The following is a 115343-nucleotide window of genomic DNA, read 5'->3' as shown; positions in this document are numbered from 1 at the left end:
GGTTGCGGAGGGAGGCGGCGAGCTTGGCCATCTGGGTCGTCGACCAGTCCTCGTCGACGGAGGCGTGCTTCGCGAAGAGGGCGATGAGGTCGAGCACCTGGTCCGGGTTCTTGCGCAGCTCCTGCTCGAGAGTCTGCGCGAGCAGAGTCCGGAGGAAGGCCTGCTGGCGGGCGACACGGTCGAGGTCGCCGTCCTGGAGGCCGTGGCGCTGGCGTACGTAGAGGAGGGCCTGCTCGCCGTCGAGGTGGTGGCGTCCGGCCTCCCAGCGGACGTCGCGGGCCGAGTCGTAGACGGTCTTCGGGATGTCGATGTCGACGCCGCCGATGGCGTCGGTGAGTGCCTCGAAGCCGCCCCAGTCGACGGTCGCGAGATGGTCGATGCGTACGTCGGTCATCTTCTCGACGGTCTCGACCGTCAGGTTGGGGCCACCGAAGGAGTAGGCCCAGTTGACCTTGCCCTTCCCGTGGCCGGGGATGTCGACCCAGGAGTCGCGCGGGATCGAGATCACCGAGGCCGAGCGGCGGTCACCGTCGAGATGGATGAGCAGCATCGTGTCTGACCGTGCCTGCCCCGGCACCCAGCCGGGTGCCTCGGCGCCGGTGGTGGGAGCGTCGGACCGGGTGTCGGTGCCGAGGACCAGGATGTTCACCGCGTCCGCGGCCGATCCGGAGGTCGGCTTGGCCGGCCGATCGGTGAGCCCGGTGAACGTGTCGGGCAGCCGCTGGAGGTTGCTCTCCACCTTCGCCTGGAGCCACAGGACGCCGGCCAGCGACGCGGCGCAGAGCAGGAGCAGGCACACCAGCAGGCCGATCAACGGTTTGCGGGCACGCCGACGCCACCCCGGCGCGGGCGGGTGATCGAGCATGACCATCCGAACAGGGAATCCGGCACAGCCCCGGGTCGGGAGCCCAACTCCTCACGATTCCTCAATTTCAGGCAACAGTCGGTAACGGCCGGTAATCAAGAATGGGGAGGTAAATACGCCTGGGGGCGTGAGTGAGTAGGGTCCTTCCGCATAGGCGGCGGTTCATGTCGGTTGTCGGGGTCCGCACAAGTTTCACCTGCCTCGCTGTGTCTGGGAGGGCGCAGCTCGAGTCACCAGGGGAGAGTTTGTCGATGTCAAGAGGCGGTCGGGACGAGCGCGCCCGGCTCCACGAGGTTGCCTCCGCGCTGGCCGGGGTCCGGGCAGCGACCACGCTGCTGAACTCGCCCGCCGCGATCGACGGGGACCGGCGAGCCGCGCTGGCGCAGATGGCGCAGAGCGAGCTGCAACGGCTCGAGCGGATGGTCCGGAAACAGCAGGAGTACGTCGGCTCGGAGATGCCGAACCTGCGGGCCGGCGAGCAGGTGGACGAGGTCGCTGAGGTGATCGACCTCGACGCCGTGGTGGGCACCATCGTCCTGGCCCACGAGGCCAAGGGGACGGAGGTCGAGTGGCGCCCCAGCCGCATGCTGGCGCTCGGTGACGCCGACCAGATGACCGAAGCGCTCAACGTGCTTCTCGACAATGCCGCAGCCCACGGGAGCGGGCCGGTCCGGATCGACGTACGTGCGGCCGACCGTTCGAGCACCTGCGTCGAGATCGCCGTGACGGACGACGGGCCGGGCGTCGCTCCGGAGCTCCGCAGACGGATCTTCGCCTGGGGTGTGAGCGGACCAGGCTCCGCCGGCCACGGCATCGGCCTCCATGCCGCGCGCGATCTGATGGAGCGGCAGGGCGGCTATCTGGAGCTCGCCGAGTCCGGTGAGCGCACCACGTTCGTCCTCGGCATCCCGCTGCTCGGCTGTGCCGACGACGAGGCCGACGGACCGCACGCCTCGGACGCCTCGGACGCCTCGGACCAGGAGAGCCGCCATGGTGTCGCCACGTAAACGGCTGAAGGTCGTCCTCGTCGACGACCACACCCTGTTCGCCGAGTCGCTCGAGATGGCGCTCACCTTCGAGGGTTACGACGCGCGCCGCATCGACCTTCCGGAGGAGCCGCCGTCGGAGGCGAGGCTCGCCTCGCTGATCATGCGCTCGCAGCCACGCATCGTGCTGCTCGACCTCGATCTGGGGCAGCACGGTTCCGGCGTACGTCTCATCGCCCCGCTGGCGAGGGCAGGTGCCGACGTGGTCGTGGTGACGAGCTCGACCGACGAGGCCCGCTGGGGCCATGCGCTGCACGCCGGGGCCCGGACGGTGCTGTCCAAGACGGTGCCCCTGGGCGAGATCCTGGGCACCGTACGCAGGCTCAACTACGGTCTCAGCGTGCTCGACGTCGAGGACCGTGAGCGCTGGATCAGGGCGTGGGCGGGGCAGGAGAAGGCAGTCATCGAGTCCCGTCGCCGGCTCGCCGAGCTCTCCCCGCGGGAGTCGCAGGTGCTCGAGCTCCTGATGAACGGCTCCACGGTCGGTGAGATCGCCAAGATCCGGGTCGTCGCCGAGGCGACGGTGCGTACGCAGGTCAAGTCGATTCTGGCCAAGCTCGGGGTCTCCTCGCAGATCGCCGCGGTCAGCATCGCTCACAAGGCCGAGTGGCGGGCCACCTGACGCCTCGCTCGTCAGAGCACGACCAGGCCGGCGTCCGCATTCGGGCCGCCCAACCCATAGCGGGTGCCGGTCGTCGGGCAGCGCCAGGCGTCGCCCTCGGCGACCAGCGGCGCACCGGCATGCCCGACCCAGCCGACCTGCCGGGCCGGAACGCCGACGACGAGTGCGTGGTCCGGTACGTCGCGGGTGACCACAGCACCCGCCGCGACCATCGCCCAGGCGCCGATCGTGACCGGAGCGACGCAGACGGCGCGCGCGCCGATGCTCGCGCCGGTGCGTACCGTCACGCCCACGGCGTCCCAGTCGTCGCCGTCCTTGAGGGTGCCGTCCGGGTTGACGGCACGGGGCAGGTAGTCGTTGGTGAAGACCACCGCCGGGCCCACGAACGCGCCGTCCTCGAGCATCGCGGGCTCGTAGACCAGAGCATGGTTCTGGATCTTGCAGCGGTCGCCCACCACGACCCCGGGACCGACGTACGCCCCGCGGCCGATGTTGCACTCGCTACCGACCCGGGCGTGCTCGCGGACCTGGGCCAGGTGCCAGATGCGGGTCCCGGCGCCGATCACGGCACGGTCGTCGACGTCGGCGCTGGGCTCGATCCGGGGCTCGATCCGGGGTTCGGCCCGCGTCTCCTCAACGGTCATCCGTCCAGCAAACCGACACCGGACAGTTCCCGCGTGCCGGGCCCGCGATGCATACCCGATTCAGCGTACGACCGCGGGGGAGGACGCCTCCGGGATCAGCACCCGAGGAGTGGCAGCGGTCGAGGTGTCGAGGGCCCAGACGTCGCTGACCGACTCGTCCTCGCGGGCCAGACCGTAGAGGAGCGTGTCATCGTCGAGCCACTCGATCTGGTCGTCGACGCTGTGGGTCTCGCCGGCGAGGACGGTGCGTCGCCCGGTGGCGAGGTCGAGGACCGCCGGCGTCCACAGGGTGCCGTCCTCGCCGGCCTCCTTGAACGCGATCCGGGTGCCGTCAGGAGAGAGCGAGGGGCACTCGACGTGGTCGGCGATGGTCGTCAGCGAGCGTTCGGTGAGGTCGCCGCGGGCCAGGAAGGTGCGACCGCCGGTGGCGACGGTGGCGTAGAAGGTGCGACCGTCATCGGCGAAGGTGATGCCCCAGATGTTGCGGTCCACGGGGGCGACCCGGCGGCCGTCGACGACCAGCGTGAACCGCTCCAGGTCGCCGTAGCTCGCGCCGCCGATCCGGCGGATGAGGGTGCGCGTCGAGAACCCGCTGACCATGTAGGAGTCGCCGTTCACGAACACCGTCGAGGCGACGAGCTTCCCGTCGGGCGAGATCCGGGTGCGGCTGGGCAGCCCGGGCAGATCGGTCCCGTCGACCTCCCGCCACGGCTTGCCCGGCGTCGAGGTCGCCAGGTCGGTGGCCCGGTAGCGGCTCACCACGCCGCGCTCGGTAGCCAGGCAGGAGATCGACTCCTCCTGGGCGTGGACCCGGTCACAGCTCCGGTCCGTGAGCGCCCGGGCGCCGTCGGGGGCAGCGAGCGCCACCGCGCCGACGTGGCCGTAGTCGGCGTCGCGTCCGGTGTGGCGGAACAGGATCCGCGGCCCCTTCTCGATCTGCGCCAGGGAGGTGGTCGTCGCGGCGGTCGCAGTGGACGTACGGCGGTCGTTCTCCGCGATCGCGGAGAGGGCGTACGCCGTCACACCGGCGGTGACGAGCACGACGATCGCACCGAAGACCGCGGTGCGTCGCGTCACGATCGGCTCCCTGCGGGGGTCTCGACAGGCTCGACCACCAGGGCCCGGCGCATCACCGCGAGCCCGGCCGGAATAGCGGCGACCAGCACCGCGCAGACCGCGAGCAGCGCGACCCGGGGGCCGACGGCGTACCAGAGCAGGCCGAAGCCGGTGGCCGCGACGAGCCGAGCCAGCGCGACCGCGGTCTGGGCGGTGGCGATGCCGCTGGCGCGTACGGTCTCGGGGACCAGCTGCCCGGCGACCGCGGCCAGGGTGCCGTCGGTCGCGGCGTAGAAGACGCCGAGCAGGAGCACCGCGGCGCACGTCGTCCAGAGCATCCCTGACCCGGTCGCGGCGCACAGGTAGGCGGCCGCGAGCGGAAGATGGCCGAGCACGAGGACCCTGACCCGCCCCACCCGGTCGGCGAGCCGGCCCATCGGGACGGCCAGGGCGAGGTAGGCGAGGTTGGTCCCGACGTAGAGGACCGGGAACCACTGGGCCGCGAAGCCGCCGGTCTCCAGCAGCGCCAGGTAGACGAAGCCGTCACCGATGGTGAGCAGGGCGAGCACGGCGGACACGCCGGTCAGGCGGAGAAGGCCCGGGGTCAGGGCTGCGCGCCAGCGGAATGTGTTGGTCTCGACACTGGCTCGCTGGCGCTCGCCAGGCTCGACCAGCGGGGCTCGGGCGCCGGTGCGGAACGGGACGAAGCAGGCCATCGTCGCGACCCCGAGCACGGCGAAGCCGAGCGAGACCACCAGGACGGTGTCGTAGCCGTCGGCGATCCGCCACAGGATCACGAACGCCAGCAGCGGCCCGAGCGTGGCCCCGATCGTGTCCAGCGCCCGGTGGACGCCGAAGCTGCGGCCGAGGTGCGCCGGGTCGCTGGAGGCGGCGATCATCGCGTCGCGCGGAGCGGTGCGTACGCCCTTGCCGACCCGGTCCAGCGAGATCGCCGCCGAGATCGTCCCGAAGCCGCCGGCGAAGATCAGCCCGAGCCGCGCGACCGCGCTCATCGCGTAGCCCGCCAGCGCCACCGGCTGCGGCCGGTCGGTGCGGTCGGCCGCCCACCCGGCCGCGATCCGCACCAGCGAGGAGACACCCTGGTAGAGCCCGTCGATGAGCCCGTACGCCACCGGGGAGAGCCCCACCACCGCGGTCAGGTAGAGCGGCAGGATCGCCGAGACCGACTCCGAGGAGATGTCGGTCAGCAGGCTGACGATGCCGAGGGTGACGACGGTCCGGGAGACCCGCCCGTCGCGCTGCCGCGGCTCGGCACCCGTGGCGGGGCGGTCGCTGAGGGACAGATACACCGGCTCAGGACTTCGTGCGGAGGACGGAGTAGAGGCTGAAGTCGACGTGGCGACGGCTGGTCCGGGTGACCGTGACGCTCACCGTCTCATCTCCGCGGCTCAGCGACGTCACCGGCGTGTTCTCGACCGACGTCGTCGTGACCTCTTTGAAGCCGTGCTGCGCGAGGCGGGTCCGATAGTGGCGGAGTACGTCGCAGGGTTTCCGGCAGCTCGCAGTCAGCGCCACCTGGAGGACGCCCGTGGTGGGCGAGACGCTGGAGACGTCGACGGTGGTGCGCGAAGGGGGTGCGAGCGCGGTCGGGTAGCCGGCCACCAGGGCGTCCTTGCGGACCGCCTGCTTCGGCAGCGGCTCGGAGACCAGGGCCGCCGTCTTCGTACGTGGCTTCGCGGCGAGTCCGGGGAGACCCGACTCGGTCGGGGTCGAGGCCGCCTTGGGCAGCGCCTCGGTCGCCGGCTTCGACGTCCGGCCCAAGCCTGAACCGGTGCTCGGCTCCGAGCTGGCCGCGGCTCCTGGCGAGCCCGACTGAGATGCCGAGGCACCAGCAGAGCCCTCGTCGTCCTCGATGGCGGCGGAGTCGGCGAAGCGCCCGGGCACCCAGAAGATCGTGATCCCGACGAGCACGCCGAGCAGCACGAAGAGGATGAGGCGCTTGAGGTTCACGAGACCAGTCGACGCGCGCCGGAGCCGGGTCGAGACCGATGAGCCGGCTGCGTACTCAATTTCAGGCAGCCTGCCGGATCGGCCCCGGTGCGTGCAGGTGCGCCGTGCGACGTTGCCGGTGCCGGGAACTGTCCCGGCCGTAGTATCCCGGGGGACGGGCCACTTGAACACCGCTGACTTCCTTCTCGAGCTAGCGCCCGAGGACTCGATCGCGCTCGCAGAAGCCGGTCGCGAATACACCTTCGCAGAGCTGCGAACCAGCGTGTCCGTGCTCATCGGACGGCTCTCCGTGCTCGGTCTGAATCCGGGCGCACCGGTCGGGATCATGGCGCCCAACGGGCTGTTCTGGGTATCGGCCCATCTCGCCGCGCTCCGGATGGGCCTGGTCGTGGTGCCGCTGGCCATCACTTTGCCCGCCGACGAGGTGGTCGCCCGAGCACGATGGGTCGGTGCCGAGGCTCTGCTGGTGGGACGCGCGCAGGCAAAGGCGCTCCGACTGAGCCTGCCCCGGAGCATCGCGGTCGTCGTGGAGCGGAAGGAACGGCTGATCCCGCAGCAGCGATCCGAGTCTGTCGACCTGTCCGAAGCGGTGGAGGTCGACCCCGACCACGACGCGCTCTACATGTTCACCTCCGGTACCACCGGCGACCCGCGCGCGGTGCGACTCACCCACCGCAACATCCAGGCGAACACGACCTCGATCCTCGGCTACCTCGACATCACGTCGGCAGACCGGATGCTGGTCGTGCTCCCGTTCACCTACGCCTTCGGCCTCTCGCTCCTGCACACCCATCTGCGGGCCGGCGCTGCGTTGGTGATCCAGTCGACGAGCGTCTTCCCGCAGGCGGTGGTGGATCGGATCGCGTCCGCGCGCTGCACGGGTCTCGCCGGAGTCCCGTCGACCTTCGGGATGCTGCTGCGCAACAGCACCTTCGGCACCTCGGCACTGCCGTCGCTGCGGACGGTGCAGCAGGCAGGTGGCCGACTGGCTCCCGTCCTGGTCGAGCAGATGAGGCACGCCCAGTCGCAGGCAGAGGTCTTCATGATGTACGGCGCGACCGAGGCGACCGCTCGGCTCTCCTACCTCCCACCCGACCAGCTCGCCCGGCGTCCGGGGTCGATCGGGCGCGCGATCCCGGGTGTGGATCTACGGGTGCTCGACGGTGACGGGGTTCCGGTGGTCCCCGGCGAGGTCGGCGAGATCTGGGCCAGCGGCGCGAACATCTCGCCCGGCTACCTCGACGACCCGGAGGCGACGACCCGCAAGATGCCCGGTGGGATGTTGCGTACGGGAGATCTGGCGAAGGTCGACGATGACGGGTTCATCTATGTGGTCGACCGGATCGAGGATTTCATCAAGTCGTGGGAGCACCGAATCGATGGTCAGGAGATCGAGGATGTCGTGCTCGGTCTCCCGGATGTCGTGGCAGTCGCGGCAGTGGGGCTGCCGGACGAGGTGGCCGGAGAACGCGTCGAGCTCATGGTGGTGCGCCAGCGAGGGTCCGGGCTGCGTGCCGCCGACGTGATCGCGCACTGCCGCGTGCGGCTCTCGAAGCACATGGTGCCCGAGGTGGTCCGCTTCGTCGGCGCGCTCCCGCTCAACGCGAACGGGAAGGTCGTCAAGCGAGACGTACGCGCGATGTGTCTGCAACTGGCCGAGGAGTCCGCAGGCCGACAGGAGTTCGTCGGCCCAGCGGTCAGCGACGACAGCGCCGGCGGGCCGTCGACATCGCGGCCGGGTCGACGGGCACCGGAGAACGTCGCCAGGACCGCCGTCTCTACTGCGTAGACACCGGCGTCCGGGGTCGCGACCAACCAGCGTGGGACGGTTTCAGCCCTCTGCGGAGCCCTTCCGGCGCCCACGCCTGATCTCGGTGTCGAGGGCGTCGAGGTGCTGGGTCCAGAAGCGGCGGAAGGGGGTGAGCCAGGCGTCGACCTCGGCCATGGGGCCGGTGTCGAGGGAGTAGATGCGGCGGGTGCCGTCGGGGCGTACGTTGGCGAAGCCGTGCTCGCGCAGGACCTTGAGCTGCATGGAGACCGCGGGCTGGCGGATGCCGAACTCGGCCGAGATGGTCTCGACCACCTCGCCCGAGGACAGGTCGCCGGCGGCCAGGAGCTCGAGGATGCGGCGGCGGACCGGGTCGCCGAGGACGTCGAAGGCGTGCAACCGACTGTTCCTGTTACTCCGGCTCCGGCATCGCGGTGTAGGCGGCCACGCAGCGCTCGCCGGCGGCGCGGGCCTGCTCCGGATCCGTGCCGAAGGCGATGTCGGCCTCGACCCAGGCAGCGGCGGAGCCCTTGGTGTGCTCGATCATCGCCGGCAGTGCGTCGGGGGACATCGGGTCCATCTTCTCGGCTTCGGGGGCCGGCAGGTGGAGGGCGAGGGCGAGCAGCATCTGCTCCCAGCCGATGCCGACGGCGCTCGGGCCGAACTCCTTCCACTGCTCCGGGGTGACGGGGGCGGAGTGCTCGAGGCGGAGCAGCGTACGGTCGCCGGCGGCGGTCAGGGTCGCGTCGACCCATGAGCTCATGTCGCCGTAGTCCCAGGTGATCGAGAGCAGCTTCGGGCGGGCGCAAGCGAGGATCTCGCCACCGGCGTTGCCCTCGAGCTGGTAGCGGCCGCCGACCTCGAAGTCGCCGGTGACCGGCATCAGCCAGCGCGGGATGCGCTCCTTGGTGGTCAGCGCGTCCCAGACCTCGTCCGGGGTGGCGTCGTAGCTGCGCTCGACGACGAGCATGCGCAGCTCCTCGCCGCCGCGGGTCGTGGTGGTCAGGGCGCGGTTCACAGCACCGAGGTGGTCGGCAGGGATGAAGGGTGGTGTGCTCATGTCTGCAAGGTTATATCAACAGAGGTTGATATTCAATGCCGGGATCGTCCCGCCGACGCGCGCCGCCGGACTCTCACCAATAGTGGCTAATCACTGCGTTCGCAGCGCTCGGACGACCGTCGGGCGGCAACTGTCGGTGGCATGACGAACGCGTGGGAGAGACGTGTGCCGGCCGCCGGCGTGGTGATCCCTGCGCACGATGAGGCGGCGGTGATCGAGCGCAACCTCCGGCTGCTCCTCTCCGGGGTGGAACCCGGTGTTCTCGAGGTCGTCGTTGTAGCAAACGGTTGCAGTGATGACACCGCCGAAGTGGCGCGCTCCGTAGGCGGCGTACGTGTCGTGGAGATCGAGGAGCCCTCGAAGGCTCGGGCGTTGATGGTGGGCAATGCGGCACTGAACCTCTTCCCGCGCGTGCAGGTCGACGCCGACTGCGCCATCGCCGGCCCTGATGTGCTTCGGATCGTGGAATCGCTCGCGCGCCCGGGGATCCAAGCCGCCGGGCCTGCGCGCAGAGTCGAGCTGTCCCGCTCCTCGAGGCTGGTGCGGGCCTATTACCGGGTCTGGGAGCGGCTTCCCCACGTACGACAAGGCCTCTTCGGCCGTGGGGTGATCGCGCTCAGCGAGGAGGGGCAGGCACGTGTTGACGGGCTCCCGCCCATGATGAGCGACGATCTGGGTGTCTCAGAGGCCTTCTCCCCCGAGGAGCGGGTCGTCGTCGACTCTGCTGTCGTCGTGGTCCGGGCTCCGCGGACCTTCGGGGACCTGATTCGGCGTCGCATCAGGGTGGCGACGGGCAACACCCAGGCCGACCGGGAAGGCGTACGCCCGCCGGGCGCGGGCACTTCGATCATGATGCTCGTACGCCTCGGCCTCGCCGACCCGAAGCTCGCACCCGACTTGCTGGTGTTTCTTGGGACGACAGTGGTCGCACGATCCATGTCACGGCGCCGCGTGCGCGCCGGTGACTACTCGACCTGGCTCAGGGACGAGAGCTCGCGCACCGCGTGAGCAGCCCACCATCGCTCTCGGCTGACGAAGGAATGTCGCCTCATGTTGAAGTCGATCCGGGGCCCACGGGGCCTGGCCGCAGGAGCTGCGTTGCTGATGGCAGCCTCCGGTCTCACGGTGATAACCGCCTCGGTCGCGAATGCGGCCGACCCGTGCGGACCCACCGGTAACGAGATCGCCTGCGAGAACAGCAAGCCGGGCACTCCGGAGAGCGTCTGGGAGGTCGACGGGGCCGGCGACGACTCGATCCAAGGGTTCGCGACGAACATGAGCGTCGACGCCGGAAACCGGATCGACTTCAAGGTGGACACGGACGCCGCCGCCTACACGATCAAGATCTACCGAACCGGATGGTATGGAGGAGACGGGGCGCGGGAGGTCGCGCAGGTGAATCCTTCTGCTTCGTTGCCGCAGAACCAGCCGAACTGCCTCACGCAATCGACGACCGAGCTGACCGACTGCGGCAACTGGGGCGTCTCGGCCTCCTGGAACGTCCCCTCGACAGCCGTCTCGGGGGTCTATGTTGCGCGGCTCCACCGCGCCGACCGCAACGACTCCAGCCACATCACCTTCATCGTTCGCGATGACGACGGCGACTCCGACGTCGTCTTCCAGACCTCGGACACGACCTGGCAGGCATACAACACCTACGGTGGGTCGTCCTTCTACCAGGGCGCTGACAACGGTCGCGCCTACAAGCTGAGCTACAACCGGCCGTTCGCGACGCGTGACGGGCCGGGCGGGCGGGACTTCTACTTCGCCAACGAGTATCCGGCGGTGCGGTTCCTGGAGCGCAACGGCTACGACGTCAGCTACATCTCCGGGGTTGACGCGGACCGTCACGGTGAGCTGCTGCTCAACCACGAGACGTACCTCTCCGTCGGCCACGACGAGTACTGGAGCGGTACCCAGCGGGCCAACGTCGAGGCAGCCCGCGACGCCGGCGTGAATCTGCAGTTCCTCAGCGGCAACGAGGTCTACTGGAAGACCCGTTTCGAGCCTTCGGTCGACAGCAGCCAGACGGCCCATCGCACGCTGGTCTCCTACAAGGAGACCTGGGCGAACGCCAAGATCGATCCCTCGTCGGAGTGGACCGGCACCTGGCGCGACCCGCGGTTCGCGGCCAAGAATCGGGGCGGCGGCCGCACCGAGAACGGGCTGACGGGCACGGCGTACATGGTCAACTACTCCGACCTCGCGATGAAGGTCACCGCGGCCGAGGGGAAGAACCGGCTATGGCGCAACACGTCGGTTGCCAACCTCACCTCGGGGTCGGCGACGCTGGCTCCGCACACGGTCGGTTATGAGTCCGACGAGGACCTCCTGAACAGCGAACGACCACCTGGGCTGGTGCGGCTCTCGACGACCACCGGTGCGGTCCCGGAGTATCTCCAGGACTTCGGCAACAACGTCGAGCCCGGTACGACCACCCATCACCTCACGCTCTACCGGGCACCGAGCGGCGCCCTGGTCTTCGGCGCCGGCACGGTGCAGTGGACCTGGGGCTTGGACGAGACCCACGACTCCGCCTTCGCCGAGGAGCCCGCCGACCAGCGGATGCAGCAGGCGCAGGTCAACCTGCTCGCCGACATGGGCGCCCAGCCGACCACCCTGATGGCCGGTCTGGCCGCTGCGACGGCGTCCACCGACACTGCGGGGCCAACGGTCAACGTCACCTCGCCGGCGAACGATTCTGTCCGGGCCAACGGATCCGTCGTGACGGTCAGCGGCACCGCTACCGACGCCGGCGGCGGACGTGTCGCGGGCGTGGAGTACTCCACCGATGGCGGAACCGTGTGGCGGCCCGCCGACGGGCTCGCCTCGTGGACCTTCTCCTACGTACAGCACGGCACGGGCGCCACGGCGGTCAAGGTGCGCGCGATCGACGACAGTGCCAACATCGGCACGACGGCGACCCGTTCGTTCGCAGTCTCCTGCCCGTGCAGCATCTTCGGGAATGCCACGCTGGCGCCCCCGGCTGTCCCGGCTGCGGCCGATCCCGGCGCCGCGGAGCTCGGCGTCAGGTTCTCGCCCACCAACGACGGGTTCGTGAGCGGCATCCGCTTCTACAAGGGGGTCGGCAACACCGGTACCCACACCGGAACGCTGTGGAGCACCTCCGGCGAGGCACTCGCCGCGGTGACGTTCTCGGGGGAATCGGCGACCGGATGGCAGCAGGCCACCTTCGCCAGCCCTGTCCCGGTCGCCGCCGGCCAGACGTACGTCGCCTCCTATACCGCGCCGCAGGGCCACTATGCGGTGCAGCAGTGGGCCTTCGCCTCCGACCCGGTCGACGCTGCGCCCCTCTTCGTCGAGGGCGGGTTCGGCGCGCCCGCGGCCGGTGTCTACAACGACGCAGGCAGGTTCCCGGACCGCAGCCACCAGAACAGCAACTATTTCGTCGACGTCCTCTACTCGGCCAGCGACGACTCCCCGCTGACCGCGACCAACCAGTGGCCGCTGGCGAACTCGTCCTCGGTCGCGCGCACCACCACGGTCAGCGCCCGGTTCTCCAAGCCGGTCACCGCGACCTCCGTCGGTGTGCAGGTCAAGGATGCCAACGGATCGGCGGTCGCGGGCTCGGTCGCGTACGACGCCACGACCCGCACCGCCACCTTCACCCCGGCAGCTGCTCTCGCCGGGTTCGTCAAGCACACCGTGACGCTGAGCGGCACCGACAGCCAGGGCAACGCTGTCACCAGCGGCTCGACGTGGTCGTTCACGACCGCACGACCGCCGGCGACACCTGGCGTCTGTCCCTGCTCGCTGTTCGACGAGGACACCGTGCCGACCGTGCTCCAAGACCCGGAGAACGCACAGCTCACCCTCGGTGTCCGGTTCACCGCCGACACGGTCGGTACAGTCACCGGCGTCCGCTTCTACAAGGGTGCGAACAACGCCGCGCCGCACACCGGCACGCTGTGGTCTGCGAACGGCACCGCGCTCGCCCAAGGCACCTTCACCGGCGAGTCCACCTCCGGCTGGCAGACGTTGGTCTTCGACGAGCCGGTAACGATCCAGAAGAACGTCGAGTACGTCGCCTCGTACCGCACCAACGGCTACTACTCGGCCACCCCGAACGCTTTCGCGGCCGCTGATCTGTCGAAAGGGCCGCTCCACGTGACCTCGACGGCCGGGGCGTACACCTATGGAGCGGGATTCCCCGCGGCATCGTCGCCATCGAGCTACCTGGTCGACGTCGTCTTCGAGAAGGGTGCGCCGAGTCTGGCGATCACTGCTCAGAGTCCCGCCCCGGGCGCGGTGTCGGTGCCGAGGGGCACGGACGTACGCATCACCTTCTCGAGCGCGATCGCCTCGGGCTATCAACTCTCGGTGTCGGGTCCCGGCGGACCGGTGACGGGCGCGACCACGCTCAGCCAGGCGGGCACCGAGCTCGCGTTCGACCCGGCAGGAGCGCTGCCGCCCGATGCGAGCATCTCGGTCGCCCTGACCGGAGTGACATCGGTCGAGGGCGCGAGCCTGGCGCCACAGTCGTGGTCCTTCCGCACGCGTCCGCAGGAGTCGGCGACCAGCCAGACCCTCTTCGGTGACCAGGTGCCGCAGACGCCGGCGGTCAGCGAGGCGTCCCCGGTCGAGCTCGGCACCGCCTTCACCCCGTCCCGAGACGGGCGCGTCACCGCGATCCGGTTCTACAAGGGTCCCGGGAACGGCGGGACCCACGTCGGATCGCTGTGGTCGTCGGCCGGCACTCGGATGGCGTCGGTGACCTTCACCGGTGAGACCGCCTCGGGATGGCAGGACGCGACCCTCAGTACGCCGGTAGCGGTGAGCGCCGGGGTGACGTACGTCGTCTCCTATCTCGCGCCGCAGGGTCACTACGCCGCGACCAGCGGGTTCTTCAACACCGCGTGGACCTCGGGCGACCTGACTGCACCTGCAACCTCCAACGGCCGCTATCTCTACGGAGCCGCGGGCGGGTTCCCGACCTTCGACTGGGGCGCGACGAACTACTTCGTCGACATCGTCTTCGAGCGGGACGCACCGACGATCGGCGTCACCGAGCGGGACCCGACCCCGGGCGCCACAGGGGTGGAGGCCGCGGTAGATCCCTCGATCACCTTCTCGTCGGCGGTGGCGAACGGCTGGAGCATGTCGGTGACGGCCAACGGGTCCTCGGTGGCGGGATCGGCAGCGCTGAGCGGGGACGGACGTACGTTGAGCTTCACGCCTACCTCGGCACTCCCGGCCGGGGCGACAGTGTCGGTCTCAGTCTCCGGCGTCGTCTCGACGGACGGGGCGAGTCTGCCCACGCAGACGTGGTCGTTCACCACCGCCGCGCCCGTTCCGGCGGAGGTCTCGCTGTTCACTGGTGTGACGCCGCGGACCCCCGCGACGTTCGACATCATGCCGGTCGAGGTCGGCACCGCCTTCTCGACGTCGGTGGCCGGCTCGGTGACGGCGATCCGGTTCTACAAGGGATCCGGCAACACCGGCACCCACACGGGCTCGCTGTGGAACTCGGCCGGCACCCGGATCGCCCAGGTGACCTTCACCAACGAGACGGCGACCGGCTGGCAGACGGCCACGTTGCCGACACCGGTCGCGCTCACGCCGGGGGCGACGTACGTCGTGTCCTACTACGCGCCCAACGGGCGCTACGCCTCGACGCCCGCGGCACTCAGCCAGCCGCGGACGGTCGGCCCACTGACGGCGCCGGGCGGAGCCAACGGCCGGTATCGGTACGGGAGCGGAGGGGGACTCCCGAACCGATCCTGGAACTCCACGAACTACTTCGTGGACGTGCGGTTCCGCCCGGCGACGGGATGAGTCGATGCCGATGGTCTGCCGACGTCCAGCACCTGGACGTCGGCAGTGCCGGGAGCGTCGGGGACACAGCAGGCATCGGCGCAGGTGGACTCGTCACAATCGCAGCCATCAGAGGCGGCGGTGTCCTGGTCGTCGGTGACCGCCACCGGGCCGCATGAGCAGGCCTCGCCCCGCCAGGCGTCCCGGCCCTCCTTGACCGCGACGGCAGCGATCACCAGACCGGCGATCGGGTCGGCCCATGACCAGCCGAGCGTCGCGTTGAGGACCAGGCCGACGAGCAGGACCGCCGAGAGATAGGTGCACAGCAGGGTCTGGGTCGAGTCGGCGACCACGGCGTTCGAGCCGAGCGCTCGGCCGGTCCGACGCTGAGCCCACGACAGGAACGGCATGATCAGCAGCGAGGTGATCGCCAGGCCGATGCCGACCATCGAGGTCTCCGGGTCGTGCCCGGTGATGAGGGCGCGCACCGACTCGAAGGTGACGTACGCGGCCAGGGCGAAGAAGGAGACGGCCATCAGCCGCAGCGCCTGCCGCTCCCGTGACTCCGGGAGTCGGTGACGGAACTGCCACAGGATGATGAGCCCGCTGGAGACCTCGACGACGGAGTCGAGCCCGAACCCGACCAGCGCGACCGATCCGGCGACGAGACCGGCGGTGATGGCGATGACGGCCTCGGCGCCGTTGTAGGTGACCGACGCCGCCGCGAGCAGCTGGGCACGTCGTCCGAGCCGCTTGCGGTCGGCAGCGGTCAGGTCCGTCTGGGCGTGGACATGGGCAGCCATCACGCCTCCTCGTGGGTCTCGGCGTGGACGGCGGCGATGCCGTGGCTGGGGCACAGCGTCACCGCGTCGCCGGTGAGCGCCAGGACCCGCTCCGCAGCAGCCAGCAGGTCCAGGACGGCCTCGCTGTGGGCGAGCGCGAACATCGACGCGCGCCCGACGGGGCGTGAGGTCACCAGCCCGCAGTCCTTCAGGCAGGCGAGGTGCTTCGAGACCGTGCTCTGCGCCAGACCGAGGTGGGCGGTCAGATCGACCACGCGGTGCTCGCCGAGGGCGAGGTGGCGCAGGATCGCCAGGCGGGAGGGATCGGAGAACCCGTGGAACAGACAGGCAGCAGCGCTCAGCGCCACCGCTTCGTCCGTGGGATCGGGAGTGCCCCGCGTCGTTGTCATCGCCATATAGCGATGATAACGCCATTGGGTGGATAGGTTGCAAGTGGCCAGTGCACAGATCGAACCTGATGCCGAGTCGGCTCGTTCTGACGCGCCGACTCGACCTTGGATCACGTCAGCTCGCGCCGACTCGGCGCGTTCGGTGCTGCCGTCCGGTCTCCCGAATAGAGGGGATAAGCCCGGTGATCGGGCGGGCAGGATCGGCGGATCGCGTGTGATCTACCCCGAAGGCATCGATCGCCGACGTGGGGAGAAGCACAAGTCATGACCGCACAGACGCCGCTGGGCGTGGCAGTGGTCGGGGCCGGCTACTGGGGGCCCAACCTGATCCGCAACTTCCGCAACGCACCGGACTGGAGGCTGGTCGCGGTGGTCGACCTGGACCTCGTCCGGGCGCAGGAGGTGATCGGCGGCAGCGCCGAGGTGCTGGCGACGTCCGACCTCGACGAGGTCCTCGCGCGCGAGGACGTGGACGCGGTCGCGATCGCCACCCCGGCGGGGACCCACCGAGCTCTGGTGGAGCGGGCGCTGCGGGCGGGGAAGCACGTGCTCGTCGAGAAGCCGCTGGCCGACGACGTGGGGTCGGGCCGCAGCATGGTCGAGAGCGCGCGCGCCAACGATCTGGTGCTGATGGCCGACCACACCTACTGCTACACGCCGGTCGTGCAGAAGATCCGCGAGCTGGTCGAGGACGGGTCGCTCGGCGACATCCTGTTCATCGACTCGGTGCGGATCAACCTCGGGCTTGTGCAGCCCGACGTCGACGTCTTCTGGGACCTGGCCCCGCACGACCTCTCCATCCTCGACTTCATCCTGCCCGGCGGGCTGCGCCCCACCGGGGTGGCCGCGCACGGCGCCGACCCGCTGCGAGCGGGCAAGGCGTGCGTCGGCTACCTGACCCTGCCACTGGAGGGCGGGGCGATGGCCCACGTCCACGTCAACTGGCTCAGCCCCACCAAGATCAGGCAGATGGTGATCGGTGGGAGCCGGCGCACGTTGGTCTGGGACGACCTCAACCCGCAGCAGCGGCTCAGCGTCTTCGACCGTGGCGTCGATCTGGTCCAGCAGAGCGTGGACCAGATCGAACGGGCCGACCGCGCCGCGGCGACCATCTCCTACCGGCTGGGCGACACCTGGGCGCCGGCGCTGCCCGAGTACGAGGCGCTCTCTCGGATGGTCGGCGAGTTCGCCGGAGCGATCCGCGAAGGCCGTACGCCGCGTACCGACGGCGCCTCCGGGCTCCGTGTCCTCTCCGTCCTGGAGGCGGCCCAGGCCAGCCTCCGAGCCCGTGGCGCCCTCGTCGAGGTCGCCGCCGAGACCCCCACCCTGGAGCTGATCCGATGACTTCCTTGCACGGCGCGAACGTCCTGGTCACCGGAGGTGCAGGCACGATCGCCTCCACCATCGTCGACCAGCTCCTCGAGGCGGGGGCCGCGCACGTCGACGTGCTCGACAGCCTGATCCGGGGCCGCAAGGCCAACCTCGACGAAGCCCTCGCCTCCGGCCGGGTCACCCTGGTCGAGGGCGACATCCGCGACCGCGACCTGGTCGGCGACCTCACCGCCGGCAAGGACCTGGTCTTCCACCAGGCCGCCATCCGGATCACGCTGTGCGCCGAGGAGCCGCGGCTGGCCAACGAGGTGCTGGTCGACGGCACCTTCAACGTGGTCGAGGCCGCAGTCTCCGCCGGCGTCGACAAGCTGGTCTACGCCTCCTCGGCCTCGGTCTTCGGGCTCGCCGAGGAGTTCCCGACGCCAGAGGGGCACCACCACAACAACAACGACACCCTCTACGGGGCCGCGAAGTCCTACAACGAAGGCCTGGTGCGGTCCTTCCGGGCGATGCACGGGCTCGACTATGTCGGGCTGCGCTACTTCAACGTCTACGGGCCGCGGATGGACGTCCACGGCGCCTACACCGAGGTGTTGGTGCGGTGGATGGAACGGATCGCCGACGGCAAGCCGCCGCTGATCTTCGGCGACGGGCGCCAGACCATGGACTTCGTCTGCGTCCCCGACATCGCCCGCGCCAACGTCCTGGCGGCGGCTTCCAAGGTGAGCGAGGGCGTCTACAACATCGCCTCCGGCACCGAGACCTCGCTGCTGGAGCTGGCCGAGGCCCTGCTGCGGGCGATGGACTCCCCGCTCGGCGTCGAGCACGGTCCGGAGCGGGCGGTCAACGGGGTCACCCGCCGGCTCGCCTCCATCTCCGCGGCCCGCGACGACCTCGGCTGGTCGCCGACGATCGGGCTCGAGGAGGGGCTGCGGCAGCTGGTCGAGTGGTGGGCGCCACTGCGCTCCGAGATCGCGGCCGGGCGTACGTTGCGGGGTGATGGCGCGTGACGCGGCGGCCGGCACCGCGCGACGTTCACCGAGTCACCTCGGTGAACGTGCACTTACTTCGTGGAACTCACCGAAGTAAGCGACGCTCGACCGAGGTACCTCGGTGAACGGCAACGGCGCGGACGGCAGCATGAGCCGCATCAACGTCATGCAGCCGTGGCTAGGCGAGGAGGAGGTCGAGGCCGTCGCCGAGGTGCTCCGCTCCGGCTGGGTCGCCCAGGGGCCTCGCGTGGCGGAGTTCGAGCGCCGCTTCGCGGAATCCCAGCAGGCTTCTCACGCGGTCGCCACCTCGAGCTGCACCACGGCCCTCCACCTGGCGCTGGTCGTGGCGGGGGTGAGCCCCGGTGACGACGTCGTCGTCCCGTCCTTCTCGTTCATCGCGACCGCCAACGCCGCGGTCTACGTCGGCGCCCGGCCGGTCTTCGCGGACGTCTCACCGGTCACCGGGAACCTCACCGCCGAGACCGTTCGGGAGGCGCTCACGCCGCGGACGACCGCGGTGATCGTGGTCGACCAGGGCGGGGTGCCGGTCGACCTGGACTCGATCCGGAAGGTCTGCGACCCGCTCGACATCGTGGTCATCGAGGACGCCGCCTGCGGTGCCGGGTCGACCTACCGCGGCCGTCCCGTCGGCGCCGGCGCCGAGATCGCGGCTTGGTCCTTCCACCCGCGCAAGATCCTCACCACCGGTGAGGGCGGAATGCTCACCACCTCGCGCGCTGACCTGGCCGATCGGGCGCGCAAGCTGCGCGAGCACGCGATGAGCGTCTCGGCCGCCGACCGGCACGCCAGCCTGGTCTCACCCGCGGAGTCCTATGACGAGGTCGGCTTCAACTTCCGGATGACCGACCTGCAGGCCGCGGTCGGCCTGGTGCAGCTCGAGCGGCTGCCCGAGGTCGTCGCCCGGCGCCGCGAGCTGGCCGCCGTCTACGCGAAGTCGGTCGCCGAGATCGGCGGGCTGCGGGCCGTGGCCGACCCGGCCTGGGGCACCTCCAACTTCCAGTCGTTCTGGATCGAGGTGGGCTACCCGTACGGACTGGACCGCGAGGGGCTCCTGACCGCCCTCGCCGAGGCCGGGATCTCCGCGCGCCGCGGGATCATGGCGTCGCACCGGCAGCCTGCGTACGCCTCGCCGTCCCTCAGCCTCCCGGCCACCGAGCACCTCACCGACAACACCCTCATCCTGCCGCTCTTCCACCAGATCTCCGACTCGGAGCAGGCGCGGGTCATCGACGTGCTCCGGGGGGCAGGTCGATGACCACGCTCGTGCTCGTCGCCGCCGGCGGGTTGGCCGGTGAGGTCGCGGCGGCGGCCCGGTCCGGCGAGCTCGGCTATGACGAGATCGTCGCGGTCGACGACGACCAGGAGCGCTGGGGCCAGATGATCGGCTCCGCCGACGGGACCGGTGGCGTCAAGGTGATCGGCCCGGTCGAGGTCGTCACCGACTGCGGTGACGACCTCGTCATCTGCGCCGGCGCCGGGTCGACGCGGCGACGCATCCATCGCCGGCTCAGCGGTTACGGGGTGGCATCCGATCGCTACGCGACCATCCTCCACCCCACCGCCTCCGTGCCGCCCGGCTGCGAGGTCGGTGCCGGGACCGTGCTGCTGGCCGGGGTCGTGCTGACCGCCGGCGTACGCGTCGGGCGACACGTCGTCGCGATGCCCAACGCGGTCCTCACCCACGACGACATCGTCGGCGACTACGCGACCGTCTGCGCCGGGGTCACCCTCGGCGGCGAGGTCGTGATCGGGGAGGCCGCCTATCTCGGGATGAGCTCGTCGGTGCGTCAGCGCACCGCCGTCGGAGCCGACTCCGTCCTCGGCATGGGGGCGGTCCTGCTCGAGGACCTGCCTGCCGGGGAGACCTGGGCCGGAGTGCCTGCCCGCCCGCTGAACTCACGTCAGGAGCTGATCTGGTGAAGGTGCCGTTCGTCGACCTACGGTCGCAGCACGAGGAGGTCGAGGATGAGGTACGCCTCGGTCTCGACAGCGTGTTCGCGCGCACCGCTTTCGTGGGCGGGCCGGAGGTGACCGCGTTCGAGAACGCGTACGCCGCCTTTGTCCGGGCCGACCACTGTGTCGGCGTCGGCAACGGCACCGATGCGCTCGAGCTCGCCATGCGTGCTGTCGGAGTCCGCCCTGGCGGAGAGGTCATCCTGCCGGCCAACACCTTCATCGCCACTGCGGAGGCGGTCAGTCGGATCGGCGCCACCCCGGTGCTCGTCGACGTCGACGAGGAGCACCTGCTCATCGATCCGGTCGCGGCCGAACGGGCGATCACCGCCCGCACGCAGGCCATCGCGCCGGTCCATCTCTTCGGTCAGAGCGCCTTCGTCGAGCGGCTGACGCCGTTCGCTGACGCCGCCGGGATCCCGATCGTCGAGGACGCAGCCCAGTCCCAGGGCGCCAGGCGTCTCGGGCAGCCCGCTGGCTCGCTCGGACACGTGGCCGCCACCTCGTTCTACCCGGGCAAGAACCTTGGCGCCGCAGGCGACGCCGGCGCGGTCACCACCGACGACCCCGAGGTCGCACGGATGGTCCGGGTGCTCTCCTCGCACGGCTCGGAACGGAAGTACGTCCACGAGGTCGTCGGCATGAACTCCCGCCTCGACACCGTCCAGGCCGTCTACCTCTCCGCCAAGCTCGCCCGACTGGAGAAGTGGAACGAGCTGCGCTGCCAGGCCGCCGACCGTTACCGGACGCTGCTCGCCGACGTCCCCGGCGTGCGGGGCCCGGTCAGTGCCGACGGCAACGAGGATGTCTGGCATCTCTACGTCGTCCGCGTCGCCGAGCGCGACCGTGTCCTCGCTGCGCTGGCCGAGGCCGGCATCGGCGCCGGGATCCACTACCCGACACCCGTGCACCTGACCGCGGCGTACGCCCATCTCGGTCTCCCCGAAGGCAGCTTCCCCGTGGCCGAGCGGACCGCCGGCGAGATCCTCTCCCTCCCGATGCACCCACACCTCACCCCCGAGCAGCAGGAGTACGTCACCGGCGCGCTCGCTGAGGCGGTGCGCGGGTCGTGACCACCGGGGCGGACGCCCCTGCAGAGCCGGAGGCACCCGGCCGCGCCGGGCGGGCACTGGGTTGGAGCTTCCTCAACGTCGCGGTCGGCCGGTTCGGCACCATCGCGATCGGTATCGCGCTGGCGCGACTGCTCGGGCCCGAGGAGTTCGGCACGTACGCCGTCGCCTTCGTCGCCCTGATGGCGATCCTGAGCTTCAACGAGCTCGGCGTCAGCCTCGCGATCGTTCGCTGGCAGGAGGACCCGGCCGAGATCGCGCCCACCGTCACAACGATCTCGCTCGGGATGAGCGCGGTGCTGACCGTGGCCGCGATGGTCGCGGCACCGTGGTTCACCAGCGCGATGGGGGCGCCCGAGGCGACCGGGCTGGTCAGGCTGCTCAGCCTGTGCGTGCTCATCAACGGGTTGGTGGCGACCCCGGCGGCGCTGATGCAGCGGATGTTCCGCCAGGGGCAGCGGATGGTCGTCGATCAGGTCAACGTCTGGGTCGGCGCGGTGGTCTCGGTGGTCCTGGCGGCGCTCGGGATGGGTGCGCTGTCGCTCGCCGTCGGGCGGCTCGCCGGTGCCGCGGTGAGTGCGGTGCTCTTCCTCCGCTACTCGCCCTTGCCCTACCGGCTCGGTCTCGACCGCCGCTACGTGAACGGCCTGCTCGCCTTCGGGCTTCCGTTGGCAGGAGCGAGCGTGGTCGTCTTCCTGGTCGGCTTCCTCGACCAGCTCATCGTCGGACGACTGCTGGGCGCGGTGATGCTCGGCTACTACGTCCTCGCCACCAACCTGGCCAGCTGGCCGATCACCCTCTTCTCCCAGCCGATGCGCAGCGTCGCGCCGGCTCTGTTCGCAAGGCTGCAGCACGATGCGCTCCGTACGCGCGAGGCGTTCGGTCGGGTGCTGCGGCTGCTGGCGGGCATCGCCTTGCCGGCGTGTGCTGCGATCGCAGCCACGGCTCCCGACCTCGTGCGCTTCGTCTACGGCGCCGAGTGGGCTCCGGCAGGGGAGGTCCTGCACTGGCTCGCGATGTTCGCCGCGCTCCGGATCCTCTTCGAGCTCGCCTACGACTACGTCGTCGTGCTCGGTCGCTCCAACGCCATCCTCGCCGTCCAGATCGTCGGCATCTTCGCGCTCGCCCCGGCACTGTGGGTGGCGGTCGGTTGGCGAGGCATCGACGGAGCCGCCCTCGCTGTCGTGGCAGTCGCCGTGCTCGTGACCGGGCCGATGTATGTACGTCTCCTCCGGCTCTCCGGCATCCGCCTGGGGTCCCTCGTGCGCGCCCTCGTCGTGCCCCTGCTCGGCGCCGTCGTCTGCTATGCCCTCGGCCTGGTGGTCGCCGCCGGCGTCGAGAGCCCGTTCCTCACCCTCGCGGCCGCCGGCACCGCCACCCTGGCTGTCATCGCTGTCCTGCTCTGGTGGCATCGCGGCGACCTGCAGACCTTCAGGAGCCCTGGATGAGGATTCTGGTCTACCCGCACGCGATGGAGATCGGTGGCAGCCAGACCAATGCGATCGAGCTGGCCGCCGCCGTACGTGCCCTCGGCCACGAGGTCGTCGTCTACTCGCCCGACGGGGTCCTCGTGGACCGGTTGCCCGATCTTGGTCTGGAACGTCTCCCGAAACGCTCCTCGCGCATTCAACCAGGCCCGGCCACGGCGTCGGACCTGCGGAGGATCGTTCGCGAGCGAGGCATCGATGTCATCCACGGCTACGAGTGGCCACCCATCCTCGAGGCGTACGCCGCTACGACCGCTCTGCCCGGCGTCGCCTGCGTCGGCACGGTGATGTCGATGTCGGTCGCGCCGTTCATCCCCGCCTCCATCCCGCTCGTCGTCGGTACCCGGACGATCCAGACCGAGACCCAGGCCGTACGTAGCGGCCGGGTCCACCTCATCGAGCCCCCTGTCGACACCGAGGCGAACAGCCCAGAGGTACGCCCGCCTCCGCCGGCGTCGCTGACTGATCTTGACCCTGCGACGCTTCGACTCGTTATCGTGTCCCGTCTCGTGCCCGACCTCAAGCTCGAAGGCATCCTGAGCGCCATCGCCGCCGTCGCCACGCTGGCCGAGACCGGTGCCGTGCAGCTCATGATCGTCGGCGGGGGAAGCGCCGAAAAGCAGGTGCGCACGGCCGCGGCCACCGTCAACCGACGCGCCGGTCGCGATCTCGTCGTGACCGCGGGGGAATCCCAGGATCCCCGATGGGCGTACGCCTGGGCCGACATCTGCCTCGGCATGGGCGGCTCCGCGCTGCGGGCGATGGCGTTCGGCAAACCTCTGGTCGTCCAAGGCGAGGACGGTTACTTCGAGCTTCTCGACGAGCACTCGCTGCCGGGTTTCCTGCGCCACGGCTGGTATGGCCGTGGACGCGGGCAGGCGGCCGGCCCGGCGAACCTGATCGCTGCTCTCAAACCGCTCCTCGACGATCCAGCGACCCGCGACCAGCTCGGCGGGCTCGCCCGGCAGACGGTGACCGAACGCTTCAGCCTCACCGCCGCCGCCCAGGTCCAAGAAGCGATCTACCGGTCCGCCCTGGACGGGTCAGCCGCACCGTTGCGGCATACCGCTGACTCCGTGCGCGCGTTCGCCGGCCTTGCCGGCTACAAGGTCCGTCGTCGGGTCGAACGCCTCCACGGGGGCTCGGCGACCGACGACTTCAACGCCTCGGCGCGTACGCCGGCTCGATCCCGCTGACCCGGAGGAACTCGTGCGCCCGCTCCGACCACGCGTGCGCGGCGGCGAACCGTCGGACCGCGTCGCGGTCGACGGTGCTGGTCGCGGCATCGCGGACCCTGTCGACGAACGATGCGGTGTCGTCGGCCGTACGTACCCACGGGCAATCGAGCAGACTGGTCCCGGGAAGAGGCGTCGAGACCACCGGCCTCCCGGCACTGAGGTACTCCAGCGTCTTGAGCGGGAAGCTCGCCCGGTTGAACCCGTCGACGACGTACGGCGTGATCCCGACGTCGATCGCCCTCAGGAACCCGGGCAGCTCCTCGAAGCCACGAGCCCCGACCCACTGCACGTTCGGCAGCGCGATGAGCCGGTCGAGCCGGGAGGTCTGGAAGTCACGCTGTCGAGGTCCGACCAGCAACAGCGACATCCCTGAATGCGCGACGGCCTCCAGCAGGGAGACGTCCACTCGTGGCGAGAGCTGGCCGACCAAGCCCGCCACCGGCAGAGGAAGGCGGACGAGAGGGTGTGGGGGCAGCTCATCCGTCCGGGAGAACGCGTCCGGGTCGCATCCGTTGGGCAGCACGAACGACGAGGTCACGCCGAGTCGGTCCAGGATCACCTGCGACACTGCGCCGACGACGTCCGCCTCGTGCACGCGACGTGCCTCGAGAGATGCGATCCGCCGCGGTGACTTCTGCATCAGGACCGCACCGGCAACGAAGTCGTCGGTCGGATAGTAGATCCGTCGGCGGCTCTCGATGAGGTCCAACGGCGGGTGCGGCGACGTCGACACGAGCACGATCGGCTGCCCTGCCGGAACGGCGTTGCGGAGAGCCCGGCCCAACCATGCGTACGTCACTCGGTCGATCCCCGCACGATCAGGGCCAGGCAGGCCGACCGTCCTCAGTCTCGACACGCCCGCGACCTCGGTCCCCAGCAGCACAGAGCCCGGCCTTCCCGCCCGCAACGGAGACTGGGGCGGATCGACCCACAGCACACGTACGTGGCGAGACAGGGCGGTCACCAGATGCCGGTCCGTGCCGCGAATGCCGTCCCAGGTGACGCCCGCGAGCCAGACGAGTAGTGGACTCATCGAGGTAGCAGCCTCTCCGAGCAGCCCAGCTCGGCCGGACGCCGCCGCTTCAGGAGAAGAGCAGCCAGGCTCGTACGTGACGGCGCGCTGCCTCGCACCACCCAGGACACCTCACCGAGCGTGATCAGGGCGAAGTAGAGCGCGGACGCAAGCGGCCCGTGGCGCCGCCGGAACAATCGGACCCGATTGACTACCTGCATCGCGTGGGTGCGGCCGGAACGGCCCGAGCCGCCGCCGATGTGGGTGCACACCGCAGTGGGCACGTAGCGGGTCACCAGCCCGATATCGCGCGCCCGCAGACACAGATCGGTCTCTTCGGAGTAGAGAAAGTAGCTCTCGTCCCACCCGCCGAGCCGGTCGTGGCACTCCCGGGAGACCAGCAGCGCAGCACCCAGCGCCCAGTCGACCACCCCCGCTGAGGAGTAGGCGACGGGATCGCTCACCTTCTCGGTGAGCCGGTGCGCGCCCGTGCGGCTGAGCCCCAGCGCTCGCCCGAGTGACGGCTCGCGCCGCAACGACAGCGACGGCCGGCCGTCCGCCTCCAATACACGCGGCGCCACGATCCCGACCGCCGGGTCGGCGAGTGCCCCGACCATCTCGGTCACGGCGTGCTCGTGCAGGCGTACGTCCGGGTTGAGCACCAGGATCGGCCCGGAGCCTCCGAGCGTCTCGACACCGAGGTTGATACCAGCCGCATAGCCGACGTTCGCCGTCTCGACGACCTCGCAGTCGTCGCGCTCGCGCAGCCGGGCACAGGTGCCGTCGGTGGACCCGCAGTCGACCGCCACGACCCGCGTCGAGAGGTCACCGCTCGCCGCCGGGATGCTGTCGAGCAGAGCATCGATCACCTGCTCGCTGTTGTGGGTGACGATGACGATCTCGATGACGGTCCGCGAGGAGGACGGGCGTCGCTTGTCGAGGGATGCGCTGGTCATGACGGAGCCGTTCGGACGTGAGGGACGGGGTCAGAAGCGGCGTGCTCGAGGTCGTTCTCGCGAACGAGTCGCCGGAGAGCACCGGTGATGCCGAGCACCAGGAACAGCACGCCGGTGGCGGTCGGGAACGAGAGACCGTCGTACGTCCCGAGCCCGAGCGCGGCCGCGGCCACCGCGCCTGCGAGGGCTTGGGAGAGGTTCCGGTCGGCGGATCGGATCGCGGACCGGCCGTTGCGCCAGGAGACCACGAAGGCGGTGCCGAGGAGGATCAGGAAGGCGGCGAGGCCGACCGAGCCCACCTCGATGACCAGCAACAGGTACTGGTTGTCGAGGATGCGATAGCTCGGCAGGAAGGTCGAGAAGCCCCGCCCGAACCAGGGGGCACGCTCGACGAACTCGCCGACGAGCACGTACGAGTCCGTCCTGGACTTCACGCTGCCGTCCTGGCCGAAACCGGTGAAGAGGCCGGTGAGACTGCCGATCATGCCCGGGATGATCATGGCCACCACGGCGGTCAGCGCCACCATCGCGATCCCTACCGCGATGCGGGCGCGGACGGACCAGGTGGCGACGAGCACGAGGAGGCCGATCACGGCGCAGAGCAGGGCCGATCGCGACCCGGACACGATGATGCCGAGCGAGATCGCCATCAGGCTCAGGGCGGGGATCAGCTTGCGGTCGCTCGCGCTGTCACGCAGCGTCGCCACCGCCAGCGGCAGGACCGTCGTGAGGATCGCCCCGAACTCGATCGGATGCAGGGCTGTTGCGGCGGGACGTGCGAATCCTGACCGCGTTGCCAGGTCGCTCAGCGGAAGGTTCGCGCGGAGCCCGGGGATGGTGAAACCCCGGATCAACGCGTCCTGGGCGAAGAACTGCGCTACGCCTAGCAGCCCGATGAGGGCGGCACCGATAACCAGGCGGCGGACGATCTGATCGAGTCTGCCGCGGTTGGTGATGCCGTCGTGTGCGAGCAGCGCCACCCCCATCCAGCCAGCCAGCGAGATCATGCCGAGCGTCGCGGTGCTCGACTCGGCGCCGTCGATGGGTCGTGACATGGCGAAGGCGTAGCTGACCAGGAGAGTCAACGCGAACGCGATCAGGGCGAACCTGACCGGTTGCAATGCGGGAGGCGGCGCATGCGGACGCTGGAGCTGGTGGCACACCCACCATCCGAAAGCTCCGACGGCGACCACCTGGGCCGGCGCCCCGGCACCCCCCAGGGGACCGATGACGTAGCGTGATTCGATCGCGAGCAGGAGGAACACGAAGACCGTCAGGCAGGTGACCGCGTCCACCGGCCGGGTCACTGTCGGGCTCGCCACCGTTGCTCCGGCGAGCCGTTCAGATCGACCACCCTTCCACCGTGATCCGGTTCGGGCTCGAGCCTCGGCGGCTGGCCGCCCGATCCCTCATCGGCCTTCTCCTCGCGCATCGAACGCCGCCTCAGCAGCCCGTCGACGCTCGAGACGAGCATCGCAGTGAGCACCAGCAGGGCGACGGCGATCATCGCGAGCGTACGGATCCTGGTGCTCTGGATCGGCTTGGGGTCGAGGCCGGTGGCGACGACCAGATGGGTGATCCGCGTCTTCGGACTGATCCCGACGTCCTTCTGCAAGGCGGTGAGGGTGCGTGGAAGCAGGTCCATGACCGCGGCGAGCATCGCCTCCGTGTCGGCAGGGGTGGCCGCCATGGCGGTGATGACGATCGAGGGAGCGCTGGTCGCCCAGTCCGGTTCGACCAGGTATTCGGCGCCTGGAGCCTTGGCGCGTACGTCCTCCGCGGACTCCTCGGACATGAGCGCATTGACCAGCACGTCGGCGGTCTGCTTCAGACTCCCCATGCCCAGATACCTGTTCTGGTTCGGCTGCTCGGGATCCTTCGGCGGAATGAGCACGACGCTGGACTTGAGCTCGTAGTCGGCAGGAATGACGAAGGTGGCCCCGACGAGGGCGACGGCCGACACGATCAGGCAGGCGACCAACAGGACCCAGCGGCGTACGGCGATGGCGAGGAGTTCCTTGAACAGCACGGCCTAGTTCCTGTCTCGTCGGGGTTTGCGTAGTTGATCGAGCCCCACAGCCGCTGCGCACGTCAGCACCGTGCCCACGACCGCGACGGCGCCGGCGGCTCGGCCGCGGTGGCCGGCCATCCTCAGCACCGGCGCGCGCCGCGGGTGGGCGCGGGCCGTCACCCGGTTGCGGTCGGGCAGTCCGTGCTGCAACGTGGCGAGCGTCGCGAAGATGTCATCGACGGCTGCCTCCCTCGCCTCGACGACTTCGTCCGTGCCGGAACCCGCGACATGGACCGAGAGTGTGGGTGCGTTGAAGTTGTAGTTCCACTGACCGCCGGAGTTCGGGAGCCGGATGAGGACGCCGTCGCGTTCGCCCATCCCCACGAGGCTCACGTCGCGACTGGTCTCGGCGCGTCCGGTCCGGTCGGAGTTGACCATCCGTTCGATGAGACCGACGAACGCGATCAAACCGTTCGACGTGCTCAGGATCGACGGGTCGGTCGCCTGCCACTCCTGCGGCGCGACGAAGATGACATCCACGCGGGTGCTGTAGACATCTGGTCGCTGTACGACCGCCAGCATGGCGCCGACCGTGACCACGGCACCAAGGAGAACCAGGACGTATTGGCGCAGCAGTACGGGTCCCAGCTGGGCCAGTGTCATGGCGTCCCTCTCGTGACCAGCCGACGGCGGCGGCGCCGCGCCAGCTCGAAACGGGCGCTGGTCGACCTGGCGATCGCCATCGACCGCTTCTCGGCGTGCAGGAGGCCGGCGAGGGCCCAGCCGGCGGGGTCGTCCGCGGTCAGTACGACGTCGGCGACGGTACGGACCGATGTGCCGAACCGTTCCTTGTAGTCGGCGTGCCCGGCGCCCCAGTCGATCGCGCAGATCTCGGGGTCGGCACAGGCGTCCTCGAGCATGCGGCGCAGCGTGTAGTAGCCGACACGGTCGGAGGCGTGCTCGGGGACGAACCCGGGGGAGCCGATCGAGAGGATGCCGGATCGGACCACGCCCCACCAGAACGCCACGGGTCGCTCATCGACGTACAGCATCCAGGCGCGCAGCCACCCAGCCTCACGGGCACGTTCGAGCAGGGCCTGCTGGATCGCGTCGTCGGCCAGGCTGATCCCGAGCTTGCCCTGATAGGACTGCTCGGCGACCGCCATGATGTCGTTCGTCGATCTCGGGTGGTGCTCGGGATCGTCGAGCCTGCGGAGCGTCAGTCGACTGCCGTAGGTTCGCCGGAGCTTGTTGTCGTCGAATCGCAGCTGGCGCCGTGACTTCGTTGAGCGCTGGGCGAGGAGAGCGTCGTAGGAGTCCGGAAGGTCCGTACGCCACAGCGGGACCGCGCCCCGTACGGCCCGCCGTCGTGCCGGCACGGCCGACAGCGTCTGGAACCATTCGCTGTCGATGTCGACCTTCTGCACGATCGCGGCCGAGGTGTCCGTGTCGCGGAGAGCGACCAGGAGTGCGCGAAGCAGGTGCTCACGGTCTTTCGTGCCGCGGGCGCCGAGCACACCGTCGAAGGAGACCACCAACGAAGCCGGACGGACCGTGCCGGTCCAGACCCGCAGCGGTGTACGCGCGTGGCGAGCGACGAGGAGCGCGTCGTGGTCGTCCGTGGCGAGATGGATGACGTGAGGGCGGTCCGCCGTCGGTGACACCTCGACCACGGTGGAGAAGTAGTCGACATCGGTGTCCACGCCGGTCGCGCCTGCGACATCCCATATCGGTCGAAGACTGTCGACCTCGGCAGCTGTTCGTGCGACGGCGAGGACGCCTTCCGACACCGGGCCGCTCACGTCTTCACCGCGATGATCGACTTGGTGAGAGCGACGAAGCGCTCGCGGCGTACCTCCGACTGAGGGAAGAGATGACGGAGCTCGGTCACGCCGACCAGCTCGACGGAGAGCACCGAGCTGGTCATCGACGCCGCGTCCTGCGTCGGCGTGTGCACCAGCTTCCAGCGCCGGCCGATCGCTACCCGGGCCGCGACCGGGAGGAACTGGAAACCCGGGAAGAGCCAGTGCGGCTCGATGGGGAAGTAGCGGTAAGGGGTCTGGATCCAGTGCCGGTCAGCGAGGCTGTGCACGGTCTCCGCGAACCGCTGGCGCCGCTCGGCACCGCCGACGTGCTCCAGGACCGCGTTGGAGTAGACCAGGTCGGCACGCAGATCGCGCAGTTCGGCCGGGAGCGCACAGGCATCCGCGTAGCGGGCCTCGATCCCGTCGACCTGCTCACCCTCCGGCTCGAAGGTCAGCACGGTCACCCGGCGCGGCCGGATCGGCGCCCGCTGCCAAGCGCTCACGGTGCCGCCGAGGTCGATCACGTGCATCTCGGCGAGGTCGGGGTAGGTCGCGCTGAGATTCTCCCAGCGCCGGAGCCTGAACCGCTCGGCCAGGGACGTCGGTGAGTCGACGAGCTGGTTGCGGATGGTGGATCCGATGCTCATCCGGCGCTCACCGGCGAACAGGGGCTGACCAGGCGTGACTCCATGTCAGGAACGGTATGGAGCCGCCCCGGAGCGGCACCTCACTCCACCGGCAAGGTACCCAACATGGATGAGGGTCAGGGCGTGACCGGCTTGCCGGCGTCAGGGCCGTCCGCCCAGACGTTGCCCGTCCAGGTGTTTCCGGAGCCGACCCACTTCGCCACAGGCCCCCAGTAGCCGCTGCGTGGAAACTGCTTGGTCGAGAACACGTTGTCGACGACGCGGAGTCCTGCGCCCGTGCCGGGACCGGCGTAGACGGTGTAGCCGCCGCCCTGGAGCCAGTTGTCCTCCAGAACACCCTCCGACGGCGCGTAGCGCGGGTCGCCGATCCAGACCGCAGCAGTCTGGTTGTGGTCATTGACGATGGTGTTGTGAGTGATCCTCCAGCCGCGGTAGCCGTCCGCGGTGACTCCGTCGAAGTGGGAGTCGGCATCGCCATCGAGCCCGTGCACGTAGGAGTCGGTGAGGCTGCTGTTGTGCGCCAGGCGTACGCCGTCCTCCATGCCTGACACGTTGACGCGACGCGCGTTCACCGTGCCGCCCTCGTAGGCGGCGATCCCGGCGAGCGTGGTGGGGGAGGTCCCGACGATGGTGGTGTCCTCGATGACCGTGTTCTTGCCGTAGGTGAGGATGCCGTAGTAGGCGGTTGTCGTCAGGTGGACGTTGCGGATGACGACGTTGTCCGCCCGGATGGTCAGCTGGCCGTTGACCCGGGCATTCGAGATGACGGCTCCGTCGGTGGTGACCGTGGCGCCTCCGCGGGGGCTGAGCGTGCCCTTGGGGCCGGTGTTCGACGCGTTCGGGTAGGTCGCGGACGGGGCTGGAGTGGCCGGGCTCGACGGAGCGGGGCCGGACGGAGTGGCGGATCCCGACGGTGACGAGGTCGAGCGGGTGGCCGAGGCTGACGGCACCGGCGAGCTCGGAGCCGGGGAGGACGGCTGAGGACTGAGCGTGGGGCCGGGCACGGCAGTGCTGGGGACGAAGCGGACGTCGACGAAGTAGTTGGAGTTGCGCCAGTTCTCGGTAGGGAAGCCGCCGCGGGACCCGTAGCGGTAGACGCCCGCTCCGCGTGGGGCGACGACGCTCCGGTTGGCCACCTCGTTGTCGAAGCCGTGCTGCTCGGCGGTGTAGCCGGCGGGAGCGAGGTACGAGGCGACGTACGTTTTCCCAGGCCCGACCCGCACCGGCTCGTCGAAGGTGACCGAGTGCCAGCCGAGACCGTCGTCAGCTGGGAAGGTCGCCGTCGCGAGGCGCTCGCCGCTGCTCGACCACAGGCTGCCGGTGTTCACCCGGCCGGTCGAGGACTCGCCGTAGAACCTGACGCCGACGACCGTGCCGGGCCGGGCGACCTCGAAGCGCATACCGAGCTCGACGGGGAGGGTGTCCGGGTCTGCCGACGGGTCCGGGACCAACCCGGCGTCGAAGACGCCCTCCGTGGCGGCCGCCGGAGATGACGAGGTCAGGTTCGTGATGGCCAGCAGCGCGGCGAGCGTGCTGACGGCGACGACGGCGATCAGCAGGGCTGTGCGCCGGGTGCGGATCCGCTTCTGCCGACGCCGGGTCGGGGCGGGGCCCGTCATCGGTTTTGCTGGTGGGTTCTCGACGCCGTGCCCGAAGCCATCCATGCGGTCGATGTTGTTCACTGCGCTCTCCCCGTGGTTGCGGTGACAGCGGCCATGTAAACACCGGTGAACGCCGATAAGTCACGTCTAACGGGCAAATTCGCCCTTGTGGAGACGGAAATACCCAATGTGTAGGAGCGAGCAGACGTCAGGCGACCCAGTCTGGGAGTCGGCGGCCGAGGCGGAGGAACTCCTCGACGGCAGCCCGGATCCGCGGCGAGGCGGCTCCGTCACCGTAGGGGTTCACCGCCTGCGCCATCGTGCTGTACGCCGCCGGTGAGGTCAGCAGGGTCGAGACCTCGGTGACGATCCGGTCCTCGTCGGTGCCCACGAGCCGGACAGTCCCGGCGGTGACCGCCTCCGGGCGCTCGGTGTTCTCCCGCAGCACGAGGACGGGCTTGCCGAGGCTCGGTGCCTCCTCCTGCACGCCGCCGCTGTCCGTCAACATGATCGAGCACCGGTCCATGGCGTACGCGAAGTCGCTATAGGAGAGCGGGTCGGTGATCGTCACGTTCGCCATGCCCTCCAAGGGAGGCAGGATGACCTCGCGGACGACCGGGTTCAGATGTGCCGGCAGCAGGAAACGTACGCCGGGGTGCTCCTTGGCCAGCCGGGCGACCGCGTTCGCGGTGCGGGCCATCGGCTCACCCCACGACTCACGGCGGTGGGTCGTGACCAGCACCGCGGGGCGCCCGTCGAGGACGCTCAGGGCCGGGTTCTCCAACGGCAGCCGTCGGGCAACGACGTCGAGGAGCGCGTCGATGACCGTGTTGCCGGTGACGACCACGTCGGCAGGGGCGATGCCGTCGGCGTGCAGGTTGTCGCGGGACCCGGGAGTCGGTGCCAGATGAAGGGTGGCCAGCTGCGATGTCAGTCGCCGGTTGACCTCCTCGGGGAAGGGGTTGTAGCGCTCGTGGGTACGCAACCCGGCCTCGACGTGAGCGACCGGCACCTTCTCGTAGAACGCTGCCAGGGCCGCGACGAACGTCGTCGAGGTGTCGCCCTGGACGACGACGACATCGGGCTGGACGCGGCGGATCGTCGCGGTCAGTCCGTCCAGGATCCGCTGGGTCACCTGGTAGAGCTCCTGGCGTGGCCGAATGATATCGAGGTCGAGGTCGGGGACGATGCCGAACAAGCTGTTGACCTGGTCGAGCATCGCTCTGTGCTGGCCGGTCACCGCGACGGTGACCTCCAGACAGGGCGAGCGCCGCAGCTCGTTCACGACCGGAGCCAGCTTGATCGCCTCGGGCCTGGTGCCGTAGATGACCATCACGTTGGGCATGGCACTACCTCCACAGCCCGACGGTGTCGTAGACGACCTTGCCCGCCAGTCTCGATCGGCTCAGCGACTTGAAGTGGTCGTGGGCGACCAGCATCACCACGATGTCCGCCGCCGCGATCGCGTCGGCGGCCGCCTCGAGTCGTACGTTGTCGAGGCCCTCGAGTGGCATCGGCAGGGACGACACGTGCGGTTCGGCCACGCGTACGTCGAGGTCAGGGCACTTGAGCGCAAGGTGCTCGACGATGTCGATGGCCGGGCTCTCGCGCAGGTCGTCGACGTTGGCCTTGTAGGCCAGTCCCAGGCAGGCGACCGTCGGGCTCTTGAACCGCTCGGTCTTGCGGGCGACCTGATCGGCGACGTGGACGGGCTTGTGGTCGTTGATCTCGCGGGCCTGCCGGATCAGCCGGGAACGGCCCGGGTCGGCGCCGACGATGAACCACGGGTCGACGGCGATGCAGTGACCGCCGACCCCCGGGCCGGGAGTGAGCACGTTGACCCGGGGGTGGTGATTGGCGAGCCGGATCACCTCCCAAACGTCGAGCTCCAGGTCCTCGCCGATCAGCGAGAGCTCGTTGGCGAAGGCGATGTTCACGTCGCGGTAGGCGTTCTCGACCAGCTTCGCCATCTCGGCCGATGCGGCGTCGGAGATGACGATCTTGCCCTGGGTGAAGACCCGGTAGATCTCGGCGGCCTTCTCGGCACATCGCGGTGTGATCCCGCCGACCACCCGGTCGTTGGTGATCATCTCGATCATGATCCTTCCCGGGAGCACCCGCTCCGGGCAGTGCGCGACGAAGACGTCAGGCACGCCCTCCGAGGCGTGCGGCAGCACCAGGTCCGGCCGCATCTGGGCGATCTGCTCGCTGATCGCGCGGGTCGTGCCCGGGGGAGAGGTCGACTCCAGGACGACCACCTCACCGCCCTTGAGCTTCGGCGCGATCGCCTCGACCGCCGAGCGTACGTAGGCGAGATCGGCCTGGTGCGCCTCGGCGAACGGTGTCGGCACCGCGATGATGTATGCATCGGCCTCCGGCATCTCCGTCGAGGCGGTCAACCGTCCCATCGCCACGGCGCCGCTCACGGCCGCGGACAGGTCGGGCTCGACGAAGGGCACCTCACCGTGGTTGACGGACTTCACCGTCGCCGCGTTGATGTCGACGCCGACGACGTCGATGCTACGTACGGCGAGGCAGGCCGCGGTCGGCAGACCGATGTACCCGAGACCGACGACAGCGACGCGTCCATTGAAGGTTGCTGGCATTGCGATTCCTTAGCGTGGGATCGAGAGTTCGGTGGGGGTGGTGCTGTTCGGTTCGGCGGACCGGGGGTAGAGCGGTCGCGGACGGACAAGCTCCTTCGTCAGCAGAGCCAGGAACGCGAGGTTGGTGACCAGATAGCGGCGCCAGAGCCGGCGAGGCTCCTGAAGGACGCGGTAGGCCCACTCCATGCCGAGACGCTGCCACCCACGCGGTGCTCTGCGGGTGACGCCGGCGAGGACGTCGAAGGACCCTCCGACGCCGTGCATCACCGGCACCCCGAGCTCGTCTGCGTACGTCCCCAGGAAGATCTCCTTCTTCGGGGTGGTGATACCGAGGAAGAGCATGTCCGGCTGGGCCTCGCGGATCTCCGCGGCGACGTCCGCCGACTGGGCATCGGTGAAGTAGCCGTCACGGGTGCCGCTGAGCTCGAGACCCGGCCAGCGCTCGGCGACGGCACGCTCGAGCTGGGCGAGCACCTCGGGCCGAGCGCCGAGGAGATAGACGCCGAGGTGCTTGCGATGCGCCAGGTCCAGCAGTCCTTCGAACAGGTCGATCCCGGCCACCCGCTCCGGCAGCGGCTGGCGCAGGATGCGGCTCGCCCAGACGACGGACTGGCCGTCGGCCAGGGTCACATCGGCCTCTAGCAGCGACTCACGCAGCAACGTGTCGGTGGTGAGCTTGGCGATCTTGGCGGCGTTGACGACCGCGACGAGCAGTCGGGTCCGCCCGCTGATCGCCTCGTCGGCACGCTCGACGGCCTGCGCGAGGGTCAACGGGGCGATCCGCAGCCCGAACAGGTACCGCTCGGCTCTGGGCTCAGTCATCGCGCTCACCAACCGGCGACAGCCAGGCATAGAGGAGCCAGCCGAGCTCGTAGGGCCGGCACTCGTGGTCGACCACGCCGGCCGGAAAGAGCCGGTCGATACCCGGAAGATGAAGGCCAGGGCGTACGCCGGTGGTGACCGCGCCCAGGGCGCGAGCCGCCTTCGGAGGCTCCCGTCGGCCGACCTTGCGCCAGATCAGCCCGAACCGGTCGCTGATCAGCTCCTCGACGGTCTCGGGGTGGGTGCGGAGCCAGCTCAGCCCGGACGTGATGGATGCGCGGTGGTCCGCGCCACCGCACTCTCGGAGGTCGTGGAGCACCATCGGTGCCATCGCGTGCTGATGGACGCTGTAGACCGGGTAGTCCTCGACCACCGACCCGTCGCGCACGTCGTAGTGCCACCACCACTGCCCGGTCGGGCCCTGGAGGTCGCAGAGGCGCTGGGCAGTTCGATCGGCGGCCTGCAGCATCCAGGTCTCACCGGTCAGGCGGGCGCCGAGAGCGAGCGCCTGGAGCGGGTAGACCTGGTCGGCGAAGCTGCCGACGTGTGCACGCCAGCGCTGCTGGGAGCTCGGCGGGAGGGCATGCGGGTAGACGGCCCGCGGCCCGAGATGACGCCGCAGGAGCGCGGAAGCAGCATCGATGGTGGGCTCGGTGTCGCCGTGCGGCGCCGCTTTGACGGCGGCGGTGAGTGCCCAGGCTCCCGCGACCGTGGCGATGGGGGCGCCGGAGGTGATCAACGCGGCGAGCCGGCGCAGCAGCGCGTCCGCATGCGTATCGGCGACCTCTGCGGCCGCCCAGGCGGCGAGCGCGATCTCGCCCGGGTCGTCGGAGGTGATCGCCTGGCCGGCGACCTGGAGCGCGATGTCGGCGGCGGTACGTCCGTCCAGCACGCTGCGCTGCTGGGCGGCCGTCAGTCTCGAGAGCCCAAGCGCGGCCATCGCCGCGTAGCGCAGGCTCGTGCCCTCGCGGACGACCGTCACACCGTCGGCACTGGTCACGCCGCGCACGGTCTGGGCGAACGTCGCCGTGACGGGGTCGTAGGCCGTCGCGAGCCCGCGCACGGCGAGCGCCACCAGTTGGGTCACCCGCGAGGGCACGGACGGGTCGAGCTCCGCTGCCGCGCTGACGCGCGGATGATCCTGCACGGCGACGGTGATGGGCTCGGCCAAGGCGTGCTCCACGATTCTTCCTCCCGGTGGTTGCCGATGCTCGAGATGCCCCGAGGGGGACGCTGCGAGCGTAGGAACGCGGGAGGGCGGATCTGGAGACGTGATAGCCGGATACCCAAGAGAGGTGAGGGCCGCTCGTTGTGGGGATCGGAGGGCGCCAGGGCAGGAATTCGGGGGCGTTCCGAGAGCACCGGCTAGACCATTTGGGGGAACGGACCCCCAAATTCGGGTACTTGACCCTGCTCATCCCGTTGGATGGCTCCTTGTGCTGAAAATAGGAGCCGTCGGCTCCTAGCCCAACTAGGAGTCAACCCCACGTGACCCCAATTGTGCGGATGCTCGGGACCCGTGGGGTCCCGGCTGCCCACGGCGGTTTCGAGACCGCGGTGGAGAACATCGGTCTGGACCTGGTCGACCGCGGCTGGCGCGTCGTCGTCTACTGCCAGGACGACGAACCCGGGGCGGAGCTGCGTACCGACTCGTGGAAGGGCATCGAGCGTGTCCACGTGCCGGCCCGTCACGACGGTCCGCGCGGGACGATCGAGTTCGACGTCGGCGCGGTGCGGCACGCCGCTCGCGAGGCCGAGCAGGACGGCAGCGTGTGCGTGACGTTCGGCTACAACACCGGTGCGCTCAACGCGGTGCTGCGCTCTCGCCGCGTCCCCAACATCATCAACATGGACGGCATCGAGTGGAAGCGGGCCCGCTGGTCGGGCCCGGAGAAGGCATTCCTGTGGACCCAGGAGCGAGCCGCCTGCTGGCTGGGTGACCACCTGATCGCCGACCACCCCGAGATCGCTCGCCATCTGGCCACCCGGGTGCCCGCCGAGAAGATCACCACGATCGCCTACGGAGCCCCCGGCATCATCGACGCTCCCGACTGGGCGGTCTTCGACCGCGGTCTGGAACCGGGCACCTACCTCACCCTGGTCGCCCGGCCGGTGCCGGAGAACAGCATCCTCGAGATCGTCCGCGCCTTCTCCAGCCGCCGCTGGGGTCGCCAGCTGGTGGTCCTGGGTTCCTACGACCCGGCGGACGCCTACCAGCGCGCGGTCCTCGAGGCGGCCAGTGACGAGGTCGTCTTCCTCGGCGCGATCTACGACACCGACATCGTCTCGGCCCTGCGCTTCCACTCCGTGGCGTACGTCCACGGGCATCAGGTCGGCGGCACCAACCCGTCGCTGGTCGAGGCCCTCGGCTGCGGCAACGCGGTGATCGCCCATGACAACCGCTACAACCGCTGGGTGGCCGACGACGCCGCCCTCTACTTCTCCGACGAGGCCGGCATCGTCTCGGCGTTGGAACGGCTCCTCTCCTCCCCGGAGCTGGCTGCGTCACTGTCCGGTCACGCCCGCACCCGGCACTCCGCCGAGTTCACCTGGAGCCGGATCACCGACCAGTACGAAGCGCTCATCCGCGCCCACCTGCCCGACGCGGCTCAGACGTCGGTCGCGACCTCCTCGGAGCGGGGAGCGGGCTCGCGTGCGGTGAAGGCGCGGTAGGCGAGCACCGAGGCGACGGTGAGGACCGCCGCGGTCACGGCGCACGCGATGAAGAGGGTGTGCCACTGGTCGTGGTCGGCTGCCGGTCCGGCGATGACGGCGGCGATCGAGCTGCCGATGAAGAGCGAGGCGGCGAAGCACGCCACGACGGTGCCGCGCGCCTCGGGCACGATCGAGGTGGCCCAGGTCTGCAGCGAGGTGTGCAGGAAGGCCCAGGTGATCCCGAGCATCACCACGATGCCGATGATGGTGGGCACCGAGACGCTCATCGCCGCCACGGCGTACCCAGCGGTCAGAGCGATGCCGCCGATCGCCATCAGCGCCCATCGCGGGAGCCGCCGAGTGAGGGCCTTGAGGACCTGCGAGGAGAGCAGGACCGCGATGCCGTACGCAGCGGCCGCCAGGCCCGCTCTCGCGGCGTCGACGCCTTGGGCCTGGAGGGCAGGCGCGAGGAGGGTGAGGACACCGAGGACGAGACCGCCCTCGACGAAGACCAGGATCCCGACCACGACCACCCAGCGGTTGCTCAGTGCGGCTCTGAACGCGGCGCCCACTCCGTTGCTGGTGGTGCGGGGTGGTTCGGCGAGCGAACGCAGGCCCCAAGCGCTGACCAGTGCCACGACCGCCGGCACCGCGAACACGACCCGCCACCCCACCAGCTGGCCGGTGATCCCCGCCGCGGCGGCGGCCAGCGCGGTGCCGACCGCCATCGCGGCCATCAGATCGGAGAGGGCGCGCTGCCGGTGGGCGTCGGAGACGGTGTCACCGACGTACGTCAGCGACGTCGGCACGATCGCCCCGAAGAACGCCCCCGCGACGACGCGTACCGCGACCAGCGTCACCAGGTTGGGCGCCGCCGCCGAGATCATCCCCGCCACCCCGGCGCCGACCAGCGCCCACCGCATCAGCCGGATCCGGCCGAACCTGTCCGACAAGGCGCCCCACAACGGCTGACACAGCCCGTACGCCAGGTAGTAGCCGCTCGCGATCGCCACCGCCTGTCCGACCGAGACCCCGAACGTCGCCGCGACGAGGACCAGGATCGGGCTGACCACGAACCTGTCGAAGCTGCTCACGAACGAGGCGACCGAGATCCAGAGCGGCGGGCGTGTGGGGGATGAGTCGCGGGACAGGGACACCCCGTCAGGCTAGTAAATGACGCGAGAAGTCAGTTTTCGACGCCGAGAAGTCAGTTCTTGACGTCGAGAGGTCGGTTCTTGAGATTCACGGCGTCAAGAACTGACCTCTCGCGCTCAGAAGCTGACGTCTCGGCGTCAAGAACTGACTTCTCGCGCTCAGAAACTGACTTCTCGGCGTTGAGTGCGGGCGCCACCGGCCAGTCTCGACAGGAGCATCACCGCGAGCGCTAGGGCGGTGAGGCCGGCGGCGACCCATATCGGGGCGAGCTCGCCTGCTTCGGTCGCGAGCGCGACTGCGCCTAGGACGGGGCCGGCTGCGGCTCCGACGTTGAGTGCAGCCGTCGCGTACGAGCCGGCCATCGTCGGTGCGCCGGAGGCGGCGTAGAGGACCTGCGCGATCAGGGTGCTGCCGACGCCGAACGAGAGCATCCCCTGGACCAGCACGAGGACGACGAGGAGCACGGGGTTCGAGCCGGCCAGGGCGAGCGCGATCCATCCTGTCAGCAGCAGCGGGCCGCCGACGGCGAGAACCAGTCCTGGCCTGGTGTCGGACAGCCTGCCGGCGATCGTGACGCCGAGGAACGAGCCGACCCCGAACATCACCAGCACCACGGAGATCCAGGCTTCTCCCAGTCCTGCCGTGTCGGTCACCACCGGTGCCAGGAAGGTGAAAGCGGCGAAGGTGCCGCCGTTGACCAGGGCGCCGAGGAGCATCGCGACGAGGAGACGGGGTGAGCGCAGCTGGCCCAGCTCGGCGCGGAGGCTCGACGAACCGGTGCTGACCTCGGCTCGGTCCTGGTTGTCCGCGATGCCGCGCAGGATGCCGATCGCGGCAGGAACGCACAGGAGCGAGATGGCCCAGAACGTCGTACGCCAGCCGGCGGCGGTGCCGAGCAGTGCCCCTGCGGGAACGCCGGCGACCGTGGCGATGGTCGTGCCGGACAGCAGGATGGCGACCGCTCGGCCCTTCCTGTCTGTGGGCACCAACGTGGTCGCCGTCGACAGCGCGACGGCGAGGAAGCCCGCGTTGGCGAGCGCACTGAGCACGCGCGCAGCGAGAAGGATCGGGAAGACCGGCGTGAGCGCGGCGACCACGTGGCAGGAGGCGAACAGGAGCAGACAGGCCAGCAGCGCCGTACGCGGGGGCCAACGGCGGGCGAAGGCAGCCATCAGCGGCGCGCCGAGGACCATTCCTGCGGCGAACGCGGAGGTCAGCAGGCCCGCGGTGCCGACGGTGACGTCGAGATCGGTGGCGATCGCGGGCAGCAGACCCGCGAGCATGAACTCCGAGGTGCCCATGACGAAGACCGCCAGGGCAAGCATGTAGAGAGCGAAAGGCATCGAGTACTCCGAGGTGAGTGGTCAGAAGATGGTTCTTCTGGTCACCACGGCCAGTGGCCCGGAGCAGGCCGAGCGCCCGCTCAGATCGCGGGCGGAAGGCTCAGACGTTCACGGGGCTGGCGGTGTGACCGGCAGCCCCTGACCTGTCTGACTCGGGACTCGACATGGCTCAGATGCTAGCCCAAGAACCTCAGGGCAGCAGCGCCGCCCGGAACGCCGCCGCATGCAGCGCAGCCGATTCCGGCCACTCTCGTGCCGACAGATCGGGCCGGCCGGTCGGCGGGTCGGTGGCGACGCACTTCAACGCGCGCTCCAGGTCCTCGATGGTGAGGGTGCCCTCGAAGAGATGGAGCCAGCCCTCGCCGACCTCCTCGGCCAGGCGGCGGTTGACCTCGTTGTCGGGCGCCAGGACCGGGGTGTCCAGGGAGAGTGCGAGCAGCAGCGCGCCGGAGTTGTGCATCGCCCGGTAGGGCAGCACCACCAGCGCTGCCTGCGCGATCTCGGCGGCCAGCGTGGCGTCGTCGGCGTAGCTCAGCTCGGCGCTCACCCGGGCGTCAGCGGCAACCGCGGCCCGGACCTGGTCGGCGAGAGCCGGGTCGGTGGGGGAGCCGACGAGGCGTACGTCCAGGTCGGCCTCGGGGTTGTCGGCGACCGCTTCGAGAAGCAGCTCGACGCCCTTGTAGGGCTTGATCAGGCCGAAGTAGAGCACCCGCCTGTCGACGGTCTCGACGGGCCCGGTCTCGGCCATCGCCTCGACGATCGGCTCGAACCAGTCCCGGTAGTGGGCGTGGACGATCGTCGAGGTCGGCACCTCGAGCGGGGGAGCGGTCTGGTCGGTGAGCCGGATGACGTGCGTGGTGCGACGCTCGAGCGCGTCCAGGAGCCGGTGGTTCCAGCGGCTCAGGCCGTCCGGTCGGACGAGGTTGTGCCAGGTTCGTACGACCGGGGTCCGGGTCAGCCGGAGCCGGATGATGAACACGGTGGTGAGCAGGCGGCGGGCCAGCCTGCGCAGCGGCGTACGTGCCGACGTCATCAGCAGCTCGGGCCAGTGCACGTGAAAGACGTCGTAGCGGCCCGCGATCGCGCGGGCGAAGCTGAACAGCAGGACTTCGGTGTCGTCCCGCTGCCTCAGAGTCTCGATCAGCTGAAAGATGTAGGGGTTGGTTGTCGCGCGCAGCTCGTGGACCGACTCCAGCACCCGGACCGGCCGGTCGCGGCGCCCGTCGCGCAGCCCTCGGACCACCGCGGAGACCGGTCGCACCGGGTGCAGGAGCTGCCGGCGTCCGCCACGCATCAAGATCTCGTACGCAGCCCCGAGAGCCCCGCGGCGCCAGGCCTGCTGTCGCTCCTGGCTGAGCCAGGTCCGGGCGAAGAGGGCACGGTTGCGGATGTTGAAGTAGTAGTAGGCGGGCGACTTGGCGCGGGATCCCTCCGCGCGCTGGGTGCCGCCGCCGGAGTGGACCGCCGTGGCTCCGTCGACGATCCCGACTCGGCCGCCGAGGGCCTGGACCCGGGCGCAGAGATCGACGTCCTCCCAGTAGAGGAAGTAGCGCTCGTCGAAGCCGCCCAGCCGCTCCCACAGCTCACGTGCGACCGCGAAGCACGCCCCGGTGACCCACGGCAGTGCCTCGGCCCCCGGATGCTCGGCGCGGCGCCGCCAAGGACGCATCATCCCGGTGTCGAGGTCGAGATCGAGGCCCGCGGAGGCGACCTCACCGTCTGCTCCGAGCACCGTCGGGCCGGCGAGCAGGAGGGGATCGGCGTCGACGGCCGCGATGAGGCGTACGGCCGACTCGGCGTCGACGGTGGCATCAGGGTTGAGGAAGAGCAGCACCTCGGCGCCCTCGGCCAGCGCGGCCGCGGCGCCCAGGTTGCAGCCGGCGCCGAAGCCGGTGTTGGAGCCCGGGAAGACACCGATCCAGCCCTCCCGCTCGCAGAGGTCCCGAACCGCAGCCCGGTTGGCGTCGGTCGAGTGGTTGTCGACCACGACGATCCGGGCGGGCCGCAGCGCCGTAGCGACCTGGGTCGTGTGGTGCTCGAGCAGCGCGGGATCGCCATAGCTGACGACCACCACGGCAAGTCGCGCGAGGTCACTCACGATGAGCCGTCCAGCGCCCGCAGCTCACGCCACCACTTGCGCAGCGCGATGGCCAGCGCGGCGGCGTTGCAGACGAAGACCAGGAGATAGGTCCACTGGAAGAGCACTCCGAAGCCGAGCAGTACGAACATCCAGCACTGCGCGCCGTAGTCGATCGGCAGCAGCGCCCACTTGCGCAGCGGGTTCTCGGGCACCGCTGCCGACGACCCGGCGGAGGACGGACGTAGCGTCGGCATCAGGATCAGACCGAAGTACGTCACCACAGCAACCACCTCGAAGCCCAGCGGCACCAGCAGCCAGCCGTCGGTGGCCGGGCCGAAGCGATACCAGGACACGAGCACCGCCAGGTGCAGCGTGGCGGTCTTGAAGCAGTCGATGGTGTGGTCGAGCCACTCACCCGAGCGTGACCCACCTCCACGCAGCCGGGCGAGCTGACCGTCTGAGGAGTCGAGCACGTAGCCCGTGGCCAGCAGCACCGCGACCAGGATCCCCGTCCACCAGTGCGGCTCGACCAGCGCGAGCACCAGCAGGCCGGCCGCCGAGAGCGTCGCGCTCAGCGCCGTCACCTGGTTGGTGGCCGCGCCGAGCGTGTGCGCGGCGGCGGCGACGACCCGGCCGGCGGGTCGGTTGACGAGCCGCGAGTAGGCCGCCGTGTTGAGCGACGGTTTCTGCGCCTGACCCAGCGCCTCCAGATGTGCACGGAACCCGCCTGGGGCGCGTTCGGCGCCGGTCGCGGCCATGCTCGATCCTGCTTTGCTCATACGTGGGGGAGGACACCGGGACCTTAGTCGAGCCAGGATCGCCACGGGGTTGCTCGGGGCATCCGCTCCCCAGATCTGGGGAGGGCTTCGCTGGGACTTTCGGCCCGGGCCCCTCGGGTGTCATACCGTGACCCATCATGCATCTGTTGGTCGCCCATCCGTCGCCGGACGTCTACGGCTCCGATCTTCAGCTGGTCGAGACCGTATGTGGGCTGCGCCAGGCGGGGCAGCAGGTCATGGTGGTCGTCCCCGAGCACGGCCCACTGATCCCGCTGCTCGAGGCAGCCGGGGCGAGCGTCGAGGTGATGGCGTTCCCCGTGCTGCGCAAGGCCTACCTCAGCCCGGCCGGCCTGGTGCGACTCGCCGCGGCGCTGATGGTCTTCTGGGTGCGTGCAGCTCGTCTGTGGCGCCGGGTCAGACCGGGCCGGATGCTGGTCAACACGGTGACGATCCCGTGGTGGATCCTCGTCGCCCGCGCAGCGCGCGTCCCCGTGGTCTGTCACGTGCACGAGGCCGAGGACGACCAGCCGAAGCCCGTACGCCTCGCCCTGGCTGCTCCGCTCCTGCTGGCCAACCGCGTGGTGGCCAACTCGCGGGCCTCGCGAGACGTGCTCGTGCGGACGCTGCCGGTGCTGGGGCGGCGTACGAATGTCGTCTACAACGGCGTTCCCGGACCGGAGTCCGTGACGGCGGCGCGCACCCGGATCCCCAACGCACCGCTACGGCTGGTGCTGGTCGGGCGGCTCTCGCCGCGCAAGGGGACCGACGTGGCCCTCGAAGCGCTCGCCGAGGTGCGTCGAGGCGGGATCGACGCGCGGCTGAGGGTGTGCGGGTCGGTCTTCGCTGGCTATGAGTGGTTCGAGCAGGAGCTCCGCGACCGGGCAGATTCAGCGGACCTGGCTGGCAGTGTCGACTTCCTCGGATACGTCGAAGAGCCTGAGAGCGAGCTCGAGCAGGCCGATGTGGTGCTGGTTCCCTCCCGCGTCGAGCCGTTCGGAAACGTCGCCGTCGAGGCGCTGCTCGCCGAGCGTCCGCTCGTCGCGAGTCGCGTGCAGGGCCTGGCCGAGATCGTGCGCGACGGCGAGACCGGTCTGCTGGTGACCCCCGGTGACGCGGGGGACCTGGCCGCGGCGATTCGACGGCTCGCCGCCGACCCCACCCTCGCCGCCGAGCTCGCCGCCGCCGGGCGCAAGGACGCCGAGGAACGCTTCGGTGCCCAGCGCTACCGTGACGAGATCGCGGCCGAGGTGCTGGGTTGAGCGTGGACTCCGAGCGGCGCGGGCTCGGGCGGAGCGCTGCCCGCGGCGGGATGGTGGTGCTCGGTGGCCAGGGCGTACGCATCCTGGTCCAGGTCGCCTCAGTCGTGGTGCTGTCACGGCTGCTCACGCCGCGCGACTACGGCCTGGTCGCGATGGTGCTGGCGGTCGTCGCGGTCGCCGAGATCTTCCGTGACTTCGGGCTCTCGACGGCCGCGATCCAGGCCAAGGCGCTCACCCGGGCGCAGCAGTCGAACCTGTGGTGGCTCAACGCGGGCCTGGGGCTCGCCCTCGCGCTGCTGGCGGTCGCGGCCGCTCCGCTCATCGCGGCCCTCTACGACGAGCCCGCACTCACCGCGCTGACCATGGCGATGGCCGGGATGTTCGTCCTCAACGGCATGGCCGCGCAGTATCGCGCTGACCTCACTCGCCGGCTGCTCTTCACCCGGCTCGCTGCCGCCGAGGTGGCGGCGCCGCTGCTGGCGCTCGCAACCGCGACGTACGCAGCAGCCAACGGTGCCGGCTACTGGGCCCTGGTCGTCCAGCAGGTCGTCCAGAGCGCGGTCGCGCTGACCTTCGCCGGGTTGCTCGCCGGCTGGCTTCCGGGCCGCCCCCGACGTGGTGTCGAGATGGCTGGGTTCCTGCGTTTTGGCTGGTCACTGGCGGGTACGCAGCTGATCAACTATGCCGCCAACCACATCGACTCGGTGCTCATCGGCACCCGCCTGGGCGCCCACGAGCTGGGCACCTACAACCGTGCTTGGCAGCTGCTGATGACCCCGCTGGGCCAGCTGCGCGCTCCCACTACGACGGTGGCGCTACCGGTGCTGAGCCGCATCCGCGACGACCCGGCATTGACCCAGCTGTTCGTGCAGCGCGGCCAGGTCGCGCTCGGTTACAGCCTCGGCGCCGGCCTCGGGCTGGTCGCGGGCGCGGCGGCACCGGTCTGCGCCCTCCTTCTCGGCCCGGCCTGGGATGTCGCCGGCATCGTCGCCCTGCTCGCCTGCGCCGGCCTGTTCCAGACGCTGGCCTACGTCGGCTATTGGGTCTACCTCGCCCACGGCCTGACCACGGAGCTGCGTCACTACACCCTGGTCGCCTCGGCGCTGAAGGTCGTCTGCGTCGTCGCCGGGGTGCAGTACGGGGTCACCGGCGTCGCGGTCGGCTACGCGACCGCCCACCTGCTGGAATGGCCGCTGTCGCTGTGGTGGATCTCGCGCCGCACTCAGCTCCGCGTGGGGCCGCTCTACCTCGGTGCTGCCCGGATCCTGCTCGTCGCCGGCACGGTCGCCGCCAGCGCGTACGCCACCGCCCAGGCGCTCGATGGGCAGCACCCCGGAGTCACGGTGCCGGTCTGTGTGATGGCCGGGGCTGCGGCGTACGCGCTTCTGCTGGTTGTCCCGCCGATCCGCCGCGACGTGATGTCGCTGGTGGTGACGGTGCGGGGCGCGCTGACCCGGAAGCTCAGCCGCGACTGAGCGCCACCGGGCGACCGGTGTCGTCCCAGACGTTGCCGGAGTGGGCGATGTGGGTGGAGGACGGGTGGATGATCGCGCAACGGTCGATCCGCTGGTCGTCGAGGAACCGGTTGTCGCGGATCACGATGCGGTCGACTGGGCCACGGCCCTTCTCGGCGATGTTGACCGTGCAGCCGCCTCCGCCGAGGAGGTTGTCCCGGATGGTGACCCCGTTGACCTCGCTGATGCTCTGGGTGATCTGCACGCCGGCGTTGTACGCGCCGGTGAACCGGTTGTTCGCGATCGTGATGTTGCCCCCGCCGATGATCTGGATCGAGTCGTCGTGGGAGGCGCCGCCGCCCTGGTAGGGGTCGCTCTCGAAGTGGTAGTTGTGGTGAAACCAGTTGTTGCGCACCGTCACGTTGCTCCCGGTGATGTGCACCTGGTCGGTGACGTGATGGATCTCGGAGCCCTCGAGCGTGAAGTCGTGGCCGACCACTCCGTTGACGCCCGGTGCGGCATCGGCGGCCAGCACCTCGACCTGACTGACTAGCATCCCCGCGCCGTCGGCGTTGTTGTTGGAGATCCCGGCGCTCTCGGTCCTGGTCGGCACGATCACTCGGGTGTTGCGGATCGTCACGTTCGGCGCCTCGACCTGGACCCGGCCGTGCACCTCCAGGCCGTCGACCACCTTCCCCGCGGTCCTGATCACCAGGTCGCCGCGGTGGACACGCAGCTTCTTCTTCGGAGGTACGCCGGTGTGGTCCGGCCCCGGGTTCTGCCCTGGGAAGTCGGCAGGCGTCGATGCCAGCGGGTCGCCCTCGACCGTCTCCTCGCCCGACGAGCCCGGGCGGTCGCCGGGGCGGTTCGGCTCGCTCGAGTCCGCAGGTCGCTGCTTCACTGTCGGGCGAGCGGAAGGTTCGGTCGAAGGGCTGGGGATGCGTGTGGATGAGGCCGATGGAGAGGCCGAGGCCGGCGCCGACGGCGTCGCCGGCCCGCCGAAATCGTCGGGCGGCAGGTCGCCGTAGGTCCGCTCCGCACGCGGTGCGCTGTCCTGGGCCGGATCCGAGGTCAGCGCGGAGGTCGCGCCCAGAGCGAGCACGGTCGCCGCCGTCGAGACACCGAGGAGGAGAAACCGAGCCAACGGGCGTACGCCCTTCTGTGAGGGTGCAGATGGCAGAGACCTGCGACCGAGCTGATGTGGCGGGAGTCTGCACCACGCAGTCTGCGCGGGTTGAGTGCCTACGTCCACACTCATACCCGATTCTGGTGACGGGAATCGTGACCGACGGGCGGATGAGGCGGATCTCCCCGACACTTGCGTGTCGCGGCCGAGGTGGCTGCCTTGTGCAGGGATGGATGGATGACCCGGATTCTGGAGAATTGGCGTCTGCTGACGGCCGGGGCCGCCGTAGCCGTGCTGGGGATGAGCAGCCTGGCGATGTCGGGAGGGGCGACGGCCGACACCGCGCCGATCGACTCCGAGCTTCCGGAGACGGTCTCGGCCGACGTACTTCCGACGGTGCAGATCGACGGGGTCGCCTGGAAGCAGGTGATCGTCGGCGACATCGTCTACGTCGGTGGCAACTTCACCTCCGCGCGCCCGGCCGGCGCCGCGCCCGGCACCAACGAGACGCCGCGGGCCAACATGCTGGCCTACCGGCTCTCCACCGGCGAGCTGATCCCGGGCTTCGCGCCGGCCTTCAACGGCCAGGTCAAGGACATGGCGCTCTCGCCCGACAAGAGCCTGCTCTACGTCGCGGGCGGCTTCACCCAGGTCGATGGCGTGAACCGCTACCGCGGCGCGGCGATCAACCTCGCCACCGGCAGCGTGACGAGCTTCCGGCCGATCTTCAACTCGACCACCAACGCGGTTGCCGCGACCGCCGACGCGGTCTACTACGGCGGGGTGTTCACCTCGGCCGACAACACCCCGCGTACGAAGGTGGCGGCTTTCAAGCCCAGCGACACCGGCACCCAGCTGCTCCCGATGAGCCCCACCGTGTCCAACGGGTCTGTGCAGGACGTCGTGGTCTCGCCCGACGGCGCCGACATCGTGATCGCCGGCAACTTCACCCGGGTCAACGGCTCCTCCAACCCGGGCTACGGCCTGGCCCGGATCGAGGTCGCGACCGGTGCCTCGCTGTCGCTCCCGGTCAACTCCGAGGTCCGCAACGGCGGATCCAGCTCGGCGATCCTCTCGTTGGAGTCCGACGGCACCAGCTTCTACGGTTCCGGCTACCACTACGGCAGCGGCGGCAACGTCGAAGGCTCCTTCAAAGCCGACTGGGCCACGGGCAGGCTGACGTGGCTCGAGGACTGTCACGGCGACACCTACGCGATCTGGCCCACGGCCGACGTGGTCTACCAGGCCAGCCACAAGCACTACTGCGGCAACTCCGGCGGCTTCCCGGAGACCAGCCCGCGCAGCTTCCAGCACTCGACCGCGGTCACCCAGGACGTACGCGGCACCAACACCCGTGACATCTACGGCTACCCCGACCACCCCGGCACCCCGCGGCCGGAGTTCCTGGAGTGGTATCCCACGTGGACGCCCGGCACCTTCACGGGCTCCAACCAGGCGCCCTGGACGGTCGCGGCCGACGACGACTACGTGGTCTACGGCGGTGAGTTCCTCGAGGTCGACGGCGTCGCCCAGCAGGGGCTGGCGCGGTTCGCGGTCAAGGAGATCGCCCCCAACGATGTCGGGCCCGCACTTTCAGGCGCGGACTTCCCGCTCACTGCGACTTCGCCCGCCGACGGCCAGATCCGGCTGACCTGGCCCGGCAACTCCGACAAGGACAACGCGACCGTCACCTACAAGGTCTACCGAGGGTCGACCGACGTCGCCCCGATCCACACCAACGCCGTCACCGCGGCGTTCTGGAAGCAGACCACGCAGAGCTTCGTCGACGCCGAGGCGCCGCCGGGATCCACCCAGCGCTATCGCGTCGTCGCCGAGGACGCCTTCGGCAACCAGGCGCCCACCGAGTGGGTCACCGTCGAGGTCGACGGCGAGCCCGTCCCGCCGGCCGAGGGAACCGTCGCCGAGGACACCTTCGAACGAGCCGAGGCGAGTGGCTGGGGCGCCGCCGAGACCGGGGGAACCTGGACGCGCAGCGCGGGAACAGCCGGCAGCTTCTCGGTCTCCGAGGGTCGCGGCTGGCACTCGGTCACCCCTGGCGCGACCACTGAGTCCCGGCTCGAGGCGGTCTCCGCGGCCGACGTCGACGCGACCGTCAGCGTCGGAGCCTCCCGGCTCCCCGATGCGGGCTACGTCTGGTCGATCCTCGGCGCCCGCGTCTCCGGCACCGACCACTACGCCTCGCGGCTCCGGTTCAACCCGGACGGCACCGTCGGCCTCCACCTCGTCCGCAGCGGCACCCCGGTCGTCGGCGCCAACGTCGTCCCGGGCCTGAGCGTGACGCCCGGCGACCGGTTGATGGTCCGCCTCCAGGTCACCGGGACCGCGCCGGCGACCGTGCGCACCAAGGTGTGGTCGGCCGGCTCCGCGGAGCCGTCAGGGTGGACGTACGAGCTCTCCGACTCGACCGCGGCCAACCAGGTCGCGGGCGGGGTGATGCTGCGCGGCTTCGGCTCCTCGACGATCGGCACCACGCCGGTCCGGGTCGGCTACGACGATCTGTTGGTCACCGAACCGTAGGCGGGATACCCGATCTTGGGGAGTGTGCGCGCGGATCCACCCGCGGGCGGCCGACTTGGGCTTGAATGCGACGTCTTTGATCCATCGTCTTGTCCGACCCCGCCCGCGGAAGATCCCCCATGCTCCGTCAAGTCCCGCGCTCGAGGATGTACGTCGCGGCAGCCGTCGCTGCCGTCGTCCTGGTGATCGTCGCGGTCACGCTGATCGTTCGTGACCCGTCCGGTCCGGCCGCCTCCGGGTCGGATCCGACGGCGGCCGCCACGCCCTCCTCGACGTCGACCCCGTCAGAGAAGGAGTCCGCATCGTCGCCTGACTCGGAGGACGACGAGGCGGGCAAGCCCTCCGACGGCAACCGTGCGCTCGGCCTGAAAGCCGTGGCGACCACCTCCCCGGGCGTGACTGCCCGGCTGGCCAAGATCGACTCGGTCCAGGCCACCGCGAGCCTGCCCGGCGAGATCGGCGGCCCCGCGCTCGCGATCACCGTGAAGGTGAAGAACCAGACCGGGAAGAAGCTGGACCTGGCGCTCGGTGTGGTCAACGCCTACTACGGCCCCGAGCGCACCCCGGCGGTCAGCGTCGCCTCCGACGGCGAGGTGCCGTTCCCGGCATCAGTCGCCGACGGCGGGTCGGCCACCGGCGTCTACGTCTTCCAGATCCCCGAGAAGGCCCGTCCCGTCCGCGTCGAGCTCGACCTCGGCAACGGCGCCGATGTGGTGGTCTTCAAGGGCCGCCCTCAGCGATAACCATCCCCACGATGAGAGATGTGATGAAGCCGATCCTCGCTGTCTTGGCGCTCGTGGCCACGAGCCTGACCCTGGCGACCGCTGTGACCTCCGCCTCCGCGGACACCGCGCCGACCGACCCCGACCTGCCGAAGACGGTCTCTGCCGACGTACTTCCGACCGTGCAGATCAACGGCGTCGCCTGGAAACAGGTGATCGTCGGCGACGTCGTCTATGTCGGCGGCAACTTCACGTCCGCTCGTCCCGCGGGCGCCGCGGCCGGCACCAGCGAGTCGGCGCGTTCACACATGCTGGCCTACCAGCTCTCCACCGGAAAGCTGATCACCGGCTTCGCGCCGAAGTTCAACGGCCAGGTCAAGGACATGGCGCTCTCACCCGACAAGAAGCTGCTCTACGTCGCCGGCAGCTTCACCCAGGTCGACGGCGTCAACCGCTACCGCGGCGCGGCGATCGACCTCGCCACCCGCAAGGTCACCAGCTTCCGGCCGATCTTCAACTCGACCACCAACGCGGTCGCGGCCACCGCGTCCGCGGTCTTCTACGGCGGCGTGTTCACCTCGGCCGACAACACGGCGCGTACGAAGGTCGCGGCGGTCAAGCCCAGCGACACCGGCACCGGCCTGCTGCCGATGAACCCGAAGCTCGCCGGCGGCAACGTCAACGACATCGTGGTCTCCTCCGACGGCACCAAGATCGTCATCGGCGGCGCGTTCACCAGCGTCAACGGCTCCTCCAACCCGGGTTATGGCCTGGCCCGGATCGAGGTCTCCTCGGGCAAGTCGCTGGCGCTGCCGGTCAACTCCGAGGTCCGCAACGGCGGCTCCGCGGCGGCGATCCTGTCGCTCGAGTCCGACGGCACCAGCTTCTACGGCACCGGTTACGACTACGGCAGCGGCGGCAACTCCGAGGGCTCCTTCAAGGCTGACTGGGCCACCGGCAAGCTGACCTGGCTCGAGGACTGCCATGGCGACACCTACGCCATCTGGCCCACCGCCGATGTGGTCTACCAGGCCAGCCACAAGCACGGCTGTGACACCTCCGGTGGCTTCCCGGAGACCAAGCCGCGGGCGTGGCACCACGCCACCGCCACCACCCAGGACGTACGCGGCACCAACATCGCCGACGACAAGTACGGCTACCCCGACCACCCCGGGACCCCGCGCCCGGAGTTCCTGGAGTGGTACCCCAAGTGGACCAACGGCACCTTCACCAGTGCCAAGCAGTCGACGTGGACGGTCACTGCCAACACCAGGTACGTCCTGTTCGGCGGCGAGTTCCTGAAGGTCAACGGCGTCGCCCAGCAGGGCCTGGTGCGGTTCGCCGTCAAGGACGTCGCCCCCAACAAGGTCGGCCCGACGCTGAAGGGCGCGGCGTGGGCGCTGACGGGGTCCTCGCCCTCTGCGGGCAAGGCCACGCTGAAGTGGCCGGGCAACCCCGACAAGGACAACGCCACCGTCACCTACAAGCTCTACCGGGGCTCGATCGACTCGACGCCGATCAAGACCGTCAAGGTCACGGCCCCGTTCTGGAAGCACGCCGCGATGACGTTCACCGACACCGGCCGCCCCAGCCGCTCGGCGCAGAAGTACCGCATCGAAGCAGTGGACCCGCTCGGCAACGTCTCCCGCTCCGACTGGGTGACGGTCACGATCAAGTGATCTGGGTCTGCATGCTCACGTATCGGCGCACCGAGGGGGTGGCCGACACGGTGGGCATGCTCCGTGCCCAGCTGGATCTGGTCCCTGACGCTGGGCTGCTCATCGTCGACAACGACGTGCAGCCCAGCGCTTCCTCCGCGGTGGCGGAAGCAGCCATGGGTGACGTACGTGTCCGCTATGTGCACGAGCCGACCCCCGGCATCGCCGCTGCTCGCAACCGGGCGCTGGAGGAGGCCGGTTCCGAGGCGGTCGTCATCTTCATCGACGACGACGAGCATCCCTCGGAGAAGTGGCTGCCGACCTTGATCGCCTGTTGGCAGGAGACGGGCGCCGCTGCCGTGGTCGGACCGGTGGTCTCCGCCTTCACTGCCGAACCGGACCCCTGGATCACCGCGGGTGGCTTTTTCGTACGCCTGCGACACCCCACCGGCACGGTCGTCACCACCGCCGCGACCAACAACCTTCTCCTCGACATGCGCCAGGTCGGCCCGCTCCGATTCGATCTCGGCTTCGGCCTCGCCGGCGGCTCCGACACCGTCTTCACCCGCACCCTCTCAGCCGCCGGCGGCCGGATCGTGTGGTGCGACGAGGCTCCGGTCCACGACCTGGTTCCCTCCGAGCGTGCGACCCGAGAGTGGGTACGCGCCCGCGCCTCCCGCATCGGTAACTCCGACGCCCGGGTGCAGGTCCACCTCGCGTCCCCGGGCCGCCGACCGGTTGCCCGGCTGCGTGCCAGCGGCCGCGGCCTCGTCCGCGTCCTGGGGGGATCCGCCCGTGTCGTCCTCGGTGGCCTCGTCGGCTCGTCGACCCATCACGCCCGAGGCACCCGCACCATGCTGCGCGGCCTGGGGATGCTCCGCGGTGCCTGGGGCTCCTACGTGACCGAGTACGCGCGCTGACCTTCGGAGAGGTAGCGGCGGCGAGCGCGCTGATCACGCCGTCCGGTGCGTGCGCGCGGCTGCCGCGGCTTTGGTGCAGGCCGGGAGGAGTCGGCACCCTCCGTGCGCTGCAGCAGGAACACCCCGAGCGCCAGCGCGAGCGGCGGCAGCGAGCTGATGATCGGCCCGAAGAAGAGGTTCCAGCCGAGCTGTAGCGCGAGGAAGATGCCGAGGGCGGAGCCGGTGCGGTGGGCCATGCTGCGGCCCAGATAGCCGGTGGCCAGCCACAGCAGCCAGCCGGACAGGACCAGTCCCGCGAGACCGAACCAGATCCAGAGGTCGCCGATCAGCGAGTGCACCTCGATCCGGGTGCCGAACATGTAGTGCTCGACGTAGCCGTTGTCCGGGTCGTAGCCGAGCGCCGACATGCCCTGTTTGGCGGCCTGCATGTCGGTCGGCGTCGCCATGACGCCGGCACCGTAGCCGAGCGGCTCGTGGAGCATGAGGGCGACCGTGGCCCCGATCTCCGGGCGGCCGCCGAGGATGAGTGATCCGGCGGTCTGGGTCTGCAGCTCGGTGCGCTCCTGCGCGGACTGGCCGAGATAGCCCTCCAGCGCTGCCCCTTCGAGCGCGCGGTAGAGCCCGAGCCCGAGGGCGCCCACCAGCACCAGCGAGAGCAGCACCGAGGTGGACTTCTTCGCGGTCACCGGGCGGTGCTGCCACACCAGCAGCATCGCGGCCATGATCAGGAACGCGCTCATCGACCGGGCCCCCGAGAGCGCGGTCACCCCGGTGAGCGCCCCGAGCGCGACCAGCTCGGCCAGGAGCTGCTTGCGGGGGCGCCGCTTGATCATCAGGCAGGCTCCCAGGAGAAGCATCGTCGAGGGCATCGAGAACCCGAACCGCCACGGGTCCTCGGCGAATCGCGAGTTCATCGTCGCGGTCATGAACGATCCGACGGCGTAGAGGCACACCACGATCCCCGGCGACAGCACGCGCCGTGCCCACAGGAGTGCCCCGACGCACATGGCGGCCGAGACGACCGGCAGCAGCTCGAAGAGCACGCCGGCCTCGGTCGGCGGGTGGGTCGCCGAGCGCCAGATGGCGAGCGCCAGAGCAGAGACGAAACAGGCAAGGAGCAGTACGCCGCCCAGCACTGCCCCGCGATAGCGGCTCGCCTCCCGGATCCAGACCGGCGCCAGGGCAGCACCGACCAGGCCACCGACCGTCAGCCCTCTGACCAGGCCGTAGTCGGTCCCGGCGAGGAACGCCGCCGCCCCCGCCAGCAGCGCGGCCAGCACCTCCCAGCCGGTCCGCTCGACCCGCTGGGTCGGCCGGGTTCGGGCGCGCGGAGAACGCACCGCGGTCGCGACCGCCACGGTCAGCTCCCGGCGGCGGGGTAGCCCTGCTGGCGCGGTTCCCGGAGGCGTACGAGACCGGCGACGAGGCGGGCGAACCAGCCCTGCTCCGGCTGGCCGTAGTAGGTGTGCGCGGCGGTGTCGCGGACCTGGTTGGCGACGATGCCGAGGCAGCGGGCGTCGACGGCCTCGAGGCTGTCGACGGCCTCCAGCACCTGCGGGCGGTGGATCGTACGGCAGTTGGCGACCACCAGGGCGCCGTCGGTCAGCCGCGACAGGATCGCGCCGTCGGCCACAGGAAGCAGCGGCGGGGAGTCGAGGATGACCACGTCGTAGCGGGCGAGGGCCTCCTCCAGCAGGTCGGCCATCCGCGGCGAGCCGATCAGCTGGGCGGGGTTGGGCGGGATCTCGCCCATGGTGAGCACGTGCAGGTTGGCGTCGCCCCAGACCTGGACGACGTCATCGAGCTCGGCCTTGCCGATCAGCACCGTCGTGAGTCCGGCCGCGCCCTCCAGACCGCAGTAGTCGGCGACCGCCGGGCGGCGCATGTCCGCATCGACGAGCAGCACACGCTGGCCCTGCTCGGCGATGGCCAGCGCGAGGTTGATGGAGGTCGTCGACTTGCCCTCGCCACCGATCGAGGAGGTCACGACCATCGAGCGGACCGGCGAGGAGGCGTCGAGGAACTGCAGGTTGGTCTGCAGTCTGCGGTAGGCCTCCGAGGCGACGTTGTGCGGATCGATGGCGGTCACCGCACCGCCGGAGCGTCGCTGGCCCCGGCGCCGGGGGATCGCCCCGAGCAGCCCGACGTCGGTGAGCTGCTCGAGCTCGGCAGCGGTCCGGACCCGGGTGTCCAGGAGGGCGCGGACCACGGCGATCGCGACCCCGAGGCCGAAGCCACCGGTGAGACCGACCAGAGCGGCCAGCCGCGTACGTGGTGCGAACGCCTCCTCGGGCGGGTCGGCCCGGGCGACGACGGTCACCTCGACGGCGGCCTTCTTGTTGGAGCTGGGGGAGAGGTTGGTGATCGTCGTGGTGAGCTCGTCCGCGACCGAGTTGGCGAGGTCAGAGGCGCCGGTGCTGGTCGTGGCCACCGCGTCGATCTCGATGATCACGGTGTCGAGCGGGTTCTCGGCGGTGATCTCCTCGGCCAGCTCCTTGGACGTCGTGTCCAGGTCGAGCTCGTAGATGACCTGGTCGAGCACCACCGGCATCGTGGCCAGCTTCGCGTAGGACTGGACGATCTCCTGGGTGAAGGTCGAGCCCTGGACCAGCTCCTGGGTCGTCGCGCCGCGCGCGATCGAGACGAAGACGGTGCTCTGGGCGCGGTACTGCGGCGGGCTCGCGTGCGCCTGCGCGAAGGCCGCGCTGGCTCCGATGATCGCGAGCGCTGCGACGATGTACCAGCGCTTTCGCAGGGCTGCGACGTAGTCGCGCAGGTCCAACAGGTCACTCCGTCCGATGTCTTGGCCAGGCTGTCCATCCGCGGCGCGTCCGCCTTCGGGGCAGGTGCACGGGGGCCATCGCACATCCTCACCCGATTCAGGCGTGACCGGGCCGCGTGCCCGCTCCGTTCCCCCAAATGGGGGATTGATCTCCGGTTGGTTTCTCGGGCCGTACGCTGACTGCGTAATGTCTGTCCGTCACGTTCGGGGGGTCGGCTGCGTGGGAATGCGATTCGCGCTCGAGAATCGTCAGGCAACTGTTCGAAGGTAGGCAGGATGGACTCCGCGACGATCCTGGTCGTCTGCACCGGGAACGTACGGCGATCGCCGGCGATCGAGGCGATGCTCCGTGAGGGCACCGGTCAGATCGGTGGGCTCGCCCGGCACGGCGTCACCGTGATCTCCGCCGGCAGCGAGGCGCTCGAGGGCCACGACATGGACTCGATGATCGCCTCCGAGGTCGCTCTCGCCGGGACCCGGCTGACCAGGCACCAGGCCTACCGTCTCGACGTCGCGGACATCGAGCGCGCCGACCTGATCATCACCGCCGAACGCTCCCACCGCAGCGACGTCGCCCGGCTGGTGCCGTCGGCGGTCAAGCGCACCTTCACGCTCGTGGAGATCGCCGCGCTCGGCGATCTCCTGGGGCGTACGGCCCTGGGCGGGCCCACGGGTTCGGAGGCGGATGCGGCCACCCGGCTGCGTACGCTGGTCCAGCTCGCTCCGCTGCAGAAGGCCCGACGGCGCGTCCGGCGGCCGGCCGACGACGACCTCCTCGACCTGAAGAGGCGGTCGCCGCGCGAGGCACGGCGACTGGTGACCGAGGCGCGTGGCCACGTCGAGGCGCTGCTACGGGTGGTGGAGCCGAGCCTGTCGCTGGTCAACAAGCCTCAGCGTCCCGCTCCTCCCGTCGCCTCGTTCGACGAGCCGGCCGAGTCGACCCAGCCTCGTTCGGTGCACTCCACCCATCCCACTCGGTCGGCGGGTTGACCGAGGCCGGTTGGAGGGCGAGTTAGGTTTGCCTACATGAGTCGTCCCGCGAAGCCAGAGACCGCCCTCGTCGTCACCGCCACCGAGCAGCTGAGTCCGACGATGATCCGGGTGAGCTTCCGCTCGGAGGACCTGAGCGCCTTCTCCTCGAGCGTCTTCACCGACCGCTACGTCAAGCTCCAGATCCCTCGGGAGCACGGCTCGTCGGAGGCTGGCACTTCGGAGGATGGCCCGGTGGTGCGCACCTACACCGCGCTCAACCCGTCGGTCGAGGACGGCACTCTCGACATCGACTTCGTCGTCCACGGCACGGAGGGGTACGCCGGCCCCTGGGCCGTCGCGGCCAAGCCCGGCGACACCCTGGTCGCCCTCGGCCCCGGCGGCGCCTATGCGCCCGACCCTGCGGCCGACTGGCACCTGATCGCGGGTGACGAGACCGCCCTGCCCGCCGTCCGCGCCGCGCTGGCCGCACTCCCGGCCGACGCCCGCGGATACGCCGTCATCGACATCCCCGCGCCCGACCACGAGCAGCCGCTCGACCACCCCGCGGGCGTCGAGGTCACCTGGCTGGTCACCGGCGACCACACCCACCACGCCGCCCGGGACGCCGAAGGCCACGAGCAGCTCCTCCTCGCCGCCATCCGCGACCTGAAGTGGCTCGACGGCCGCGTCCACGCCTTCGTCCACGGCGAAGCGGCGGTCACCATGCACGGCATCCGCCCCTACCTCCTCAAGGAGCGGGGCGTGCCGAAGGCCGACGTCTCCATCTCCGGCTACTGGCGCCGCGGCCGCACCGAGGAGACCTTCCGCGAGTGGAAGCGCGAGCTCGCCGAGGCCGAGTCCGCCTGACGCCGAGCAACCCCCGCTGGTCGAGCCGCCGGAGCCGCTAGGCGGAGGCGTGTCGAGACCAACACGGTGAGGTCCGCGCTCGATCGCACCGTGTTGGTCTCGACACGCTCGGCCGCAGGCGGCCTCGCGGCTCGACCAGCGGGGTTTGGCGGCTCGACCAGCGGCGCGGGGCTTCAGCGGCCGTTCTCGGAGAAGTGCTGGTAGTCCTTCAGCGAGCTCCAGTCGCCGCCCCACTCCCAGCCGATGTCGGCGAAGGCCTGGACGACCACGTCGTCGCGGTGGATCATCCCGGGCGCCTGCCGGGACCGGTCCAGATACCAGCGGGAGAGCTCGGGGATGACGCGGTCGCCCTTGACGTACGGGTTCTGGAAGGTGTTGATGTCGACGGCCAGGCCGTAGGCGTGCTGGGAGAACGAGGTCTGGCCGACCGAGGGGCGGCAGACGAAGCCCCCGGTGCCGTTGCCGTCGCCGGTCGGCGGCGCGTCCAGGGCAGCCTTCGTGGTGATGTCCATCTGCTCGATCGGGAACTTCGCCTCGTAGAGCTGCCGGAAGACCCCGACGACGTCCTCTGCCACGCGGGCGTTGATCAGCATCTCGCCGGTGTGGCGGGCGCCGTCGAAGCCCCAGAACGTCATCCGCACCCAGGCCAGCTCCTGCCGCGAGACCGGGCAGCCCCGCTCCCAGGTCGACCGCGCGATCACGTCGTCCGGGGCGACGTCGATCTCGGCGACGAAGCCGTCGCCGGGCAGCATCGGCAGCGTGTCCGTCAGCGTCCACGCCCGGTTGCGCAGCTCCGTCGGCGTCGGCCCGGCGATCCCGTAGCCCTCCGCGTCCTCCTCCAGCACCCGGGTGCCGAGCCACGGCGGCGGCACCGTCCCCGGCTTCGCAACAGCAGGAGAAGAAGACGAAGGTACGTCGCTGGGTGACGGCTCCGCCGACGTCGACGGAGCCGAGTCACTGGTCGTCGGCGACGGGTCGGCCTCAGGAGCCCCGCCACACGCGCTGAGCGCGAGCAGCAGGACCGCCGCCCCGGCGGCGTACGTCCGGATCATCGGGGCCACGCAGCCATCGCGGCCGTGGCGAGCCCGCGCAGCTCCCGCCGGGTGGCGCCGTCGATGGCCTGCACCGACATGCCCTGGATCACCGCGCCGAAGAGCCGGGCCAGGGCGCCGGCATCGGTCCCGGCCGGCAGCTCGCCCTCGGTGATCGCGGTCCGCAGCCGCTGCTCGATCCCTGCCAGCGTCTCGGAGCGCATCGTCGCCGGGCGGGTGGCGACACCGCGCTGAGCGACGCCCAGTGCGAGCGCGGCCGTCGAGACCATGCAGCCCGGTGGCAGCCCGCTCTCGCTGAACTGGTCGGCCGCCTCGTACAGGAACTCCGAGATGGCCTCGCGAGCCGGTCCGTCGGGCCGGAGCACGTTGCCGTGCTCGCGGGCGTAGCGCTCGAGAGCAGCGTGGTAGAGCACCTCCTTGGAGCCGAACGCCCCGTAGAGGCTGGGTGCCTTCAGCCCGGTCGCGGCCTCGAGCGTCGCGACGCTCGTGCCTTCGTACCCGTGCTCCCAGAACGCCCGCATCACGGCGTCGAGCACCGCGTCCTCGTCGAAGGAGCGCGGTCGTCCGCGGGAGGGCTTGCGCATTTCCATAGTGATCCCTACATTAACTCTCCAGGCATTATTTAGCGACCACTACAGAAATGAGACCGAGATGACCCGCAATGCACTCGTCACCGGAGCCTCGCGCGGGATCGGCCGCGCGATCGCCGTACGTCTGGCCGCCGACGGTGTCGGCCTGATCGGCATCCACTACGGCTCGAACCGCGCGGCCGCCGAGGAGACCGCACGGCTCGTCGAGTCGGCCGGAGCCCGGGCGGTCCTGATCGGGGCGGACCTCGGCGAGGACGGCGCGAAGGCGGCGGCCGAGATCGCGGCGGCATGGACCGAGGCGGCGCTCGCCGGCGATGACGGCCTCGACATCCTGGTCAACAACGCCGGCATCAACGGCAACCAGGAGCTCCACGAGCTCGACCCGGCCACCGCGCGCCGGGTGCTCGAGGTGAACCTGATCGCACCGATGTTCCTGACCCAGGCGGTCGCTCCGCACCTGCGCGAGGGCGGCCGCGTGGTCAACGTGTCGACCGGCTACACCCGGGTGGCGGCGCCGACCCACCTGACGTACGCCGCGGCCAAGGCCGGCATCAACAACCTCACCCGCTCCCTCGCCGCGCCGCTGGCCGCGCGTGGCGCGACGGTCAACGCGGTTCTCCCCGGCGTGATCGAGACCGACATCAACGCCGACTGGATCAACCTGCCCGGACCGCGGGCGCAGGCCGACGCGCTGTCGGTCTTCGGTCGGATCGGTACGCCGGAGGAGGTCGCCGACGCGGTGGGCTTCCTCGCCTCGCCCCAGTCTCGTTGGGTCACGGGCGAGACGCTCGACGTCACTGGCGGCTCGGCGCTCTGAAAGACTGTTGACTTCGAGTGCACTCGAACCCGGACACTGGGGACATGACGACGCAGGCGCACATCAACGGGCTCAGCATCGCCGAGGTGGCCGAGCGGACCGGCCTGACCGCGCACACGCTGCGCTACTACGAGCGCGACGGGCTGATGCTCGGGGTCGGTCGCAACGGGTCGGGCCACCGCGCCTACTCCGAGGGTGATCTCGGCTGGATCACGCTGATCACCAGGCTGCGCTCGACCGGGATGCCGATCCGCGAGATCCGGCGCTATGCCGAGATGGTCCGCGACGGCTCCGGCAACGAGGAAGAGCGCCTCGCCCTGCTGCGCGCACACCGCGACCGGGTGCGCGCGCAGCTGGCGGAGACTGCCGCCCATCTTGACGCGATCGAGTTCAAGGTCTCCTACTACGCCGCGGCGGTGGGTGAGACCGACCCCGACGCCGAGCTCATCGCCCAGCAGCGTCGAGCCGAGCCCTCTGCTCCTCGCTGAGCTCGAGATCCATCGCCGCCAACGACTCGTCGAGCTGGGCCACCGACGAGGCCCCGACAAGCGGGACCACCGGAAGGGTGTCGCCGAGCATCCAAGCCAGCACGACCTGGTTGCGGGTCGCGCCGGTCTCGGCCGCGACCTCGTCGAGCGCTGCGAGCCGAGAGGCCGTTCCCGGATGGTCGTAGGCAGGGTCGAGCGGCTTCGACGGGTTCGTATGGGCCCCGCTGAGCAGCGGCGTGTAGGCCACCAGCGTCAGCCCAGGCGTCGCCCGCACGTAGGCGAGCAGGGAGGCGTCGGCCACGCCGATCTGGCCGTCGACCGAGAGCCGATGGTCGGGGATGTCGGTGCGCATCCGCAGATAGGTGTGGTGATACTGCAGCACGCTCGGGCGGGCCTCCTCCGGGTTGGCCGCTCGCGCCCGCTCGATCTGCCAGGACCAGTGGTTGCTCAGGCCGAACTGGCCGATGACACCGTCCTTCACGAGAGCGGCGAAGCCCGCGGCGTACTCCTCCAACGGCACGCAGTTCAGGTCCGGCACGTGCGCGTAGTAGAGGTCGAGCCGCTCGACGCCGAGGCGTTCGCGGGAGCGGTCGGCCTGCTCGCGTACGTTCCACGGCGCCAACCCCTCCCAGCGACGGTTGCGCTGGGTCGCCCAGCCGTTCTCGACCCGCTCGACGACATCGGTCGGCCGCGCACCGACCTTGGTGGCGATGACGATCTCCTCGCCGATCCCGCGGTCACGTCGCCACTGCCCGAGCAGCGTCTCGCTCTCGCCGCCCTGGGTGCCACCGGCCCAGTAGGCGTAGTTGTTGGAGGTGTCGACGAAGGTGCCGCCGGCCTCGACGAAGCGGTCGAGGATCGCGTACGACGTCTCGACGTCCGTATCCGTGCCGAAGCGCATCGCGCCGAGCGCGAGCCTGCTGACGCGCCGTTCGCCGGCGCCTGATCCGATGGTCGTGTATCGCATGTGATCCACGCTCCGGCCTCGCGTGCGCTCGAAGTCAACCGTCTTCACGCATGTCTCCTAGACTGGTGCCCGCACCCCCTGTCCTCTCGGCCAGGGGCTCTCGCGCATGCCGCATCCCTTTTGGAGTCACCCGTGATCCTCGCCCCGCTCGCCGACCTCGTCCTGCGCGATGCCGCCCTGAGCGAGGTGATGGCGGAGGCCAAGGGCGGCCGGATGCTGGCGCTCGACGTCACCGGGCCGGAGGCGCTGCGTCCGTTCGTGGTCACCGGGCTCGTACGCCAGGAGCGCACCGTCCTCGCAGTCACCGCGACCTCCCGCGAGGCCGAGGATCTGGTCAACGACCTGACCGACCTGCTGCCGCCCGACTCGGTCGCCCTCTACCCGAGCTGGGAGACCCTGCCCCACGAGCGGCTCTCCCCGCGCAGCGACACCGTCGGGCGCCGGCTCGCCGTGCTCCGGCGGCTGCGCCATCCCGACGCTGACGGCGCCCACGGACCGCTGAAGGTCGTCGTCGCCCCGGTCCGCAGCGTGCTCCAACCGCAGGTCAAGGGCCTCGGCGACCTGGAGCCGGTCGAGCTGATCAAGGACCAGGAGGCTCGCCTCGACGACGTCGTCCAGAAGCTCGCGGACGCGGCCTACTCCCGGGTCGACCTGGTCGAGAAGCGCGGCGAGTTCGCGGTCCGCGGCGGCATCGTCGACGTCTTCCCGCCCACCGAGGAGCACCCGGTCCGTGTGGAGTTCTGGGGCGACGAGATCGACTCGCTCCGTCACTTCGCGGTCGCCGACCAGCGCGCCATCCCGGCCGAGCACGGCGGTGAGACCGAGCGGCTGTGGGCCCCGCCCTGCCGTGAGCTCCTGCTCACCCCGGAGGTCAGGGCGCGGGCCAAGGCGCTCGGCGAGGCCCATCCCACCCTGGTCGAGCTCACCGACAAGATCGCAGCCGGGATCGCGGTCGACGGCATGGAGTCGCTCGCCCCGGCGCTCGTCGACGACATGGAGCTCCTCCTCGACCTGATCCCCGAAGACGGCCACGTGCTGCTGCTCGACCCCGAGCGGATCCGCAGCCGTGCCCATGACCTGGTCGCCACCGCCGACGAGTTCCTCGGCGCCTCCTGGGCCGCCGCGGCCAGCGGGGGAGTCGCCCCGATCGACCTCTCCGCGGCGTCCTACAAGGACTTGGCTGATGTGCGCGCCCATGCCATCGCCCAGGGCAAGCCGTGGTGGTCGGTCAGCCCCTTCGGCCTCGACGATGCCGAGAGCGATCTGGCCGACCCGGACGTCGTCGGTGTCCCGGGCCGCAAGATCGACTGGCAGCCCGCGAAGGCCTACCGCGGCGACACCGCCGCGGCGCTGACCGACATCGAGCGCTGGCGCGACGACTCCTATCGCGTGGTCGTGGTCCAGCCCGCGCACGGCACGGCGCAGCGTACGGTCGAAGCCCTGGCGGAGCGCGACGTCCCGGCTCGTCTGGCAGAGGGTGACGAAGAGACCGCCAAGCCCGTCCACAAGACGGTCACCGTCGTCCACGCCCGGCTCAACCACGGCTTCATCGACGAGGGCAACCAGCTGGTCGTGCTCACCGGTGAGGACATCTCGGGGCAGAAGTCGTCGACGCGCGACATGGTCAAGATGCCGACCCGGCGCAAGAAGCAGATCGACCCCCTCGAGCTGAAGCCCGGCGACTACGTGGTCCACGAGCAGCACGGGGTCGGGCAGTTCATCGAGATGAAGCAGCGCGAGGTGCAGGGCGCGACCCGCGAATACCTCGTCCTCGAGTACGGCGCCTCCAAGCGCGGCGGCCCGGCCGACCGCCTCTACGTCCCTGCCGACGCCCTCGACCAGGTCACCAGGTATGTCGGCGGCGAGCAGCCGAGCCTCGACCGGCTCGGCGGCGCCGACTGGCAGAAGCGCAAGGCCCGCGCGCGCAAGGCGGTTCGCGAGATCGCCGCCGAGCTGATCAAGCTCTATGCCGCCCGGCAGGCGACCAAGGGCTTCCAGTACGGCCCCGACAACCCCTGGCAGCGCGAGCTCGAGGACGCCTTCCCGTTCCAGGAGACCGCCGACCAGCTAGCGGTCATCGACGAGGTCAAGCAGGACATGATGCGGCCGGTGCCGATGGACCGGCTGGTCTGCGGCGACGTCGGTTACGGCAAGACCGAGATCGCGGTGCGGGCGGCGTTCAAGGCGGTCCAGGACGGCAAGCAGGTCGCGGTCCTGGTGCCGACGACGCTGCTGGTCTCCCAGCACCTGTCGACGTTCATGGAGCGGATGTCGGGCTTCCCCGTCAACGTACGCGGGCTGTCCCGCTTCCAGACCGACAAGGAGGCCGCCGAGGTGATGGCCGGCCTCGCCGACGGCACCATCGACATCGTGGTCGGCACGCACCGCCTGTTCAACAAGGACATCCGGTTCAAGGATCTCGGCCTGATCATCGTCGACGAGGAGCAGCGCTTCGGCGTCGAGCACAAGGAGGCGATGAAGCGCCTGCGCACCTCGGTCGACTTCCTGTCGATGTCAGCGACCCCGATCCCGCGGACGCTCGAGATGTCGATCACCGGCATCCGGGAGATGTCCACGATCACCACCCCGCCCGAGGAGCGACACCCGGTCCTGACGTACGTCGGTGCCTACGAGGACCGCCAGATCGTCGCCTCGGTGCGGCGTGAGCTGCTCCGCGAGGGCCAGGTCTTCTACATCCACAACCGGGTCAACTCGATCGAGAAGGCGGCCGCGCGGATCCGCGAGCTGGTGCCCGAGGCGCGGGTCGCGGTCGCCCACGGCCAGATGCACGAGAAGCAGCTCGAGCAGGTGATGGTCGACTTCTGGGAGAAGGAGTTCGACGTGCTCGTGTGCACCACGCTCGTCGAGTCCGGCCTCGACGTCTCCAACGCCAACACGATGATCATCGAGCGCGCCGACACCCTGGGGCTGTCGCAGCTCCACCAGCTCCGCGGACGTGTCGGCCGTTCCCGCGAGCGCGCCTACGCCTACTTCCTCTACCCCGGCGAGAAGCCGCTCACCGAGACGGCCCACGAGCGCCTCGCCACCCTGGCTCAGCACTCTGACCTCGGTGGCGGCATGGCGATCGCGATGAAGGACCTCGAGATCCGCGGCGCCGGCAACCTGCTCGGAGGCGAGCAGTCCGGCCACATCGCCGACGTCGGCTTCGACCTCTACGTGCGGTTGGTCGGAGAGGCCGTCGCCGAGTTCAAGGCCGGCCCGGACGGCGCCGCCGAGGAGTTCAACGAGGTTCGCATCGAGCTCCCCGTCGACGCTCACCTGCCCCACGACTACATCCCCTCGGAGCGGTTGCGGCTGGAGATCTACAAGCGCCTGGCCGAGGTCCGAACCGACGAGGACGTCGAGTCGGTCGCCGCCGAGCTCCTCGACCGTTACGGCAAGCCGCCCGCCGAGGTCTCCTCGCTCCTGCAGGTCGCCCGCTTCCGTGCCCGCGCCCGCCAGGCCGGCGTCTCCGAGGTCACCCTGGCCGGCAAGAACGTACGCTTCCACCCCGTCTCGCTGCCCGACTCCCGTGTCGTCCGGCTGAACCGGATGTACCCGAAGTCCCTGGTCAAGCCCCAGCTGGACACCATCATGGTCCCGCGCCCGGTCTCCTCCGGCTTCCCCGCCAAGCCCCTAGACGGCCCTGACCTCCTCGACTGGGCGAGGGTCGTCATCGACGCCATCATCGACCCGCTCACCTGACCCCTTACGCCGAGTCGGCTCGTCATGACGAGCCGACTCGGCGCCGTCTCGGATCCGCCCCGCGAGGCTTGTTCCGGTTAGTGTCACGAGCATGGGGACTTTCAGCATCGGACAGACCGTGCGCATCACCGGCAAGACAATGAGGGGCGTCGTGGGCACGGTTGTCCATCACGACGAGAAGCGTGGCAAATACCTGGTTCGCGTCGACGGGATGACGCAGAACTACTACAACCCGGACGAGATCGAGGAGTTCACGACCGGATGAGCCTCGAGGTGCCCGTCCGTTTGGTCGCCGCCACCGATGCGGCCGCGGAGGCCGCCCAGATCCTGTACGCCGCCGCCTTGGAGGGCCTCGCCGGCTGAGTCGGTCGATGCGGTCCTGTCGGAGCTCGCCGCAGACGCGTCCCATTCTGCGGTGCCGTCGCTCCGACACGTACGGATCTGTCTGGCAGGATCGACGCATGACGATGGAGGCTTTCGGCGAGCAGTCCTTCCCTGAGGAGCCCTTCGGCAGTGGTTGGGACACCGAGCCTGGATGGCTCTCGGAAGAGGAGCTGGGGGAGACCCGCGGCCGGGTTCCCATCCTCTACGTGGAGGCGGTCCCGGTGCGTGTCGATCCCGACGGCGCGGTGTCCGAGGTCGGGCTGCTGCTGCGGAGCTCGCCCACCACCGGCACGATCACGCGGTCGCTGGTCTCGGGCCGGGTGCTGCACGGCGAGCGGATCCGTGACGCGTTGATGCGCAACCTGGAGAAGGACCTCGGCGCGGTCGCCTTCCCGACCCTGCCGCTGACCACGGTGCCGGTGACCGTCGCCGAATACTTCCCCTGGCCCGGCGAGCGCTTCCAGGACCCGCGCCAGCACGCGGTCTCGCTCGTCTATGTCGTACCCGTGACCGGCGAGTGCGAGCCGCGTCAGGACGCCCTGGAGCTGTCCTGGATGACCCCGGCGGAGGCCGCCTCCGACGCGGTCGTCGGTGACATGGAGGGCGGTCGCGGAGCGCTGCTGCGGCAGTGCCTGAGCGCGTTCGGGGCGCTGGAATGAGCCCAGCGGACGACGGCGGCAGGACCTACGCCTCGGGGGAGGGGCTCGTCGAGTTCCTCGACCTGATGCGGCTGATGCGTGAGCGCTGCGTGTGGAAGTCGTCGCAGACGCACACATCGCTGGCGCGGTATCTGCGGGAGGAGTCCGACGAGGTCCTCGGGGCGATCGACGAGGGCGACCCCGAGCACCTCAAGGACGAGCTCGGCGACCTGCTGCTGCAGGTCTACTTTCACGCCGCCATCGCCGAGGAGGCCGGCGAGTTCACGATGGACGACGTCATCGCCGGCCTCACCGCCAAGATGAAGCGTCGCAACCCGCACGTCTTCGGCCCCGAGGCCGCCTCGGGCCGTCGTTACACCGTCGACGAGGTCGAGCAGCTCTGGCAGGCCGCCAAGGCCGCCGAGCGAGCCCACCCCGCCGAGTAGGCACGTACGTCGGCCGAGACGTCACCCGCGTCGGCCGAGACGTCAGTTACGTCGGCCGAGACGTCAGTTACGTCGGCCGAGACGTCAGTTACGTCGGCCGACAGGGCATCTCAGTGCCCTCTCGGCCGACGGGAGCGACGCCTCGGTCGACGGGAGCGACGCCTCGGTCGACGGGAGCGACGCCTCGGTCGACGGGAGCGACGCCTCGGTCGACGGGAGCGACGCCTCGGCCGGCGTACGTGACGTCTCCGCGCTTCGCGCGGTCACTCCCTCGCTCGGCGCGAGCGGACGAGCAAGCTCGCCGCTCGACCTCGCTCCGGTCGTCTCGGCCGACCGGGGTGACCTTTCGCGGAGCGAGGGGGATGAGCATGGCCGCGAGGGCCGCGCCCAGGGCGACGAGAGTGAGGAAGCCGAAGCCGTTGATGTAGCCCTGCTCGGTCGGGTAGCCGGAGGGCAGGGTCTGGGCGGTGACCAGGGAGGTCATCGCCGCGGTGCCGATGGTGCCGCCGACGGTGCGGATGTTGGCGTTCATGCCGGTGGCCACGCCGGTGTGCTCCGGCGGCACGGCGGCCACGACCGCGTTGGCGAGGTTGGCGAAGACAAGACCTGTGCCGAGGCCGGAGAGTCCGGCGGCCACGCACATCTGCCACGGCTCGTCGTGGACGAAGGCGACCATGGCCAGGGAGACCGCGGTGAGCAGCCCGCCGATGACCAGGATGCGACGCATCCCGATGAGGTCGGCGAGCCGCGCGCTGACCAGTCCGCACAGGAACGACGTGATGGCTGTCGGGAGCATCAGGTAGCCGGCGACGGTGATCGACGCGCCGAACCCGTAGCCGGCCGACGACGGGGTCTGGGTCAGCTGCGGGATGAAACCGAAGGAGGCGTACATCGCGATGCCGATCAGCAGGGCGACCAGGTTGGCGGTCCAGACGCCGCGGCGACCCATCAGCCGCAGGTCGACCAGTGGCTGTCGTACGGTCCACTCGACCCGGATCCAGACGGCCAGCAGCACAGCGGCGGCGCCGAGCAGCCCGAGGGTGGCGGGCGAGGTCCAGCCCCACGACGGTGCCCGACTGACACCGAGGAGGAGCGCGACGAGCCAACCGGCGAGGAGTACGGCGGGGAGCAGCGGGATCGGCTCACGGGTGAGGACGGGGGACTCGGGCACCATCCGCAACGCCGCGATCGCGGCACCGGCCGCGACCAGCGCGGGCAGCAGGAACAGCGCCCGGAAACCCAGGGTCGCGGCAACCGGACCTGCCAGCACGATCCCGGCCGCGAAGCCCATCGAGAGCAGCGACGAGGTCACCGCGATCGCACCGGCGACGCGTTCCTTGGGCAGCTCGTCACGCAGGATCGCGAAAGCCAGCGGCAAGGTGCCGCCACCCAGCCCTTGGAGGACTCGCGCGCCGATCATGACCTCGATGCTGGGGGCCGCGGCGGCGAGGAGAGCGCCGGCGGTGAGGGCGGCCAGGCTCCACACGTACATCCGGCGCTTGCCGAACGAGTCGCCCATCCTGCCGATGATCGGGGTCGCGACCGACGCCGAGAGCAGGAATGCGGTCAGGATCCAGGAGGCGGTCGCCTGGTCGGTCTCCAGCTCGGTCTGGATCAGCGGCATCGTCGGGACGGAGACCGACTGCAGCAACGAGTAGGAGCAGACGCCGATGGCGACGATGGCGAAGGTGAGGCGGGGGCTGGTGTTGGTCACAGGCATCGAGGCAAAGTTTAGCTTGGCTAACTGTATTCCGGCGAAAACAAATAGGCGCTCGCCTGCTGTGGTGGCAGGCGAGCCCCTCGTACGTGCAGGTCAGCGGGTCAGGCCCACTTCACCGCGGCCTCGGTCTCCACGCGCGGGAGGCGGTCGAACCACGGGTTCTCGCCCGGGTGGCCGATGTTGACGATCATCTTGGTGGTCCAGTCGCCCTCGGGGAAGAACTCCTTGTCGACGCCAGCGGTGTCGTAGCCGGCGATCGGGCCGGCGGCCAGCCCGGCCGCGCGGACGGCGAGGATGAAAGCACCGGCCTGAAGACCAGCGGACCAGCCGCCGGCGCCGTGGCGGGCGTTCTCGTCGGCGTCGAAGTAGTCCTTCATCTCCGGGCGGATCGGGAAGACGTTCGGGATCTCCTGGTGCCAGTTGTTGTCGTAGGCGACGATCGCGGTGGCCGGGGCGGCCTTGGTCTTCTCGACGTTGCCCTCGGCGATGTGCGGGAGGAGGCGCTCCTTGCCCTCTCCCGTGCGCACGAACACGACACGCAGCGGCTGGGTGTTGGCCATCGTCGGGGTCCAGCGGGTGAGCTCCCAGATGTCGGCGAGCTCGTCGTCGGTGACAGGAGTGTCGGCGAAGGTGTTGGACGTGCGCGCACCGGTGAAGACGATCTGGCGGCCGCGGTCGTCCAGCTTCTCGAGCGTGGTGGTCTCAAGGGTGGTGTCGGTCATGTCGCTCTGAACTCCGTGGTTACTAGGGATATTCCGGTTACTACGAAAATAGTAGTACCTCGGGTTTCAGGCAAGTCCTGTACGCTGGGACCCATGCCCGCGACGAAGCCCGCACACGATCCCCAGGTGTGCAATGCCGCGCTGGTGAGGGCCTTCGACTTCCTCGGCAAGCGCTGGAACGGCGTGATCCTCGGCAGCCTGACCCAGGGCCCGCTCGGGTTCGCGGAGCTCAAGCGAGCCGTCGCCGGCATCAGCGACTCGATGCTCTCCGAGCGGCTCAGCGAGCTGGCCGGCCTGGGACTGCTCGCCCGCGAGGTCGACCCGGGACCGCCGGTAGCCGTCCGCTACGCGCTCACCGGGTCCGGTGCTGCGCTCGCTCCGACGCTCGGCGCGCTCACCGAGTGGGCCGGCACGCACCTCCCGGCCGGCAGCTGCTCCGAGGACTGACCGGCCCAGGACACACATCGGCCCGCCACCGAAACGGTGACGGGCCGCCGTGATGGTGATCCTCAGCGCTTGGATGCCCGACCGAGGTCGAGGAAGACCGTCTCTCCGGTGGCGTCCTCGAGCCCGTCGTTGTCGGTGACCGCGTACGCGTGACCATCGGCGCCGATGGTGAAGCCCTCGAGCTTCTCCTGCGTCCATCCGTTGGTGGCCTGCAGCGCAGGCAGCAGGTCGTACGCCAGGCGCTTGCGCAGCGGGGTCACGGGGCTGAGCCCGCTGACGCCGTGGCGGGGCACGTCGACCGTGTAGACCCGCTTGATCGCGGCGGTGGTGCCGTTCTGCTTGTCGCGCTCGATGACGGCGAGGGTGTCCTCGTCGATGGCGGTGATCTCGGACAGCCCGAGCCAGTCACCGGCCACCGAGGTCGACTCCAGGCCGTAGCCGAACCACTCCCACTCGCCCGTTGCCGGGGTGTAGCGACCGATCCGAGCCGTGCCCGCGCCGTCGACGCCGGGCTTCTTCGCGGTCGAGTCGGCCCACAGCGGGCGCTGGAGCGCGACGTACACCTTCTCCGAGCGACGCTTCCCGGTCACCGTGACGCCCTCGAGACCCCACTTGCCGACCTTCTCGGCGACCTCCGCGGGCAGCGGCACCGTCTTCGCGATCCGGCCGGTGCCGTCGAGACGGAGCAGGGCGTTCCCGGCGCCGGCCGCACCCTCGTTCGCCACCCAGAAGCCACCGCCACGGCGGGCGGCAAGGCCCTCGATGTCGAGCCCCTCGGCCACCTCGCCCGAGGCGTCGGTGACCTCGAGGACGTCGCGGATCACGGCGGGGGAGCGGTTCACCGAGAGGGTGTAGATCCGGCCGGTGGCGTAGGCCGCGTCGCTCGCGGCGTAGAGCTTGCCGGGCTCGCCGGGCACCTTCGAGAGCGCACCGAGCGCACCCCAGCCGATCGGCTTGCCGTGCCGGGAGGCCGACTCCACGGTCGGGGAGGACGACGACTTCCGGCCGAACCCGTAGAGCGAGACCGACGCCCGGACCAGGTCCTCGGCCGAGTCCTCCTCGGAAGAGATGGCCAGCAGGTTGCGCGACGGGATCGGCAGCAGCCCCTCGGGCCCGTTGGTCGCCGGCAGCACCTGCGTGAACCTCGGAGCCGACGGCGTACGCATGTCGTAGACGGCCACGAAGTTGCTGCGCTCGGAGCCGACGAAGGCGTACGGGACGCCACCGAAGGTCTCGAAGGCCAGCCCCTCGGGCTCCGCGCCCTTCTTGGCGGCGCGGTCGTTGTTGTGCAGGCCGTACTTCGTGGCGAGGTCCTCGAAGGTGGACCCGGCGTCCCAGACCACCTCTCCGGTCGCGGCGCGGAAGACGGTCCAGCCGCGGGTGCCGCCCTTCCAGTCACCTTCGTTCGCCGTCGCGACGAGGCCGGATCCGACCCACTGGATCGAGTCGGGCTCGCGGGGCGCGTCGATGGTGTCGACCGGGTTGAACCGCCCGTCCTTGCTCCCGTCCACCCCGGAGACGACTGCGTTCCCGGCGCTCCACGCCGTCTCGACGGTCGCGGACGGTAGGTCGATGATCGCGACGCCGTTGTTCTCCTGCAACGTGAGCGCGAGCTGGTTGTCGGCGTTGATGTCGACGTACTCCGGCTCGGCGTCCTCCGGTGTGTCCAGCCCCTTCAGCAGCGAGGCGGGCAGCGCCACGTCGGTGATCCGCCACTCGGCCGGCCGGCCGTCGAGGCCGACGATCTTGACCGATCCGGCCGGTGCCTGGGGCAGGTCACCCTCCTCGCCGCCGGCAGGGGTGGCGGCCTCGTTGCGCTGGTTCTCCATCGCGATCGCGGCGTACGTCCCGTCGGGGCTGACCGCGATCGAGTCGGGCTGACCGCCCAGATCGTACGAGGCCACCTCCTCGTGCGGGGTGGCCAGCGAGATCACGTCGATCCGCCCCGCACGGGTGCCGACGGCAGGCTCCTCGTCCTCCCACTCGGTGTCCTCGAGGCCGGGGTAGGTCGACTCGTCGACGACGACGAGGGCGTAGTCGCCCACGATCGAGACCGACGTCGGCGAGCCGCCCTTCGCTCCGGCCACGTCGTGGCTGCCGATGCCCTTCGGCGAGGAGGGGTCGGTGATGTCCAGGAAGCCGATCCGGCCGCCGGCCGCGTCGGTGTAGGCCAGCGTCCTGCCGTCCTCGGAGACGGCCGAGATCTCGGCGACGGTCGCGTCGGCCGGGTCGGCCCCGGCGGGTACGTTCTGGAAGACCGGATAGGTCGCGAGCCGGCTGAACTCGCGGTGCCGGCCCGGATCGGCGGTGGCGGTGCCACCGAGCACGGTCATCAGCGAGACGCCCAGGCCCCCGATGGCCAGGACGCCGACTCCGGCGAGTGCGAGACGGTTCTTGTGGAGACGCATGTGAGGTTCCTCTCGGGGAAATGTTGCCGGAGGAACGATCCGGGCGGCACCGCACCCGGAGGCATCGGGACGATGACGACGTGCCGACCTCGGCATGAACACCAGGTGGGCAGGGGCTGGAAGGGGTCTACCGACCGGTTAACGTTCCAATCGCCAGGCCCATCCGGCCGGGTAATAGGCTGACGGACGACACCTCCCCGCTTATTAATCCAGTCCTGACCCAGGAGTAGTTCAGTGGCATCGATCGAAGCCGTAGGCGCCCGCGAGATCCTCGATTCACGAGGCAACCCGACCGTTGAAGTTGAGGTCGTCCTCGACGACGGCACCTTCGCCCGCGCCCAGGTTCCGAGTGGCGCCTCGACCGGAGCCTTCGAGGCCGTCGAGCTGCGCGACGGCGGCGAGCGCTATGGCGGCAAGGGCGTGCAGAACGCCGTCACCGCCGTGGTGGAGACGCTCGCCCCTGCGATCGAGGGCTACGACGCCGACGACCAGCGCGCCATCGACCAGGCGATGATCGAGGCCGACGCGACCCCCAACAAGGCCACCGCGGGTGCCAACGCGATCCTCGGTGTCTCGCTCGCCGTGGCGAAGGCCGCGGCCGACTCGGCGGGCCTCTCCCTGTTCCGCTACGTCGGTGGCCCCAACGCCCACGTGCTCCCGGTGCCGATGCTCAACATCCTCAACGGTGGCTCCCACGCGGACTCCAACGTCGACATCCAGGAGTTCATGATCGCGCCGATCGGCGCGCCTACCTTCGCCGAGGCGCTGCGCATCGGCGCCGAGGTCTACCACGCGCTCAAGTCCGTGCTGAAGGAGAAGGGCCTGGCCACCGGCCTCGGCGACGAGGGTGGCTTCGCGCCCAACCTCGAGTCCAACCGCGCCGCCCTCGACCTGATCGCCGAGGCGATCGGCAAGGCCGGCTACGAGCTCGGCAAGGACGTCGTGCTCGCGCTCGACGTGGCCGCCTCCGAGTTCTACCAGGACGGGGCGTACCTCTTCGAGGGCGCCAAGAAGACCGCCGAGGAGATGACCGCCTACTACGAGGAGCTCGTCGCGGCCTACCCGATTGTCTCCATCGAGGACCCGCTCGATGAGGAGGACTGGGACGGCTGGAAGGCGATCACCGACGCCATCGGCTCCAAGACCCAGCTCGTCGGCGACGACCTGTTCGTCACCAACGTCGAGCGCCTCGCCCGCGGCATCGCGGGCGGTCAGGGCAACGCGCTGCTGGTCAAGGTCAACCAGATCGGCACGCTCACCGAGACCCTCGACGCCGTCGACATGGCTCACCGTGCCGGCTTCAAGACGATGATGTCCCACCGCTCCGGCGAGACCGAGGACACCACCATCGCCGACCTCGCCGTCGCCGTCGGCTCCGGCCAGATCAAGACCGGCGCGCCGGCCCGCTCCGAGCGCGTGGCGAAATACAACCAGCTCCTCCGCATCGAGGACGAGCTCGGTGAGGCCGCCCGCTACGCCGGCGCCTCCGCGTTCCCGCGCTACCAGGCCTGAGACAGGCCGGCCTCGACAGGCACTGAAAACACGAGCTGCGGCTCGGTCCTCGGACCGGGCCGCAGCTCGTTCGTGCGGTTCTACTTGATGGCGTCGGTGACGCACTTCTGGATGTCGTCGGAGAGGCCCTCGATGACGTCCTCGTCCTTCTCCTCGCGGGTGTTGTCCTTGCCCTCCATGAGGTTCGCGAGGGCCTCGTCGGAGATGTCGGAGTCGACGAGAGTCTCGGCGATGCAGTCCACGGCAGGCTCCGGGACGCTGCTCGGGAGCTTGAGCACCTCGGCGGCCTTCCCGCCCTTCAGCGACTCGGACAGCTCGTCCGCCGTCGGTCGTTCCGCGCCGCCGCACGCGCTCAGCGCGAGCGCGCACACGGCCGGGACGACGATGACACGTGCCAGTCGTCGGGTGTTGGTCTTCATGATGGATCCCCTCGCACAATTCGCTCGATTTTCGTAACCGTTCCCAAATCCCCGAGAAGCAGGGGCACGCGTGAACGGCGCGGCCGTGGGCCACACCTGCCGGTGCCTCGCGGAGGCTGTTCGTCACGTTTTACCGTATTGCGGCGCGATCTGGGCCAGACTCGGCGCGGCTCGGCGGGACAGATGCGCCGACTCGCTGGTCTCGGATGGGAGGATGAGCGACGTGGCAACGAAGGGACCGGGGCAGCAGAGTCAGAGCAAGCGCGTACGCGGTCCCCGGGCCCCGCAGGGCCCGGGACGGCGGCCGGGTGCCCCGAGGGTGGCCCGGCCGGCATCGAGCGGCGGTCTCGAGACGCTGCGCAAGCGGTTGCGCCGGCCCAGGCTCACCGGCCGGGCGATGATGATCATGCTGGTCGCCTCGGTGCTGGTGATCTCCTATGCCTCCTCGCTGCGGGCCTACATCCAGCAGCGCAACGACATCAACGCCCTCCAGACCGAGATCGCCGAGCGCAAAGAGCACATCAAGCGGCTCGAGGAGCAGACCCGTCGCTGGGAGGACCCCGCCTTCGTCCAGCAGCAGGCCCGGGAACGGTTCGGGTACGTGATGCCGGGAGAGACCGCGTACGTCGCCCTCGACGAGAACGGCGAGCGGATCCAGACCGAACCGGAGCTCACCGACCCCGATTCGGTGGGCAGTGCGGAGAAGCCGAAGGCCTGGTGGGACGATGCGTGGGGTTCCGTGCTGCTGGCCGGTGACCCGCCGGAGCAGACAGGAGACGGGCCGGAGTCGGAGATCGACCCGCCCGGTCGAGAAGCACAGCAGAAGAAAGACTGACGACATGGCCATCGATCCCAAGGACGTGTCCGCGATCGCGGCACAGCTGGGACGCGAGCCACGGGGGATCCACGAGGTCGGGCACCGCTGCCCGTGCTCGTTGCCCGATGTGGTGACCACCGAGCCGCGGCTGCCCAACGGCACCCCGTTCCCCACGACCTTCTATCTCACCTGCCCGCGAGCCGCCTCGAAGATCGGCACCCTCGAGGGCACCCACGTGATGAAGGACATGGAGGCGCGGCTCGCCGAGGACGAGGAGCTCGCCGCCGCCTACGCCAAGGCCCACGAGGCCTACCTCGAGGCTCGCTACGAGCTCGGCGACCCGCCCGAGATCCACGGCATCTCCGCAGGTGGGATGCCGAACCGGGTCAAGTGTCTGCACGTCCTCGCCGGCCAGGCGCTGGCCCAGGGGCCGGGCGTGAACCCGCTCGGCGACGAGGTGCTCGAGCGGCTCGGCGAGTGGTGGAAGGCTGGCCCGTGCGTGGATCTGGAGCTCGAGGACGAGGAGCAGTGACCCGACGGGTCGAGCCTGTCGAGACCAAGGTCGCTGCCATCGACTGCGGCACCAACACGATCAAGCTCCTGATCGCCACCGTCACGGCCGACGGCCTGACCGAGGACGTACGCGAGGCCCGCATGGTCCGACTCGGCCAGGGCGTCGACCGCACCGGTGTGCTCGCCGAGGAGGCACTGGCACGAGCCTTCGGAGCCATCGACGAGTACGCCGCGCTGATCCGCGACCACGAGGTCGAGAGGGTGCGCTTCGTCGCCACCTCGGCCACCCGGGACGCCGCCAACGCGGCGACCTTCACCGACGGCGTACGCGCTCGTCTGGGAGTCACGCCTGAGGTCGTCACCGGGGCGGAGGAGGCGGCGCTCTCGTTCGGCGGCGCCGTCCGCAACCTCCAGGGCACCCCGCCGCCACCGCTGCTGGTGATCGACATCGGCGGCGGCTCGACCGAGCTGATCCTGGGCGAGGGCCCCACGCCGACCAGCAGCCACTCGATGGACATCGGCTCCGTGCGCCTCCACGAGCGCCATCTGCGCTCGGACCCGCCGACGAGGGAGGAGATCGATGCCTGCGTACGCGACATCGACGGCCACCTCGATGGCTGCCCCGTCGACCCGGCGGCCGCCGGCTCCGTGGTCGTGGTCGGCGGCACCGCCGTCCAGCTGACCATGGGGCTGCTCGAGCTGACGGCGTACGACCGCACTGCCACCGACCACGCCGAGTTCGCTCACGACGAGGTCTACGGGATCGTCGAGCGGCTGCTCGCGCTGACCGTCGAGGAGAGGCTCGCGCTGCCCTGGATGCACCCGGGTCGCGCCGACGTCATCGCGGCCGGCGGGCTGATCCTCGACCGGATCCTCAGACGCTCGCAGGTCGAGTCTCTGCTGGTCTCCGAATCGGACATCCTCGACGGAATCGCCTGGTCCGTTAGAGACTAGGCATGTCGGGGGACTTGATCTTTGTGTTTGGCGCCTAGGTTTGGGTTCACCGACTCAATCAAACCGAACCAAACCTGTCTCTCGGAAGGTCAAGAAGTGAAAAAGCTCATCCTGCTTGCCATCGCTGCCGCTGGTGTCGGCGTGCTGGTCAAGAACAAGTCTGAGCAGCTGAAGGCCGGCGCGAACAAGGTCACCCACGACCCGCGCGTCCAGTCGGCCCTCGCGACCGCCTCAGAGAAGGCGGCGCCCCTCAAGGAGAAGGCTGCTCCCTATGCCGAGGCCGCCATGGCCAAGGCGAGTCCCTATGCCGAGGCGGTGAAGGAGAAGGCCGGTCCCTACGCGGAGCAGGCCAAGGAGAAGGTCTCGACCGCTGCTGGTGTTGCTTCCGACAAGCTGCACCTCCACGACTCCGACCAGAAGTCCGCGCCCGCGTCCGCCCCGGACTCGACCACCGAGCCCGACGCCGACGACGCCTTCGTCGCCGAGTCCCCTGCTGCTGCCGCTGCTCCAGCAGCCCCGGACTCGTCCTCGACCAGCGAGTACGGCGGCTACCCGCCCGCACCGCCGGCGCCGTCCGCTCCGCAGGCCGGGGTCACCGGTGACCCGCTCACCGACCCGATCCCGCCCGCCGACCCCTACGCCACCGAGGTCCCGACCCAGGCGACCGGCTCCGACTCGGACCAGACCTCCTACGACGACCTGGGCGGCGGCGACACCGCGGTCAAGCCCACCTCGGAGGACGCTCCCGAGTTCGCTCCCGAGCCGGTCGACCCCTCCCAGGAGGAGAAGGACAAGTGGTTCCGCGGCTGATCCCTCAGCCGTCGACGTCCATCTGAGTCACCCGCGGTCCGCCATCGGCGGTCCGCGGGTGACAATGGTTTGGTGACCATCCACGCCATCACCGTCCTGGGACACGACCGCCCGGGGATCATCGCCGACACCACCGCCCGCCTGGCCGGACTCGGACTGAACCTCGAGGACTCGACGATGACCCGGCTGCGAGGTCATTTCGCGATGACTCTGCTCTGCGCGGGAGAGGCGACCACCGATGCCATCCGGGCTGACCTGGAGCCGATCGCGTCCGACGGCACCCTCACCGTCACGGTCTACGAGCTGCCCGAGGAGCAGGCGCCGGCCGGCGCAGGTCGGCTCTTCGTGCTCTCCGTCCACGGCGGTGACCGCCCCGGCATCGTCTCCACGGTGACCGCCGAGATCGCTGCCGTCGGCGGCAACATCACCGACCTGACCACCCGTCTCTCCGGCGACCTCTATGTCGTCGTCGCCGAGCTCGAGCTGCCGGCGGACGCCGATGTCTCCGTGCTCGAGGCGTCGATCAAGCGGGTCGCCCAGGAGCTCGGCGTCGACGCCACCCTGCGGCCGATCGAGGCCGACGACCTGTGAGCTTCAACGAACGAGTGGCGGCCTGGACCGAGGCGGAGCTAGGTGTCGAGGGCAAGGTCCTCGAGGTCGTACGCGCCCCGGCTCACGTCCTCTCCGTGCCCGGCAAGGACGTCGACCCGACCGCCCCCGAGACCATCCAGCTGGCCGCCGACCTGATCGCCACCATGCGGGTCTCGCCCGGCTGCGTCGGCCTGGCCGCCGACCAGGTCGGGGTCTCGGCCCGGGTCTTCTGCGTCGACGTCTCCACCCACGTGAAGACCAAGACCCACCACGGAACGTACGTCCTGTGCAACGCGGAGGTCCTCGAAGCCAGCCGCAACGAGAAGGCCCGTGAGGGCTGCATGTCCGTCCCTGACCTGACCGGCGACGTGAAGCGGGCCTCCCGGCTGACCGTACGCGGCCAGCTCCCGGTCACCGGCGAGACCGTCGAGATCGTCACCGACGCCTTCGAGGCCCGCTGCCTGCAGCACGAGATCGACCACACCGACGGCCTGCTCTTCATCGACCGGGTCGCCGGTGCGCACGCGCTTCATCAGCGCCAGACGTACTTATGACGCTAGGGTCTGGCTGTTCGCCCCGGTGTCCCAACTGGCAGAGGATGACGACTTAAACTCGTCCAGATGTGGGTTCGAGTCCCACCCGGGGCACTTCTGTGATTCCGGAACACCAGGGTTGTCCCGGACGTTGAGCAAGACACCAGGCCGGTACGCTGGCCACACAGGAGCCGCCACCGTGGCGGCGCCTCTCCAGTCGCTTTTCGAGGAGTGACCACTAGATGCAGAGCAACAACCCGGTGTTCCGTCGGTCAGAGGGCTTCGGGCAGCCGTCACACAACGCCTACGGCAACGCGACCTACGGTGGCAACGGCGCTCCGTACGCCGGCTACGGTCAGGACCCGAGCCAGTGGTCGACCGGCGGCCCTCAGGCTCCCACCGTCGGTGCCCCCATGACGATCGACTCGGTGGTGCAGAAGACCGCGATCTCGGTCGGACTCACAGTCCTTGCGGCGATCGCCACCTGGATGCTGACCCCGGAGATCGCCCCGGGCGCCAACCTGGGGCCGCTGTACGCCGCGACTGCGATCGGCTCGATCGGCGGCCTGATCCTCGGGCTCGTCAACAGCTTCAAGCGAGTGGTCAGCCCCGCGCTGGTCCTCGCCTATGCCGTGCTCCAGGGGATGCTGCTCGGCGGCATCAGCAAGACCTTCGACGCCATGTTCGGCGGCGGCATCGTCGTGCAGGCCGTGCTCGGCACGTTCGCGGCGTTCGCGGGTGTCCTGGCGGCGTACAAGTTCTTCGACATCAAGGTCGGCGCCAAGTTCCGCACCTTCATGATGGCCGCCGGCTTCGGCCTCCTCGGGCTCATTCTTCTCGAGGTCGTCCTCGGCCTCTTCGGCGGGGGCATGGGGCTGTTCGGGATGGGCCCGATGGGTCTGGTGTTCTCCATCGCCGGCCTGGCCTTCGGAATCTTCAGCCTGATCCTCGACTTCGACTTCGTCGAGCAGGGCGTCGCCAACCAGCTCGAGGAGCGGGAGTCCTGGCGTGCCGCGTTCGCGCTGACCGCGAGCCTGGTGATGATCTACTTCTACCTGCTTCGCATCCTCGCGATCCTGCAGCAGGACTGATCGATCCGTCACAAGTCCGCCCCGCTCCAACCGGAGCGGGGCGGACTTGATTTCGCCGAGACGTCAGTTGGGCCGGTCGAGACGTCAGTTCGATGTCAACTCGGCCGACGTACGTGACGCCTCGACCGACGCGCGTGACGTCTCGGCGAAGGGTGCTCAGCGCTGAGCGGGCTGCCGCACCGCGGGCGGGGGAGTCTCGGAAGGACGCTCGCCACGGTGGGGCGGCCGCTGCTCGTTCTCGAACGAGCGAGCACGGGCCCAGTTGCGGCCGACGCGGCCACGGGGGCGCGGAGCAGGGTCGATCTCGGTTCCTGGCCGGATGACCGCACGCAGCGAGGCGGCCGCGAGCGGCATCACCTGCTTGCCGTTGTAGGTCTCCAGGATCGCGTTCTCGTCGCCCACGAGGCCCAGCACCGAGAGCGTCGGCGGGACCAGCACCTCGCCGAGGGCGTGGTAGCCGGCGGCGGAGGGATGGAACAGGTCGGCGCCGAACCAGAACGCCGGGGTGGCCTTGAAGGCCGGCCCGAGAACGTCGCCCAAGGACACGGTGTGGCCACCGGCGCGGACGACGTGGAACATCTGGCCGGCGGCGATGCGGATCGACCAGGCGCGCATGATCGAGCGCAGCGGCGGCAGGATCGGGGTAGCCGTGCTGAGGTCGGGGACGGTGCCGACGAGCACCTTCACCCCCGCCTCCTGGAGCCGGATGACGGCCTGGGCGAGGTGGCTGACCGCGACCCGCGGACGCACCCGCCGGATCACGTCGTTGGAGCCGACCAGGATGACCGCGATGTCGGCGTCGGCGGCGATCGCCTTCTCGACCTGCGGGTGCAGGTCGGAGGACTTGGCGCCGATCTCGGAGAGATCGTGCAGCCGCACCGGGCGATGTGCCTTCTCCGACACCCCGGAGGCGAGCACGGCACCAGGCGTGTCCTCGACCTCGGTCATCCCGTAGCCAGCGGCGCTCGAGTCGCCGAGCAGCGCGATGTTGATCGGCCGGCCGGCCTGACGCGCTCCGTACCACCCTGTCGGGGAGGGAGCCACCGGCATCTTGACCTGGTGCGTCGCCCGGACGGCAAGCGCTGCTTCCGCGACGAGGATCCCGGCGAACGCGGCGGTCGCGGCCAGAACACCGCCACCGGCGTACGCGGTCTTGCGAGCCAGACTCTTCTTCGCCACGGGGACACTCTAAAGTCTTCGACCCCATACCGGGCACTCCGTAGGTCAGATATAGGGGATCTCACCTAGTGGACCTACGCTGGGGCCATGGAGTACGTGGACTCGCTTCTCGACCTGATCGGCAACACTCCGCTCGTGCGGCTGGAGCGTGCGTTGGACGGCGCCGGGGCGCCTCGACCGGGGGCGGGACCGCTGGTTCTGGCCAAGGTGGAATACCTCAATCCTGGTGGTTCGGTGAAGGACCGCATCGCCACCCGGATGATCGAGGCGGCCGAGGCGTCCGGTGAGCTCAAGCCCGGCGGGACGATCGTGGAGCCGACCTCCGGCAACACCGGGGTCGGCCTGGCGATGGTGGCGCAGCAGAAGGGCTACAAGTGCGTCTTCGTCTGCCCCGACAAGGTCAGCGAGGACAAGCGCAACGTGCTGAAGGCCTACGGCGCCGAGGTCGTCGTCGCGCCCACGGCCGTCCCGCCGGAGCACCCCGACTCCTACTACAACGTCAGTGACCGGCTCGCCTCTCAGCCCGGGGCCTGGAAGCCGAACCAGTACGCCAACCCCAACAACCCTCGCTCCCACTACGAAGAGACCGGCCCCGAGATCTGGCGCCAGACGGAGGGGAAGATCACCCACTTCGTCGCCGGTGTCGGCACCGGCGGCACGATCTCCGGGATCGGCCGCTACCTCAAGGAGCAGAACCCGGATGTGAAGATCATCGGCGCCGATCCGGCCGGGTCCGTCTACTCCGGTGGCTCGGGTCGGCCTTACCTGGTCGAGGGTGTCGGTGAGGACTTCTGGCCGGAGACGTACGACCGCGATGTCGCCGACCGGATCATCGAGGTCTCCGACGCCGACTCCTTCGCCTACACCCGCAGGCTCGCCCGCGAGGAGCAGATGCTCGTCGGCGGCAGCGCCGGCATGGCTGCGTACGCCGCCAAGCAGCTGGCCGAGGAGCTGGCCGGCACGCCGGAGGGGGAGAACGCCGTGATCGTCGTGCTGCTGCCCGACTCCGGCCGCGGCTACCTGACCAAGGTGTTCAACGACGAGTGGCTGGCGCAGTACGGCTTCGCGATCGGTGAGGCGGCCAAGCAGACCGTCGGCGACGTGCTGCGCGGCAAGTCCGGCCGGCTGCCCGACCTCGTCCACACCCACCCCGGCGAGACGATCGCCGAGGCGGTGCACATCCTGCAGGAGTACGGCGTCTCGCAGATGCCCGTCGTCCGCGCCGAGCCGCCGATCGTGGCTGCGGAGGTCGCCGGCTCGGTCTCGGAGCGCACCCTGCTGGACGCGCTGTTCACCGGCAAGGCCAAGCTCACCGACCCCGTCGAGGAGCACATGTCCCCGCCGTTGCCCTCGATCGGCTCCGGCGCCGACGCGCACGACGCCGCCCACACGTTGGGCTCCTCCGACGCGCTGCTGGTGCACGAGGACGGCAAGCCCGTCGGCGTCCTCACCCGCCAGGACCTGCTCTTCTTCCTGACCACCTCCTGAGCCGAGTAGCGGTGGGGGAGCGCGTACGCCATGATTCCTCGTCATGATGGCGAACCCCCACCGCCGAAGCGGAGCCCGAGGCAATGCTCACCGCCGCCCGGTCGTGCTTGCCGCGGTGTCCCTGCTGACCCTGTTCGTGTTGACGGCGTGCGGCGGTGGCGAGGGCGGCGGTGACAGGCCCAGCGTCGCGGACATCGAGGACCAGATCGCCAAGAGCAGCGGTGAGCAGGTGACCGAGGAGCAGTCCGCCTGCCTGGCGAGGACCTACTACGAGTCCGACCTCTCCGACGAGGCGGTGCGTCTCCTGGTCGAGTCCGAGGACGTCGCCGAGATCAGCCCGGAGGACCTGTCCGAGGCGGATCAGAAGGCCAGCAAGGAGCTCTACGATCCGCTGGTGAAGTGCCTGACGCCTGCTGAGTAGTCGCCGTCCGGGATCGGCCGCAGCCAGGTGCTCGCCACCCGGGTGAGGTCCTCCCGTCCGGAGACTCCGATCTTGCGGCTGATGTTGTGCAGGTGGGTCTCGACGGTGCGAGTGCTCATCTCCAGGTCGGCCGCCAGCGATGCGGTGGTCGGGCCGTCCGGCAACAGCCGCACCACCTCGCTCTCCCGCGCGGAGAGCCCGATATGGGTCACCGCGCGGCCGAACATGCCCGTCCGGCTCCCGGAGATCTCGGAACGCTCCCACGCCATGTCGAGGGTCTCTGCGGCCTCGGCCAGGTCGCCTGTCTCGCGCTGGAGGATCGCCAGCGAGATCGCGGCTCTGGTGACGAAAACGAGGGCCCCTGCATCGGCGAGGACGACGATGGCCTCCCGGAGGCCGTCGATGTCTCGGGCGGCGGTGGCCGCTGCGTACGCTCCCATGCCGACCAGCAGCGGGCTCTCGGTTGCTGCGGCGGCCGCGGTCGCCCGGGCGATGTGCTTGTTCTCGTTCGCTCCGCGCTCGACCGCCTCGACGGCGAGGAAGACGGCGCCGGTGATGTAGCCGGCGTCGAGCCGCTGGCCGACGAGCTCGCATAGCTCCTTGAGGCTCGGCATCCGGCCGCTGGCGGGCGCCATGATGCCTGCCACCATTCCGGGCCAGGGCCCGAGCGGGACCTTCGCGCCACCGATCTGGGAGGCGAGGCTGCGGGCGTACTCGGGTCGGCCCTGGGCCATCGCGATCTCCGCGCCGAGGGTCAGGATGCCGGTGTGCGAGAGGTCGCGGTGCGCGGCGACGCTCGAGGAGGAGAGAGCGCGGAAGCCGACCTGGCTAGCCTCGGTCAGCCGGCCGGCGATGCTCATGCCCAGCACGCTGAGGTAGGCGGGGATCAGGATGAGCTCGGCGCTCTCGCCCTGGCTGGCCGTCTCGAGCCGGTCGTGGGCCAGGTCGATGGCACGATCCAGGTCACCGCCGAGCACGTCGGCCAGGCCGGTGAGGAAGGCATGCAGGCCGTTGAGATAGGGCTTCTGGGGGTGCTGGCTCTCGAGCAGGTTGCGGGCCTGCTCTACCGAGCCGGCCGCCAGGAGCCGCTCTGCGGCGACGATGCCGAGGACCTCGACGCCCACCTCGTCCCTGGGACTGGGCTCGATGTCCGGCAGCTCCGGGACGTACGTGGTCTGGAACCGGATGTGCGCTCGAGTGCCCTCCAGCGTCGCCGCGAAGCCGGGCAGGCGTTCCAGCCCCCGGTCGAGCACCTCGTTGGCAGCCTCCAGGTCACCCAGCTCGATCGCCTTCCAGTTGGCGATCCAGGCCAGCAGCCAGGCCGACTCCGGTTCGTCGACCAGTGGCGTGCGGCGTTCGAGCTCCTCGATCTGATCGCGCGGCGCCGCGGTGTTGCGCAGCGCCATGAGCAGCGGCAGCGCCGTCTCGGCCGAGGGTGTCTCGGTCCAGGCGCGACGGGCGCGGGCGACCGTGTCGGCCATCTGGCGCATCGATCGCTGATGGAGGAGAGCCGCGTCGGCGCCACGCGGCCGGTGGGTGGCGTAGTCGAGGAGGCGTTGTTCGGTGGCGAGATGGTTGCGGGCGATCACCAGCCCGAACGCCGATCCTTCGGCGACCAGGTAGTCACCGATGATCGGCGGGTAGAGACCGACGACCCCGCTTCCGGGGGCGTCCTCGCTGTGCCGAGCGAGTCCGTGGGCGAAGAGCGCGTCGAGCACGCGGCGCTCGATGATCTTCTCGGCCTCGTCCAGCGGCACCGGACCGGTCACCGCGAGTGCGGTCGCGGCGTCCCACGCCTCTTGGTCGAGCCCGGCGACGAGAGGCTCGACGGCCGAGGCCAGCTCCGGGGCCCATCCCGTACGCAGCGGCAGCCGCCACAGCCCGTCGAGCTGCTCCAGCACGCCAGCGCGCGGGCCGATGGTGGCGATGGCCCTGACCAGACCGAGCAGTCCGCCGGTCGCCATCGCGATGCGCGCCAGGGACCCGGCCTCCACCGGACCACCGAGGATCGATCGGCACTCCTCGTGCACCTCGTCGACCTCGAGCGTCGGGGTGCGAACCTGGACCGAGGGTGCGATCCCGATCATCAGGGTGTTCTCGGCGACCGGGTGCTGGTGGCGGCTGCTGGTCACGGCCGGGAGTCTTCTCTGGCGGTGGATGTTGCGCAGCGCGCCGATCGAGTAGGTGTCGAGCGCATCGGCATCGTCGATGACCAGGACGGTGCCGTTCTCGACCTGCTTGCTGAGTGCCGTCGTCATCTCGCCGATGGTGCGACGGGGGCCGGCCGGGGTGGCACCGCCGATGCCGGCTGCGGTCAGCGCCGCGAACGGCTCGTTCTGCCAAGCGCGATGGCCGCTGACCTGGAGCACCGGGAGGTCGTCGTCTTCGAGCCGGTCCGCCACGAGCGCGCAGAGCTCGCTGCGCCCGGATCCGCGGGGGCCGACCAGATGGACGCTCAGCCCCGCGCGTACGTAGTCGGTGATCTCGTCGACCACCCGCGTCAGGACGCCTTCCCGATCCGACATCTGGCCACCACCCCCGGACCTCAAGGTACATCCAAATGCCTAGCCGATTTTCTGTGGGGACGCTGTATCGCCCGCGTATTGGGTCCGCTGATACGCAGGTTGTCTGTTTACAGTACGTAAACAGTCCGTCCGAGACCGCAACGTATGCCCGCAAATGATGAGATAGTGATCTCACGGGCTGAGGTACGCCTCGGCCTGCAACACTGAGTGACACCAGGTTGCCGCAACAGCTCCCCCATCTGATTGCGGCCCTGGTGGCACGAAGAGCTGAGAGCCCGGCCGTCCCGGACTCGAGGTCGCGATCATCCCCCCGCGGTCGTGACCTCGAGCCCAGGGCGGCCGGGCTTCTTTGCGTCGGGTCCTGGTGGGTTGGCTCACAAGTCACGTACCTCGCCGGAGGGGGTGCTGGGGTGCGTGGGACAGCAGTGACATAGTGGCTGACGTGGACAGCGTCCTGGAGTTAGCCAGGTGGCAGTTCGGCATCGTGACCGTCTACCACTTCCTGTTCGTCCCGCTCACGGTGGGACTCACCATGCTCGTCGCCGTGCTGGAGACGATCTGGCTGCGTACGAAGAATCCTGAGTGGCTTCGGCTGACGAAGTTCTTCGCGAAGCTCTTCCTGATCAACTTCGCGCTCGGTGTGGTCACCGGGATCGTGCAGGAGTTCCAGTTCGGGATGACCTGGTCGGACTACTCCCGCTTCGTGGGGGACGTCTTCGGGGCTCCGCTGGCGATCGAGGCCCTGCTCGCCTTCTTCCTGGAGTCGACCTTCCTCGGCCTGTGGATCTTCGGCTGGGACAAGCTGCCGCGGGCGTTGCACAACGCGTGCATGTGGATCGTCCACCTCGGCACGCTGGCGTCGTCGTGGTTCATCCTCGCGGCCAACTCCTGGATGCAGCACCCGGTCGGCTACACGTTCAACGAGATCACCGGGCGCGCCGAGCTCACCGACTTCTGGGCGGTGATGGTCAACAAGGTGCAGCTGGGTACGTTCCCGCACGTCATCCTCGCGGCGTACCTGACCTCGGCGGCCTTCATGCTCGGCATCCTGGGCTGGCTCTACATGAGGCGCCCGGGCGAGAACAACGCCGACCGGCCGATGCACCGCCGCGGGATGGTGCTGGCAGCGTGGGTCATGCTCTTCTCCGGAGTCGGGGTGGCGGTCTCGGGTGACATCCAGGGCAAGATCATGACCGAGGTGCAGCCGATGAAGATGGCGGCTGCGGAAGCGCTGTGGGAGACCTCGGACTCGTGCGCGCCGTTCTCGATCCTGACCATCGGCACCCGTGACGGGAAGCACGAGAAATGGGCCCTCGAGGTGCCCTGCGTGCTCTCCTTCGTCGCCACCGGCACCTTCGACGGCAAGGTCGAGGGCATCTATGACCTGCAGGAGAGATACCGGGAGACGTACGGCTCGACGCCGGGTGCGACCTACTACTCGCCGGGCGACTACACCCCCAACATCCCGGTCACCTACTGGACCTTCCGCTGGATGATGGGGCTCGGCGCGGTCGGCAGTCTCATCGGGCTCGCCGTGCTCTGGCTGACCCGCAAGGGACGTACGCCATCGGGGTGGGTCGGGCGTGCGCTGCCTGCGCTGGCGATCTCGGCTCCGGTGATGGTGCTGCTGGGCAACTCGATGGGCTGGATCTTCACCGAGATGGGTCGCCAGCCGTGGGTGGTCTTCGGCGTCCTGACGACAGCCCAAGGCGTCTCGCCAGGGGTCGCGCCCTGGGAGGTGTGGATGTCGCTGATCGGCTTCACGCTCCTCTACGCCGTGCTCGCGGTGATCGAGGTTGGCCTGCTCATGAAGTACGTGAAGAAGGGGCCGGACCCGTTCGTCGAGCCGCCTTCCCCCACCCTGCGCGGCTCCGACTCGGATGCCGACGAGCCGATGAACTTCGCGTACTGAGGAGAATCTGATGGAGCTCACGACTATCTGGTTCTGCCTCATCGCGGTGCTGTGGATCGGCTACTTCGTCCTGGAGGGCTTCGACTTCGGTGTCGGGATGCTGCTCCCGGTGCTGGCGCGCGACGACCGCGAGCGGCGGGTCATGATCAACACGATCGGCCCGGTCTGGGACGGCAACGAGGTCTGGCTGCTGACCGCCGGAGGGGCCACGTTCGCGGCGTTCCCGGAGTGGTACGCAACGTTGTTCTCCGGCTTCTACGTCCCGCTGTTCCTCATCCTGATCGCGCTGATCGTGCGTGGCGTCGCCTTCGAGTATCGCCATCAGCGACCTTCGGCCACCTGGGCCGGCTGGTGGGACCGTGCGGTGATCTTCGGTTCCTACGTCCCGGCGTTCCTGTGGGGCGTGGCGTTCGCCAACATCGTCCGCGGGGTGCCGATCGACGCCGACTTCGAGTTCACCGGGACGGTGCTGACGCTGCTGAACCCGTTCGGCCTCCTCGGCGGGCTCGTCACGCTGTCGCTGTTCGTGACCCACGGTGCGCTGTTCATCGCGCTGAAGACCGACGGTGAGATCCGTGGTCGGGCTCGTGCGCTGGCGCTCCGCGTCGGGGTCGTCGCCGCCGTGCTCGCGGTGGTGTTCTTGGTCTGGACGCAGGTGCTGACCGGCAATGTGGCGACCGCGGTGATCTTCGTCGTGGCGGCGCTGGCGCTCGTGGGTGGGCTCGGGGCGGCGTACGTCGGTCGGGAGGGGTTCGCGTTCGCGGGCACCTTCTTCGCCATCGGGCTGGCTGTGGCCGGGCTCTTCGTCGGACTCTTCCCCGACGTGATGCCCTCCTCCACCGACGTCGCCAACTCGTTGACGACGACCAACGCCTCGGCGACGCCCTACACGCTGAAGCTGATGACCATCGCCGCGGCGGTGTTCACGCCGCTCGTGGTGGGCTATCAGGCCTGGACCTACTGGATCTTCCGCAAGCGGATCTCGATCCACCACATCCCCGCCGCACACTGATGCGACCGAACGACCCGCGCCTGCGAGCTCAGCTGGCGGTGGCCCGGGGGCCGCTGACGGTGGTGGTCGCGGCGGGGGTGCTCGGTGCGGTGCTGCTGATCACCCAGACGTACGCCGTCACCGGACTGCTCATCTCCGCGATCCGCGACACCGGGTCGGTGGGTGGCTGGGCCCTGACGGTCGTGGCCGTCTTCGTCGGCCGGGCGGTCGTCGGGGTGGTCTCCGACGTGGCCGGCGCCCGGGCGGCCGGCGTCGTCGGCGCGGATCTGCGGCGCCGCGTGGTCGGCGCGATCCTGCGCGGGCAGTCGGGGCGCTCAGGCTCGTTGTCGGCCCTGGCCACGCGTGGGGTCTCGGCCGCCGAGCCGTACCTCACGCGCTACGTGCCGGCACTGGTGCTCGCCTGCGTGCTGCCCGTCATGGTCCTCGCGGTCATCGTCTGGACCGACCCGCTCAGCGGTCTCATCGTGGGGCTCACGCTGCCGCTGATCCCGATCTTCGGGGTGCTGGTCGGCCTGGCCACGCGCGACCAGGCGGCCAGCCAGTGGCGGGCGATGGCGGCGCTGGCCGGGCACTTCCTTGACGTGATGAAGGGTCTGCCGACCCTGGTCGCCTTCGGTCGAGCGCGGGCCCAATCGCGCGTCATCGCCACGATCACCGACAGCTATCGCCGTCGCACCCTCGAGACCCTGAAGATCGCCTTCGCATCTTCAGCGGTGCTCGAGCTCGTGGCCACCATCGCGGTCGCCCTGGTCGCGGTCACGATCGGGGTACGGCTCGCTGCCGGCTCGGTCGACCTGCAGACCGCCCTCGTGGTCCTGCTGCTTGCCCCCGAGGCGTACTGGCCTCTTCGTCGGATGGGTGCCGAGTTCCACGCCGCCGCCGAAGGCACCGCCACCCTCGAGGCCACCGCCGACCTCTCCCGAGACGTCACTGGCGTCGGCCGAGACGTCACCGATTGCCATCTCGGCCGACGGGAGCGACGCCTCGGCATGGCTCTCGATGGGGTGGGAGTGACCTATCCCGGCAGGGAGCGGCCGGCGCTGATGCCGGTCTCGGGGAAGGTCCCGGACCGAGGGATCACCGCGATCGTCGGGCCGAGCGGCTGCGGCAAGTCGACATTGCTCGCCACGATCGCGGGCCTGAACGAGACGTACGCCGGCACCGTCGAGCTCGACGGCCAGACCCCGGCCGCGGGCGAGGAGTGGCGGCGGCGGTTCGCCTATCTGCCCCAGCGACCGGTGTTCGTGAGCGGCACGATCGCCGACAACCTGCGTCTGGGGTCGCCGGATGCGACCGAGAGCGACCTGTGGCGCGTGCTCAAGCGGGTCGCGCTCGCCGACCGGATCGCCGATCTCCCCGGCGGCCTCGGTGCCGACCTGGCCGAGGACGGCCGCTCGCTGTCTGGGGGAGAGCGAGCCCGGTTGGCACTGGCCCGCGTCGTACTCTCCGATCGTCCCTGGATCCTCCTCGACGAGCCGACCGCCCACCTCGACCCCGACACCGAGCGGATCATCGCCGAGACCGTCACCGACCTCGCCCGCGACCGCGCCGTCGTCCTCGTCGCCCACCGTCAAGCGCTGATCGACAACGCCGACCAAGTCATCACCCTTTCTGCCGAGACGTCACTCGCGTCGGCCGAGAGGTCACTCGCGTCGGCCGAGACGTCACTGCGGTCGGTCGAGACGGCATCTGCTGACAACTCGACCGACGGGACTGACGCTTCGGCCGACGTACGTGACGCTTCGGCCGACGGGAGTGACGCCTCGGCGCGGGGGAGGCTTGCGCTGTGGGGGGCGGCGGTGGTCGGCGGGCTGAGCTGGGCGTCGGGGGTGGCGCTGACGGCGCTGGCGGGGTGGCTGATCATCAAGGCCTCCTACCATCCGGTGATCCTGACGCTGGTGGCAGCGATGGTGGGGGTGCGTACGTTCGGGATCGCGCGGCCGGTGCTCCGCTACCTGGAGCGGCTGTGGTCCCACGACAGCGCGCTGCGGCTGCTGGCCAGGCGGCGGGTGGAGATCTACGAGGCGCTGGTGCCGTTGGTCCCCGGTGCGCTGCCGGGGCGTCGGGGAGACGTGCTGGCCAGCGTCGTCGACGACGTCGACGCGGTCCTCGATGAGGAGCTGCGGGTGCGGTTGCCAGTCCGGGAGTACGCCGTCGTGGCCGTCCTCGCGGTCCTGGCGACCGCACTCATCGACCCGGTCGCCGCCGCGTTCACCGCGGCCACGATGCTGGCGGCGGGGGCCTCCTTCGGGATCGCGTACGCAGGAGCAGCACGCGCCGAGCAGATCTCGGTCACGGTGCGGGCGAGAGTCTCCGAGCAGGTGGTCGAAGCCACCCAGACGGCGACCGAACGCCGGATGTGGCAGGCGAGCGAGCCGGTGCTGGACACCCTCGACGCCCTGGCCCGCACCGCCACCAAGGCGACGGTAACCGCGGCTGCCGCCGCCTCGGTCGCCAAGGCGCTCGTCCTGGTCACCGCCGGCGCGGCGGTCGCCGCGACCGCTGCGTACGCCGACGTCGCCGACGGGCCGATGCTCGCTCTCCTCACCCTGGTTCCGTTGGCTCTGGCCGAGCCGGCGGCGACCCTCGCGGATGCGGGTGCGGCCCGGGCTCGCACCCGCGCCGCGCAGGCGCGTCTGGACGACCTCACCAGCCGCCGGCCGGCCGTCGTCGCCCCGGAACACCCGGTGCCGCCGGCCGAGGACACCACGCTCACGGTCACCGGCGTCACCGCCTTCCCCGGCGCCCAGAGCAGCGGCCAGAGCAGCCGCCAGAGCAGCGGCCAGAGCGTCGAAATCCCCGACCTGCACGCCGCGCCCGGCGCGAGGATCGGGATCGTCGGCCCCTCCGGCTCCGGCAAGAGCACGCTGGCCGCGCTGCTGCTGCGCTTCCTCGACCCGGATACCGGCACGATCACCCTCGGCGGCCTGGCGACCCGCGACCTCGACCCCCAGGACGTACGGAAGATCGTCGGCCTGGTCGACGACGATCCGCACGTGTTCGCCTCCAACCTCGTGGAGAACGTCCGCCTGGCCCGGCCCGCGGCCACCGACGGCGAGGTCGAGCAGGCGATCCGCCGCGCCCACCTGGGCGACTGGCTCGATGCCCTCCCTGCAGGGTTGCAGACGAGGCTCGGCGACGGCGCCGACCAGGTCTCGGGCGGTGAACGAGCCAGGCTGGCGGTCGCGAGGTCGTTGCTGGCCGGGCACAAGGTCCTGGTTCTGGACGAACCTTTGGCCCATCTGGACACATCGACCGCCGAGTCGCTGGCGCGCGAGGTGCTCGCACGGGAGACTGGATCGACAACTGGCCAGACAGTTGAATCGGGAGTCGGTCCGCATGGCGGCACGAAAACCGTACTGTGGATCACTCACACATCGACCGGACTGGGGTTGACCGATACCGTGGTCTCCCTTCAACGAATGGGGGAAGTGAGACGGTGTTGACCGAGACGAGGACGATCCGGGTCTACCTGCTCGACGACCACGAGGTGGTGCGCCAGGGGCTGACGACGCTGCTCGACAGCCATGACGACATCGCGGTCGTGGGCCAAGGCGGCACCACCGCGCAAGCGCGTGAGGACATCGACCGCCTCCGGCCGGACGTGTGCGTGCTCGACGCCCGCCTCCCCGACGGCTCGGGGATCGAGGTCTGCCGTGAGGTCCGAGCGGCCTACCCCGACATGCTCGCGCTCATCCTGACCTCCTATGACGACGACGAGGCGCTCTTCTCGGCGATCATGGCCGGTGCGAAGGGGTATGTCCTCAAGGACATCCGCGGCAACGACCTGGTCGAGGCGATCCGCACCGTCTCCGGTGGCGGCTCGCTGCTCGACCCGCTGATGACCGCGAAGGTCATGGAGAAGATGCGCAACCCGGATGGCGAGTCGCCGCAGATGCAGGCGCTCACGCCGCAGGAGAAGCGTCTGCTCGCGCTCATCGGCGAGGGCCTGACCAACCGCGAGATCGCCGGCCGGATGTTCCTGGCCGAGAAGACGGTCAAGAACTACGTCTCCAGCATCCTCGCCAAGCTCGGCGTGCAGCGCCGCACCCAGGCCGCGCTGATGGCCAAGGAGCTCCTCCACCCGCGCCGGGGCCAGTAAGGCTCCGAGAGCGGCTCAGACCCCAGCGGTGATCGGCACCTGCCAGACGAGCTCGGTGCCGCTGGGAGAGTGCGGCCCGATCTCGAGCTGACCACCGAGCTGGACCGCGCGAGCGCGGGCGTTCTTCAGCCCGCTCTCCTCGGCCTCTTCGGGGACGCCGCTGCCGTCGTCGCGTACGACCAGCCTGATCTCGCCGTCCTGGAGGGTGAGCTCGATCTGGGCGCTGTGGGCGTGCGCGTGCCGGGCGAGGTTGGAGACCGCCTCGCGCAGGACCGGGAGCAGGTGGTTGCGGACGGCGTCGGGTACGGCGGTGTCGACCGGCCCGGTGATCTTGATCTCCGGGGTGAACTTCATGACGCCGGCATACTCCCGAACCACCTCGCGCACCTGCGCACGCAGCGAAGTGGCGTCGTGGTTGCTGAGGTCGAAGATCGAGCCGCGTACGTCCTTGATGGTCTGGTCCAACGCATCGACCTGCTCCGCGAGCCGCTTGGGCAGGTCCTCGACGCGGTGCGGGTTGCGGCCCAGGGTCTCGAGCTGTAGCCCGATCGCGAAGAGGCGCTGGATGACCACGTCGTGCAGGTCGCGGGCGATCCGGTCGCGGTCGGTGATGACCGCGAGGTCGGCGCGGTCCTCGACCGCACGGAGGCGGTCCAGGGCGAGCGCGGCCTGTCCGGCGAAACCGAAGAAGAGCTCGCGCTCGTGTTGGTCGTGCGCGGCGGAGGCCTTGTCGTAGATCGCCAGCAGCGCACCACGGCCGGCGAGCGAGGAGCGCACCGGGGCGACCACGACGTAGAGCCCGTCGGCCTCGAGGTCCAGCGGCTCGACGATGCGCCGGTCGATCAGGAACGGGACCTTCTCGGTCACCGCTCGGACCTGTTCCTCCTGGCCGGGCACGGCCGCCACTCCGGAGACGAGGCCGTGCTCGATACGGGTGCCGGCCCCGACCCCGATCGCTCGCATCAGCGGCAGCGCGGTCTCGCACATCCGCTCCAGCGCCACCGTGTGCTCCAGCGGCGGGGTGAGGGCCCGGCTGAGCTCGGCGCTCGCCTCCAGCCACTTGCGGCGCTGCTCGCTGAGCTCGAGCTCGCGTACTCGTTCGATCTGGGCGCCTGCGGCGCGGGCCAGGGCGACGACCAGCTGCTCGTCGTGGTTGGTGAAGTCGGCGCCGCCGGCCTTGTCGGTCAGGAGCAGATGTCCGAAGTCGTGGTCCTTGATCCGCAGCGGCACCTCGAGGAACTTGCGCTTGCCGGCGTCGCCCGTGCGCAACGCGTGGCTGCCGCCGTCGGTTGTGCGGGGTGCCACCAGCAGGAGCGCCTCGGCCTCGGAGGCGTCGCTCGCGTCTGCCTCGGACTCGGGTTCGGCGTCGAGCCGGGCCCGGCGGCCGTTGCTCTTGCCCACGACCTGCAGGGTCGGCTCGTGCTGGTGGCCGTAGGTGATCAGGTCCTGCAGGTTGCCGTCGAGGTCGAGGACGCCGAGCGCGCCATAGCTCGCACCGGTCAGCTCGCAGGCGGACCGGGTGATCCGTTCCAGCATGGCGCTCAGGTCGAGCTCGCTCGACATCGCGATGACTGCATCCAGGAGCGAGCGCGCCGATGGTTCGAGACCGGACAGATCCTCGGTCGCGTCGGTGGTCACTCGTCAGAGTCTGTCGTGCCGGACCCGCTCGCGTCCACATATCGGCAACAGTTTCTCCACTGTCTTGTCTCAAACCCATGCGAATGCGTGCGTCCGGATCATTCGTCGGCTATCTCTCCGTCGACATAGAGCCACCGTCCGGCACGCACCTCGAACCGGCTGTGCTCGGCGAGCACACCGGCTCCCGACGGAGCCTCGTAGAACGCCCGGAAGGCCACCCAGCCGTGGGTGTCGTCATCGATCCCGGAGCCCTCGATCTCGAGTCCTGTCCACGTCAGTCGCGGGTCGGGTGCGGCCACGCCCAGATCGTCGGGGCGGGTCCCCGGGTGCCACGTGCGGAAGATGTAGTCCCAGTCCCCGAGGGCGTACGCCGCATAGCGGCTGCGCATCAGCTCCTCCGGCGTGTCGGCCCGCGCGGCGCCTCGGTGCAGCCGGTGGCAGCACATCGGGTAGCGCTTCCCGCTGCCGCACGGGCACTCCTCGGTCAGGGGTGATCCGGTGGCTGTGGGGCCGAAGGGAGACATGTGCCCATTGTGTACCGGAAAGGGCGGATTTCCGTCGTAGGCCCCGAGCACCCCGTCTATTGTTAGGGGGTGGCTCTCAGGCGCATACGGCGCGGGACGACGGGGGTGCTTCGGTGACGGATGTGAGCATCTGTCTGCTGGGCCCGATGATCGTGACGCGCGCAGGCGAACCCGTGGAGATCCCAGGACGCCGGCCTCGTACGCTGCTGGCCCTGTTGGCTCTCGAGGCCGGCACCCCGGTCTCCGCCGACCTGCTCGCCGACCGGATCTGGGGCGAGGAGCTCCCCGACAACCCGCGCGGCAGCCTGCACACCTACATCGGGCGACTGCGTCGCGTGCTCGGCAAAGAGGTCGTACGCCGCGCCGCCGGCGGCTACATCCTCGACCTGCCGCGGGCCTGCGTGGATGCGCTCACCTTCATCGACCTGCTCGACTCGATCGATGGACTCGAGGGGCCCGAGGCGTACGTCCGGCTCGAGGAGGCGATCGAGCTGTGGCGCGCCGAGCCGTTCGACGACTCTGCGGCCGAGTCGCTGGCTGAGCGCACCCGTCCATGGCTGGTCGACCGCTACCTCGAGGCCCGGGAGCGACGCGCGCAGCTCGACATCGCCGCCGGCCGTGCGGCGAAGGCGGTCGCCGACGTGCGCCGGGTGGTGGCGGACCATCCGCTGCGCGAGTCCTTGTGGGTGGTGCTCCTGGACGCGCTGGAGTCCGCGGGGCGTACGGCAGAGGCGTTGGAGGCCTATGAGGAGGTCCGGGCGCGGCTGGCCGACGAGCTCGGCACCGATCCCGGTGCGGAGCTGCGTTCGACGTTTGTCCGGCTGCTGTCCGGCGACTCTTCGGCGGGCCCAGAGGTCGTGGCGGGACACGCGAAGGTGCCCGCGCAGCGGGTCTCCGAGGAGGACCTGGTCCCGCGCCAGCTCCCGGCCGACATCGCCGGCTTCTCGGGGCGCCAGGCTGAGCTCCGGCTGCTCGACGCGGTGACGATCTCCCATGACGCCGGCTGGCCGAGCGTGGTCGCGGTGCACGGCATCGGGGCCGTGGGGAAGACCGCCCTCGCGGTGCACTGGGCACGGAGCCGGACCGAGCACTTCCCCGACGGGCAGCTCTTCATCGACCTGCGTGGCTATGGGCCGGGCGAGCCGCTCTCGCACGCCCAGGCGCTCACGACCCTGCTGATCGGGCTCGGCGTCGACGTCGCCTCCGTCCCGGCCGAGGTGGACGCGGCCTCGGCCCTGCTGCGTACGACCCTCGCGGACCGGCGGATGCTCCTGGTGCTCGACAACGCTCGCGACTCCGCTCACGTGCGGCCGCTGCTGCCGGGCAGCGACTCGCTGGCGCTGGTGACCAGCCGGAGCCAGCTGCGCGGGCTGGCCACCCGCGAGGGCGCCCGGCGGATCGCGCTCGACACCCTCACCCCGGCGGAGTCGGCGGCCTTCCTCGAGCAGCGGCTCGTCGACCGGGCCGCGGACGAGGCGGACGTACGCGCGCTCGCGGACCGGTGCGGGCATCTGCCCTTGGCACTGGCGGTAGCGGCCGAACGCTGCAGCCGCTATCCCGACCTCACGTTGACCGACCTGCTGGCCGAGCTCGACGGGGAAACCAGCCGGTTGGCAGCGCTGGAGGTGCCGCTCGATCCCATCTCTGACCTGCGTGCGGTCTTCTCCTGGTCCTACGACTCCCTCGACGAGGAGTCGCGACGCGCCTTCCGTCTTCTCGGCCTCCGACCGGGGCACGAGATCGGGATGCCCGCGATGGCGGCGCTCTTCGCTGTCGACATCGCCACCTCGCGGCGCCTGGTCGACAAGCTGGTCGACGCGAACCTCGTTCGTGAGCACCGACCCGGCCGCTTCGTGCTCCACGACCTGATCCGCGACTACGCCCTGGAGCTGGGTTTCGCGGAGGAGTCCGACGAGGCGCTGCTGCGGCTGGTGAGCTGGTACACCCACTCGCTGGTCGCCGCCTCCGAGGTCGATGGTCGATCCTTCCGGCTGATGACCCTGGACCCGGTCGTCGCCGGGGTGACGCCGCTGAGCTTCGCCACCTCGCAACAGGCCCGCGCCTGGGGCGACCGGGAGTGGCCGACCATGAGGAGTGCCGTGCGACTGGCGGTGCGCGCCGGGTTGCTGTGTCCCGCCTACCAGCTGGTCAACAAGATGTTCAGCCTCTCGATGCGGCACCCACCCGCCGAGACCGTGCCTCTCCAGGAGCTCGGTCTCGACGCCGCTCTCCGTGCGGGTCAGCCTGTCGACGCGGCCTACCTGCGTAACCAGGCCGGGATCAGTCGCGCTCGGGCAGGCGACCTGACCCGGGCGATCTCGGAGTTCCGGGCCGCAGCCGAGGTGTTCCGCGAGGCCGGCACCGCGGCCGGGCTGGAGATGGCGCTCTCCAACTGCGGCCAGGCGCTGAGCATGATCGGGTCCCTCGACGAGGCCGTCGCCGTTCTCGAGGAGGCCTATGCCGTCGCGGATGCGGCGGGCATGGCGGATCGTGCTCGCGGCAGTCTGATCGGGCTGGCCGAGGTCTACGTCCGGATGGAACGCTACGCGGACGCCGTCCGGCTGATCGAGGAGGAGATCGGCCAGCATCGCGTCGAGGTCGACTCGTCCTCGCCGCGGCTGACGTTGATCGACGCCCTGATCGGTCTGCGGCGCTTTGCCGACGCCGAGACCGAGCTGCGCCTGGAGCTGACCCAGCATCTCGAGGAGCGCAACCGGTGGGGTGAGGCCAACGCCCTCGTACGCCGCGCCATGATCGAGCGCGAGACCGACCGGATCGCCCAGGCGCGCGCCACGCTCCAGGAGGTCGTCGCGATCCTGGACGAGGTGGGGGAGCTCGACCGCACCGCGCTGACCCGGGAGCGGGTCGAGGAGCTGCTCGCCAGCGTCGGGTCCTCCGCATCCGCGGATCGGGACGCCGACGCCGAGGCCGCCCAGGGGTTGGGCGGCGGCGTAGCGTTGCGTCCGTGACTGCCGCACCCACGATCAGCACCCTCGGCCAGCTTCGCGCGAGTGGCCATGTGTTCAAGTCGCTCCGCGAGGAGATCCGCGACAACCTGCTGGCGAAGCTGGCAGCGGGAGAGGATCCCTGGCCCGGCCTGCACGGGCTGGAGGACACCGTCATCCCACAGCTCGAGCGTGCCCTGATCGCCGGGCACGACGTCGTCCTGCTGGGCGAGCGCGGCCAGGGAAAGACCAGGCTGCTGCGTACGTTGGTGGGGCTTCTCGACGAGTGGACCCCGGTCATCGAGGGCTCCGAGCTCGGCGAGCACCCCTACGAGCCTGTCACCGTCGGGTCCCAGCGGTTGGCGGCGACGGCCGGTGACGCGCTGCCGATCGCGTGGAAGCACCGCTCCGAGCGCTACTCGGAGAAGCTGGCCACTCCCGACACGTCGGTCGCCGACCTGATCGGCGACGTAGACCCGATGAAGGTCGCCGAAGGGCGCTCGCTGGGCGACCCGGAGACGATCCACTTCGGCCTGATCCCGCGCTCTCACCGCGGCATCGTCGCGATCAACGAGCTGCCCGACCTCGCCGAGCGGATCCAGGTCGCGATGCTCAACGTGATGGAGGAGCGCGATATCCAGATCCGCGGCTACGTGCTGCGGCTGCCGCTCGACCTGCTCGTGGTGGCCTCTGCAAACCCGGAGGACTACACCAACCGCGGCCGGATCATCACGCCGCTGAAGGACCGGTTCGGCGCCGAGATCCGCACCCACTACCCGCGCGAGCTCTCCGCGGAGATGGCCGTCATCCGGCAGGAGGCCACGCTGGTCGCCGACGTACCCGACCATCTCCTCGAGATCCTCGCCGTCTTCACCCGCCACCTGCGCGGCTCCTCCGCCGTCGACCAGCGTTCCGGGGTCTCGGCGCGCTTCTCGATCGCAGGCGCGGAGACCGTCGCCGCCGCGGCGCTCCACCGCGCCACCGTGGCAGGGGAGCCCGATGCCGTCGCTCGCCTCGTCGACCTGGAGACCGCCGTCGAGGTGCTCTCCGGCAAGATCGAGTTCGAGTCGGGCGAGGAGGGCCGCGAGGCAGAGATTCTCACCCACCTGCTGCGCACAGCCATCGCCGAGACCGTACGCAAGCACTTCCGTGGCCTCGACTTCGCGCTGCTGATCGATGCCATCGAGGACGGCCGGATGGTCACCACCGGCACCAAGGTCACCGCCCGCGCCTTCCTGGAGAGCCTGCCGGTCCTGGGCGAGTCCGACCTCTACGACCAGATCGGTGACCGCGTCTACGAGTCCACCGGCGGCCCCAAGAACGACGGCCAGCTCGCCAGCGCGGTGGAGCTGGCTCTGGAAGGCCTCTTCCTGGCCAGGAAGATCGGCAAGGACACGGCGGATGGCGAGACGATCTATGGCTGACCATCCGCCGAGACGTCAGTTTCTGACGCCGAGGGGTCAGTTGTTGACGCCGAGACGTCGAAATTCGACGCCGAGAGGTCAGTTTTCTGACTCCCGGGGCTTCGACGACGGTCTGGGTTCGGGTACTGGCGTGTCGCGGTCAGGAGGTGACGTGTCGCGGTCAGGAAGTGACGTGTCGCGGTCAGGAACTGACGTGTCGCGGTCAGGAAGTGACGTGTCGGCGTCAGAAACTGACCTCTCGCGGTCGAGAATCGACTTTTCGGGGGTGGGCGGATGAGCCGCTACAAGAAGTACGCGGGTGGGGATCCGCTCGCACCGCCCGTCGACATCGCCGAGGCGCTGGACGCGATCGGCGAGGACGTGATGTCCGGCTACTCGCCCGAGCGTGCGATGCGGGAGTTCCTGCGGCGCGGCGGGCAGGATCAGCGCGGCCTCGATGACCTCGCCCGGCAGGTTGCCGAGCGGCGCCGTGAGCTGCTGCAGCGGCACAACCTCGACGGTACGCTCGAGCAGGTGCGTGAGCTGCTGGACAAGGCGGTTCTCGAGGAGCGTAAGCAGCTGGCCCGCGACGTCACGATGGACGACGGCGACCGGGCGTTCCGGGAGATGCAGATCGACAATCTCTCGCCGAACACCGCCGCCGCGGTCAGCGAGCTCTCGTCCTACGACTGGGCATCCCGCGAGGCCCGCGAGGCGTACGAGGAGATCAAGGACCTCCTCGGTCGAGAGATCCTCGACCAGCGGTTCAAGGGCATGAAGCAGGCGCTCGAAGGGGCCACGGACGAGGACCGCGAGGCGATCGCGGAGATGCTCCGCGACCTCAACGAGCTGCTCGACAAGCACAACCGCGGAGAAGACACCGACGCGGACTTCGACGAGTTCATGGCCAAGCACGGCCAGCACTTCCCGGAGAACCCCCAGAACATCGACGAGCTGCTCGACACCCTCGCGCAGCGCTCGGCGGCCGCCCAGCGGATGCTCAACTCGATGTCGGCCGAACAGCGGCGCGAGCTGATAGAGCTCTCGGCGCAGGCGTTCGGGTCACCCGCGCTGATGGAGCAGATGGCACAGCTCGACGCCAACCTGCAGGCGGCGCGGCCCGGCGAGGACTGGGGAGGCTCCGAGGAGTTCGGCGGCGGCGACGGCCTGGGCCTCGGGGACGGCACCGGGGTGCTGCAGGACATCGCCGAGCTCGACCAGCTCTCCGAGCAGCTCCAGCAGTCCTACGCCGGCTCGCGGCTCGACGACATCGACCTCGACGCCCTCTCCCGACAGCTCGGTGACGACGCCGCGGTCGACGCGCGCACCCTGCAGGAGCTCGAGCAGGCGCTGCGCGACTCCGGTCAGCTCGAGCGTGGCTCCGACGGTGATCTCCGGCTGACCCCGAAGGCGATGCGCCAGCTCGGCAAGGCACTGCTTCGCGACGTCGCGCAGCGGCTCTCCGGCCGGCAGGGCGAACGCGACCTGCAGCGCGCCGGTGCGGCGGGCGACCTGTCCGGCTCCTCGCGGCCCTGGGCCTTCGGCGACACCGAGCCCTGGGACGTACCTCGCACGATCACGAACGCCGTCATCCGAGAGGTCGGCGAAGGCAGGTCGGGACCCGGCGTTCGACTGACAGTTGATGACATCGAGGTGCAGGAGACCGAGGCGCGTACGCAGGCAGCGGTCGCCCTCCTCGTCGACACCAGCTTCTCGATGGCGATGGATGGCCGTTGGGTGCCGATGAAGCGCACCGCGCTGGCGCTGCACACGCTGATCAAGAGCCGTTTCCGCAACGACGACCTGCAGCTGATCTCGTTCGGTCGCTATGCCCAGACGATGGAGATCGAGAAGCTGACCGCGCTCGACGCGATCTGGGACAAGGGCACCAACCTGCACCACGCGCTGCTGCTGGCCAACCGGCACTTCCGCAAGCACCCGGGCGCCCAGCCGGTGCTCCTGATCGTGACCGACGGCGAGCCCACCGCCCACCTGGAGGCGGGCGGTGAGGTCTGGTTCTCCTACCCGCCCCACCCGGTGACGATCGCGAGGTCTGTCGAGGAGTTGGAGAACTCCCGGCGTCTGGGCGCCCAGACGACCTTCTTCCGCCTCGGCGACGACCCCGGGCTGGCCCGCTTCATCGACTCCATGGCCCGCCGCGTCGAGGGTCGCGTGGTCGCGCCCGAGCTGGACGATCTCGGCGCGGCCGTGGTCGGGTCCTATCTGGGTGACAGGACAGCGCGGCGTACGTCGAACACCTACGGCGACGCGTTCGGTGGCCGTGGCTGGTGGGCTGGCTGAATGCTCACCGAGTTAACTCGGTGAGCATCAGGCCGCGTAGCCTGCGCTCGTGCCAGAGGAGACGCTGAACGTACTCGCCCTTCTCGCCCTCGCGGCCCTGGCCGCCGGCTACGTGGACGCGGTGGTCGGCGGAGGTGGGCTGATCCAGCTCCCCGCGCTGATGCTGTTCCTCCCCGGCGCCGCTCCGGTGCAGATCCTGGCGACCAACAAGCTGGCCTCGATCTTCGGCACCTCGATCAGTGCCGCGACCTACTACCGGCGGGTGGGCCCGGACCCGAAGACCTTCATCCCGCTCATGATCCTCGCGTTCGTCGGCTCCGCCCTGGGCGCGGGAGTGGCGTCCTACCTCCCGGAAAGCGTCTTCGAGCCGATCGTCCTGGTCGCCCTGATCCTGGTGGGGACATGGGTGCTCTTCAAGCCGTCGCTCGGCGAGGCGACCGCGCTGAGGTACGACGACCACCGGCACGTGATCGGCGCGATGGTGGTCGGGTTCGCGGTCGGCTTCTACGACGGCGCGCTGGGTCCCGGGACCGGCAGCTTCCTGGTGATCGGGCTCGTCGGTCTGCTGGGCTACTCCTTCCTGGAAGCGAGCGCGAAGGCGAAGATGGCCAATGTCGCGACGAACCTCGCCGCCCTGATGGTCTTCATCCCGCAGGGGGCGGTGCTGTGGAAGACCGGCCTGGTGATGGGGGTGTGCAACCTGATCGGTGGTTATCTCGGGGCGCGGACCGCAGTGGCGAAGGGTGCCGGGTTCGTACGTGTCTTCTTCATCGTCGTGGTCGCCGGGTTCATCATCCGCATCGGCGGCAGCGTGCTCGGACTGTGGTGAGAGGGGCTCCGGGATGACGCACTACCTGACCCTCGGCCGTGACGGAGCCGCCGAGATCGAGGAGAAGCGCTCCCGGTTCCTGTGCACGCTCGCTCGGGTGGAGGACGAAGCCGACGCGCGGGCGGTGGTCGAGCGGCTGCGCAAGCAGCACTGGGACGCCCGCCACACCTGCTCCGCCTTCAGGATCGGTCCGCCGCCGCAACCGGTCGAGCGCTCCAACGACGACGGTGAGCCCGCGGGCACCGCGGGCGCCCCGATGCTCGAGGTGCTTCGCGGCACCGGTGTTTCGGACACGGTCGCCGTCGTGACCCGCTGGTTCGGCGGGACGCTGCTGGGCGCGGGCGGTCTCGTCCGGGCCTACTCCGACGCCGTCCGGACCGCGCTCGACGAGGTCGGCACGCGCCGACGCGAGCTGGTCCGGGAGTATCGGATCGAGGTTCCGTACGACGCCTCAGGCCGCCTCGAGACCGACCTGCGATCCTCCGGAGTGGCCGTCCTCGACACCTCCTACGGGGCTGCCGTGACGCTGCGGATCGGGGCTCCTCCGGAGGACGAGAAACGACTCGAAGGGCTGGTCGCCGAACTCACCGCGGGTGCGTCTGTGCTGGTCCCAGGCACGGACCAGTGGGTCGACGCTCGCTGACGTTTGGGAGAATGGCCGGGTGAGCGACCATAGCGAGACGCCCGTGGAACTCCCTACCGGATGGACGACGAAGGTCCCTGACCTCGATGATCTACCCGCCCTCTTGAGGCTCCGAGCGGTCGACAAGACACCGTTCGAGGGGTCCGGAAAGGTCGATGCCGACGCGATCGCCGGCGAGATCGCCGGGCCTGCGTCCTGGACCCGCCAGCAGCTGGTCGCGATCGACCCGGACGGCGACGTACGAGCCTGGGCCATCGCCCACGATCGCGCCGCCGGACGCACGCTCGTCTATCTCTATGTCGACCGCACCCTCGCCCAGGCGGCAGAGGTCGCAGCCGGGCTCTATGCCTGGCTCGCGGAGCAGGCCCGATCGATGGCCGAGCTGCGCGGCATCACCGAGTCCCACCTCGACGCGAGCCCGTTCGCCGACGACACGGTGCAGCGGGAGTGGCTGGCGGCCGCAGGGTTCACCAACCGACGCACCTGGCTGCACATGAGCCGGCCCGTGCTTCCCGACGAGAAGGTGCCCGCCCTCCGCGAGGGGGTGACCATCCGCCCCGTGGAGACGCACGAGAACGGCATGCCGGTGGCGGCCGATCTGCAGACCGTCCACCAGACCCTGGAGGAGTCCTTCCAGGACCACTTCAACTCCTATCGGGAGAGCTTCCCGGAGTTCGTGCAGCGTCTGCGCGAGGACCCTGGTCACCGCTGGGACCACTGGTGGCTCGCTTATGTGGACGACACCCTGCCTGCGGGCACGCTGGTCGCCTCGGTGCTGCCGGCCAACGCGGCCGGGGTCGAGGGGACGTACGTCGAGTACATCGGCGTCAACCGCAACGCCCGCGGCCGCGGGGTGGCGAAGGGGCTGCTCTACACCGTCATCGGCGACGCCCTCGAGCGCGGCCGTGACCGGGTCTCGCTCGAGGTCGACGCCGACAGCCCCACCGGTGCCGACGGGCTCTACAAGTCGATGGGCTGGGTGACCGACTACGTCACCGAGTCCTGGCACAAGGACGTCACGGTCTAGTCATCGTCTAGGCGCCGACGTCGGGGAGCTTGAGGTCGAGCGTCGGCGCCTCGGTGCCGCCGTCGACCTCGAGCAGCTTCCCGGTGACGAACTGACCGGCACGGGAGGTCAGGTAGACCACCCCGGCGGCGATGTCCTCGGCCTCGCCGATACGTCCGAGCGGGGTCTTCGACTCGATCTCGCCGCGCATGGTGTCGTCGCCGGCCACGAACTCGAGGGCGCTCGTACGCACCGAGCCGACGAAGATCCCGTTGACCCGGATCCGTGGGGCGAGGTCGGTGGCGGCCAGTCTGGTCCAGTGCGCCAGCGCCGCCTTCGCGGTGCCGTAGGCGAGGTAGCCGCGCCCCGCCGTACGTCCCATCATCGAGCTGATCGACACCACCGACTGCTGCCCGTCCGGGCTCTTCAGCATGTAGGGCACTGCAGCCCGGGTCAGTGCGTGCGCCGTGGTCACGTTGAAGTGGAACGCCTCCTCGAGGTATCCCTCGTCGGTATCGAGGAACGTGTTCGGGATTGTCCCACCCACGTTGTTGACCACGATGTCGAGACGCCCGAACTCCTCGTACGCCGCCGCAGCCAACCCCGCCGTGGCACCGAGGTCGGCCAGGTCCGCCGGCACCACCAGCGCCCGCCGCCCCACCGCCTCCACCTTCTCGGCGACCTCCCGAAGCTGCTTCTCGGTGCGCGAAGCGATCACCACATCGGCCCCCGCCTCCGCGAGGGCCACGGCCGAAGCCGCCCCGATCCCGCGCCCCGCGCCGGTCACCACGGCCACGTGGTCGGTCAGGGTGAATCGATCAAGAATGCTCATCTGGTTCCTTCATGTCGAGACGTCAGCCCGGTCGGCCGAGGCGTCGGTTGGGTTGGTCGAGACGTCACGTACGTCGGCCGAGACGTCGCTCCGGTCGGCCGAGTTGTCGCGGCTGACGTCTCGACCGACGGAAGTGACGTGTCGGCCGACCTACGTGACGTCTCGGCCGACGGGCTTGACGCCTCGGGCGACCGGAGTGACGTCTCGCTCATGAGGAGACCAGGCCGCGGCCGGTGATCAGGGGGAGGTCCAAGGGGGAGACGAGGCCGGGGGAGGCGGCGACCACGGCGGGGATGGCGTTGACCAGGCGCTGGGCGGTGACGATCATCCCGGAGACGTTGTGGTCGCCGTGCTCGCCGTGGTGGCTGAACTCGACGGTCATCGACGGCTCGCCGGTGACCTCGATGCGGTAGCAGCCGTCGCCGGTCGACGGGACGGGCCAGTCCGGGTCGGAGGCCGCGTCGGTCCGGGTGACGTGCTCGAGGGTGATGCGCGGGATCCCGTCGACGGTGCCGATGACGGTGAAACGTACGGAGCCCTGGGTGCCCTCCGCGATGTCCACCGAGACGGTCTTGGTGTCCGCCGTCGCCGCGCGCCGCTCGACGTGCTCGACGAGCGGCTCGTCGAGGATCACCCCGAGGCCGGCGGCGAGGACCCGGACCACAGGACCCCACGCGGTGCTCAGCACACCCGGCTCCCACAGGAACGGCTTGTCCTCCAGCGAACCCCCGAAGCCGAAGAGGTCCTTCATCACCACCGGCTGGAAGTACGTCGAGTAGTCGGCGATCTCCGAGACCTTGATGTGGTCGATCCGCTGGGAGAGCGACGTCATCGCAAGCGGCAGGACATCGTTGGCGAAGCCCGGATCGATGCCGTTGACGTGCAGCGAAGCACCGCCCTCACGCCCGGCATCGTCGATGCCCGAGATCATCTCGTCGGGCAGCGTCCCCTGCGGATGGACCAGAATCACCGGCCCGGAGGAGACGACGTTGACCCCGTCCCGGATGAGCTCGGTGAGATCGGTGATCGCCTCGAAGACCCGGTCGTCGGTCATCGCTGCGTGGACGACGCAGTCGGGGGAGAGCGCGAGCAGCTCCTCGCGCGACGTGGTCGCCGCGACCCCGAGCGTACGCCCGAGCCCGGCCAGCTCGCCGGCGTCCCGGCCCGCCTTCGAAGGCGTCGAGGTCCAGACCCCGACCAGCTCCAGGTCGGGATGCGCATCGACCCCCGCGATGGCATGACGGCCCACCGTCCCGGTGGACCAGACGACGACTCTGAGCGGCTTCTCGGGACTCTGTGGACTTCCGGGGGCGTGGGACATGCGCCAAATCTAGAACGCGTTTCAGTTTGGCGAAAGTGATTCGCCGAGGAAACTCTCCGCCACTACGTTGACGCCCATGACCGAGGCACTCTTCGAGGACATCCGCCATCCGACCGGCGCCCCCTACGTCGCGGACGAGTCCACGACCCTGCGTACGTTCCTCGACTTCCATCGGGCGACCCTGCTCAGGCAGGTCGCTGGCCTCGACCACGAGCAGCTCAACCGCCCCTTCGCGGCCACCACCATGACGCTGGCCGGCCTCCTCAAGCACATGGCGTACGTGGAGGACATCTGGTTCGGCGTACGCCTGGCCGGCGACAGCCCGGCCCCGCCGTTCGACACGGCACCCTGGGTCGACGACGAGGACTGGGAGTTCACCAGCGCCGCCGCGGACGACCCCGAGACGCTGCGCACCCTGCTCCGCGACGCGATCGCCCGCTCCAACGAGCTCACCGACGCGGCCGGTTCCCTCGACCAGATCGCGGTCGACACGACCCGAGACGGCCAGTCGATCAGCCTGCGCTGGATCCTGGTCCACATGATCGAGGAGTACGCCCGCCACTGCGGCCACGCCGATCTCATGCGCGAGGCCATCGACGGAGAGAGAGACATCTGATGCAGATCCGCGAGGCGACGGCCGAGGACTGGCCGCAGATCTACCCGTTCTGGTCCGAGATCGTGGAGGCCGGGGAGACCTACGCCTACCCGCTCGGCGCCACGTCCGACGAAGCCCGGGAGATGTGGATGTACGACCACGTCGTCGTCGCGGTCGAGGACGGCAACGTCCTGGGCAGCGCCAAGATGGGCCCCAACCGCCCCGGCCGCGGCAGCCACATCGGCACCGCCTCGTTCATGGTCTCCTCGAAGGCCCGTGGCAGGGGCGTCGGCCGTGCCCTCGGTGACTACTGCGTGCAGTGGCACAAGGACAACGGCTTCCACGGCATCCAGTTCAACGCGGTCGTGGAGACCAACACCACCGCCGTACGCCTGTGGCAGTCCCTCGGCTTCCAGATCATCGGGACCGTCCCGGACGCGTTCGACTCGACGTCGCACGGCCGGGTCGGCCTCCACGTGATGTATCTGCCGCTGGGCTGACCTCAGACCTTCAGGCGGTCGCGGGGAAGGCGATGCCCGTGTTCGCGTGGCAGCGGTAGCCGTTGGGCACGCGGTCCAGGTACTGCTGGTGCGCCGGCTCGGCGGCGTAGAAGGTCGGGACCTCGCGGATCTCGGTGGTGATCTCGCCGTAGCCCCGCCGGGCGATCTCGTCGCCGTAGACCTTGGTCAGCTCCTCGGCGGTCTCCCGCTGCGCGTCGGAGACGTAGTAGAGCGCCGAGCGGTACTGCGTACCGACGTCGTTGCCCTGCCGCATCCCCTGTGTCGGGTCGTGGACCTCGAAGAACTTCTTGACGAGATCCGCGTACGACACCACGGCAGGGTCGAAGACGACCCGGACCGCCTCGGTGTGGTTGGTCTGCCCGCTGCAGACCTCGTCATAGGTCGGGTTGGCGGTCGTGCCGCCCTGATACCCGACAGCGGTCGAGTAGACCCCCGGCATCTGCCAGAAGATCTCCTCGGCACCCCAGAAACAGCCGAGACCGAAGTACGCCACCTCGGCCCCCTCGGGTGCGGTCCCGTCCTCGGGGGAGGCGAGCGGGGGAGTCCCCAAGACGCGGTGCTTGGCCGGCAGGTCGAAGAGCGCCTGGTCGCGCCCGGCGAGCGTACGGTCCTCGGAGAGGAGCTGAGTTGGGCGACCGAACATGAGTGACCTCCAGAAGTCAGGGTTGCTACCAGTCTCTCAACACAGTTCGGTGCACGAACGTTCCCGGATGGCCCGAGGGTCCGGTGGAATGGAAGACGGCATCGGACGTAGGCTCGCCGTGTGAGCGAGCAGCAGCACCTCGGCAAGGCCGGTTTCGAGACCAAGGCGATCCACGCGGGCTACGAGCCCGACCCGACGACGGGTGCGGTGATCCCGCCGATCTACGCCACCACGACCTACAAGCAGGACGGCGTCGGCGGCCTGCGCAACGGCTATGAGTACAGCCGCTCCGCCAACCCGACCCGCACCGCGCTCGAGGGCGCGCTGGCGGCGGTCGAGGAGGGCGAGAAGGGGTTCGCCTTCGCCTCCGGTCTGGCAGCCGAGGACACCCTGATCCGCAGCCTGATGCGTCCCGGTGACCACATGGTCATCCCCGACGACGCCTACGGCGGCACCCACCGGCTGATCGACAAGGTCGAGAGCCAGTGGGGGATCGCGCACACGCCTGCGCAGGTCGCCGACGTGGACGCGGTCGCGGCCGCGATCCAGCCCGGCAAGACCAAGGTCGTCTGGGTCGAGACGCCGACCAACCCGCTGCTCAACATCGCCGACATCGCAGGCCTGGCCACGGTCGCCCACGAGGCCGGCGCGCTGCTGGTCGTCGACAACACCTTCGCGTCGCCCTATCTCCAGCAGCCTCTCACCCTCGGGGCCGACGTCGTGGTGCACTCCACGACGAAGTACGTCGGTGGCCACTCCGACGTCGTCGGCGGCGCTGTGGTCGTCCGCGACCACGGGCTCGCCGAGAAGATCGGCTACCTCCAGAACGCCGCCGGCGCGATCGCCGACCCCTTCGGCGCCTGGCTGACGCTTCGTGGCCTCAAGACCCTGGCCGTACGCATGGACCGCCACTGCGACAACGCCGAGCGCGTCGCCGACTTCCTGACCTCCCACCCGAAGGTCGGCGAGGTCATCTACCCGGGCCTGGAGACGCACCCCGGCCACACGACCGCCCAGAAGCAGATGAAGCGGTTCGGCGGCATGATCTCGTTCCGCGTCGAGGGCGGCGAGGCAGCTGCGCTCGCGGTGTGCGAGCGCACCAAGATCTTCACGCTGGGCGAGTCGCTCGGCGGTGTCGAGAGCCTCATCGAGCACCCGGGCCGGATGACCCATGCGTCCGTCGCGGGCACCGACCTCGAGGTGCCGGCCGACCTGGTGCGGCTCTCCGTCGGGATCGAGTACGCCGAGGACCTCGTCGCGGACCTCGAGCAGGCCCTTGACCAGAGCTGACTCGCCCCGGACAGCGGTCTGCGTCGACTTCGGCTCCACCTGGACCAAAGCGCTGCACGTCGACCTCACCTCCGGTGAGGTCCTCGGCTCCGCGAGCGCGCCGACGTCGCTGCACGAGGTGATGGAGGCGTACGACGCCTGCCTGGCCGCTCTCACCGCGACGGACTCCCAGGTGGCCGACGCCGAGATCCTCGCCTGCTCGTCCGCTGGCGGTGGGCTGCGGATCGCCGTGGTCGGCAACGAGGAGCTGGTGACCGCCGAGGCCGGGCGGCGCGTCGCGCTGTCCAGCGGCGGCAAGGTCGTCGCGGTGATCGCGACCGCAGGTTGTGAAGCTGAGAGTGACCTAGGGGCCACTCTCAGCTTCACAACCCCCGACCTGGTGCTGCTCACCGGTGGCACCGACGGAGGCAACCGGGACGCGATCGTCTTCGCCGCCCGCGCGCTGGCCGCAGCCGACTGGCGTGGGCCGGTGGTCGTCGCGGGCAACCGCGACGCGAACTCGGAGATCGACGAGATCCTGGCCGACATTCCTCATGTGACCTGCGATAACGTCGTTCCCAAGATTGGTGTGCTCGCGCCCGAGAGCGCCCGCGCGGCGGTCCGGGAGATGTTCCTCGAGCACGTGATCGGGGGCAAAAACCTCAGCAGCCGGGCCGACTTCCGGCGGATCGTCCGAGGCGCGACCCCCGATGTCGTGCTCCAGGGCGTCGAGACGCTGGCCGAGGTGCTCGGCGAGGATGTCGTCGTCGTCGACGTCGGTGGTGCCACCACCGACGTGCACAGCGTGGTCCGTCCCGATCCTGAGGCTGAGCACGTGCGCGAGGAGGTCGTCGCGGTCACCCCGGTGACCCGGACGGTCGAGGGCGACCTGGGCATGCGCTGGTCGGCGACCACGACCCTCGAGGCGGCCGACCACTCCGACCCGAGCCTCGCCGAGTCCGATCTCACCGGCGAGGTCGAGCACCGGCGCAACCACCCCGGCTGGCTGCCGCGCACCGAGCAGGACAGGGACATCGACGAGCTCCTGGCGAGGATCGCGATCTCCACGGCCTTGCAGCGGCACGCGGGACGATCCCGGATCGTCCTGGCCCCGGGCGGCAAGGTCATCGAGCGCACCGGCACGGACCTGCGTCGGGTCGGTGTGGTGATCGGCTCCGGCGGCGTGCTCCGGTATGGTCGCCCGGGCATCGAGGAACGGGTGATGCGCTGGTCGGCGCGCGGCGGGTGGCAGCTTCCGGAGATGACCGGGGCGAGGTCGAGCAGCGAGGTAGTGACCGCACGCAACGCGGACGCGCCGCTGCGGGCGATCGACAGCGACTACGTCCTCGCCGCGGTGGGTCTGCTCGCACGGTCGCACCCCGCCACCGCCCGCCGTCTTGCGACCCACCTCACACCCTCCCGGTAGCCTCTGTCAGGTGACAGATCAGGGGGATGCTTCCGGCGACGAGAAGTCGACCGCGAAGGGGAGCTTCGGTCGGATGACCAGCGCGTTCAAGCGCAACCGCGAGGTGCGCGACGCCCACCGCCGGGCGCAGCGTCAGGCTCAGGACGAGGCCGATGCGCGGGAGTCCGCGGAGGTGGCCAAGGAAGCCGCCGCTGAGGCCCGGGAGTCGGCGGAGAACTTCGCGTTACGCCTCGTCAACCAGTTCGAGCGCCTGCGTGAGGAGCGCCAGGAGCAGCTGGCCGCGCCCGAGCCGTTGACGGCACCCAAGCCTGTCAGCCGCACCGACGTCCCCTACGGCATCGAGCTCTCCGCGCAGTGGGCCTGGCGGTTGCTGGTCATCGTCGCCGCCGGCTACCTCATCGTCCGCGCGCTCGGGTTCCTCAGCATCGTCGTGGTCCCGGTGGTCATCGCGCTGCTGATCGCCGCGCTGGTCTCCCCGGTCGTCAACGGCCTGGCCCGGATCGGCATGAAGCGGAGCATCTCGGCACTCTTCGTGGTGATCGGCGTGCTGGGCGCGGTCATCGCCATGCTGAGCTTCGCCGGCACCCAGGTGGCCAATGGGTTCAGCGACCTCGCCGGCCAGACCGTCAAGGCCCTCGACGAGATCCGCGACTGGCTGATCAACGGTCCGTTCCACGCGAGCGAGACCCAGATCGACACCTGGCTCAACACGGTGCAGACCACCCTGGAGGACTGGGCGGCCTCCTACGCAGCCAACCCGTTCTCTCGTGTCAGCGAGGTCGGCGGCGTCGCCCTCGACGTCTTCGCCGGCCTGTTCATCGTGCTCTTCTCCACCTACTTCTTCTGCGCCGAGGGCGAGCGGATCTGGGGCTGGCTGGTCCGGCTCGCGCCGCGCGCCGCCCGCAGCCGGATGGACAGCTCCGGCCGGGTCGCGTGGGTCTCGCTCACCCAGTTCACCCGAGCCACGGTCATCGTGGCCGCGGTCGATGCGGTCGGCATCATGGTCATCGCTGCGGCCCTGCAGGTGCCCTTTGTGGCGGCGATCGGCGTGCTGGTCTTCCTGAGCTCGTTCGTGCCTCTGATCGGTGCCACCGTCGCCGGTGCTGTCGCCGTGCTCGTCGCGCTCGTGTCCCAGGGGCCGGTGACGGCGCTGCTGATGCTCGGTGGCGTGATCCTCGTCCAGCAGCTCGAGGCCCATGGCCTGCAGCCGTTCCTGCTCGGTCGCTGGGTCCGGGTCCACCCGCTGGGTGTCATCCTCGCCGTCGCCACCGGCATCGTGCTCGGTGGTGTGGCCGGTGCGCTCGTGGCTGTGCCCCTCGTGGCCGCCCTCAACGCGGTGGCCACCCATCTGACCGCCGCGCCGGCCGCGGGCGCCGTCCCAGCCTCGACCCAGGCCGCAGCACCGGCGTCGCCACCGCCTCCGCCGGTCAACGGCCCGACCTCCCCACCCCCCTCGAGCCCAGGAGCAGGCAGTGCCTGAGATGCATGGTCAACCGTCCTACGACGACATCGTCGAGGCGCGTGAGCTGCTGCGCGACCACATCACCGAGACCCCCGTCCAGGGCGCCCGCTGGCTCACCGACCTGGTCGGCGACACGGTCATCCTCAAGTGCGAGAACCTGCAGCGTACGGGCTCCTTCAAGGCCCGCGGGGCGTTCGTACGCATCGCCCGGCTCTCCGCCGAGCAGCAGAAGTTCGGGGTGGTGGCCGCCAGCGCGGGCAACCACGCCCAGGGGGTCGCGCTCGCCGCGACCACCCTCGGCATCCCGTCGACGGTGTTCATGCCCGAGGGCGCGCCGATCCCGAAGGAGAAGGCCACTCGCGCGTACGGCGCAGAGGTGATCTTCGAGGGACAGTACGTCGACCAGTGCCTCGAGGCCGCGATCGCCTTCGCCGAGCGCACCGGCGCCATCATGATCCACCCCTTCGATCACCCCGATGTCGTCGCCGGACAGGGCACGATCGGCCTCGAGATCCTCGAGCAGACGCCCGACGTGAAGACGGTCGTGATTCCGCTCGGCGGTGGCGGCCTGCTCGCCGGGGCGGCGCTCGCGATCAAGACGAAGCATCCCGACGTGAAGGTGATCGGCGTGCAGGCCGAGACGGCCGCCGCCTACCCGGTCTCGCTGCGCGAGGGCCGGCCGATCCGGCTCGACAAGATGCCGACGATGGCCGACGGCATCGCGGTCGGCCTGCCGGGGGAGACCAACTTCCCGATGATCCAGTCGTACGTCGACGAGATCCGCACCGTCTCGGAGGAGTCGATCTCCGGCGCGCTGCTGGCGCTCGCCGAGCGGGCCAAGCAGGTCGTCGAGCCCGCCGGAGCGGTCGGCGTGGCCGCTCTGATGGACGCACCCGAGACGTTCGAGGGTCCGGTCGTCGTGGTGCTCTCCGGCGGCAACATCGACCCGCTCCTGCTCGGCAAGGTGATCCAGCACGGCATGACGCTGGCCGGACGCTACCTGCCGGTCGCGGTGACGATCCCCGACCAGCCGGGTGCCCTGGCGACGTTGCTGTCGGTGATCGGCGACACCGGGGCCAACGTCATGGAGGTCGTGCACTCGCGCACGACGCCCGGGCTGCGACTCGCCGAGGTCGGGGTGCAGCTGCAGCTCGAGACCAGGGGTCAGACCCATGCCGAGCGGGTGCTCGCGCAGCTACGTAGCAAGGGTTATCCGGCGACCAGTCCCTGATGTGCCGGGGAACGGTCCTGGGGTCGGATTGAGCGCTGTTTCGGTCGCAGACTGTCCCGAGGTGTGGTTGCCTTGTTAAACTGAAAGTTCTGACAATCTCCCGCAGGATGTTCGGCTGGGTGAAGTATGCCCACATGCAGGGAGAGAAGGCGCCGGTGATCGAGATGACCGGCGCCCCTTACTTATATTCACTACCCATCAGGAGCAACCCATGACGCAGTCGACCGAGACCACCTCTGCCACGATCTGGCTGAGCAAGGGCGCGTTCGAGAAGCTGACCGCGGAGTTGGAATACCTGAAGGGTCCCCGGCGCCAGGAGATCCTCGCCGAGATCAGCTCCGCCCGTGACGAAGGTGACCTCAAGGAGAATGGCGGCTACCACGCCGCTCGCGAGGAGCAGGGCAAGCTCGAGGGCCAGATCCAGCAGCTCGAGGCGCTGCTCCGCAAGGCCGACACCACGGTCCCGGAGGATGACGGCGTCGTCTCGGTCGGCAAGCTGGTCACCTTCAAGTTCGAGGGCGACGACGACGACGAGGCCGAGACCCGCCTCATCGCCTCGATCGAGATGAAGGACTACGCCGGAGGCGTCGAGATCTCCTCGGCCGCCTCACCCATCGGTGCTGCCCTCATCGGCGCGAGCGTCGGCGACACCGTTACCTACGAGGGTCCCCGCGGGCCGCTCAAGGTCGAGATCCTGAAGACCGAGGTCTTCACCGGAAAGTGACGTCCGCGCGGGTGGCTGCGCGGTCACTCGACCGTGCAGTCACCCCACTCGACCCGTAGCGCCCGGCGCTCGGTCGGGATGGTGATGGTCTGGCGCCCCTCGCCGGCGGTGAACTCGAGGTGACCTACCTTCTCCTCCTGGTCGTCCTCGGCCTCGACGGAGCAGACCGGCTTGGCGTCCTTGTCGTGGAGGCGTACGACGAAGGTCACCTCGACCTCGTTCTCGCTGACCGCCTCCCACTTCTCGAGCCCGGAGGAGACCTCGGGGTGGAGCGCTGCCCACAGCGCCCAGCCGAACCAGCCGACGATGGCCACCAGGGCGACGACCATCCCGATCACGAGCACACCCGGGCGCCGGCGTGTGCCGCGGCCATAGCGATTCGCGATCCGGGACTCTTCGGCTGACGTGCTCACATCCGACATGGTCCCATCCCGCTGGTGGCGACTGCACATCCGTCCTGGCCACCTACCACCAAAGTTGTCCGTGGACTGGGAGCGGGTAACCGAACCGTGAGACAGCGCGTGGTTAGGATTGAACCCATGCCAGATCTGCTCCAGCAGGCCTTCCGCCTGATGCACGTGCACGCGCACCCCGACGACGAGTCGAGCAAGGGCGCGGGGATCACCGCGAAGTATGTCGCCGAGGGCGTCGACGTCCACGTCGCGACGTGTACGGGCGGAGAGCGCGGCGACATCCTCAACCCGAAGATGGAGCGCCCTGGGATCCTGGAGAACATCCACGAGATCCGCCGCGAGGAGATGCATCGCGCCCGCGACATCCTCGGCATCAAGCAGGACTGGCTCGGCTTCGTCGACTCCGGTTGGGTCGAGGAGTTCATGCTGGTCGAGGAGATGGGCGCCAAGGACTGGTCGCTGCTCCCGGAGGGCTGCTTCGGCCGGGTGCCGCTCGAGGTGAGCACGCGCCGGCTCGTCGAGATCATCCGCTCCTTCCGGCCGCACGTGATCACGACGTACGACGAGAACGGGGGCTACCCGCACCCGGACCACATCATGTGCCACCGGGTCTCGGTGGAGGCCTTCGCAGCCGCCGGCGACCCCGACCGGTTCCCCGACGCGGGCGAGCCCTGGCAGCCGCTGAAGCTCTACTACAGCCACACCTTCAACTATCCGCGCATGGTCGCGCTGCACGAGGCGATCACGAGCCACGGGCTCACCTCGCCCTACGAGGAGCGCCTCGAGACCTGGAAGCGTGACCCCAGCTGGGACGAGCGGGTCACGACGAAGGTCGAGTGCGCTGAGTACTTCGGCGTCCGTGATCAGGCGCTGCTCGCGCACGCCACCCAGATCGACCCCGACGGCCCCTGGTTCGCGGTGCCTCGGGAGATCGAGAAGGAGGCCTGGCCGACGGAGGACTTCGAGCTGGTGACCTCCTACGTGCCGGTGCCTGAGGCCGAGCGACGCGAGGAGACGGATCTCTTCGCCGGCCTCGACGTCTCCACCGCCGACGACGAGGGCAAGGCTGCCGTCGGCCGCGAGATCAGCTTCGGCAAGGTCGTCACCGCCTGAGCCTTTGCGCGATCTCTCAGGGTGAAGTGAGACAATGTCGGTATGTCCGGCCTCTCGATGACGACGCACACGCTGCACACCTCCCAGCCTGTCCCCGAGCCCACCCCGCCGCAGGACGAGGACGTGGTCGCGGGCTGGACCGCCTTCGGCATCTTCATCGCGCTCTGCGTCGCCGTCGCGGTGATCGCGTGGAGCATGCTGCGCCAGTTCAAGAAGGTCGAGAAGGCCCGGGTCGAGGGCGTCTTCGGGGAAGAGGACCAGGCCGAGGCCATCGCCCAGCAGGAAGCCAAGGACGAGATCAAGAAGCTGAAGCGCTAGCTGTACTCGGCCATCACGTTGGTGACAGTCGGCTGATCGGCGGGAGTCCTCCGAGTGCGCT

Annotated in this window: 100 protein-coding genes and 1 tRNA gene (1 of these 101 running past the window's edge); 58 read left to right on the top strand and 43 right to left on the bottom strand. The window is 69.9% G+C overall.

Features of this window, described 5'->3' with window-relative positions; translation table 11 throughout:
- Positions 1-871, bottom strand: the 5' portion of a protein-coding gene (locus IEY84_RS00505; protein WP_183541192.1) for an LCP family protein. 185 nt of this gene lie to the left of the window's left edge; 871 of the gene's 1056 nt are visible here — the first part of the coding sequence; it begins with the start codon at positions 869-871; its stop codon lies beyond the left edge, outside the window.
- A gap of 245 nt (positions 872-1116) precedes the next feature.
- Here IEY84_RS00505 and IEY84_RS00500 point away from each other — a divergent pair, with 245 nt between their 5' ends.
- Both IEY84_RS00500 and IEY84_RS00495 read left to right on the top strand, forming a co-directional pair.
- On the top strand, positions 1117-1872 hold the full coding sequence (locus IEY84_RS00500; RefSeq protein ID WP_183541189.1) for a sensor histidine kinase: 756 nt from the start codon (positions 1117-1119) through the stop codon (positions 1870-1872).
- Complete coding sequence (locus tag IEY84_RS00495; protein WP_229788182.1) at positions 1856-2533, top strand: response regulator transcription factor; 678 nt, start codon at positions 1856-1858, stop codon at positions 2531-2533. Before IEY84_RS00500 ends, IEY84_RS00495 begins: the two co-directional genes overlap by 17 nt.
- Positions 2534-2544: 11 nt before the next feature.
- On the opposite strand, the gene IEY84_RS00490 is transcribed toward IEY84_RS00495, so the two are convergent.
- Genes IEY84_RS00490 through IEY84_RS00475 form a run of 4 tightly spaced genes read right to left on the bottom strand, consistent with a single transcriptional unit; the run spans position 2545 to position 6204 of the window.
- Positions 2545-3177 (bottom strand): N-acetyltransferase, encoded by a 633-nt coding sequence (locus IEY84_RS00490; protein ID WP_183541186.1) that lies wholly within the window; start codon positions 3175-3177, stop codon positions 2545-2547.
- A 60-nt stretch (positions 3178-3237) separates the two neighbouring features.
- Positions 3238-4254, bottom strand: coding sequence for a PD40 domain-containing protein (locus IEY84_RS00485; protein ID WP_183541183.1), 1017 nt, complete (start codon positions 4252-4254; stop codon positions 3238-3240).
- The gene (locus IEY84_RS00480; protein ID WP_183541180.1) at positions 4251-5543 is read right to left on the bottom strand and encodes an MFS transporter; all 1293 of its coding nucleotides are present in this window, start codon (positions 5541-5543) and stop codon (positions 4251-4253) included. The genes IEY84_RS00485 and IEY84_RS00480 overlap by 4 nt, the downstream gene beginning before the upstream one ends.
- Positions 5544-5547: 4 nt before the next feature.
- Positions 5548-6204, bottom strand: coding sequence for a hypothetical protein (locus IEY84_RS00475; RefSeq protein ID WP_183541177.1), 657 nt, complete (start codon positions 6202-6204; stop codon positions 5548-5550).
- Between the two features lie 163 nt (positions 6205-6367).
- Here IEY84_RS00475 and IEY84_RS00470 point away from each other — a divergent pair, with 163 nt between their 5' ends.
- Positions 6368-7993: a class I adenylate-forming enzyme family protein gene (locus IEY84_RS00470; RefSeq protein ID WP_183541174.1), complete on the top strand. Its 1626-nt coding sequence runs from the start codon at positions 6368-6370 to the stop codon at positions 7991-7993.
- Positions 7994-8035: 42 nt separating this feature from the next.
- Here IEY84_RS00470 and IEY84_RS00465 read toward each other — a convergent pair whose 3' ends face one another.
- Positions 8036-8371: an ArsR/SmtB family transcription factor gene (locus IEY84_RS00465; RefSeq protein WP_183541171.1), complete on the bottom strand. Its 336-nt coding sequence runs from the start codon at positions 8369-8371 to the stop codon at positions 8036-8038.
- A 13-nt stretch (positions 8372-8384) separates the two neighbouring features.
- Positions 8385-9032, bottom strand: coding sequence for an SRPBCC family protein (locus IEY84_RS00460; protein ID WP_221208409.1), 648 nt, complete (start codon positions 9030-9032; stop codon positions 8385-8387).
- Positions 9033-9173: 141 nt separating this feature from the next.
- On the opposite strand from IEY84_RS00460, the gene IEY84_RS00455 reads away from it, so the two are divergent.
- Both IEY84_RS00455 and IEY84_RS00450 read left to right on the top strand, forming a co-directional pair.
- A complete protein-coding gene (locus IEY84_RS00455) occupies positions 9174-10040 on the top strand; it encodes a glycosyltransferase (protein ID WP_183541168.1) in 867 nt (288 codons plus the stop codon).
- A 42-nt stretch (positions 10041-10082) separates the two neighbouring features.
- Positions 10083-14828, top strand: coding sequence for a DUF4082 domain-containing protein (locus IEY84_RS00450; protein WP_221208408.1), 4746 nt, complete (start codon positions 10083-10085; stop codon positions 14826-14828).
- Here IEY84_RS00450 and IEY84_RS00445 read toward each other — a convergent pair.
- Together IEY84_RS00445 and IEY84_RS00440 are read right to left on the bottom strand one after the other, a co-directional pair.
- A complete protein-coding gene (locus IEY84_RS00445; protein ID WP_183541165.1) occupies positions 14789-15610 on the bottom strand; it encodes a cation diffusion facilitator family transporter in 822 nt (273 codons plus the stop codon). The genes IEY84_RS00450 and IEY84_RS00445 overlap by 40 nt on opposite strands.
- The gene (locus IEY84_RS00440) at positions 15610-16005 is read right to left on the bottom strand and encodes an ArsR/SmtB family transcription factor (protein WP_183541163.1); all 396 of its coding nucleotides are present in this window, start codon (positions 16003-16005) and stop codon (positions 15610-15612) included. The genes IEY84_RS00445 and IEY84_RS00440 overlap by 1 nt, the downstream gene beginning before the upstream one ends.
- 258 nt (positions 16006-16263) lie before the next feature.
- Here IEY84_RS00440 and IEY84_RS00435 point away from each other — a divergent pair, with 258 nt between their 5' ends.
- The 7 genes from IEY84_RS00435 (at position 16264) to IEY84_RS00405 (ending at position 24050) form a co-directional block, all read left to right on the top strand.
- Positions 16264-17343, top strand: a complete 1080-nt coding sequence (locus tag IEY84_RS00435) for a Gfo/Idh/MocA family protein (protein WP_183541160.1) — start codon at positions 16264-16266, stop codon at positions 17341-17343.
- Positions 17340-18341: an NAD-dependent epimerase/dehydratase family protein gene (locus tag IEY84_RS00430; protein WP_183541157.1), complete on the top strand. Its 1002-nt coding sequence runs from the start codon at positions 17340-17342 to the stop codon at positions 18339-18341. Before IEY84_RS00435 ends, IEY84_RS00430 begins: the two co-directional genes overlap by 4 nt.
- A 103-nt stretch (positions 18342-18444) precedes the next feature.
- Positions 18445-19599: a DegT/DnrJ/EryC1/StrS family aminotransferase gene (locus IEY84_RS00425; protein WP_229788180.1), complete on the top strand. Its 1155-nt coding sequence runs from the start codon at positions 18445-18447 to the stop codon at positions 19597-19599.
- On the top strand, positions 19596-20264 hold the full coding sequence (locus IEY84_RS00420; protein WP_183541154.1) for an LbetaH domain-containing protein: 669 nt from the start codon (positions 19596-19598) through the stop codon (positions 20262-20264). Before IEY84_RS00425 ends, IEY84_RS00420 begins: the two co-directional genes overlap by 4 nt.
- Positions 20261-21370 (top strand): DegT/DnrJ/EryC1/StrS family aminotransferase, encoded by a 1110-nt coding sequence (locus IEY84_RS00415; protein WP_183541151.1) that lies wholly within the window; start codon positions 20261-20263, stop codon positions 21368-21370. The genes IEY84_RS00420 and IEY84_RS00415 overlap by 4 nt, the downstream gene beginning before the upstream one ends.
- Entirely contained in the window at positions 21367-22815 is a 1449-nt protein-coding gene (locus IEY84_RS00410; protein ID WP_183541148.1) for an oligosaccharide flippase family protein, read from the top strand. The genes IEY84_RS00415 and IEY84_RS00410 overlap by 4 nt, the downstream gene beginning before the upstream one ends.
- The gene (locus IEY84_RS00405; RefSeq protein ID WP_183541145.1) at positions 22812-24050 is read left to right on the top strand and encodes a glycosyltransferase family 4 protein; all 1239 of its coding nucleotides are present in this window, start codon (positions 22812-22814) and stop codon (positions 24048-24050) included. Before IEY84_RS00410 ends, IEY84_RS00405 begins: the two co-directional genes overlap by 4 nt.
- Here IEY84_RS00405 and IEY84_RS00400 read toward each other — a convergent pair.
- The 12 genes from IEY84_RS00400 to IEY84_RS00345 all read right to left on the bottom strand — a co-directional run bounded on the left by IEY84_RS00400 (position 24013) and on the right by IEY84_RS00345 (position 36735).
- Complete coding sequence (locus tag IEY84_RS00400; protein WP_183541142.1) at positions 24013-25125, bottom strand: glycosyltransferase; 1113 nt, start codon at positions 25123-25125, stop codon at positions 24013-24015. The genes IEY84_RS00405 and IEY84_RS00400 overlap by 38 nt on opposite strands.
- Complete coding sequence (locus IEY84_RS00395) at positions 25122-26060, bottom strand: glycosyltransferase family 2 protein (protein ID WP_183541139.1); 939 nt, start codon at positions 26058-26060, stop codon at positions 25122-25124. Before IEY84_RS00395 ends, IEY84_RS00400 begins: the two co-directional genes overlap by 4 nt.
- Complete coding sequence (locus IEY84_RS00390) at positions 26057-27382, bottom strand: O-antigen ligase family protein (protein ID WP_183541136.1); 1326 nt, start codon at positions 27380-27382, stop codon at positions 26057-26059. The genes IEY84_RS00395 and IEY84_RS00390 overlap by 4 nt, the downstream gene beginning before the upstream one ends.
- Positions 27364-28089 carry a hypothetical protein gene (locus IEY84_RS00385; protein ID WP_183541133.1) on the bottom strand — a complete coding sequence of 242 codons (726 nt, stop codon included), beginning with the start codon at positions 28087-28089 and terminating at the stop codon, positions 27364-27366. Before IEY84_RS00385 ends, IEY84_RS00390 begins: the two co-directional genes overlap by 19 nt.
- Positions 28090-28092: 3 nt before the next feature.
- The gene (locus IEY84_RS00380) at positions 28093-28734 is read right to left on the bottom strand and encodes a hypothetical protein (RefSeq protein WP_183541130.1); all 642 of its coding nucleotides are present in this window, start codon (positions 28732-28734) and stop codon (positions 28093-28095) included.
- Positions 28731-29774 carry a GNAT family N-acetyltransferase gene (locus IEY84_RS00375; RefSeq protein ID WP_183541127.1) on the bottom strand — a complete coding sequence of 348 codons (1044 nt, stop codon included), beginning with the start codon at positions 29772-29774 and terminating at the stop codon, positions 28731-28733. Before IEY84_RS00375 ends, IEY84_RS00380 begins: the two co-directional genes overlap by 4 nt.
- 95 nt (positions 29775-29869) lie before the next feature.
- A complete protein-coding gene (locus IEY84_RS00370) occupies positions 29870-30523 on the bottom strand; it encodes a class I SAM-dependent methyltransferase (RefSeq protein ID WP_183541123.1) in 654 nt (217 codons plus the stop codon).
- Positions 30524-30639: 116 nt separating this feature from the next.
- Entirely contained in the window at positions 30640-32205 is a 1566-nt protein-coding gene (locus IEY84_RS00365) for a DUF4082 domain-containing protein (protein ID WP_183541121.1), read from the bottom strand.
- Positions 32206-32332: 127 nt separating this feature from the next.
- On the bottom strand, positions 32333-33469 hold the full coding sequence (gene wecB / locus IEY84_RS00360) for a non-hydrolyzing UDP-N-acetylglucosamine 2-epimerase (protein WP_183541118.1): 1137 nt from the start codon (positions 33467-33469) through the stop codon (positions 32333-32335).
- 4 nt (positions 33470-33473) lie between these two features.
- Positions 33474-34730: a UDP-N-acetyl-D-mannosamine dehydrogenase gene (gene wecC, locus IEY84_RS00355; protein WP_183541115.1), complete on the bottom strand. Its 1257-nt coding sequence runs from the start codon at positions 34728-34730 to the stop codon at positions 33474-33476.
- Positions 34731-34739: 9 nt separating this feature from the next.
- Positions 34740-35552 carry a WecB/TagA/CpsF family glycosyltransferase gene (locus IEY84_RS00350; protein WP_183541112.1) on the bottom strand — a complete coding sequence of 271 codons (813 nt, stop codon included), beginning with the start codon at positions 35550-35552 and terminating at the stop codon, positions 34740-34742.
- Entirely contained in the window at positions 35545-36735 is a 1191-nt protein-coding gene (locus IEY84_RS00345; RefSeq protein WP_183541109.1) for a hypothetical protein, read from the bottom strand. The genes IEY84_RS00350 and IEY84_RS00345 overlap by 8 nt, the downstream gene beginning before the upstream one ends.
- Positions 36736-37040: 305 nt before the next feature.
- On the opposite strand from IEY84_RS00345, the gene IEY84_RS00340 reads away from it, so the two are divergent.
- Positions 37041-38225: a DUF1972 domain-containing protein gene (locus IEY84_RS00340; protein ID WP_229788178.1), complete on the top strand. Its 1185-nt coding sequence runs from the start codon at positions 37041-37043 to the stop codon at positions 38223-38225.
- On the opposite strand, the gene IEY84_RS00335 is transcribed toward IEY84_RS00340, so the two are convergent.
- The 4 genes from IEY84_RS00335 to IEY84_RS00320 form a co-directional block, all read right to left on the bottom strand.
- Complete coding sequence (locus IEY84_RS00335; protein ID WP_229788177.1) at positions 38162-39364, bottom strand: MFS transporter; 1203 nt, start codon at positions 39362-39364, stop codon at positions 38162-38164. The two genes, IEY84_RS00340 and IEY84_RS00335, sit on opposite strands and share 64 nt — an antisense overlap.
- A gap of 156 nt (positions 39365-39520) precedes the next feature.
- Positions 39521-40705 carry a Cmx/CmrA family chloramphenicol efflux MFS transporter gene (locus tag IEY84_RS00330; RefSeq protein ID WP_183541106.1) on the bottom strand — a complete coding sequence of 395 codons (1185 nt, stop codon included), beginning with the start codon at positions 40703-40705 and terminating at the stop codon, positions 39521-39523.
- Between the two features lie 190 nt (positions 40706-40895).
- Positions 40896-42803: a glycosyltransferase gene (locus IEY84_RS00325; RefSeq protein ID WP_183541102.1), complete on the bottom strand. Its 1908-nt coding sequence runs from the start codon at positions 42801-42803 to the stop codon at positions 40896-40898.
- Positions 42800-43543, bottom strand: a complete 744-nt coding sequence (locus tag IEY84_RS00320; RefSeq protein ID WP_183541099.1) for a CDP-alcohol phosphatidyltransferase family protein — start codon at positions 43541-43543, stop codon at positions 42800-42802. The genes IEY84_RS00325 and IEY84_RS00320 overlap by 4 nt, the downstream gene beginning before the upstream one ends.
- A 158-nt stretch (positions 43544-43701) precedes the next feature.
- On the opposite strand from IEY84_RS00320, the gene IEY84_RS00315 reads away from it, so the two are divergent.
- Together IEY84_RS00315 and IEY84_RS00310 are read left to right on the top strand one after the other, a co-directional pair.
- Complete coding sequence (locus IEY84_RS00315; RefSeq protein ID WP_183541096.1) at positions 43702-44823, top strand: glycosyltransferase family 4 protein; 1122 nt, start codon at positions 43702-43704, stop codon at positions 44821-44823.
- A 2-nt stretch (positions 44824-44825) separates the two neighbouring features.
- Positions 44826-46298, top strand: coding sequence for an oligosaccharide flippase family protein (locus IEY84_RS00310; protein WP_229788262.1), 1473 nt, complete (start codon positions 44826-44828; stop codon positions 46296-46298).
- On the opposite strand, the gene IEY84_RS00305 is transcribed toward IEY84_RS00310, so the two are convergent.
- Positions 46285-47421 (bottom strand): right-handed parallel beta-helix repeat-containing protein, encoded by a 1137-nt coding sequence (locus IEY84_RS00305; RefSeq protein WP_183541093.1) that lies wholly within the window; start codon positions 47419-47421, stop codon positions 46285-46287. The two genes, IEY84_RS00310 and IEY84_RS00305, sit on opposite strands and share 14 nt — an antisense overlap.
- 219 nt (positions 47422-47640) lie before the next feature.
- Here IEY84_RS00305 and IEY84_RS00300 point away from each other — a divergent pair, with 219 nt between their 5' ends.
- From IEY84_RS00300 to IEY84_RS00285, 4 genes are all read left to right on the top strand, one after another.
- A complete protein-coding gene (locus tag IEY84_RS00300; RefSeq protein ID WP_183541090.1) occupies positions 47641-49941 on the top strand; it encodes a phage tail protein in 2301 nt (766 codons plus the stop codon).
- 119 nt (positions 49942-50060) lie between these two features.
- Positions 50061-50684 (top strand): hypothetical protein, encoded by a 624-nt coding sequence (locus IEY84_RS00295; RefSeq protein ID WP_183541087.1) that lies wholly within the window; start codon positions 50061-50063, stop codon positions 50682-50684.
- Between the two features lie 11 nt (positions 50685-50695).
- A complete protein-coding gene (locus tag IEY84_RS00290) occupies positions 50696-52342 on the top strand; it encodes a hypothetical protein (protein ID WP_183541085.1) in 1647 nt (548 codons plus the stop codon).
- Positions 52343-52353: 11 nt separating this feature from the next.
- Positions 52354-53241, top strand: coding sequence for a glycosyltransferase family 2 protein (locus tag IEY84_RS00285; RefSeq protein ID WP_183541083.1), 888 nt, complete (start codon positions 52354-52356; stop codon positions 53239-53241).
- On the opposite strand, the gene IEY84_RS00280 is transcribed toward IEY84_RS00285, so the two are convergent.
- Positions 53217-54599: an O-antigen ligase family protein gene (locus IEY84_RS00280; RefSeq protein ID WP_183541081.1), complete on the bottom strand. Its 1383-nt coding sequence runs from the start codon at positions 54597-54599 to the stop codon at positions 53217-53219. The genes IEY84_RS00285 and IEY84_RS00280 overlap by 25 nt on opposite strands.
- Positions 54600-54601: 2 nt before the next feature.
- Positions 54602-56023 (bottom strand): tyrosine-protein kinase domain-containing protein, encoded by a 1422-nt coding sequence (locus tag IEY84_RS00275; protein ID WP_183541079.1) that lies wholly within the window; start codon positions 56021-56023, stop codon positions 54602-54604.
- 276 nt (positions 56024-56299) lie between these two features.
- Between IEY84_RS00275 and IEY84_RS00270 the strand changes: the two genes are divergently transcribed.
- Positions 56300-57013, top strand: coding sequence for an arsenate reductase/protein-tyrosine-phosphatase family protein (locus IEY84_RS00270; protein WP_183541077.1), 714 nt, complete (start codon positions 56300-56302; stop codon positions 57011-57013).
- A gap of 36 nt (positions 57014-57049) precedes the next feature.
- Positions 57050-57862, top strand: a complete 813-nt coding sequence (locus tag IEY84_RS00265; protein ID WP_183541075.1) for a siderophore-interacting protein — start codon at positions 57050-57052, stop codon at positions 57860-57862.
- Positions 57863-58035: 173 nt separating this feature from the next.
- On the opposite strand, the gene IEY84_RS00260 is transcribed toward IEY84_RS00265, so the two are convergent.
- Positions 58036-58914, bottom strand: a complete 879-nt coding sequence (locus IEY84_RS00260) for a M15 family metallopeptidase (RefSeq protein ID WP_183542178.1) — start codon at positions 58912-58914, stop codon at positions 58036-58038.
- Positions 58911-59498, bottom strand: a complete 588-nt coding sequence (locus tag IEY84_RS00255; protein ID WP_229788176.1) for a TetR/AcrR family transcriptional regulator — start codon at positions 59496-59498, stop codon at positions 58911-58913. The genes IEY84_RS00260 and IEY84_RS00255 overlap by 4 nt, the downstream gene beginning before the upstream one ends.
- Before the next feature lie 67 nt (positions 59499-59565).
- Between IEY84_RS00255 and IEY84_RS00250 the strand changes: the two genes are divergently transcribed.
- Together IEY84_RS00250 and IEY84_RS00245 are read left to right on the top strand one after the other, a co-directional pair.
- On the top strand, positions 59566-60321 hold the full coding sequence (locus IEY84_RS00250; protein ID WP_183541069.1) for an SDR family NAD(P)-dependent oxidoreductase: 756 nt from the start codon (positions 59566-59568) through the stop codon (positions 60319-60321).
- Between the two features lie 44 nt (positions 60322-60365).
- Positions 60366-60809: a MerR family transcriptional regulator gene (locus IEY84_RS00245; protein WP_183541065.1), complete on the top strand. Its 444-nt coding sequence runs from the start codon at positions 60366-60368 to the stop codon at positions 60807-60809.
- Here IEY84_RS00245 and IEY84_RS00240 read toward each other — a convergent pair.
- Entirely contained in the window at positions 60766-61776 is a 1011-nt protein-coding gene (locus tag IEY84_RS00240) for an aldo/keto reductase (RefSeq protein ID WP_183541061.1), read from the bottom strand. The two genes, IEY84_RS00245 and IEY84_RS00240, sit on opposite strands and share 44 nt — an antisense overlap.
- 132 nt (positions 61777-61908) lie before the next feature.
- On the opposite strand from IEY84_RS00240, the gene mfd reads away from it, so the two are divergent.
- From mfd to IEY84_RS00220, 4 genes are all read left to right on the top strand, one after another.
- On the top strand, positions 61909-65481 hold the full coding sequence (mfd, locus tag IEY84_RS00235; RefSeq protein ID WP_183541059.1) for a transcription-repair coupling factor: 3573 nt from the start codon (positions 61909-61911) through the stop codon (positions 65479-65481).
- 91 nt (positions 65482-65572) lie between these two features.
- Entirely contained in the window at positions 65573-65746 is a 174-nt protein-coding gene (locus tag IEY84_RS00230) for a KOW domain-containing RNA-binding protein (protein WP_183541056.1), read from the top strand.
- A 196-nt stretch (positions 65747-65942) separates the two neighbouring features.
- On the top strand, positions 65943-66524 hold the full coding sequence (locus IEY84_RS00225) for a DUF4916 domain-containing protein (RefSeq protein ID WP_183541053.1): 582 nt from the start codon (positions 65943-65945) through the stop codon (positions 66522-66524).
- Positions 66521-66949, top strand: coding sequence for a MazG nucleotide pyrophosphohydrolase domain-containing protein (locus IEY84_RS00220; RefSeq protein ID WP_183541050.1), 429 nt, complete (start codon positions 66521-66523; stop codon positions 66947-66949). Before IEY84_RS00225 ends, IEY84_RS00220 begins: the two co-directional genes overlap by 4 nt.
- Before the next feature lie 88 nt (positions 66950-67037).
- On the opposite strand, the gene IEY84_RS00215 is transcribed toward IEY84_RS00220, so the two are convergent.
- A complete protein-coding gene (locus IEY84_RS00215; RefSeq protein WP_221208406.1) occupies positions 67038-68669 on the bottom strand; it encodes an MFS transporter in 1632 nt (543 codons plus the stop codon).
- 101 nt (positions 68670-68770) lie between these two features.
- Complete coding sequence (locus tag IEY84_RS00210) at positions 68771-69391, bottom strand: malonic semialdehyde reductase (protein ID WP_183541046.1); 621 nt, start codon at positions 69389-69391, stop codon at positions 68771-68773.
- 93 nt (positions 69392-69484) lie between these two features.
- Between IEY84_RS00210 and IEY84_RS00205 the strand changes: the two genes are divergently transcribed.
- Positions 69485-69838: a winged helix-turn-helix transcriptional regulator gene (locus IEY84_RS00205; RefSeq protein WP_183541043.1), complete on the top strand. Its 354-nt coding sequence runs from the start codon at positions 69485-69487 to the stop codon at positions 69836-69838.
- Between the two features lie 62 nt (positions 69839-69900).
- On the opposite strand, the gene IEY84_RS00200 is transcribed toward IEY84_RS00205, so the two are convergent.
- The gene (locus tag IEY84_RS00200; RefSeq protein ID WP_183541040.1) at positions 69901-72246 is read right to left on the bottom strand and encodes an esterase-like activity of phytase family protein; all 2346 of its coding nucleotides are present in this window, start codon (positions 72244-72246) and stop codon (positions 69901-69903) included.
- Between the two features lie 234 nt (positions 72247-72480).
- Here IEY84_RS00200 and eno point away from each other — a divergent pair, with 234 nt between their 5' ends.
- Entirely contained in the window at positions 72481-73758 is a 1278-nt protein-coding gene (gene eno, locus IEY84_RS00195) for a phosphopyruvate hydratase (RefSeq protein ID WP_183541037.1), read from the top strand.
- 80 nt (positions 73759-73838) lie between these two features.
- Here the strand turns inward: eno and IEY84_RS00190 are convergent, their stop codons facing one another.
- Positions 73839-74177 carry a hypothetical protein gene (locus tag IEY84_RS00190; protein ID WP_183541035.1) on the bottom strand — a complete coding sequence of 113 codons (339 nt, stop codon included), beginning with the start codon at positions 74175-74177 and terminating at the stop codon, positions 73839-73841.
- Between the two features lie 223 nt (positions 74178-74400).
- On the opposite strand from IEY84_RS00190, the gene IEY84_RS00185 reads away from it, so the two are divergent.
- From IEY84_RS00185 to IEY84_RS00150, 8 genes are all read left to right on the top strand, one after another.
- On the top strand, positions 74401-75012 hold the full coding sequence (locus tag IEY84_RS00185; protein WP_229788174.1) for an FtsB family cell division protein: 612 nt from the start codon (positions 74401-74403) through the stop codon (positions 75010-75012).
- A gap of 4 nt (positions 75013-75016) precedes the next feature.
- Entirely contained in the window at positions 75017-75526 is a 510-nt protein-coding gene (locus IEY84_RS00180; protein WP_183541031.1) for a DUF501 domain-containing protein, read from the top strand.
- The gene (locus IEY84_RS00175; protein WP_183541028.1) at positions 75523-76461 is read left to right on the top strand and encodes a Ppx/GppA phosphatase family protein; all 939 of its coding nucleotides are present in this window, start codon (positions 75523-75525) and stop codon (positions 76459-76461) included. The genes IEY84_RS00180 and IEY84_RS00175 overlap by 4 nt, the downstream gene beginning before the upstream one ends.
- 96 nt (positions 76462-76557) lie before the next feature.
- Positions 76558-77271 carry a hypothetical protein gene (locus IEY84_RS00170; RefSeq protein ID WP_183541025.1) on the top strand — a complete coding sequence of 238 codons (714 nt, stop codon included), beginning with the start codon at positions 76558-76560 and terminating at the stop codon, positions 77269-77271.
- Between the two features lie 72 nt (positions 77272-77343).
- Positions 77344-77862 (top strand): glycine cleavage system transcriptional repressor, encoded by a 519-nt coding sequence (locus IEY84_RS00165; RefSeq protein ID WP_183541022.1) that lies wholly within the window; start codon positions 77344-77346, stop codon positions 77860-77862.
- Positions 77859-78416, top strand: a complete 558-nt coding sequence (gene def / locus IEY84_RS00160) for a peptide deformylase (RefSeq protein WP_183541019.1) — start codon at positions 77859-77861, stop codon at positions 78414-78416. The genes IEY84_RS00165 and def overlap by 4 nt, the downstream gene beginning before the upstream one ends.
- A gap of 19 nt (positions 78417-78435) precedes the next feature.
- A tRNA-Leu gene (locus tag IEY84_RS00155) sits at positions 78436-78509 on the top strand.
- A 128-nt stretch (positions 78510-78637) separates the two neighbouring features.
- A complete protein-coding gene (locus tag IEY84_RS00150; RefSeq protein WP_183541015.1) occupies positions 78638-79486 on the top strand; it encodes a Bax inhibitor-1/YccA family protein in 849 nt (282 codons plus the stop codon).
- Positions 79487-79642: 156 nt separating this feature from the next.
- On the opposite strand, the gene IEY84_RS00145 is transcribed toward IEY84_RS00150, so the two are convergent.
- Positions 79643-80665, bottom strand: a complete 1023-nt coding sequence (locus IEY84_RS00145; RefSeq protein ID WP_183541012.1) for an SGNH/GDSL hydrolase family protein — start codon at positions 80663-80665, stop codon at positions 79643-79645.
- An 87-nt stretch (positions 80666-80752) separates the two neighbouring features.
- Here IEY84_RS00145 and IEY84_RS00140 point away from each other — a divergent pair, with 87 nt between their 5' ends.
- Positions 80753-82153 (top strand): cystathionine beta-synthase, encoded by a 1401-nt coding sequence (locus IEY84_RS00140; protein ID WP_183541009.1) that lies wholly within the window; start codon positions 80753-80755, stop codon positions 82151-82153.
- A 43-nt stretch (positions 82154-82196) separates the two neighbouring features.
- On the top strand, positions 82197-82574 hold the full coding sequence (locus IEY84_RS00135; protein ID WP_183541007.1) for a hypothetical protein: 378 nt from the start codon (positions 82197-82199) through the stop codon (positions 82572-82574).
- On the opposite strand, the gene IEY84_RS00130 is transcribed toward IEY84_RS00135, so the two are convergent.
- Entirely contained in the window at positions 82535-85099 is a 2565-nt protein-coding gene (locus IEY84_RS00130) for a LuxR family transcriptional regulator (protein ID WP_183541004.1), read from the bottom strand. The two genes, IEY84_RS00135 and IEY84_RS00130, sit on opposite strands and share 40 nt — an antisense overlap.
- 442 nt (positions 85100-85541) lie before the next feature.
- On the opposite strand from IEY84_RS00130, the gene IEY84_RS00125 reads away from it, so the two are divergent.
- The 4 genes from IEY84_RS00125 to IEY84_RS00110 are packed head-to-tail and all read left to right on the top strand — an operon-like array spanning position 85542 to position 92125.
- Positions 85542-87011 (top strand): cytochrome ubiquinol oxidase subunit I, encoded by a 1470-nt coding sequence (locus IEY84_RS00125; RefSeq protein WP_183541001.1) that lies wholly within the window; start codon positions 85542-85544, stop codon positions 87009-87011.
- A 10-nt stretch (positions 87012-87021) separates the two neighbouring features.
- A complete protein-coding gene (gene cydB, locus IEY84_RS00120) occupies positions 87022-88023 on the top strand; it encodes a cytochrome d ubiquinol oxidase subunit II (RefSeq protein ID WP_183540998.1) in 1002 nt (333 codons plus the stop codon).
- On the top strand, positions 88023-91469 hold the full coding sequence (gene cydD, locus IEY84_RS00115; RefSeq protein ID WP_183540995.1) for a thiol reductant ABC exporter subunit CydD: 3447 nt from the start codon (positions 88023-88025) through the stop codon (positions 91467-91469). Before cydB ends, cydD begins: the two co-directional genes overlap by 1 nt.
- A complete protein-coding gene (locus tag IEY84_RS00110) occupies positions 91463-92125 on the top strand; it encodes a response regulator (protein WP_183540993.1) in 663 nt (220 codons plus the stop codon). Before cydD ends, IEY84_RS00110 begins: the two co-directional genes overlap by 7 nt.
- A 15-nt stretch (positions 92126-92140) precedes the next feature.
- On the opposite strand, the gene IEY84_RS00105 is transcribed toward IEY84_RS00110, so the two are convergent.
- Positions 92141-93763, bottom strand: coding sequence for a sensor histidine kinase (locus IEY84_RS00105; RefSeq protein ID WP_183540990.1), 1623 nt, complete (start codon positions 93761-93763; stop codon positions 92141-92143).
- Between the two features lie 98 nt (positions 93764-93861).
- A complete protein-coding gene (locus tag IEY84_RS00100) occupies positions 93862-94287 on the bottom strand; it encodes a YchJ family protein (RefSeq protein ID WP_183540987.1) in 426 nt (141 codons plus the stop codon).
- A gap of 113 nt (positions 94288-94400) precedes the next feature.
- On the opposite strand from IEY84_RS00100, the gene IEY84_RS00095 reads away from it, so the two are divergent.
- The 6 genes from IEY84_RS00095 to IEY84_RS00070 all read left to right on the top strand — a co-directional run bounded on the left by IEY84_RS00095 (position 94401) and on the right by IEY84_RS00070 (position 103435).
- A complete protein-coding gene (locus IEY84_RS00095) occupies positions 94401-97256 on the top strand; it encodes an AfsR/SARP family transcriptional regulator (protein WP_229788172.1) in 2856 nt (951 codons plus the stop codon).
- Positions 97253-98656, top strand: a complete 1404-nt coding sequence (locus tag IEY84_RS00090) for a magnesium chelatase ATPase subunit I (protein WP_183540981.1) — start codon at positions 97253-97255, stop codon at positions 98654-98656. The genes IEY84_RS00095 and IEY84_RS00090 overlap by 4 nt, the downstream gene beginning before the upstream one ends.
- Before the next feature lie 273 nt (positions 98657-98929).
- The gene (locus IEY84_RS00085; protein ID WP_183540978.1) at positions 98930-100936 is read left to right on the top strand and encodes a vWA domain-containing protein; all 2007 of its coding nucleotides are present in this window, start codon (positions 98930-98932) and stop codon (positions 100934-100936) included.
- 49 nt (positions 100937-100985) lie between these two features.
- Positions 100986-101765: a TSUP family transporter gene (locus tag IEY84_RS00080; protein ID WP_183540975.1), complete on the top strand. Its 780-nt coding sequence runs from the start codon at positions 100986-100988 to the stop codon at positions 101763-101765.
- A 13-nt stretch (positions 101766-101778) separates the two neighbouring features.
- Entirely contained in the window at positions 101779-102408 is a 630-nt protein-coding gene (locus tag IEY84_RS00075) for a YigZ family protein (protein WP_183540972.1), read from the top strand.
- A gap of 43 nt (positions 102409-102451) precedes the next feature.
- Positions 102452-103435: a GNAT family N-acetyltransferase gene (locus tag IEY84_RS00070; protein WP_229788170.1), complete on the top strand. Its 984-nt coding sequence runs from the start codon at positions 102452-102454 to the stop codon at positions 103433-103435.
- A gap of 7 nt (positions 103436-103442) precedes the next feature.
- On the opposite strand, the gene IEY84_RS00065 is transcribed toward IEY84_RS00070, so the two are convergent.
- Positions 103443-104246 (bottom strand): SDR family oxidoreductase, encoded by an 804-nt coding sequence (locus IEY84_RS00065; protein WP_183540967.1) that lies wholly within the window; start codon positions 104244-104246, stop codon positions 103443-103445.
- A 208-nt stretch (positions 104247-104454) separates the two neighbouring features.
- Positions 104455-105567: an NAD(P)H-dependent amine dehydrogenase family protein gene (locus IEY84_RS00060; protein ID WP_183540964.1), complete on the bottom strand. Its 1113-nt coding sequence runs from the start codon at positions 105565-105567 to the stop codon at positions 104455-104457.
- A gap of 76 nt (positions 105568-105643) precedes the next feature.
- Here IEY84_RS00060 and IEY84_RS00055 point away from each other — a divergent pair, with 76 nt between their 5' ends.
- On the top strand, positions 105644-106183 hold the full coding sequence (locus IEY84_RS00055) for a DinB family protein (RefSeq protein ID WP_183540961.1): 540 nt from the start codon (positions 105644-105646) through the stop codon (positions 106181-106183).
- Positions 106183-106662 carry a GNAT family N-acetyltransferase gene (locus IEY84_RS00050; RefSeq protein WP_183540958.1) on the top strand — a complete coding sequence of 160 codons (480 nt, stop codon included), beginning with the start codon at positions 106183-106185 and terminating at the stop codon, positions 106660-106662. Before IEY84_RS00055 ends, IEY84_RS00050 begins: the two co-directional genes overlap by 1 nt.
- Positions 106663-106672: 10 nt before the next feature.
- Here IEY84_RS00050 and msrA read toward each other — a convergent pair whose 3' ends face one another.
- A complete protein-coding gene (gene msrA, locus IEY84_RS00045; RefSeq protein ID WP_183540954.1) occupies positions 106673-107326 on the bottom strand; it encodes a peptide-methionine (S)-S-oxide reductase MsrA in 654 nt (217 codons plus the stop codon).
- A 120-nt stretch (positions 107327-107446) separates the two neighbouring features.
- On the opposite strand from msrA, the gene IEY84_RS00040 reads away from it, so the two are divergent.
- From IEY84_RS00040 to greA, 5 genes are all read left to right on the top strand, one after another.
- Positions 107447-108616, top strand: a complete 1170-nt coding sequence (locus tag IEY84_RS00040) for a cystathionine gamma-synthase (protein WP_183540952.1) — start codon at positions 107447-107449, stop codon at positions 108614-108616.
- Complete coding sequence (locus IEY84_RS00035) at positions 108603-110021, top strand: glutamate mutase L (RefSeq protein WP_183540949.1); 1419 nt, start codon at positions 108603-108605, stop codon at positions 110019-110021. Before IEY84_RS00040 ends, IEY84_RS00035 begins: the two co-directional genes overlap by 14 nt.
- Positions 110022-110031: 10 nt before the next feature.
- Positions 110032-111501, top strand: coding sequence for an AI-2E family transporter (locus tag IEY84_RS00030; protein ID WP_229788167.1), 1470 nt, complete (start codon positions 110032-110034; stop codon positions 111499-111501).
- A 1-nt stretch (position 111502) separates the two neighbouring features.
- Positions 111503-112714: a threonine ammonia-lyase gene (ilvA, locus tag IEY84_RS00025; RefSeq protein ID WP_183542170.1), complete on the top strand. Its 1212-nt coding sequence runs from the start codon at positions 111503-111505 to the stop codon at positions 112712-112714.
- A 211-nt stretch (positions 112715-112925) separates the two neighbouring features.
- Entirely contained in the window at positions 112926-113438 is a 513-nt protein-coding gene (gene greA, locus IEY84_RS00020) for a transcription elongation factor GreA (protein ID WP_183540945.1), read from the top strand.
- Positions 113439-113461: 23 nt separating this feature from the next.
- Here the strand turns inward: greA and IEY84_RS00015 are convergent, their stop codons facing one another.
- A complete protein-coding gene (locus IEY84_RS00015; protein ID WP_183540942.1) occupies positions 113462-113851 on the bottom strand; it encodes a DUF4307 domain-containing protein in 390 nt (129 codons plus the stop codon).
- A 126-nt stretch (positions 113852-113977) separates the two neighbouring features.
- Between IEY84_RS00015 and mca the strand changes: the two genes are divergently transcribed.
- Both mca and IEY84_RS00005 read left to right on the top strand, forming a co-directional pair.
- Positions 113978-114964 (top strand): mycothiol conjugate amidase Mca, encoded by a 987-nt coding sequence (mca, locus tag IEY84_RS00010; RefSeq protein ID WP_183540939.1) that lies wholly within the window; start codon positions 113978-113980, stop codon positions 114962-114964.
- A 42-nt stretch (positions 114965-115006) separates the two neighbouring features.
- The gene (locus tag IEY84_RS00005) at positions 115007-115282 is read left to right on the top strand and encodes a hypothetical protein (protein ID WP_183540936.1); all 276 of its coding nucleotides are present in this window, start codon (positions 115007-115009) and stop codon (positions 115280-115282) included.
- Positions 115283-115343 lie beyond the last annotated feature (61 nt).

Source organism: Nocardioides albus (assembly GCF_014648255.1).
Classification (GTDB): domain Bacteria; phylum Actinomycetota; class Actinomycetes; order Propionibacteriales; family Nocardioidaceae; genus Nocardioides; species Nocardioides albus.
The sequence above is the reverse complement of the archived record's forward strand: the minus strand, read 5'-3'. Positions and strand labels throughout refer to the sequence as shown.

Coding starts and splice junctions, on each gene's coding strand:
- IEY84_RS00500 (WP_183541189.1), top strand. CDS start 1,117: ATGTCAAGAGGCGGTCGGGACGAGCGCGCCCGGCTCCACGAGGTTGCC.
- IEY84_RS00495 (WP_229788182.1), top strand. CDS start 1,856: ATGGTGTCGCCACGTAAACGGCTGAAGGTCGTCCTCGTCGACGACCAC.
- IEY84_RS00490 (WP_183541186.1), bottom strand. CDS start 3,177: ATGACCGTTGAGGAGACGCGGGCCGAACCCCGGATCGAGCCCCGGATC.
- IEY84_RS00460 (WP_221208409.1), bottom strand. CDS start 9,032: ATGAGCACACCACCCTTCATCCCTGCCGACCACCTCGGTGCTGTGAAC.
- IEY84_RS00455 (WP_183541168.1), top strand. CDS start 9,174: ATGACGAACGCGTGGGAGAGACGTGTGCCGGCCGCCGGCGTGGTGATC.
- IEY84_RS00450 (WP_221208408.1), top strand. CDS start 10,083: ATGTTGAAGTCGATCCGGGGCCCACGGGGCCTGGCCGCAGGAGCTGCG.
- IEY84_RS00445 (WP_183541165.1), bottom strand. CDS start 15,610: ATGGCTGCCCATGTCCACGCCCAGACGGACCTGACCGCTGCCGACCGC.
- IEY84_RS00440 (WP_183541163.1), bottom strand. CDS start 16,005: ATGGCGATGACAACGACGCGGGGCACTCCCGATCCCACGGACGAAGCG.
- IEY84_RS00435 (WP_183541160.1), top strand. CDS start 16,264: ATGACCGCACAGACGCCGCTGGGCGTGGCAGTGGTCGGGGCCGGCTAC.
- IEY84_RS00430 (WP_183541157.1), top strand. CDS start 17,340: ATGACTTCCTTGCACGGCGCGAACGTCCTGGTCACCGGAGGTGCAGGC.
- IEY84_RS00420 (WP_183541154.1), top strand. CDS start 19,596: ATGACCACGCTCGTGCTCGTCGCCGCCGGCGGGTTGGCCGGTGAGGTC.
- IEY84_RS00405 (WP_183541145.1), top strand. CDS start 22,812: ATGAGGATTCTGGTCTACCCGCACGCGATGGAGATCGGTGGCAGCCAG.
- IEY84_RS00400 (WP_183541142.1), bottom strand. CDS start 25,125: ATGAGTCCACTACTCGTCTGGCTCGCGGGCGTCACCTGGGACGGCATT.
- IEY84_RS00395 (WP_183541139.1), bottom strand. CDS start 26,060: ATGACCAGCGCATCCCTCGACAAGCGACGCCCGTCCTCCTCGCGGACC.
- IEY84_RS00380 (WP_183541130.1), bottom strand. CDS start 28,734: ATGACACTGGCCCAGCTGGGACCCGTACTGCTGCGCCAATACGTCCTG.
- IEY84_RS00370 (WP_183541123.1), bottom strand. CDS start 30,523: ATGAGCATCGGATCCACCATCCGCAACCAGCTCGTCGACTCACCGACG.
- wecB (WP_183541118.1), bottom strand. CDS start 33,469: ATGCCCAACGTGATGGTCATCTACGGCACCAGGCCCGAGGCGATCAAG.
- wecC (WP_183541115.1), bottom strand. CDS start 34,730: ATGCCAGCAACCTTCAATGGACGCGTCGCTGTCGTCGGTCTCGGGTAC.
- IEY84_RS00350 (WP_183541112.1), bottom strand. CDS start 35,552: ATGACTGAGCCCAGAGCCGAGCGGTACCTGTTCGGGCTGCGGATCGCC.
- IEY84_RS00330 (WP_183541106.1), bottom strand. CDS start 40,705: ATGCCTTTCGCTCTCTACATGCTTGCCCTGGCGGTCTTCGTCATGGGC.
- IEY84_RS00320 (WP_183541099.1), bottom strand. CDS start 43,543: ATGGCCGCGACCGGCGCCGAACGCGCCCCAGGCGGGTTCCGTGCACAT.
- IEY84_RS00315 (WP_183541096.1), top strand. CDS start 43,702: ATGCATCTGTTGGTCGCCCATCCGTCGCCGGACGTCTACGGCTCCGAT.
- IEY84_RS00300 (WP_183541090.1), top strand. CDS start 47,641: ATGACCCGGATTCTGGAGAATTGGCGTCTGCTGACGGCCGGGGCCGCC.
- IEY84_RS00295 (WP_183541087.1), top strand. CDS start 50,061: ATGCTCCGTCAAGTCCCGCGCTCGAGGATGTACGTCGCGGCAGCCGTC.
- IEY84_RS00290 (WP_183541085.1), top strand. CDS start 50,696: ATGAGAGATGTGATGAAGCCGATCCTCGCTGTCTTGGCGCTCGTGGCC.
- IEY84_RS00285 (WP_183541083.1), top strand. CDS start 52,354: ATGCTCACGTATCGGCGCACCGAGGGGGTGGCCGACACGGTGGGCATG.
- IEY84_RS00270 (WP_183541077.1), top strand. CDS start 56,300: ATGGACTCCGCGACGATCCTGGTCGTCTGCACCGGGAACGTACGGCGA.
- IEY84_RS00265 (WP_183541075.1), top strand. CDS start 57,050: ATGAGTCGTCCCGCGAAGCCAGAGACCGCCCTCGTCGTCACCGCCACC.
- IEY84_RS00260 (WP_183542178.1), bottom strand. CDS start 58,914: ATGATCCGGACGTACGCCGCCGGGGCGGCGGTCCTGCTGCTCGCGCTC.
- IEY84_RS00255 (WP_229788176.1), bottom strand. CDS start 59,498: ATGCGCAAGCCCTCCCGCGGACGACCGCGCTCCTTCGACGAGGACGCG.
- IEY84_RS00250 (WP_183541069.1), top strand. CDS start 59,566: ATGACCCGCAATGCACTCGTCACCGGAGCCTCGCGCGGGATCGGCCGC.
- IEY84_RS00245 (WP_183541065.1), top strand. CDS start 60,366: ATGACGACGCAGGCGCACATCAACGGGCTCAGCATCGCCGAGGTGGCC.
- IEY84_RS00240 (WP_183541061.1), bottom strand. CDS start 61,776: ATGCGATACACGACCATCGGATCAGGCGCCGGCGAACGGCGCGTCAGC.
- IEY84_RS00230 (WP_183541056.1), top strand. CDS start 65,573: ATGGGGACTTTCAGCATCGGACAGACCGTGCGCATCACCGGCAAGACA.
- IEY84_RS00225 (WP_183541053.1), top strand. CDS start 65,943: ATGACGATGGAGGCTTTCGGCGAGCAGTCCTTCCCTGAGGAGCCCTTC.
- IEY84_RS00220 (WP_183541050.1), top strand. CDS start 66,521: ATGAGCCCAGCGGACGACGGCGGCAGGACCTACGCCTCGGGGGAGGGG.
- IEY84_RS00215 (WP_221208406.1), bottom strand. CDS start 68,669: ATGCCTGTGACCAACACCAGCCCCCGCCTCACCTTCGCCATCGTCGCC.
- IEY84_RS00210 (WP_183541046.1), bottom strand. CDS start 69,391: ATGACCGACACCACCCTTGAGACCACCACGCTCGAGAAGCTGGACGAC.
- IEY84_RS00205 (WP_183541043.1), top strand. CDS start 69,485: ATGCCCGCGACGAAGCCCGCACACGATCCCCAGGTGTGCAATGCCGCG.
- IEY84_RS00200 (WP_183541040.1), bottom strand. CDS start 72,246: ATGCGTCTCCACAAGAACCGTCTCGCACTCGCCGGAGTCGGCGTCCTG.
- IEY84_RS00190 (WP_183541035.1), bottom strand. CDS start 74,177: ATGAAGACCAACACCCGACGACTGGCACGTGTCATCGTCGTCCCGGCC.
- IEY84_RS00180 (WP_183541031.1), top strand. CDS start 75,017: ATGGCCATCGATCCCAAGGACGTGTCCGCGATCGCGGCACAGCTGGGA.
- IEY84_RS00150 (WP_183541015.1), top strand. CDS start 78,638: ATGCAGAGCAACAACCCGGTGTTCCGTCGGTCAGAGGGCTTCGGGCAG.
- IEY84_RS00140 (WP_183541009.1), top strand. CDS start 80,753: ATGGAGTACGTGGACTCGCTTCTCGACCTGATCGGCAACACTCCGCTC.
- IEY84_RS00135 (WP_183541007.1), top strand. CDS start 82,197: ATGATGGCGAACCCCCACCGCCGAAGCGGAGCCCGAGGCAATGCTCAC.
- IEY84_RS00130 (WP_183541004.1), bottom strand. CDS start 85,099: ATGTCGGATCGGGAAGGCGTCCTGACGCGGGTGGTCGACGAGATCACC.
- cydB (WP_183540998.1), top strand. CDS start 87,022: ATGGAGCTCACGACTATCTGGTTCTGCCTCATCGCGGTGCTGTGGATC.
- cydD (WP_183540995.1), top strand. CDS start 88,023: ATGCGACCGAACGACCCGCGCCTGCGAGCTCAGCTGGCGGTGGCCCGG.
- IEY84_RS00100 (WP_183540987.1), bottom strand. CDS start 94,287: ATGTCTCCCTTCGGCCCCACAGCCACCGGATCACCCCTGACCGAGGAG.
- IEY84_RS00085 (WP_183540978.1), top strand. CDS start 98,930: ATGAGCCGCTACAAGAAGTACGCGGGTGGGGATCCGCTCGCACCGCCC.
- IEY84_RS00075 (WP_183540972.1), top strand. CDS start 101,779: ATGACGCACTACCTGACCCTCGGCCGTGACGGAGCCGCCGAGATCGAG.
- IEY84_RS00065 (WP_183540967.1), bottom strand. CDS start 104,246: ATGAGCATTCTTGATCGATTCACCCTGACCGACCACGTGGCCGTGGTG.
- IEY84_RS00060 (WP_183540964.1), bottom strand. CDS start 105,567: ATGTCCCACGCCCCCGGAAGTCCACAGAGTCCCGAGAAGCCGCTCAGA.
- IEY84_RS00055 (WP_183540961.1), top strand. CDS start 105,644: ATGACCGAGGCACTCTTCGAGGACATCCGCCATCCGACCGGCGCCCCC.
- IEY84_RS00050 (WP_183540958.1), top strand. CDS start 106,183: ATGCAGATCCGCGAGGCGACGGCCGAGGACTGGCCGCAGATCTACCCG.
- msrA (WP_183540954.1), bottom strand. CDS start 107,326: ATGTTCGGTCGCCCAACTCAGCTCCTCTCCGAGGACCGTACGCTCGCC.
- ilvA (WP_183542170.1), top strand. CDS start 111,503: ATGCATGGTCAACCGTCCTACGACGACATCGTCGAGGCGCGTGAGCTG.
- greA (WP_183540945.1), top strand. CDS start 112,926: ATGACGCAGTCGACCGAGACCACCTCTGCCACGATCTGGCTGAGCAAG.
- mca (WP_183540939.1), top strand. CDS start 113,978: ATGCCAGATCTGCTCCAGCAGGCCTTCCGCCTGATGCACGTGCACGCG.
- IEY84_RS00005 (WP_183540936.1), top strand. CDS start 115,007: ATGTCCGGCCTCTCGATGACGACGCACACGCTGCACACCTCCCAGCCT.